At 62.7% G+C, this 91,813-nt stretch carries 90 protein-coding genes and 1 tRNA gene; 48 read left to right on the top strand and 43 right to left on the bottom strand.

Annotated features, from left to right (window positions below; translation table 11 throughout):
* Nucleotides 1-139 precede the first annotated feature (139 nt).
* A complete protein-coding gene (locus GS429_RS01600) occupies nt 140-1,348 on the bottom strand; it encodes an MFS transporter (RefSeq protein ID WP_160062090.1) in 1,209 nt (402 codons plus the stop codon).
* Between the two features lie 189 nt (nt 1,349-1,537).
* On the opposite strand from GS429_RS01600, the gene coaBC reads away from it, so the two are divergent.
* The 9 genes from coaBC to GS429_RS01645 all read left to right on the top strand — a co-directional run bounded on the left by coaBC (nt 1,538) and on the right by GS429_RS01645 (nt 12,105).
* Nucleotides 1,538-2,761 carry a bifunctional phosphopantothenoylcysteine decarboxylase/phosphopantothenate--cysteine ligase CoaBC gene (coaBC, locus tag GS429_RS01605; RefSeq protein ID WP_160062092.1) on the top strand — a complete coding sequence of 408 codons (1,224 nt, stop codon included), beginning with the start codon at nt 1,538-1,540 and terminating at the stop codon, nt 2,759-2,761.
* 173 nt (nt 2,762-2,934) lie between these two features.
* Complete coding sequence (locus tag GS429_RS01610) at nt 2,935-3,564, top strand: DUF7344 domain-containing protein (RefSeq protein WP_425438170.1); 630 nt, start codon at nt 2,935-2,937, stop codon at nt 3,562-3,564.
* 217 nt (nt 3,565-3,781) lie between these two features.
* Complete coding sequence (hpt, locus tag GS429_RS01615) at nt 3,782-4,348, top strand: hypoxanthine/guanine phosphoribosyltransferase (RefSeq protein ID WP_160062094.1); 567 nt, start codon at nt 3,782-3,784, stop codon at nt 4,346-4,348.
* Between the two features lie 638 nt (nt 4,349-4,986).
* Nucleotides 4,987-6,921, top strand: a complete 1,935-nt coding sequence (locus tag GS429_RS01620; RefSeq protein WP_160062096.1) for an ABC transporter substrate-binding protein — start codon at nt 4,987-4,989, stop codon at nt 6,919-6,921.
* Between the two features lie 65 nt (nt 6,922-6,986).
* Nucleotides 6,987-7,943: an ABC transporter permease gene (locus GS429_RS01625; RefSeq protein WP_160062098.1), complete on the top strand. Its 957-nt coding sequence runs from the start codon at nt 6,987-6,989 to the stop codon at nt 7,941-7,943.
* Entirely contained in the window at nt 7,936-8,988 is a 1,053-nt protein-coding gene (locus tag GS429_RS01630) for an ABC transporter permease (protein WP_160062100.1), read from the top strand. The genes GS429_RS01625 and GS429_RS01630 overlap by 8 nt, the downstream gene beginning before the upstream one ends.
* Nucleotides 8,989-10,068: an ABC transporter ATP-binding protein gene (locus GS429_RS01635; RefSeq protein WP_160062102.1), complete on the top strand. Its 1,080-nt coding sequence runs from the start codon at nt 8,989-8,991 to the stop codon at nt 10,066-10,068. It abuts the gene before it with no gap.
* Nucleotides 10,061-11,458 (top strand): ABC transporter ATP-binding protein, encoded by a 1,398-nt coding sequence (locus tag GS429_RS01640; RefSeq protein WP_160062104.1) that lies wholly within the window; start codon nt 10,061-10,063, stop codon nt 11,456-11,458. The genes GS429_RS01635 and GS429_RS01640 overlap by 8 nt, the downstream gene beginning before the upstream one ends.
* A gap of 83 nt (nt 11,459-11,541) precedes the next feature.
* On the top strand, nt 11,542-12,105 hold the full coding sequence (locus tag GS429_RS01645) for a DUF7974 family protein (RefSeq protein WP_160062106.1): 564 nt from the start codon (nt 11,542-11,544) through the stop codon (nt 12,103-12,105).
* Between the two features lie 111 nt (nt 12,106-12,216).
* On the opposite strand, the gene GS429_RS01650 is transcribed toward GS429_RS01645, so the two are convergent.
* From GS429_RS01650 to GS429_RS01660, 3 genes are read right to left on the bottom strand one after another with little or no spacing between them, the layout of a single operon-like run.
* The gene (locus tag GS429_RS01650; protein ID WP_160062108.1) at nt 12,217-13,578 is read right to left on the bottom strand and encodes an ABC transporter ATP-binding protein; all 1,362 of its coding nucleotides are present in this window, start codon (nt 13,576-13,578) and stop codon (nt 12,217-12,219) included.
* The gene (locus GS429_RS01655; RefSeq protein WP_160062110.1) at nt 13,571-14,644 is read right to left on the bottom strand and encodes an ABC transporter ATP-binding protein; all 1,074 of its coding nucleotides are present in this window, start codon (nt 14,642-14,644) and stop codon (nt 13,571-13,573) included. The genes GS429_RS01650 and GS429_RS01655 overlap by 8 nt, the downstream gene beginning before the upstream one ends.
* A 3-nt stretch (nt 14,645-14,647) precedes the next feature.
* Nucleotides 14,648-15,841 (bottom strand): ABC transporter permease, encoded by a 1,194-nt coding sequence (locus GS429_RS01660; RefSeq protein WP_160062112.1) that lies wholly within the window; start codon nt 15,839-15,841, stop codon nt 14,648-14,650.
* A 288-nt stretch (nt 15,842-16,129) separates the two neighbouring features.
* Here GS429_RS01660 and GS429_RS01665 point away from each other — a divergent pair, with 288 nt between their 5' ends.
* Complete coding sequence (locus tag GS429_RS01665) at nt 16,130-17,113, top strand: ABC transporter permease (RefSeq protein WP_160062114.1); 984 nt, start codon at nt 16,130-16,132, stop codon at nt 17,111-17,113.
* Nucleotides 17,114-17,140: 27 nt separating this feature from the next.
* Here GS429_RS01665 and GS429_RS01670 read toward each other — a convergent pair whose 3' ends face one another.
* The 4 genes from GS429_RS01670 to GS429_RS01685 all read right to left on the bottom strand — a co-directional run bounded on the left by GS429_RS01670 (nt 17,141) and on the right by GS429_RS01685 (nt 19,521).
* A complete protein-coding gene (locus tag GS429_RS01670; protein ID WP_160062116.1) occupies nt 17,141-18,076 on the bottom strand; it encodes a DUF8054 domain-containing protein in 936 nt (311 codons plus the stop codon).
* Nucleotides 18,077-18,452: 376 nt separating this feature from the next.
* Nucleotides 18,453-18,527, bottom strand: a tRNA-Met gene (locus GS429_RS01675).
* Between the two features lie 66 nt (nt 18,528-18,593).
* Nucleotides 18,594-19,040: a GtrA family protein gene (locus tag GS429_RS01680; protein ID WP_160062118.1), complete on the bottom strand. Its 447-nt coding sequence runs from the start codon at nt 19,038-19,040 to the stop codon at nt 18,594-18,596.
* A 214-nt stretch (nt 19,041-19,254) separates the two neighbouring features.
* Nucleotides 19,255-19,521, bottom strand: a complete 267-nt coding sequence (locus GS429_RS01685; protein WP_160062120.1) for an HAH_0734 family protein — start codon at nt 19,519-19,521, stop codon at nt 19,255-19,257.
* A gap of 176 nt (nt 19,522-19,697) precedes the next feature.
* On the opposite strand from GS429_RS01685, the gene GS429_RS01690 reads away from it, so the two are divergent.
* Genes GS429_RS01690 through GS429_RS01710 form a run of 5 tightly spaced genes read left to right on the top strand, consistent with a single transcriptional unit; the run spans nt 19,698 to nt 21,917 of the window.
* A complete protein-coding gene (locus tag GS429_RS01690) occupies nt 19,698-19,979 on the top strand; it encodes a 50S ribosomal protein L44e (protein WP_160062122.1) in 282 nt (93 codons plus the stop codon).
* A 5-nt stretch (nt 19,980-19,984) separates the two neighbouring features.
* A complete protein-coding gene (locus tag GS429_RS01695; RefSeq protein WP_006089161.1) occupies nt 19,985-20,158 on the top strand; it encodes a 30S ribosomal protein S27e in 174 nt (57 codons plus the stop codon).
* Complete coding sequence (locus tag GS429_RS01700) at nt 20,155-20,955, top strand: translation initiation factor IF-2 subunit alpha (protein ID WP_160062124.1); 801 nt, start codon at nt 20,155-20,157, stop codon at nt 20,953-20,955. Before GS429_RS01695 ends, GS429_RS01700 begins: the two co-directional genes overlap by 4 nt.
* A gap of 8 nt (nt 20,956-20,963) precedes the next feature.
* A complete protein-coding gene (locus GS429_RS01705) occupies nt 20,964-21,143 on the top strand; it encodes an RNA-protein complex protein Nop10 (protein WP_160062126.1) in 180 nt (59 codons plus the stop codon).
* A gap of 6 nt (nt 21,144-21,149) precedes the next feature.
* Complete coding sequence (locus tag GS429_RS01710) at nt 21,150-21,917, top strand: proteasome assembly chaperone family protein (RefSeq protein ID WP_160062128.1); 768 nt, start codon at nt 21,150-21,152, stop codon at nt 21,915-21,917.
* Between the two features lie 434 nt (nt 21,918-22,351).
* On the opposite strand, the gene GS429_RS22350 is transcribed toward GS429_RS01710, so the two are convergent.
* Nucleotides 22,352-22,477, bottom strand: a complete 126-nt coding sequence (locus GS429_RS22350; protein WP_268892264.1) for a hypothetical protein — start codon at nt 22,475-22,477, stop codon at nt 22,352-22,354.
* Nucleotides 22,478-22,751: 274 nt separating this feature from the next.
* Complete coding sequence (locus GS429_RS01715; RefSeq protein ID WP_160062130.1) at nt 22,752-23,576, bottom strand: amidohydrolase family protein; 825 nt, start codon at nt 23,574-23,576, stop codon at nt 22,752-22,754.
* Between the two features lie 199 nt (nt 23,577-23,775).
* On the opposite strand from GS429_RS01715, the gene thsA reads away from it, so the two are divergent.
* The 3 genes from thsA (at nt 23,776) to GS429_RS01730 (ending at nt 27,278) form a co-directional block, all read left to right on the top strand.
* Entirely contained in the window at nt 23,776-25,320 is a 1,545-nt protein-coding gene (gene thsA / locus GS429_RS01720) for a thermosome subunit alpha (RefSeq protein ID WP_160062232.1), read from the top strand.
* A gap of 112 nt (nt 25,321-25,432) precedes the next feature.
* On the top strand, nt 25,433-25,801 hold the full coding sequence (locus GS429_RS01725) for a HalOD1 output domain-containing protein (RefSeq protein WP_160062132.1): 369 nt from the start codon (nt 25,433-25,435) through the stop codon (nt 25,799-25,801).
* Nucleotides 25,802-26,336: 535 nt separating this feature from the next.
* Nucleotides 26,337-27,278, top strand: coding sequence for a PQQ-binding-like beta-propeller repeat protein (locus tag GS429_RS01730; protein ID WP_235920706.1), 942 nt, complete (start codon nt 26,337-26,339; stop codon nt 27,276-27,278).
* A gap of 125 nt (nt 27,279-27,403) precedes the next feature.
* Here GS429_RS01730 and GS429_RS01735 read toward each other — a convergent pair whose 3' ends face one another.
* The 4 genes from GS429_RS01735 to GS429_RS01745 all read right to left on the bottom strand — a co-directional run bounded on the left by GS429_RS01735 (nt 27,404) and on the right by GS429_RS01745 (nt 32,109).
* Entirely contained in the window at nt 27,404-30,331 is a 2,928-nt protein-coding gene (locus GS429_RS01735; RefSeq protein ID WP_235920702.1) for a DUF7286 family protein, read from the bottom strand.
* A 95-nt stretch (nt 30,332-30,426) separates the two neighbouring features.
* A complete protein-coding gene (locus GS429_RS22355) occupies nt 30,427-30,561 on the bottom strand; it encodes a hypothetical protein (RefSeq protein WP_268892265.1) in 135 nt (44 codons plus the stop codon).
* Between the two features lie 76 nt (nt 30,562-30,637).
* A complete protein-coding gene (locus GS429_RS01740; protein WP_328821186.1) occupies nt 30,638-31,486 on the bottom strand; it encodes an SAM hydrolase/SAM-dependent halogenase family protein in 849 nt (282 codons plus the stop codon).
* Nucleotides 31,487-31,590: 104 nt separating this feature from the next.
* Entirely contained in the window at nt 31,591-32,109 is a 519-nt protein-coding gene (locus tag GS429_RS01745) for a nicotinamide-nucleotide adenylyltransferase (RefSeq protein WP_160062138.1), read from the bottom strand.
* 479 nt (nt 32,110-32,588) lie between these two features.
* Here GS429_RS01745 and lonB point away from each other — a divergent pair, with 479 nt between their 5' ends.
* From lonB to GS429_RS01760, 3 genes are read left to right on the top strand one after another with little or no spacing between them, the layout of a single operon-like run.
* Nucleotides 32,589-34,784: an ATP-dependent protease LonB gene (lonB, locus tag GS429_RS01750; protein WP_160062140.1), complete on the top strand. Its 2,196-nt coding sequence runs from the start codon at nt 32,589-32,591 to the stop codon at nt 34,782-34,784.
* Between the two features lie 12 nt (nt 34,785-34,796).
* On the top strand, nt 34,797-35,834 hold the full coding sequence (locus GS429_RS01755; protein WP_160062142.1) for a CPBP family intramembrane glutamic endopeptidase: 1,038 nt from the start codon (nt 34,797-34,799) through the stop codon (nt 35,832-35,834).
* 25 nt (nt 35,835-35,859) lie between these two features.
* Nucleotides 35,860-36,213 carry a hypothetical protein gene (locus GS429_RS01760; RefSeq protein ID WP_160062144.1) on the top strand — a complete coding sequence of 118 codons (354 nt, stop codon included), beginning with the start codon at nt 35,860-35,862 and terminating at the stop codon, nt 36,211-36,213.
* Between the two features lie 40 nt (nt 36,214-36,253).
* Here GS429_RS01760 and GS429_RS01765 read toward each other — a convergent pair whose 3' ends face one another.
* Complete coding sequence (locus GS429_RS01765; RefSeq protein WP_160062146.1) at nt 36,254-37,774, bottom strand: HTTM domain-containing protein; 1,521 nt, start codon at nt 37,772-37,774, stop codon at nt 36,254-36,256.
* Between the two features lie 245 nt (nt 37,775-38,019).
* Nucleotides 38,020-38,490, bottom strand: a complete 471-nt coding sequence (locus tag GS429_RS01770; protein WP_160062148.1) for an MGMT family protein — start codon at nt 38,488-38,490, stop codon at nt 38,020-38,022.
* 166 nt (nt 38,491-38,656) lie between these two features.
* On the opposite strand from GS429_RS01770, the gene trpC reads away from it, so the two are divergent.
* From trpC to GS429_RS01800, 6 genes are all read left to right on the top strand, one after another.
* A complete protein-coding gene (gene trpC / locus GS429_RS01775) occupies nt 38,657-39,448 on the top strand; it encodes an indole-3-glycerol phosphate synthase (protein WP_160062150.1) in 792 nt (263 codons plus the stop codon).
* A gap of 31 nt (nt 39,449-39,479) precedes the next feature.
* On the top strand, nt 39,480-40,751 hold the full coding sequence (gene trpB / locus GS429_RS01780) for a tryptophan synthase subunit beta (RefSeq protein ID WP_160062152.1): 1,272 nt from the start codon (nt 39,480-39,482) through the stop codon (nt 40,749-40,751).
* Nucleotides 40,748-41,743, top strand: a complete 996-nt coding sequence (trpA, locus tag GS429_RS01785) for a tryptophan synthase subunit alpha (protein WP_235920703.1) — start codon at nt 40,748-40,750, stop codon at nt 41,741-41,743. The genes trpB and trpA overlap by 4 nt, the downstream gene beginning before the upstream one ends.
* A 50-nt stretch (nt 41,744-41,793) precedes the next feature.
* Nucleotides 41,794-42,591 carry a 2-amino-3,7-dideoxy-D-threo-hept-6-ulosonate synthase gene (locus GS429_RS01790; RefSeq protein WP_160062154.1) on the top strand — a complete coding sequence of 266 codons (798 nt, stop codon included), beginning with the start codon at nt 41,794-41,796 and terminating at the stop codon, nt 42,589-42,591.
* A gap of 318 nt (nt 42,592-42,909) precedes the next feature.
* Nucleotides 42,910-44,151 (top strand): NRAMP family divalent metal transporter, encoded by a 1,242-nt coding sequence (locus tag GS429_RS01795; RefSeq protein WP_160062156.1) that lies wholly within the window; start codon nt 42,910-42,912, stop codon nt 44,149-44,151.
* A gap of 121 nt (nt 44,152-44,272) precedes the next feature.
* Nucleotides 44,273-44,863 carry a poly-gamma-glutamate hydrolase family protein gene (locus tag GS429_RS01800; protein ID WP_328821187.1) on the top strand — a complete coding sequence of 197 codons (591 nt, stop codon included), beginning with the start codon at nt 44,273-44,275 and terminating at the stop codon, nt 44,861-44,863.
* A gap of 9 nt (nt 44,864-44,872) precedes the next feature.
* Here GS429_RS01800 and GS429_RS01805 read toward each other — a convergent pair whose 3' ends face one another.
* Nucleotides 44,873-45,907: a phosphorylase family protein gene (locus tag GS429_RS01805; RefSeq protein WP_160062158.1), complete on the bottom strand. Its 1,035-nt coding sequence runs from the start codon at nt 45,905-45,907 to the stop codon at nt 44,873-44,875.
* Between the two features lie 159 nt (nt 45,908-46,066).
* Between GS429_RS01805 and GS429_RS01810 the strand changes: the two genes are divergently transcribed.
* The gene (locus GS429_RS01810) at nt 46,067-46,651 is read left to right on the top strand and encodes a SprT family zinc-dependent metalloprotease (protein WP_328821194.1); all 585 of its coding nucleotides are present in this window, start codon (nt 46,067-46,069) and stop codon (nt 46,649-46,651) included.
* Nucleotides 46,652-46,774: 123 nt separating this feature from the next.
* Nucleotides 46,775-47,311, top strand: coding sequence for a hypothetical protein (locus GS429_RS01815; protein WP_160062160.1), 537 nt, complete (start codon nt 46,775-46,777; stop codon nt 47,309-47,311).
* An 18-nt stretch (nt 47,312-47,329) separates the two neighbouring features.
* On the opposite strand, the gene GS429_RS01820 is transcribed toward GS429_RS01815, so the two are convergent.
* Nucleotides 47,330-48,007 (bottom strand): HAD family hydrolase, encoded by a 678-nt coding sequence (locus GS429_RS01820; protein WP_160062162.1) that lies wholly within the window; start codon nt 48,005-48,007, stop codon nt 47,330-47,332.
* Between the two features lie 143 nt (nt 48,008-48,150).
* Between GS429_RS01820 and GS429_RS01825 the strand changes: the two genes are divergently transcribed.
* Nucleotides 48,151-48,969: an HFX_2341 family transcriptional regulator domain-containing protein gene (locus GS429_RS01825; protein WP_160062164.1), complete on the top strand. Its 819-nt coding sequence runs from the start codon at nt 48,151-48,153 to the stop codon at nt 48,967-48,969.
* Nucleotides 48,970-49,186: 217 nt separating this feature from the next.
* Here the strand turns inward: GS429_RS01825 and GS429_RS01830 are convergent, their stop codons facing one another.
* Nucleotides 49,187-49,777, bottom strand: a complete 591-nt coding sequence (locus GS429_RS01830) for a hypothetical protein (protein ID WP_160062166.1) — start codon at nt 49,775-49,777, stop codon at nt 49,187-49,189.
* 311 nt (nt 49,778-50,088) lie between these two features.
* Between GS429_RS01830 and GS429_RS01835 the strand changes: the two genes are divergently transcribed.
* Nucleotides 50,089-51,300, top strand: coding sequence for a 3-dehydroquinate synthase II (locus GS429_RS01835; RefSeq protein WP_160062168.1), 1,212 nt, complete (start codon nt 50,089-50,091; stop codon nt 51,298-51,300).
* A 117-nt stretch (nt 51,301-51,417) separates the two neighbouring features.
* On the opposite strand, the gene GS429_RS01840 is transcribed toward GS429_RS01835, so the two are convergent.
* From GS429_RS01840 to GS429_RS01850, 3 genes are all read right to left on the bottom strand, one after another.
* Nucleotides 51,418-51,876: a zinc ribbon domain-containing protein gene (locus tag GS429_RS01840; protein ID WP_160062170.1), complete on the bottom strand. Its 459-nt coding sequence runs from the start codon at nt 51,874-51,876 to the stop codon at nt 51,418-51,420.
* Between the two features lie 99 nt (nt 51,877-51,975).
* Nucleotides 51,976-52,407, bottom strand: a complete 432-nt coding sequence (locus GS429_RS01845; protein ID WP_160062172.1) for a hypothetical protein — start codon at nt 52,405-52,407, stop codon at nt 51,976-51,978.
* Complete coding sequence (locus GS429_RS01850) at nt 52,404-52,976, bottom strand: DUF7344 domain-containing protein (protein ID WP_328821188.1); 573 nt, start codon at nt 52,974-52,976, stop codon at nt 52,404-52,406. The genes GS429_RS01845 and GS429_RS01850 overlap by 4 nt, the downstream gene beginning before the upstream one ends.
* Nucleotides 52,977-53,307: 331 nt before the next feature.
* Here GS429_RS01850 and GS429_RS01855 point away from each other — a divergent pair, with 331 nt between their 5' ends.
* The 3 genes from GS429_RS01855 to GS429_RS01865 all read left to right on the top strand — a co-directional run bounded on the left by GS429_RS01855 (nt 53,308) and on the right by GS429_RS01865 (nt 56,893).
* On the top strand, nt 53,308-54,474 hold the full coding sequence (locus tag GS429_RS01855; protein WP_160062174.1) for a S26 family signal peptidase: 1,167 nt from the start codon (nt 53,308-53,310) through the stop codon (nt 54,472-54,474).
* Nucleotides 54,475-54,528: 54 nt separating this feature from the next.
* The gene (locus GS429_RS01860) at nt 54,529-55,755 is read left to right on the top strand and encodes a DUF5305 domain-containing protein (protein WP_328821189.1); all 1,227 of its coding nucleotides are present in this window, start codon (nt 54,529-54,531) and stop codon (nt 55,753-55,755) included.
* A 514-nt stretch (nt 55,756-56,269) separates the two neighbouring features.
* Nucleotides 56,270-56,893 carry a hypothetical protein gene (locus tag GS429_RS01865; protein ID WP_160062175.1) on the top strand — a complete coding sequence of 208 codons (624 nt, stop codon included), beginning with the start codon at nt 56,270-56,272 and terminating at the stop codon, nt 56,891-56,893.
* A gap of 56 nt (nt 56,894-56,949) precedes the next feature.
* On the opposite strand, the gene GS429_RS01870 is transcribed toward GS429_RS01865, so the two are convergent.
* From GS429_RS01870 to GS429_RS01880, 3 genes are all read right to left on the bottom strand, one after another.
* Entirely contained in the window at nt 56,950-57,633 is a 684-nt protein-coding gene (locus GS429_RS01870; RefSeq protein WP_160062176.1) for a type I 3-dehydroquinate dehydratase, read from the bottom strand.
* A gap of 83 nt (nt 57,634-57,716) precedes the next feature.
* Entirely contained in the window at nt 57,717-57,962 is a 246-nt protein-coding gene (locus tag GS429_RS01875) for a UPF0058 family protein (protein WP_235920704.1), read from the bottom strand.
* 91 nt (nt 57,963-58,053) lie between these two features.
* Entirely contained in the window at nt 58,054-59,043 is a 990-nt protein-coding gene (locus GS429_RS01880) for a transcription initiation factor IIB (RefSeq protein ID WP_160062177.1), read from the bottom strand.
* 218 nt (nt 59,044-59,261) lie between these two features.
* Here GS429_RS01880 and GS429_RS01885 point away from each other — a divergent pair, with 218 nt between their 5' ends.
* The 3 genes from GS429_RS01885 to GS429_RS01895 all read left to right on the top strand — a co-directional run bounded on the left by GS429_RS01885 (nt 59,262) and on the right by GS429_RS01895 (nt 61,123).
* A complete protein-coding gene (locus GS429_RS01885; protein WP_160062178.1) occupies nt 59,262-59,801 on the top strand; it encodes a DUF84 family protein in 540 nt (179 codons plus the stop codon).
* A 310-nt stretch (nt 59,802-60,111) separates the two neighbouring features.
* Nucleotides 60,112-60,345 (top strand): DUF7123 family protein, encoded by a 234-nt coding sequence (locus GS429_RS01890; RefSeq protein WP_160062180.1) that lies wholly within the window; start codon nt 60,112-60,114, stop codon nt 60,343-60,345.
* Nucleotides 60,346-60,487: 142 nt separating this feature from the next.
* Nucleotides 60,488-61,123 (top strand): HAD family hydrolase, encoded by a 636-nt coding sequence (locus GS429_RS01895; protein ID WP_425438171.1) that lies wholly within the window; start codon nt 60,488-60,490, stop codon nt 61,121-61,123.
* A gap of 120 nt (nt 61,124-61,243) precedes the next feature.
* Here GS429_RS01895 and GS429_RS01900 read toward each other — a convergent pair whose 3' ends face one another.
* The 5 genes from GS429_RS01900 to pyk form a co-directional block, all read right to left on the bottom strand.
* Nucleotides 61,244-61,861 (bottom strand): winged helix-turn-helix transcriptional regulator, encoded by a 618-nt coding sequence (locus GS429_RS01900; protein WP_160062184.1) that lies wholly within the window; start codon nt 61,859-61,861, stop codon nt 61,244-61,246.
* A gap of 83 nt (nt 61,862-61,944) precedes the next feature.
* Nucleotides 61,945-63,099, bottom strand: a complete 1,155-nt coding sequence (locus GS429_RS01905) for an SPFH domain-containing protein (RefSeq protein WP_160062186.1) — start codon at nt 63,097-63,099, stop codon at nt 61,945-61,947.
* Nucleotides 63,100-63,171: 72 nt separating this feature from the next.
* Nucleotides 63,172-63,798: an NfeD family protein gene (locus tag GS429_RS01910; RefSeq protein WP_160062188.1), complete on the bottom strand. Its 627-nt coding sequence runs from the start codon at nt 63,796-63,798 to the stop codon at nt 63,172-63,174.
* Between the two features lie 96 nt (nt 63,799-63,894).
* Nucleotides 63,895-64,323 (bottom strand): DUF7312 domain-containing protein, encoded by a 429-nt coding sequence (locus GS429_RS01915; RefSeq protein ID WP_160062190.1) that lies wholly within the window; start codon nt 64,321-64,323, stop codon nt 63,895-63,897.
* Nucleotides 64,324-64,537: 214 nt separating this feature from the next.
* Entirely contained in the window at nt 64,538-66,304 is a 1,767-nt protein-coding gene (gene pyk / locus GS429_RS01920; protein WP_160062192.1) for a pyruvate kinase, read from the bottom strand.
* 117 nt (nt 66,305-66,421) lie between these two features.
* Here pyk and GS429_RS01925 point away from each other — a divergent pair, with 117 nt between their 5' ends.
* Nucleotides 66,422-66,709: a GYD domain-containing protein gene (locus tag GS429_RS01925; protein ID WP_160062194.1), complete on the top strand. Its 288-nt coding sequence runs from the start codon at nt 66,422-66,424 to the stop codon at nt 66,707-66,709.
* Nucleotides 66,710-66,784: 75 nt separating this feature from the next.
* Here GS429_RS01925 and metG read toward each other — a convergent pair whose 3' ends face one another.
* Nucleotides 66,785-68,908, bottom strand: coding sequence for a methionine--tRNA ligase (gene metG, locus GS429_RS01930; RefSeq protein ID WP_160062196.1), 2,124 nt, complete (start codon nt 68,906-68,908; stop codon nt 66,785-66,787).
* 421 nt (nt 68,909-69,329) lie between these two features.
* Between metG and GS429_RS01935 the strand changes: the two genes are divergently transcribed.
* A complete protein-coding gene (locus GS429_RS01935; RefSeq protein ID WP_160062198.1) occupies nt 69,330-70,697 on the top strand; it encodes a sodium-dependent transporter in 1,368 nt (455 codons plus the stop codon).
* Nucleotides 70,698-70,788: 91 nt separating this feature from the next.
* On the opposite strand, the gene GS429_RS01940 is transcribed toward GS429_RS01935, so the two are convergent.
* A complete protein-coding gene (locus GS429_RS01940) occupies nt 70,789-71,139 on the bottom strand; it encodes a hypothetical protein (RefSeq protein ID WP_160062200.1) in 351 nt (116 codons plus the stop codon).
* A 144-nt stretch (nt 71,140-71,283) separates the two neighbouring features.
* Here GS429_RS01940 and GS429_RS01945 point away from each other — a divergent pair, with 144 nt between their 5' ends.
* Complete coding sequence (locus GS429_RS01945; protein ID WP_160062202.1) at nt 71,284-72,369, top strand: sensor histidine kinase; 1,086 nt, start codon at nt 71,284-71,286, stop codon at nt 72,367-72,369.
* Between the two features lie 66 nt (nt 72,370-72,435).
* Here the strand turns inward: GS429_RS01945 and mfnA are convergent, their stop codons facing one another.
* From mfnA to GS429_RS01975, 6 genes are all read right to left on the bottom strand, one after another.
* On the bottom strand, nt 72,436-73,521 hold the full coding sequence (mfnA, locus tag GS429_RS01950) for a tyrosine decarboxylase MfnA (RefSeq protein WP_160062204.1): 1,086 nt from the start codon (nt 73,519-73,521) through the stop codon (nt 72,436-72,438).
* 318 nt (nt 73,522-73,839) lie between these two features.
* Complete coding sequence (gene ppsA, locus GS429_RS01955; RefSeq protein ID WP_160062206.1) at nt 73,840-76,179, bottom strand: phosphoenolpyruvate synthase; 2,340 nt, start codon at nt 76,177-76,179, stop codon at nt 73,840-73,842.
* Between the two features lie 239 nt (nt 76,180-76,418).
* The gene (locus GS429_RS01960) at nt 76,419-77,240 is read right to left on the bottom strand and encodes a methyltransferase domain-containing protein (protein WP_425438172.1); all 822 of its coding nucleotides are present in this window, start codon (nt 77,238-77,240) and stop codon (nt 76,419-76,421) included.
* A gap of 7 nt (nt 77,241-77,247) precedes the next feature.
* The gene (locus tag GS429_RS01965; RefSeq protein ID WP_160062208.1) at nt 77,248-77,631 is read right to left on the bottom strand and encodes a nascent polypeptide-associated complex protein; all 384 of its coding nucleotides are present in this window, start codon (nt 77,629-77,631) and stop codon (nt 77,248-77,250) included.
* A gap of 71 nt (nt 77,632-77,702) precedes the next feature.
* Nucleotides 77,703-78,293 (bottom strand): DedA family protein, encoded by a 591-nt coding sequence (locus GS429_RS01970; RefSeq protein ID WP_235920705.1) that lies wholly within the window; start codon nt 78,291-78,293, stop codon nt 77,703-77,705.
* A 268-nt stretch (nt 78,294-78,561) separates the two neighbouring features.
* Nucleotides 78,562-79,056 (bottom strand): PUA domain-containing protein, encoded by a 495-nt coding sequence (locus GS429_RS01975; protein WP_160062210.1) that lies wholly within the window; start codon nt 79,054-79,056, stop codon nt 78,562-78,564.
* A gap of 177 nt (nt 79,057-79,233) precedes the next feature.
* Here GS429_RS01975 and GS429_RS01980 point away from each other — a divergent pair, with 177 nt between their 5' ends.
* Nucleotides 79,234-79,416: a hypothetical protein gene (locus tag GS429_RS01980; protein WP_160062212.1), complete on the top strand. Its 183-nt coding sequence runs from the start codon at nt 79,234-79,236 to the stop codon at nt 79,414-79,416.
* Between the two features lie 150 nt (nt 79,417-79,566).
* On the opposite strand, the gene GS429_RS01985 is transcribed toward GS429_RS01980, so the two are convergent.
* Nucleotides 79,567-80,064, bottom strand: a complete 498-nt coding sequence (locus GS429_RS01985; RefSeq protein ID WP_160062214.1) for a LabA-like NYN domain-containing protein — start codon at nt 80,062-80,064, stop codon at nt 79,567-79,569.
* 254 nt (nt 80,065-80,318) lie between these two features.
* The gene (locus tag GS429_RS01990) at nt 80,319-81,143 is read right to left on the bottom strand and encodes a M48 family metallopeptidase (protein ID WP_160062216.1); all 825 of its coding nucleotides are present in this window, start codon (nt 81,141-81,143) and stop codon (nt 80,319-80,321) included.
* Nucleotides 81,144-81,570: 427 nt separating this feature from the next.
* On the opposite strand from GS429_RS01990, the gene dapA reads away from it, so the two are divergent.
* From dapA to GS429_RS02005, 3 genes are read left to right on the top strand one after another with little or no spacing between them, the layout of a single operon-like run.
* Nucleotides 81,571-82,518, top strand: coding sequence for a 4-hydroxy-tetrahydrodipicolinate synthase (gene dapA, locus GS429_RS01995; protein WP_160062218.1), 948 nt, complete (start codon nt 81,571-81,573; stop codon nt 82,516-82,518).
* On the top strand, nt 82,515-83,282 hold the full coding sequence (dapB, locus tag GS429_RS02000; RefSeq protein ID WP_160062220.1) for a 4-hydroxy-tetrahydrodipicolinate reductase: 768 nt from the start codon (nt 82,515-82,517) through the stop codon (nt 83,280-83,282). The genes dapA and dapB overlap by 4 nt, the downstream gene beginning before the upstream one ends.
* On the top strand, nt 83,279-84,115 hold the full coding sequence (locus GS429_RS02005; protein WP_160062222.1) for a 2,3,4,5-tetrahydropyridine-2,6-dicarboxylate N-succinyltransferase: 837 nt from the start codon (nt 83,279-83,281) through the stop codon (nt 84,113-84,115). The genes dapB and GS429_RS02005 overlap by 4 nt, the downstream gene beginning before the upstream one ends.
* A gap of 148 nt (nt 84,116-84,263) precedes the next feature.
* Here GS429_RS02005 and GS429_RS02010 read toward each other — a convergent pair whose 3' ends face one another.
* Nucleotides 84,264-84,662: an SHOCT domain-containing protein gene (locus GS429_RS02010; RefSeq protein ID WP_328821190.1), complete on the bottom strand. Its 399-nt coding sequence runs from the start codon at nt 84,660-84,662 to the stop codon at nt 84,264-84,266.
* A 381-nt stretch (nt 84,663-85,043) separates the two neighbouring features.
* Between GS429_RS02010 and GS429_RS02015 the strand changes: the two genes are divergently transcribed.
* The 4 genes from GS429_RS02015 to GS429_RS02030 all read left to right on the top strand — a co-directional run bounded on the left by GS429_RS02015 (nt 85,044) and on the right by GS429_RS02030 (nt 89,831).
* A complete protein-coding gene (locus tag GS429_RS02015; protein WP_160062224.1) occupies nt 85,044-86,552 on the top strand; it encodes a diaminopimelate decarboxylase family protein in 1,509 nt (502 codons plus the stop codon).
* A 4-nt stretch (nt 86,553-86,556) separates the two neighbouring features.
* Nucleotides 86,557-87,387, top strand: coding sequence for a diaminopimelate epimerase (gene dapF / locus GS429_RS02020; protein ID WP_160062226.1), 831 nt, complete (start codon nt 86,557-86,559; stop codon nt 87,385-87,387).
* On the top strand, nt 87,384-88,547 hold the full coding sequence (locus GS429_RS02025; RefSeq protein WP_328821191.1) for a M20 family metallopeptidase: 1,164 nt from the start codon (nt 87,384-87,386) through the stop codon (nt 88,545-88,547). The genes dapF and GS429_RS02025 overlap by 4 nt, the downstream gene beginning before the upstream one ends.
* 309 nt (nt 88,548-88,856) lie before the next feature.
* Nucleotides 88,857-89,831: a DUF8173 domain-containing protein gene (locus tag GS429_RS02030; RefSeq protein ID WP_160062228.1), complete on the top strand. Its 975-nt coding sequence runs from the start codon at nt 88,857-88,859 to the stop codon at nt 89,829-89,831.
* 6 nt (nt 89,832-89,837) lie between these two features.
* Here GS429_RS02030 and GS429_RS02035 read toward each other — a convergent pair whose 3' ends face one another.
* Complete coding sequence (locus tag GS429_RS02035; RefSeq protein WP_328821192.1) at nt 89,838-90,611, bottom strand: CPBP family intramembrane glutamic endopeptidase; 774 nt, start codon at nt 90,609-90,611, stop codon at nt 89,838-89,840.
* Between the two features lie 131 nt (nt 90,612-90,742).
* A complete protein-coding gene (locus GS429_RS02040) occupies nt 90,743-91,630 on the bottom strand; it encodes a DMT family transporter (protein ID WP_160062230.1) in 888 nt (295 codons plus the stop codon).
* Between the last annotated feature and the right edge of the window lie 183 nt (nt 91,631-91,813).

Genomic DNA, 91,813 nt, shown 5'->3' on the forward strand with positions numbered 1-91,813 from the left:
TGACCCCTGCCGACAAAGCATATCTCCACCGTAGATCGCCCCCTACGAGATACTAACGAAATCAGCTGGGGCTAAACACGTACGTTACAGCAATCCGTATGACCGTCGGGCCTCGAGTCGGGAACAGACGGAGCGACGGTCACCTCCGGAGGAGCGGATAGGCGACGAGTCCCGAACAGAGAACGAGCGCACCGAAGACGACGATGAGGACGCGATAGCCGGCGACCGTCGAGGCGAAAACCGTTTCGGCGAGATACGTAAACGAGATCGGGCCGAGCGTCTGTCCGAGACGGAGCACGCTGGTTCGTAATCCCATCATCCCCGCGCGCAGCCGTTCCGAGACGAGCGTTATCATCGTCGTATCGATCGACGGCATCACGATGCCGAACCCGACGCCGAAGGCAAGCAGCGAGAGACCGACGGCGACTGGCGACGGAGAGATCCAGACCCCGAGTAAACTGAATCCGTACGCGATAAAGCCCAGCGCGACCAGTTCCGTCGGGGACCGCCAGTTGGAGATCCGCCCGTACTGCGAGGAGACGACGGCGCTGGCGAGGGCTACCATCGCCAGAATGACGCCGATTTCGCCGGAGGTGAGCGCGAACTCGTCACTGAGCAACAGCGGTAACGCCGTCTGGACCGCGCCGTAGAAGACGAAGAAAATGACGAAAATGGCGGCGAAAATCGCCATCGCTTGCGGATCGACGGCGACGGCGCGCAGGCGACCGAGATACGTCGCGACGTCGCTCGCCTGCCGTCCCTCCGGCTCCGGGAGGACGAAAACCGCGACGATCCCGACGAGAATGCCGATCCCGAAGAAGAGAAACGGCGCGTTCCAGCGGATGCCGGCGAGCGCCCCGCCGATCAGCGGATAGAGGGCCGCCCCGGTTCCGATCATACTCGAGTTGACGCCCATGACGGCGTTCTGGCGCTGGCCGTCGTAGAAGTCGCCGATCAGCGTGACCGCGAGGGTGACGAGCGCGCTGGCACCGACCCCCTGGACGAACCGGAAGAGCAGGACTTCGACGAACGTGCTCGCGAACGCGATTCCCGCGCCACCGGCGCCGAAGGCCAACAACAGCGGAATCATGACGCGCCGGCGGCCGATCCGATCGGCGATCAATCCGAGAAACGGCGTCAGGAAGATACCGGGCAGCGTGTACACCGTGATGATCAGGCCGATCTGGGCGTCCGACACCTCGAAGACGACGCGCAGCTCCGGGAGGATGGGACTGATGAGCGAGACGCCCATTACCCCCATGAGCGAACTCGCGAGGATGATGTACAGGGTACTCGAGTCCCACGGAACCGACGACACGGTCGATTCCGTCCCGTTTTCCGTCGTCATACTACCGAAGAGAAGTACTCTCGAAGACCCGTTCCACCGCCCTTAGTGTGGCGGTACGACCCGCGGCTTACCGGTACTCGGCGACCGCGGGGCAGGTGTGACCGACGGCTACGCGACTCGACGGCCGAATCGATCGGCGTCACGATCCCTCGCTATACTTAACATCGCCCGAGAGAGACTATTGGACGAATGCTCGAGGGAGTCAACGTTGCGCTCGGGGTGACGGGATCGATCGCGGCCGTCAAGACGGTCGAACTGGCCCACGAGCTCCGACGACATGGCGCGCAGGTCCGGGGCGTAATGACCGGCAGTGCACGGGGGATCATCCACCCGTGGGCGGTCGAGTTCGCCACCGAGAACGACGTGGTCACGGAGATCACGGGCCGCGTCGAACACGTCGACCTCTGCGGGTACGACGGCTGGGCCGACGTCTTCCTGATCGCGCCCGCGACGGCGAACACCGTCGGCAAGATCGCCGGCGCAGTCGATGACACGCCCGTGACGACGTGTGCGACGACCGCGCTCGGTGCGGACACTCCTGTAGTCATCGCGCCCGCGATGCACGAACCGATGTACGACCACCCCGGCGTCCTCGAAGCCATCGACACCGTCTCGGAATGGGGCGTCGACTTCGTTGATCCGCGTCTCGAGGAGGGGAAGGCGAAGATTGCGAGCGAGGACGCCATCGTCCGCGACGTCGCCCGCGCGGTCGGCGATCGGCCGCTGGAGGGCGAACACGTCGTCGTTACCAGCGGTGCGACAGCCGAGTCGATCGACCCCGTTCGGGTGCTTACCAATCGCTCGTCGGGGAAGATGGGCCGGGCGGTCGCAGCGGCCTGCTACATCCGCGGGGCCGACGTGACGCTCGTTCACGGCGTCGTCGGACCGCAACCGATCGATCGGGACATGGTCCTCCCCGAAAGCGACGCCGACGGCAACGTCCCGTACGCGACGGTTCGCAACGTCGAGAGCGCCGCGGAAATGCTCGAGGCGACGCGCGACGCCTGCGCCGATGCGGACACGCTGGTTTCGGTGGCCGCGATCGGCGACTACACGGTCGAGCCGAGCGACGAGAAGATCCGCTCGGGCCAGGAGCTCTCGCTGGAACTCGAGTCAACCCCGAAGCTCATCGACGACATTCGCGACGCGCGGCCGGAACTGCCGATCGTCGGATTCAAGACCGAAACGTCGGACGACGAGACGGCGATGGTCGAACGGGCGCGGAGCACGCTCGAGCGGGCCGGACTGGCGTTCGTCGTCGCCAACGACGCGAGCGTGATGGGTGCGGACCGGACGAAAGCACTGTTGGTCCACGAGGAAGACGCCGCTCGCTACGAGGGGACGAAGGCGGGGCTGAGCGAGGAAATCGCCGACTCGATCGCGGCGATCCTCGGCGAGACGCGGCCGTCGTAACGTCCGCCGGCGGGACGTCAGGAGAGTTATATAGGTGGCGTTCGTGCCCCGAATTAACAGCGATGCGACCGGTTTCAGCTGCAGTTGTCTCTCCAGCGTCGGACCCGGCCGTGGGTTCGGTCGGCGACGTGAATCTGAATTCGATTCCGGGCAGCGTCTCGAGGTGATCCGCGGTGGCCCAACAACAAGAACATCAATCCGATAACGATACCGAGAACGAGGACGAAAATCCCGACGATACCAGCCCGCTCTCGAAAGGCGAAATCTTCGAAGTGCTTCGCAACCAGCGCCGGCGCTACGTCCTCCAGTACCTGAAACAGGACGGCCGCCCCATCGAACTCGGCGACCTCGCCCAGCAGGTCGCCGCCTGGGAGTACGAAACGACGCTCGACGACGTCACGCCCGAACAGCGAAAGCGCGTCTACACCACGCTCCAGCAGACGCATCTTCCGAAGATGGATCGGTCCGGTATCCTCGAGTTCGACTCCGATGCGGGCGTTATCGAGGCCACGGATCGAACGCGGGATATCAGCATCTACCTCGAGATCGTTCCCGGCCACGAGTTCGCCTGGCGGGAACTGTACCTCTCACTCGGCGCGATCAGTTCGGCGCTGGTGGCCGCACTCTGGCTCGAGATCTACCCCTTGACGATGCTGTCGGATCTGTCCTGGGCCGGGATCATCGCCGTCACGTTCACCCTGACGGCGGCAGTCCACATCTACCACGAACGGAATATGCGACTCGGCTACGGCGAACAGCCCCCCGAACTCAGTTACGGAAGCGACGATCCGGGAAAGCGATAGGCGAATCGTCTCGTACGAACTGCCGTGATAAGTTCCGTCGCGACCGCAAGGCTGCGCACGGTCGCCCCGGTACACGGTACAGCAATCCGTATCAGTCGTTACCAGAGAGTGTCGTCCCGATCAGCCGTCCACGAGCGATTCTTTGCAAACAGTGAGTCGGAGACACACCGCTCGGACGGATCGTCAACTTTTACTCTCCAACCGACCGACCCACGACATGGATCAGTTAAAGCGGTCGCTTCTCGAGGCGCCGATTATCGAGAAAAACGGCTATCACTACTTCGTACACCCGATCAGTGACGGTGTCCCGAAGCTCGATCCGGGACTCCTGCGCGAGATCGTCATCCGAATCATCCGGAAAGCCGAACTCGAAAACGTCGATCGGATCGTGACGCCGGCGGCGATGGGAATCCACATTTCGACCGCCGTCTCGCTGATGACCGACATCCCGTTGACGGTCATCCGAAAGCGTCAGTACGGCCTCGACGACGAGGTCGCCATCTCCCAGAAAACCGGGTACTCGGAGAACGAGATGTACATCAACGACGTCCGCGAGGGCGAGCGCGTGCTCGTCCTCGACGACGTCCTCTCGACGGGCGGCACGCTCGCGTCTGTCCTCGAGGCGCTCGAGGGCATCGGCGCGGAAGTGATCGACACGGTCGCAGTCATCAAGAAGGTCGGCGGAGAGAACAAGGCCAGAGACGCCGGCTACGACATCAAGACGCTGATCAACGTCGACGTCGTCGACGGAGAGGTCGTCATCGTCGACGAGCACGGCGACTAAGCGGCAGGTCTGGAGTCGGCCACGAACGCTTCTGGCGTTCCCCGCCTGGTCCGCACGGGCCCGCGGGGACACGCACAGCTCGGTATTCAAGAGACGCTCGCTCGAGAGACCATTACATTTCGACCCGGTGACGCTCCAGTCTCGAATGTACTGCGCGGACGATCCTCGTCCGTCGGGTACCGCGCGGACGTAACAGTGGTCGAGAAGTTCGGTGCTTGACCGCTCCGCGTAGTCCCCAAGCCGCTATTGGACCGAGTAATATTCCCTTGGGGTACCGAACGCAGACTACGTGAACTCTTGTCGGAGTTGTCGAACTGGCAGCCCCTACCCATTCTGCTAGAGGCGACCAATCTATTTTGTACATACTGTGAAAAGAAGGGGTGAATTTTCGGAATTTTACAAATATACCCCGTTCCAATAGAGTGTCAGGGTAAAAGCATTTGGACTAGTCGTATCTGGAGAATCTCTCCATGTGTTTCACGTTTCTTGAACCCACAACAGCATATTACGGCTGTTTGTCTCATTATCGGACGTATACGCCGATATACTGCCACCAGAGTAAGCGGTTATTAGACAGGGTAAGTATTGCTTGGAGGCGAAGCAATACATATTTATACCTGTGTTCCACATCCAATTCCATGGTGCAGGATCCCAAACAGTCCGATCAAGCCATCAATCGACGAACCCTCCTTCAGGGAGTCGGTGGTGCCGGAGTTGTAGCAGTTGCTGGATGTCTCGGTGACGATGACGACAGCGATGCTCCGTTCCAACTACAGCTAGAAGTCAACGCAGACAACAGCGACCGCGTGCAGATGGTCGAGCTTATCGCTGCGTCTCTGGAAGACACGGGGTACTTCGAGACTGAAATCGAGACCTACGAGTGGAACACTTACACTGGCCGCGTGCTGGATACCGAGTACGCCCAGAACGGGTACATTCCGTGTATCGGTCTTTCGGGCACCTTCAACCCGGAAAGTTTCTGTAACGCCCTCCATCACTCCGACAACCACGGGCAGTGTTGTAACCTGGTCGGTGTCGACGACGCCGAACTCGACGACATGATGGACGACGCACGGTACGGCATGGAAGTGTCGGAAGATCCCGACCTCCGTCGTGAACGCTACGACGACGTCTGGCACCACCTCGCCGAGAACCGGTACAGTTCGATCACGCACTTCGACCTCCAGACGGCCGTCACGAGCACGGACGTCCACGGCTTCGACATGTGGCCGTTCGCGGAGGGCATGTTCAGCTACGCCCTCTACTCGCCACAGGAAGAGCAAGTCGCGTGGATCGACCGCGATAACGAGGCCTCCGAGGATGCCGATCTGTCCGACATCGAGGAAGGTGGTACCCTCCACGGTGCGATCGCGGCGAACGTCGACGGGTTCGACTACCCGTACACCAGCGACACCACCTCGTCGATGTCCCAGTTCTTCATCTACGAGGCGCTGACGGCCTCCGACAGCGAAGGTAACGTCTACCCGTGGCTCGCCGAGAGCTACGATATCCTCGATACCCAGGACATCGACCGTCTCGCCTACGAGGACTACATGATCACGGTCGACGCCGACGAAGAGGGTGCACTCGATACCGAGGAACAGATCATCGTTCAGCACCCCGAGGACGACCCAATCGGCGACGACGAGGTCCGCGTTCTCACTCCCGAAGAGGCTTCGGACGCCGTCGACGACGGCGTCTTCGGCATGCAGTTCCGATACGAACTGCGAGAGGGCGTCGAGTTCCACAACGGCGAAGAGCTCACCGCAGAGCACGTCGTCGCTTCCTACGAGCGCTACGAGAACTCCGACATCTCCGCACAGACGTTCGACTCGGTGCTCCACGCTCGAGAGGTCGACGAGTACACCGTTGACGTCTACGCGCAGGTTCCCGACGCAGAGGCCGAACGCGAGCTGCCGATCTACATCTACTCGCTCGAACAGGCCGACATGGAAGGCGGCGCCGTCGACCCACGAGAGGGCGTCACGCCGGTCGGTACGGGGCCGTACGAGCTCGACGACTTCTCCGACGAGGAGTACGTCGAATACACCAAGTTCGACGACTACTGGGTCGAACAGCAGGGTGTCGACTCGATCGACTGGTTCGACGGCTCCTCGGAGTTCCCCGACGGTCCCGTCGTCGAGAGAGTCGAACTCGAAATCGTTCCGGACGACGCAACCCGATCCGGTGCCCTCCAGAACAACGAAGTCGACATCACCTACGGACTGGCGACGTCGACGCTCGACGACTTCGAGGCTTCGGACGACTACATCGTCCACGGCGTCGAAACCGGTGGCTACGAGTACATCCAGTACCCGCTCCACGTCGAACCGTGGGACGACGAGCGACTTCGCGAGGCTGTCAACCACCTCATCCCGCGTCAGCAGATCGTCGACAACGTCCTCAACGGCTGGGCGCGTCCCGCGTGGACGGACCTGCCGGAACTCGCACACGGGACCGGGACGGTCGACCACGATGCACTCGAGGATGAAATCCGTCCGTACAACGAGTACGATCAGGAGCGTGCCGAAGAGTTGCTCGAAGAAGTCGTCGAAGATCACGACCTGAACTAGTTGCGGAGTTGGGGGTCGCGCTCTCCACCCTTTCATGCGGATACATACATACATCCATACATAACATGAGCTTACGACGTTTCATACTGAAACGGGTACTTTCGATCATACCGATACTGTTCGGTGTCTCGGTAATTACGTTCGCCCTCGTTCATCTCACGCCGGGTGATCCGATCGATCAGATGATCGGCTTGAATCCGGACATGACTCGGGCGGATGAGGCACAGCTCCGTGCCCGATACGGACTGGACGGACCGGTATGGCAACAGTACATGACCTGGATTGGGAACGTTATAACGGGGGATCTCGGACAGGTTTACAGCTCCGGACGGGACGTGTCCTGGATTATTCAGGCTCGACTGCCTGAGACCGTCGCGCTCGGTCTCTTCGGCTGGGCGTTCGGTCTCCTGATCGCGATTCCGACGGGGATCTACGCAGCCGTCAAGAAGGATCAGTTCGCCGACACCGCGAGCCGATTCCTCGCCCTGTCGGGCATCTCGATCCCGAACTTCTGGCTCGGTCTGATGCTGATCCTGATCGGATCGCTCTGGATCGGTCTGTGGCCGGTGTTGCCGCCGTCTCGACAGCCGCTGTACCACCCGGAAATGTTGTGGTACCTGATACTGCCCGGTATTACCATCGGGACGGCATCGGCTGCGAGTATTATGCGAGTGATGCGGACCTCGATGGCCGAGGAAATGAACAAAGAGTACGTGATGGCCGCGCGAGCAAAGGGTCTCCCCGAACGGACCGTCGTGCTCAAGCACGTCCTTCGGAACTCGCTCATCTCGGTTGTCACGCTCGCCGCAACGCTGACCGCGAGTATCGTCGCCGGTTCGGTCGTCGTCGAGTTCGTGTTCAACTGGCCCGGACTCGGACGGGAGTTCATTAACGCCATCAATCAGCGAGAGATAAACCTCATCATGGGGATTACGCTGTTTACCGGGGTATTCATCATCCTGGCAAATCTGCTGGCAGACATCCTGTACGCGGTACTTGACCCAAGGATCCGATATGACTAAGAACAGATCTACATCGACGGAACGCGGTCGAATCCAGATCTCCGGATTCGATTCTGATCACGTCACGGAACGAGATCCGCTGTCCGGCTGGACCGAAGAAAGCGGCCGGGCGACACAGAGCCGGTGGGAACGCGCCTGGTCGCGTTTCAAGCGCAACAGGTCCGCGATAATCGGTCTCGCGGTCGTGTCGATCCTGGCTCTGCTCGCGGTCTTCTCGCGACCGATCACGGTGTACGGACTGACGGTCCAGCCGTTCTCGATTGCGCCGTACGATCCGACGACGATCCTCTACCTGTCGGATCCGACGGTTAGTATCTACGACTCACCGTCGACTAGCCATCCCATGGGCGTTGATGGATCCGGTCGAGACCTGTTCTCGAGAATCCTCTACGGCGGTCGGTACAGTATCTCGATCGGGTTCGTCGTCGTTGCACTTACCGCAAGCTTCGGTATGGTGTACGGCGCAATATCCGGATACTACGGGGGCTGGGTCGACGAGATTATGATGCGAATCGTCGACACCATCTTCGCGTTCCCAGGACTCATCCTGGCACTGATCATCGTCGCGATTCTCGGCGGTGGCTACTGGCAACTCGTTCTGGCGTTCTCGCTGTTCGGATGGGCCACCTACGGTCGCCTGATCCGTGGTGAGGTGCTCTCTATCAAAGAAAACGAGTACGTGCTCGCCGCAAAAGCACTCGGTGCACGCGATCGGTCCGTCATCTTCAGACACATCATTCCGAACGCGATGCCGCCGTTGATCGTCTACGCGACGCTCAACATCGGGACCGTCGTTATCGGGGTCGCGGCGCTCGGATTCCTCGGACTCGGAATGCCGCCGGGCACGGCCGAGTGGGGGACGATGCTCGACCAGACTCGCGAAACGCTAATCCAGGGGCCTGACGGTTCGATCCCCTGGTGGGCAACCATCTATCCCGGCGCCGCGATCTTCATCTTCGTGATGGCGATGAACATGATCGGCGACGGGATCAACGACGCGCTCGACGCCCAGCAGACCGGCGTCGGGCAGGAGGGAGGTGACTAAATGACGCTACTCGAAGTAAACGATCTGACAGTAAAGTTCTACACGCAGGACGGCGTCGTCACTGCGGTCGATAACCTCTCCTATCAAATCGAGAGCGGCGAAAAGTTCGGGGTGGTCGGAGAGAGCGGTGCCGGCAAAAGTGTCACTGCACTTTCGCTGATGCGGCTCATCGACAGTCCCGGACAGATCGAAAGTGGGGAAATCCTGTTCAAAGGCGAGGACCTCCTCGAGATGAGCGAAGAAGAGGTCCGGAATATCCGTGGCAACGAAATCGCCATGATCTTCCAGGACGCACAGACCGCGCTCAACCCCGTGTACACGGTCGGCGAACAGATCGCCGAAGCGATCAGACACCACCTCGGCCACGACGAGGCGGAGGCTCGAGAACGAACGATCCAACTACTGGATCGTGTCGGCATTCCGGAAGCCGAAACGCGGTTTTCCGACTATCCACACGAGTTCTCCGGCGGGATGCAACAACGTGCCGTCATCGCGATGGCGCTGTCGTGTGACCCCGACCTGTTGCTCTGTGACGAGCCGACGACCGCACTCGACGTGACGATCGAGGCCCAGATCCTCGAGGAACTCGAGGAACTGGCCGACGATTTCGACACGGCGATCCAACTCATCACGCACGACCTCGGCGTCGTCGCCGAAGTCTGTGACCGAGTGATGGTGATGTACGGTGGGAAGCCGGTCGAGAAGGCGCCGGTCGAAGAGCTCTACTACGACCCCAAACACCCCTACACCGTCGGTCTGATGAGTTCGATCCCGCGTGTCGGGGACGACCGGGACCGATTGCAGACGATTCCCGGGACGATGCCCGATCTGGTCGAACTGCCGCCGGGCTGTAGCTTCCACCCGCGATGTCCGTACGCGGAGGAGTCGTGTACGCGCAAGGAACCGCCGCTTCTCGACCCCGAAACCGGCGAGGAAGCTGCCGGAACGGCGAACGAACACGCGGCTGCCTGCCTCGAATACAGCGGCGAGCTACAGGGCGGACTCGACTACTCCGTCGAGATCAACGATTCGCAGGGGGAACCAACCGCCGTGAATCCGGAAGGTGATCGCAATGACTAGACACGACGAACCGATCCTCCGCGCGGAGAACCTGACGAAGTACTACGACAGCAGCGGCGGGGTTATCGACAACCTGCTCGGGAACTCCCAGTGGGTCAAAGCCGTCGACGGCGTCGATTTCGAACTACGCGAGGGAGAAACCCTCGGCGTCGTCGGGGAAAGCGGATGCGGAAAGAGTACGCTCGGCCAAGCGCTGCTCAGACTGATCGAACCTACCGACGGATCGATCTACTATCAAGAACGGGTCGATTCCGAAGGCGGGTCGGGCCAGCGCGAAGAGATCGACCTCACTGAAGTTTCCAGTTCGCGACTTCGCGATCTCCGAACGGACCTCCAGTATATCTTCCAGGATCCGTTCTCGAGCCTGAATCCGCGCCTGACCGTCGGCGACATTATCGGGGAACCGCTCGATATTCACGGCATCGCATCGGGCGAAGATCGAGACGAACACATCTACGACCTCCTCGAGACCGTCGGGTTGAACCCGAGTCACGCACACCGCTACCCACACGAGTTCTCCGGCGGACAGCGCCAGCGGATCGGGATCGCCCGAGCGCTGGCGGTCGATCCGGAAGTCATTATCTGTGACGAACCGGTCAGCGCACTCGACGTCTCGGTTCAGGCACAGATCCTCAACCTGCTCGAGGACCTCCAAGAGGAGTTCGGACTGTCCTACGTCTTCATCGCCCACGACCTGAGCGTCGTCGAGCATATCTCGGATCGGATCGCGGTCATGTATCTCGGAGAGTTCGCTGAGGTCGGCACGACCGAAGATGTGTTCTCGCCGCCGTACCATCCGTACACGGAGGCGTTGCTCTCGGCAATTCCGGAGCCGGACCCTCTCTGGGAAGGCGAGCAAATCTTCCTCTCCGGAACCGTCCCCTCGCCGATTGATCCGCCGTCGGGCTGTCGGTTCCACACGCGGTGTCCCCGCGTGATCCCGCCGGCCGAGTACGACCTCGAACAGGAGGTCTGGCGCTCGATCATGGACCTCAAGCTTCGGGTCAGGGGCGTCGATACTGCCGAAGCCATCGCCGTGCTCGACGATGGTGGAAACGGAGACAACGAACCGCTCACGCTGGACGATATCGCCAGAGACAACTTCGACAGTCAGGTCAGAGCGGAGTTCGATCTCCCACAAACGATTGCCGACCCCACTGTCGAACAGTCGCTGTCGCAGGCCATTGACGAACTCTACGCCAAGAACCTCGGCGCGGCACAGGACCTCCTCGAGGACGCGTTTACCTCGCCCTGTGAAGTCCATCAACCGGAGCAGGTTCCGACGGGCAAGACCCATCGGATCTCGTGTCTGCTCTACGACGATCGGTACGATGACGGGCAGTTCCGGTCGACATCCGGCGGTACCGGAGACGCCATCGCCGACGACTAACCGGTAGTCAACTCGTACGGTCTCCGCGACAGCGCGAACTGAACGTTTTAGTTCCCCCCGCTCTAGACGCCTAAGAGACACCAATGCGTCGCATCTACGAATCGGGAGCCCTTCATCGCGATGACGAACACTTTACCCCGAACAAACGAGACAGATCCTACCGACCGCAAGCGCTGCGCTCGCTGAACTCGACTCGGCTGAGTCGGTCTCTCCTGCCGAACCGATTCGGCTATCGAGCGATTTCGATCAGCGTTTCGACGCCCCGGGAGGAGTTTGCGTCCGATACCGCGATCCCGTTTCAAGTGACGATGAAAAATACGCTGCCGGTCCCCGTCACGGTACCAACGAACTCGCCGGTGTTGTGGACGTGGGACGTCGACGGCACAACAAATGCCTCGCGCGTTCCGCTCCACGACCCACCCGAGGAGTCGGGCGCGTTCGTTTTCGACCGCGGCGAACGAAAACAGTTCACGAAGGGCTGGCAGCAACTGTTCCGCGTCTCCGAAAGCGAGTGGGAGCCGGCCGAACCCGGCGAGTACACGATCGGTGCCGAGGTAAACGTCGACAACGCGGACAAGAAAGGACTTCGCGGGACGACGACCGTTCGTATCGTTCCAGAGACCGCGACAGACGCGGACGGACGATAATCGCTCGCCGCCGTCTCATCTCGTCTTAATTTTCGCGACTCCTCGTGGAGTATCCGTTCACTGGAAACCAACGATAACCAACGGCGATCGGCGATAGCCAACGGTAACCGACTACGGCCACGACAGCGGCTCCGCGTCGACTGACGGATCGTACCGATGACAGCGAACCGGTCGCTCGCAGTCGGTTCCGTCGGACGGCGTCGAGCGCTCGCAGACGGTCGGAATCGCTTCGGCGAGCCGATCGCGCGCCACCTCGAGGTCGCCGCGGACGATGGCGTCGACCGCGTCGTCGACACCGCGATCGACCCGCTCGTCGGGGATGTCCGACGGGAGTCCGAAGGTTTCGCGGACCGTGGCCTCGTCGACGGCCGTCGTGCCCGCGTCCGGTTCGATCGCGGCGGGCAGTTCGTCGGCCTGGAGGGTAAAGCGGAACGCGGCGATCGTCTGCCAGAGTTCCCGGTCGAGGTCGACGTCTTCCGGCGGGATGAGCTCCGGACACCGCGTGTGGAACCGACAACCCGACGGCGGATCGCTCGGATCCGGAATCGTATCCGTCAAGGGCCGGACCAGCTCGCGGTCCGACGGATCGAGACTCGGAACCGAGCCGAGTAACGTGCGCGTGTAGGGATGGGCGGGCGCCTCGAGCACCTCGTCGGTCGGCCCTTGTTCGACGATTTCGCCGAGGTACATGACGCCGATTCGATCACAAAACCGTCGAACGACGTCGATATCGTGACTGATGAACAGTACTGCGATATCGAATTCACGGCGGAGTTCGTCGAGCAGGGCGAGGACGTCGGACTGAACGCGACCGTCGAGTGCGCTCGTCGGTTCGTCGGCGACGATCAAATCCGGGTTGAGCACGAGCGCCCGTGCGATCGCAATCCGCTGTTTTTCGCCGCCGGAGAACTCGTGGGGGTATCGATCGACGTCGTCAGCCGAGAGACCCACTCGCTCGAGGAGATCGGTTACGATCGCTTGGCGGCGGTCGGCGTCATCCATTCCGTGGAGCGCGAGCGGTTCGGCAACCGCCTGCCCGATCGTCAGCCGCGGGTTGAACGCCTCGTTCGGGTCCTGGACGACGAGTTGTGCTCGGCGGCGGAACGCACGAAGATCGGCACCCGAAAGGGACATGATCGAGTCCCCATCGAATCGGATCTCGCCGCCGGTGGGCTCCTCGAGTCGAAGGGCCGAAAGCGCAGTTGTCGTCTTTCCGCTGCCGGATTCGCCGACGAGACCGAACGCCTCACCGTCACGAATTTCGAAACTCACGCCGTCGACGGCCCGGACGCGGCCGACCTCTCGTCGAAGCAGTCCGCGCGTGATCGGAAAGTGCGTTTCGAGGTTTTCGACCTCGAGGAGGGGGTGTGAATCGTCAGGAACGGCGGCGCGGTCCCCAGCGGCGTCGCTTTGCGTGTCGTGGTCCGGCTGTACGGCGGGAGATCGAGAGCGGTCGGTGCTATGGTCAGTCATCGGTTGGTTCCTCGATGAGGGTGTTTACGGCGGCATCGTCGTGGAGGATCGGTGCCGGATCATGTTCGGGGCCGTAGTACAGACACGATGCCCCGTGTGTTTTGCGGTCATCGACGGTGTAAAACGGCGGCTGATCGCCACCCGCACAGGCATCGATCGCGTGCGGACATTCATCGCGGAACCGACAGCCGTCGGTTGGGATGTCGCCGCGAGCGGACCGATCACCGCGGCGTGAAAGCCCGTCGTAACTATCGAACAGCGACCGGGTGTAGGGATGGGCGGGCTGGCTGTACAGCGCCTCGATCGGGCCGCGTTCGACGATCGTTCCACCGAACATCACGAGGACGCGATCGGCGAGTGCGGCGGCGACGCGCAAGTCGTGTGTGATCAACAGGACGGACATCCCGCCGTCGGTGAGTTCTCTGAGGAGTTCGATCAGCCGGGCCTGTACCGTGACGTCGACGGCGGTCGTCGGCTCGTCTGCGATCAGCAGCGCCGGATCCGCCGCGAGTGCGATCGCGATCGCAACGCGCTGTTGCATCCCGCCGGAGAACTCGTGTGGATAGTCGTCGATACGGGTCGGGGCGTTCGGAATCCCGACCTGCCGAAGCAACTCGCTCGCCCGCTCGCGAGCGTCCGATTCGGAGATCTCTTCGTGGATGGTAATCGCTTCGACGAGTTGGTCGCCGACGGTATAGACGGGGTCGAGTGCGCTCTGTGGGTTCTGAAAGACGTGTGCGATCTCGGTTCCACGAATCGAGCGAAGCGTCGACTCGCTGGCCTCGAGCAGGTTTCGCCCCTTAAACTCGACCGTTCCACCGATGATTTCGGCGGGCGGTTGGGGAACGATCCCGGTCAGTGACTCGCAGGTAACGCTCTTTCCGCTGCCGGATTCGCCGACGAGACAGACCGTCTCTCCGCGGTTGACGGTAAAGCTCACGCCGTCGACGGCGTGGATGGTTTCCCGTTCCGTTCGAATCCGCGTCCGAAGGTCGTCAACGCTCAACAGCGGTTCTTCATCGTCGGATCGGTCCTGCGGTGTCGTGGTGTGTGGCTGTGTCGACATGAGTCAGTGAGTTCGTCGGGGATCGAGTGCGTCGCGAAGTCCGTCACCGACGAGTTTCAGGGACGCGAGCGTGAGCGTAAGCGCGATTGCCGGGAAGGTCGAGACCCACCAGATCTCGTGTGGGTCCATAACGAAACCGATACCGGTGAGCGGCGGATCGAGCCCCTCCTGAATGGTCGACCCCCACGAGTAGAGTTCGATATGGTGGAACCCGAGGAAGGCGACGCCGGCTTCGACGAGCACGAGCAGCGCAAGCAGGTGGAACACGGCGGGGATGAGCGTGTTCGTGATATTCGGAACGATGTGACGTTTCGCTATGTAAAGCGGCGATGCCCCGAGGCTTCGTGCAACGAGTACGTACCCGTCTTCGCGGCGCTGAAGCGTCTCACTTCTGACCAGACGGGCGATACCACCCCAACTGAACAGTCCGAACATGACCAGTAACAGAAGCAGCGAGACGTTCCAGTACATGTAGCCGATGAAGAACACGACGATTGCCGGGATACAGAGCTGAATGTCGACGTAGCCCATCAACAGATCGTCGATCCGACCGCCACGGAAGCCGGCGAGGATGCCGACGATTGCGGCGAGTGGAACGACGAACGCTGCGGTAAAGACGAGGACATACAGGGCAATTCGAGCTCCTTCGATGAGGAGGTGACCGAGGGGATGTCCGCGGTGGTCCGTCCCGAGAGGGTAGGTCAGCGAGCCCTCACAGTAACGAGTTACCCCTTCACCCGCCGTCATCGTCCCGAGACAGTCTGCGTGCCAGCCGGCCTCGCTCGTAAACCCGTACGGTGCATGAAAGCGGTGCTGGAATGCGAGTTCGGGTGAGCCAACGATGATCGGTCCGACGACGGCAACGAACGAGAGCACCGCCAGAAACCCCACTGCGGCTGCGTGAATCGGCCGGGAAACCAGACGCCCCAAGACGCGCAGCGTTAAGTCACGCTGCCGAACCGCGGGGACGACCACGAGTGAGAGCAACACGGCGACCCCCAGCAATATTACCCAGTCGAGCAACTCCAGTCGCCATCCGAGCGAAATGACATTCGACGACTCGAGCGCGTAGAGTGCGGCGAACAGAACCATGGCAACGATAAATGCCGTTCTCGTCGGCGTGTGGAGCCGTCCTGAACGGTCTATCTCGTCCCAGTCTACCCGCTCGAAACGGTTGGGGTCGTCAGGCTCACTCATGGAGGACGACCGGAATAATATACTATTATATATTAAAAGTATCTGTATTGAGCACTCGATGGTACCACTAAAAGAAGCAATACGTTTTTGTCACGAAGGTCGGTATCAGGCACCAATGCTCTCCAGCGGATGTTGCTGCAGTTGTGACGCCTTCCGGGACGGGAAAACCCGGTTTAGGCCCAGCAACCGCCACGCCTACGCACAAATTTACGCGTTCCTGGATCGGCAACGACAGCGACGATCGTCAGTTCGTGGCTCTCGAGTCCCGTCAACCGAACGGTGGGTTGGATGAATTTCGTCCGGATCGTCGCCAAGCGGGTTGCGCTGGGTCTCGTCGCGGCCTGGGCCGTTTTGACGGTCGTTTTCGCCGTGTTTACGATGAGTGATGACTGGATCGAACAGACTATCGAGGGTGCGATGCGTTTTCAGGGGGCTAACGAAGCCGAGATCGAACGATCGATCGAGGAGTATCTCGCGACACACGGGTTCGACCGTCCGCTCTACGAACTGTATTTCGACTGGATGGGAAACATGCTGACGTTCCAGTGGGGCGAGGCGTTTTTCCTGGAAGCTGACAGGGGCTCCGGTGCCGGATTCTACGGGACCGGCGACCCGGTGTTCCCGATGGTCGCCGACGCCGTACTCCGAACGGGAATGTACGTTCTCCCGGCGATCGTGCTTGCAATTGTCGCCGGTGTTCTCATCGGACTCTACGCCGCGATGAACCCGCAGAGCCGCCTCGCCGGATCGGGGATGAGTATGGCGTACCTTCTCTTTGCCGTCCCGAACTTCTGGATCGGCGGGATGCTCCTGTCGTACGCAGCCGGCGGCGTGATTCCGGATTCGACGCTGCTGTTCGAGCACATCTTGCCGATCACGCTCACTGCGACGACCTTACTCGGCGGCTATGTCGCGTACTCGCGTGCACACTCGATCGAGTACGCGTCTGCGGATTTCGTAACCCTCGTGAAGGCAAAAGGGGCCAACCGTATTCGGATAGCCACACACATCGTTCGGAATTCGGCGATTCCGCTGTTCTCGATGCTCTTTACCGAAGCGCTTGCGCTGCTCGTTCTTGCCGTCTTCGTGATCGAATCACTGTTCCAACTGGACGGGTTCGGATCACTGCTCTTCAACGCGGTTCACATGCGCGACCTGCCGGTCGTCCTCGGCTGCACCCTCGTCATTATTGCGGTCGGTATCCTCGGCAACATCGTCCAGGACCTGGCCTACAGTAGCCTCGACCCGCGTGTCGATACGGGCAGTCGCTAACCGACTCCCGTCACGGCCCTTCTCGGATTACGGCTCGATACCGCCGCCGACGCCCCCGATCTCGGTCGGATCGAACTCGAGCAGCGGCGCGTCACAGTCGACACACTCGAGGGCGAGCACCTCGTACGATCGACAGCACGATTCGGTAGTCTCCTCGCCGAGCGTTATTGTCCCGCCACAGTCCGGACACGTCTCGAGGAACGACCGCAGTACTTCGAGTAACTCGAGGCGCTGCCCGCGGGGGACGGCCTCCCAGCGGTCGGTCTGTTCGCGCAGGGCGTGGTGGACCGCGACGTCGGCGACCAGCGCCGCATCTGCGGGCCACTTGTGGACGCGACGGCCGATTTTGGCCGCGGGATAGTCGCGATCTTTGATCGTCACCGCACCTTCTTCGACGTCGAACAGATCGGCGATCGTCTCGTCATCGGCGGTCGTTCCACGGTGTCGATCCAGTTCGTCCTCGACCCGATCCGCGAACGCGTCGGTGAGACAAAGGTCGTCCGCGTGGTCACACGGCCCGACTGCCTCGACGTCGAGCAGGAACTGTTCGGGGTCGACGGCATTTTCGCGCTGGCGCTCGATTTCGTCGACGTAGGCCAGTTTCTCTTCGTCGTCCGCTTCGTTACTGCGGCCCGTTTCGGTCGCTTCGTCGGCGTCGTCCATTTCGATCGTCGTTCCGGTCCGGGGCTCGCGGGGCCCCTTGTCGAACGCCGCGAGAACCTCGTCGGGTAGGTACCGACTGGTGAGCGCTGGGGTTCCCGGAACGAGATAGCCCCGAAGGTAGATCGCGAGCAGTGACACGCCGACGGTAAGGGAAGCGAGGCGGCGCGACCGGACCGCGACAACTGCGCTCGCGACGAGTGCAAGTACCACGTTGACGGCCGTACACGGAACGCACCGATTTTCGCCGGTGTGTTCGGGTTGCCGCAGTCGGTCGATAATCGCGACGATCTGAGATGGCATAGATCACGGTTGGGTTCCAACAATAAAACGGATGCGTCTTCGTCGAGGCGGCTAACTCGAGGCCCCGTCGGTCGTGTCGCTCCCTCGTTGTCTACGTCAAATCTACACGACTCTCACGGATTCAGCACTCCTTCCTCGTAACACTCGTCGATCGTTGTTTGAGACGGTTTACTGTAGTCAATTACCGCGGATCATCGACCCCGTCCCTGGTGATCGGCGGTAACTAGTTACAGCAATCCGTATGAATCCGTGAAAAGTCGCGGGAGGTAGATTTGAACCACGGCGAGACGTGCTCGCTTTCGCTGCGCGCGACTCGTCTGGTTCAAATCACCACCGTGCTATGGATGGCGCTCACGAATTTGTTCGCGCCAAAACATAGCGGGAGGTAGATTTGAACTACCGGTCTGCGGGTTATGAGCCCGCCGGAATCTCCTGGCTATCCCATCCCGCTATCACATTATAACCGAGTCCGCTAGTTAAGGGTTGTGATTCGGTCGCCGTGTGCGGGTTTCTACCGTCACTCCCGGTGGACTTTCCACGTGTAGAGGCTCTCACAGGTATAGTTGACGAAAAATCCGATCCCGATACCGATCAGGTTCGCAACCAGATACCAGACGTCGAACCAGTTGACCAACGTCGCGAGGACCGACAGCGTGACCAGAAAGCCGGCAAACCGAACCGCGTTCGAGCGCAGGAATCGCTTTCCGAGGGCTCGAGGCGTCATCGCCCCGTACTCCGCGAACGTCCACTGTTCGTTGATTACAAAGATGACCATGATCGACAGCTCCCAGGAGATCACCTTCGCCATAACTGGACCGAGCGCCGTTAACTCGACCAGCACAACGAGCGCGATGTTATCGACGGCTGCGCCGACGACCCCGACGCCGGCGAACTGGCTAAACCGCGCCGTCGAGAGCAGCGCGCGAAACCGCGTTCGAATAGCCTCTGAAAGCGAATTACTCATCCTGAAGCTCGTTCGTGTGGTCGCTCGTCACCGTCAGTCGAGTTGTGGTCACGCTCGAGTGTAACCCGTATTGGTCAGGGTGCGCGCGTACGCGAGGCCAATATCGAGTATCAGGCAATCTCGAACAGACGGACCGGTGTCAGTCGGTACCGGAACCGGCACCGGTACACCCCCAACCCGCCGAGATCTGCCGGCACAACCTTAGCAGGCCGTATCAAATGGCGAGGTCGCCCTTCGGTCGCACGACATCGACGGCGTCGGCGTCGATGCGGTCGACGTCGAGGAAATGAGGCATGAAGTTTCGTTTCTCGTAGTCCTCGTATTCGTCCTCGGTACCGATGGTACACCACAGTTGGACCGTCTCGGGGCCGTGCCACTCGCCGTTGCGGTTGATGCCGAAACAGACCAGCTCTTCCCCGTCGTAGTTGATGATGGCCCCTTTCCGAATTCCGGGATCGCCGTGGATGATGAGCTGCTTCATGGGTACCGGTTCACAGGAGAGCGGATTAAGCGCTTCGAAGCCAACAGCCACGCCATAGCGAGTCGGTGACCGAACCGACCGACCGGAGACGCATCAGCGACGCTACTGCTCCCAGCGACGACGAACCAAACGGGTTTTAAACAGCCCTGCCTTAGCCCACGTCAAGTGAGATAACCATGCAGATGCCACGCCGATTCAATACGTACTGTCCGCACTGCAACGAACACCACGAACACGAAGTCGAAAAGTCCCGAACGGGCCGCTCGAGCGGCATGAAATGGGACGCTCGCCGAACCCGGCGCAACACCTCGAGCATCGGTAACTCCGGTCGCTTCTCGAAGGTGCCAGTTGGCGAGAAACCCACTAAGAAGACCGACCTCAAATACCGCTGCAGCGAGTGTGGCAAGGCCCATCTCCGCGAGGGATGGCGTACCGGCCGACTCGAGTTCCAGGAGTGATTACGATGGCAGGAAATTTCTACAGCGTCCGATGCAGTGACTGTGAGAACGAACAGACCGTCTTCGGCAAAGCCTCCTCGGAGGTCGCCTGTGCCGTCTGTGGCACGACGCTTGCGCGACCGACCGGCGGCAAAGCCGAGATCGACCACGAAATCCTCGAAACAGTCGAGTCACGATGAAATACAGCGGTTGGCCCGATCCCGGCGAACTCGTCGTCGGCAAGATCGACGAAATCGAGGACTTCGGTGTCTTCGTCGATCTCGAGGAGTACCAGGACAAGCGGGGACTGATCCACATCTCCGAAGTCGCGAGCGGCTGGATCAAAAACGTCCGCGATCACGTCCGCGAGGGACAGATCGTCGTCTGTAAGGTCCTCGACATCGACGAGAGCTCCCAGCAGATCGATCTCTCGTTGAAAGACGTCAACGATCACCAACGCTCGGATAAGATCCAGGAGTGGAAAAACGAGCAGAAGGCGGACAACTGGATGGGGATCGCACTCGGTGAAGACCCCGATGACGAGAGCTACACCGCGATCGCCAACGAACTGATCGGTGCCCACGGCAGCCTCTACGACGGTTTCAAGCAGGCCGCGATCCACGGCGACGAAGCGCTCGAAGGCACCGATCTGACCGACGACGAGATCGAATCGATCGTCGAAACCGCACGCGAGAACGTCTCAGTCCCGTACGTCAACGTCACTGGATACGTCGATCTCGAGAATCCGTCGGCAAGCGGCGTCGACGGCATCCGTGACGCTCTGCAGGCCGCCGAAGGTAACGGTGACGTGCCCGACGAAGTCGACCTCGAGGTTAGCTACGTCGGCGCTCCGGAGTACCGCATCAAGGTAAAAGCACCCAACTACAAGACTGCCGAGTCCCAGCTCGAGGAGAGCGCTCGGCGCGCGGTCACTGCGATCGAGTCCGAGGGCGGCGATGGCGAGTACCACCGCGAGCGACGAACCGACGACGAGTAACGTACGCAATGAAGTCTCACATCCGGGTCTGTTCGGCGTGGCGCGAGGTCCACGATCGCCCGGTGTACTCCCTTTCTGAGACCTGCCCCGACTGTGGTTCCGAGACCGAAAACAGCGCCCCGGCCCCGTTCGATCCGAACGACCCGCACGGCGAGTACCGACGCGCTCTTAAACGTCGCCATCGCTGATACGGTATGGACGAACTCGAGATCGACGCAGTCGCCGAGGTCGAGCTTGACGACCCCGTGCTCGTCGAGGGGCTGCCGGGTGTCGGACACGTCGGAAGTCTCGCCGTCGAGCACCTGCTCGAGGAACTCGAGGGGGAAAGTACGCTCGTGCGTCGCGTCTACTCCCGGGAGTTTCCGCCGCAGGTGAGCGTCGAGGACGGTGTCTCGAAGTTGACGTGCGCGGAGCTCCACGCCGTGTCGGTTCCCGACGGCCGTGACCTGTTACTGCTGAGCGGCGATCATCAGGCCCAGACCAACAATGGCCATTACGTACTGACCGACGCCTTCCTCGATATCGCCGAGGCGTTCGGCGCGAACGAGGTCTACGCGCTCGGCGGCGTCCCAACCGGCGAACTCATCGACGAGTACGCCGTCGTCGGCGCCGTCAGCGACGAGTCGCTGGTCGAGGGCCTAGAGGACGCTGGCGTCGAGTTCCGCGAGGACGAACCCGCGGGCGGCATCGTCGGCGTCTCGGGGCTCATGCTCGGACTGGGCGAGCGCCGCGGCTTCGACGCCGCCTGTCTGATGGGCGAGACTAGCGGGTATCTGGTCGATCCGAAAAGCGCTCGAGCGGTCCTCGAAGTGCTCGAGACGATGCTCGGATTCGAACTCGACTACGAGACCCTGGACGAGCGCGCCGACGAGATGGAAGACGTCATCGGCAAGATCCAGGAGATGGAACAACAACAGCAGATGGACGTGCCGACGGACGACGACCTGCGCTATATCGGCTAAGCGATTCAACAGGCTCGTTCTCGGGCTAGTTCCGTTTCGGTGGGTATCCGTTTACAGGTCTCATACGGATTGCTGTAACTAGTTACCGCCGATACCAGGGACGGGGTCAGTGATCGGCAGTAATTGACTACAGTAAACCGTATCAGACGTCCGTTTTTTGCGGACGGAAGAGGGCACAGTTTGGACACCAAACGGACCCATCAGCCCGCGAGATTTTCTTTCCGGTACAGTCGGGACAACGACGCTCCGAATAGCGGACCATGCGATATCGAGAGAGAATTGGCTTGCGTCGCTATGACCCTTTCGGTGGTGTAGATGATTTGCTTCCGCCCTCGCCGCAAAACCGACCAGAGCAAAGCTCATCGAACGGTATTGGACCCATCCCACGATCGGTGGTTCCGCTGACGCGGTGACCTGTCCCGGATGCGGGGAAGTTAGCAGTTACCCGCACCGAACAGTCGACACGCTTCCGCGGCTGTAACGTCAGCGATCGTCGGTCCAACTGCGAGAAAGATTCCGAGCAGTACCAGCACGAAGAGTGCGATCAGTCGGCCGACCATGTGGTAACCGACACCGGACAGGACGATAGCAGTATCTGAACGATACGTGACCGTCAGTCACACTGACTACAGGTCGTCGGTCGACCGAGCGAATCGCGAGACGTGCCACAGTTCGAACAGCTATCGGGACCGTCGATTCGAGCGTACAATCGTTCACCGCAGTCGGGACAGCGGCCGTCGGGATAGCGAACCATACCGTACTGAGAGCACAACCGGAGTATATGCTTTGGGGATCTGTCCTGCGAGAAACGTGTACCGGCGGTCAGAAACGCGGTCACGAACTCGTCTCCGGGGAAAGCGCTTCCATCACGCGACAGGCGTTCTTCGAAAACGCCCGCCAGAGTTTGTCCTCCGAGACGTCGAGCGTGAGGATTTCCATGACGGCAACGTCGGGATGGCAAGCGGGAGCGCCGCTTCCAAAGAGGACTCGGTCGGGATGTTCCAACAGCGCCCGCTCGAGTACCTCCCGATAGCGGACGAAACTCGTCTCGAGATAGCAGTCGTCGTACTCCTCGAGGAGGTCGATCATCTCGTGCATGAGTTCGCGGTCGAGGGGGTAGCCACCGAAATGACTAACGACGGTCGGAAACGAACGCTCGAGGACGGTAGTGGCCAGCGCCTCGGGCGGGGCGTCGGTGCCGCCGCGGACGATCACCGGGAGATCGACGTCTTCGAGGACCGCAAGCACGTCCTCGTCGGGGAAGTCGTCGACGGTCGGATCGAAGACGAAGCCGTGAAACCGGTCGTCGTAGGCGTACTTTTCGATGTCCTCGGGCGTGGTGTGATACGGCTCGCGGTTGCTGACCGCATTTCGGAGTCGTCCCGCTGTGGTCGTTCCCGGTTTCTGGGTGCCGTTGATGCGGGCGACGGCGACGAACGGTCGGTCGACGCTATGGCGGGCGACGCCGTTGTTCGACGCGACGTAACTCGTCTCGGGCCTGGCGGGCGGGAAGACGACCGCCCGAGTAATTCCCGCCTGATGCATCTCTCGCTCGAGTCGCTCCGGCGTGATCACTCGGCCCCGGAACGCGTCTTCACCGTCCGGTGGCAGCCGCGTACAGACGTCGACGACGCGAAACCCGTGTTCCAGCTCGAGCATCTGTTTCGAGTGTTTTTCAGTCGAGCTATATTTTGCTACCGGCCCCGATTCGTGGCGACCGACCGGGACCACGAGAACTCGTTCCATGCAATCGCCAGACGGAGCGCCGACCGTAGCAAAACACTTATATAGAAGTGCTGACGACATAGTTAGTGAGGATTCAACAATGGCACAACAGCGACGCATGGGCGGACAGCCTATGTTTATTATGAGCGAGGATAGCCAGCGAACGCAGGGCCGCGACGCCCAGTCGTCGAACATTATGGCCGGCAAAGCGGTCGCCGAAGCCGTACGCACGACACTCGGGCCTCGCGGGATGGACAAGATGCTCGTCGACTCCAGCGGCGAGGTCGTCATCACCAACGATGGCGCGACCATCCTGAACGAGATGGACATCGAACACCCCGCAGCCCAGATGATCGTCGAAGTCGCCGACTCCCAGGAAGAGGAAGTCGGCGACGGAACGACGACGGCGGCCGTGATCGCTGGGAACCTGCTTGGTGAAGCCGAAGACCTCATCGAACAGGACGTCCACGCGACGACCATCGTCGAGGGCTATCACAAGGCCTCCGAAATCGCCCTCGAAGCGATCGACGAGCAGATCAGCGAAGACGCCGTCGACGACGACGTGCTAAAACAGGTCGCCGAGTCGAGCATGACCGGCAAAGGGACCGGCGGCCTCACCGCCGAGTCGCTGGCCGAAACGGTTGTCGGCGCGATCCGTCACGTCGAACTCGACGACGGCGTCGCACGCGATAACGTCGCCGTCCACACCCAGATCGGTGCCTCCTCGAACGCGACGGAACTCGTCCCCGGCATCGTCATCGACGAAGAGCCTGCCCACGACGCGATGCCACGCGAGGTCGAGGACGCCTCGATCGCCGTGCTCGACGTCGAACTCGGCGTCCGAACGGGCGAGATCGACGCCGAGTACGCCATCGACTCGATCGATCAGCTCAACACCGCGATCGACGCCGAGGAGAGCGAAGTCCGCGGCTACGCCGAGACGGTCGCCGAGAGCGGTGCCGACGTCGTCTTCACGACCGACGATGTCGACGACCGCGTCTCCACCTACCTCGCTAACGAAGGCGTCCTGGTCTTCGAGAACGTCGGCAACAGCGACGCCCGCGACATCGTCTCTGCGACGGGCGCACGCCGCGTCGGTGCACTCGACGACCTCGAGGAGTCCGACTTCGGCCAGGCCGACCGCGTCCGCGCCGAGAACTACGGCGACGACGACCTCGCGTTCGTCGAGGGCGGCGCAGCCGCCGAGTCCGTCACCGTCTTCGTCCGCGGCGGGACCGAACACGTCGTCGACGAACTCGAGCGCGCAATCGGTGACGCACTCGACGTCGTCGCGACCGCGCTGTCCTCCGGCGAAGTCGTTCCCGGTGCAGGCGCGACCGAGATCGCCATCGCGGACAAGATCCGCGAGGAAGCCGCCGGTATCGAGGGCCGCAAACAGCTCGCCGTGACGGCCTTCGCCGACGCACTCGACATCGTTCCCCGGACCCTCGCCGCGAACACCGGTCAGGACCCGATCGACGCACTCGTGGACCTTCGTGCCGCCCACGAGTCCGAGGGCCGCGCCGGTCTGATCACCAGCGGTGAAGAGGTCACCATCGACGATCCCTTCGAGTACGGCGTCGTCGACCCCGCCGACGTCAAACGCGAAGCCGTCGAGAGCGCGACCGAAGCCGCAACGATGATCGTCCGCATCGACGACGTCATCGCCGCCGAGTAGGCTTTTCTCCTCGTCTTTACGGTTTTTGTGGACAGTCGTCTCCGTTCAGCTATCGGGACAGTCAGCTGGCCAACAGTGTTAACCGTTAGCAAGGCCCAGTTGAAACTGTATCATGTCCAAAACCACTCGAGATCGCGTCACACCAGTCAATGACATCGCCGATCGTCCACTCGATTACGACGACGAGCGAGGCACGTATCACGCCTGGTGTGTGGACACGGATTACGAGCCGGCGAGTACGGCGGTACTGATGGCGGTCTCGTCAGTGCGTGATATCGACCCGGAAAATCTCGAGCAGCTCTCAGGCCGTGTCGATCCCGACGCGTTGAACGCGCTCGTCGGTCACTGGACCGAAAGCGGGTCACGGACAGGGGATAACTCGATCGGGTTTTCGTTCGCCCAGTGTGCTGTAACGGTCCACGCTAATGGGGAAATCGTAATCGACCCCGATCACAGCCCGGGCGAGTCAGTCGAGCCGTAACTGACTGCCATACCGGTCGTCACGCGAGACGGTTGCGTGTGGCTCTTTTTCCCAACCCAGTGGTGAACTGTCGGTGTTCTCTCGGTCAATCGGTAGCTCCGACGCTGGCCACCCCTGGGACAATTCCATCGCCGGGACCGTGATGTGAATCGGTCGCTGACTGCCGTGGGTGATCGGATCAGCGGTTTCGACTCGAGTTCGTCTGTGTCCACAGTTCTCTTTACCTTCTCCGGCATATAATACAGAATCTATTTAATTAAAGAATTATCACTACTAGACGATGGCTGATCGGCGATCACAGACGCGACGACGATGGCTTGGTTCGTGTGCGAGTGTTGCAGGCGTAACAGCGCTTTCCGGTTGTTCTGGCGGCGAAGAAACCGAGACTGGAGGTGATGGAAACGATGGGAGTGACGGGGAGGAATCCTCGAGTAGCGATTGGCCGATGTACGGTGTGGATCTGCAGAATACAGCACATCAGCCGAATGTAACAGGACCAGACGGTGACAGCGTAACAGCTCGCAAAGTACATGATATGGGTGGAGGCAGTTCGTATCCGGTCGTCGTTGTCGACAATTACCTCTATGCGACAAGCCGAAATGGTGTGGTACTTGCCTTTGATCGTGAATCTGAAGAGCTACTCTGGGAAGAAGACGGTCATGGTCCGTTGATGGCTCACGATGGAACAATCTACGGGCCACGAGCCAGCCATAGCGTGTATGGATATGATATGGAGAGTGGTGCTCGGTGGGAGTCTACTGAAGTCGAACTTGATCGAAGTCTAAATCTCAATAACGAACCGATACCGACTAATAACGGTGTCTTTGTGATTTCTGATGATCACGTATGGAACGTTGATTTTGACAGCGGAGAGTACACAAGTACTCATGAGTATTCCCAGTATTCGCGCGACTTAATTGGAAATACAGACATTCCTGCATACAACAATGGAATACTATACCACGCGAGGGGTGTCGAACTGTATGCATTAAACGTTGAGACCGGTGAACACGAGTGGATCGTTAAAGGAGAGAACGTAATGCACAGTGGAAATCCAGCAGTAGCTAATGGTAAGGTCTACATCACAAGCGCTGACGAACAACTCTACGCGTACGATGCCGAATCCGGTGACGAAATCTGGACAGTAGAAACGACCACACAAGTTGAAACAAGTCCCGCAGTCACTGACAAGAAAGTGTACTTTGGAGATAACCAACGAGTAGCAGCTGTAAATGCAGAATCTGGAGAGATTGAGTGGGATATTGACATAGCCATTCCTGAGTCAGAGGTTGTGATTGCAGACGGTGTCGTTTATCTCGCTAATTCACTGGGCCTTACTGCATTAGATAGCAACACAGGTGGTTTGCAGTGGGAATTAGAACTTGATGGAGGATTCACATCGCCACCAACAGTATCTGATGGAGTCGTATATCTCCCTGCGTTGAATAACAGCCTTTACGCAATAGAGGACACGTAGGCGCGCTGTAACACTATTCTATCTTCAGATACGTTAGGATCCTTTATTAAGGGATTGAGCCTTATCCTCCTAACCTAAGCGATGAATTTCATTGTCGATTGAACGAGAACGTCCAAAACACCTCGCTACGGACAATCTTCTTTTACAGGTGTGGTGTGTTCTTTACTAAACTCTGGCCCGGTCTCACCCCAGAGTGGCGAACACAGTTGCCCTGGTGCGTCCCCTCCGAGTTGATTATCGCCAACCCCGGGAGCACCCTGTGGTAAGAATTGTGGAGCAGGAACAACCACAAGAACCGATTGACTATTTTCGTAGCTGATTGGATCGGTTGATCCTAACTCGAGTCCGTGTCCATCGGGTGTCCCTAGTACGACGTCCTTGTCTTCTCGGATGTAGGTTGTTGACTCAGTTACCGATGGATCTCCACTGGTTGCCTCTACCTCAAAACGAGCATATTCCCCTTCAAGTTCGATCTCCCACGCATCGACCTGTAGATAGAACAATGGTGGCCACGGGACTAATGGAAAGCCAGGTTGGCCAACCTTGTTGTTGTACCCGGTTCCCATCGGTGCAAAATCTATGTCGTCGTTGATTTCGAGTGGGCCAGCACCTGCAGCCCGAACTGCCGGTACTTCGGTTTGGTTGACGGCCGCTTGCGAAGAATGGTAAGTGGGTGAACCGTCGACATCGACGTGAACATCGTTCAGTACATCGGAGGTATCGATCTCAGAACCGCCTTCATCCTGTAACATCTCTTCACCTGAACCGAGCATTTCGTCGAGTAGATCCATCGGACCACTGATGATATCATTTACCGAATCAAGAAGTCCACCTAATAAATCATTGATGAGATTTTCACCACCTGTCGTCACTTTCTCGTGTTCGCTTGCCAACTCGTGGACATATTTGTAAATGGTATTGAAATATGTCTGCCGAGCCTCCATCGTAGCGATATCCGGCCCATTATCGAAGTCATCGTGCTCGGTTACAAACTCCGATTCCATTTCTTCAACGCTCTCATTGATTTCCCTCATCGGACTTTCATCGGCCGTCAGCATCTCCGTGATCTCGGCTTCTACCGGTTCGATTTCCGCCACCGTCTCGTTGTGTACTTTCATGAGATCTCCCCAGACGATATGGTTATGAAGCTGGTCCTGATTCCGAGGTGAAAGCGGAATATCCTCGTCGAAACTGTCGTCGTAGTTAATCGCACTTCTGAAATCGCTCGTCGATTCGATATTCCTAGACCGGTCCTCCAGCCAATCTTCGAAAGACGAGTGACTACCGAAGTTGCTGCCGAAAAATTCTTTCGTCACTTCGTCGGCTGCACCCTCCCAGTTGTTCGGAGCTGCTACGTACGGGTCTGGAGATCCCCCAGAATCGAGCACGTGCTCGACATCGCTTGGATCGGTCTCCAGATTCGGAGCGAATTCTCCATCGAGTTCGAACGAAGCGGTATAATTGGTGTGCCGATCCGCTGATTCCCACACATCGAACGAACTATTCGTGGTCGTATCGTTCCAATAGCGGTATGTGAGATATCTCATCTCAATCTCGATGTCGACCTCAACAAGCGACCGATCGAGGTTGGAATTACCGTTGTCCGCGGTTACTTTGTCAATACGAGCGTCTACCTCCGTGTTGAACGTATGTTCATTACGGTTGTGTTCAGTATGATTACTAGCATCGTATTCGTCCGGGAGACGAGGAATGGGATGACTGGTGAGGCCATCACTAGAGGGAGGATTGCTAATACTTCCGACAATTGTGTTAACCGTATAGACATCATTGATCGCGTTTCTGGTCTGGTCGTAATCGAAAACAGCATCGTTCCTAAGGTCATTCAGACTATCCTGAACGCCTGAGATGGCATCATTCTCATCTTCTATCGTGGTGTCATCAGTTCGTTCATTCTCATCGTCATCATAATAATCCTCGAGATATTCTTCACTAAACCGCTCAGTCTCGTTTAATCCCTCTCGCATCTCGGCTTCAAGAGTGTCCTGTCCGAGACCGGCTTCCATCTCGTACATCGCCATATCCGCAAAGGGGTGGCCTTGAATGGTCCCGCTCTTATCGATATTCCCGAGCAGACCCGAGATGATTTCCTCGATCGTCGGCATGTCGGGTAACTCGCCGTCCGGAGAGACGACTCCGTCCGCACAGAGATCATCGACACTACTGACGTTCTCGTCAGGATGGAGTTGGGCAGCGATATCGTCGAAATCGTAGTTCAGGTCGAGTGCACTCTCCGAGAGGTCGTAGGCCATGCACACGAACGGCCCCGCCATCACGCGATTCCCATAGTCGTCTTGCGTTCCAAACACCTCCTGTTGGGCCGTCAACCGCGCGTCGTTGGCCATCACTTCCGTGTGTTCGTTCGGGGTAACGTTCTCGAAGGCACGATCCGCGGGATCGCCGAGCAACCGATCGTAGTAGGCCTTCCCCCAGGTCAGCGGCCACATCCGTTTTGCGAGGTCGTAGCCGTACCCCTCGCGGTCCTCGATACTCTCGAGCATCCCCTTGTTCAGATGCGTTTCGTACTCCTCGACGCGGTCGTGGAGTTCCATCATCGTCGTCCCCACCGAAACCGTAACGTTGCGCGTCACCGCCGTCTCGAGGTCCCCATCGCCGTCCCGAACGGCGAACTCGACATCCCGGATCGTTACGTCCATGATCCCGTCGTTCTCCTCGAGGGTGACGGAGTCGAGGGCCGACTCGAGGTCGTCGTTGTCGGTCCAGTCGTCGACCTCGGGCATCGAGACGGCGACAGTCCGGCCCTGACCGACGGTCTGTTCCCGGCCGTCGAGCGCCCTGGTGGCTTCCGCGAGGATCGTAAGTCTCGTCTGGTCTTCGAACGCGGTGTCGCCCTCGAGTACACCCTCGAGATCGGAATCGACGCTCGTCACCGGCGAGCGGACGACTTCGTCGGTCGCTCTGACGGTCGCCTGTCGGATCTCGCTGGTCGCATACGCTTCTCCCCGATCGATCGCCCGATCCGTACCGCGATCGATCTCCGGTTCGCCGCGCGTCTGCAACGTTGCGGCGATCATGACCGAACTCATGAGGAGCAACACGCCGATAACCGCGAACGGAATTCGCGCTCTGTCATCGGCCGCGAGCGAAATCGTTCCGGGCCGTTCGCCTCTCATTCGTCCCAGCGCCGGATCGGTAGCAGGACGTTTTCGGCCCGCAACGGCCCGGAGACCGCTCCAGTGTTTCGTTCGTCGCGTTCAGTACGCTGGTTGGCCAGAACGATACCGACAGGGCCATCCCGATTCATAGGGCAGTTGGGCCGCCCCTTCGTATTTAAACACTAACCGCACATTCCGTGAGTCTGCCAGGAAGCGAACGGTGGCTCACGCCGACGCGCTCTCGAGAACGACCCGATCGCCGACCTCGAGACCGAATTCCTCGTCGCCGCGGTCCTGATTGACGTCGAGTTCGACGTAACCGTGGCTTCCGACGGTCGCGAGTCGAGCACCGACCGGAACGGCGGCGAAGGTCTCGCCGACGGGAACCGATTCGCCGTTCGTGACGATTCGATCGTACTCCGCGAGGAAGGTACCGGGAACGTTCGTGATAACGTTTCCAAAGTCGTCGACGACGAGGACCTCGCCCGTCGCGCGGGTATCCTCGAGCGTCGGCTCGGGGAGGGCGAGATCAACGGGGTCGTTTTCAAGCGGCGAGAGCCACGCGAGCGACTCGAGGTCGTCGAGACGCGTTTCGTGTACCGTTCCAGCGGCGGGCGCGAAGATATCTCGGCCGTGGAACGTGTTGCTGGCGTTCACCGAGTTGGATCCGTGAGACGAGAGCGCTGTCGCGTTCGAACTCGGCGAATCGCCGCCCGCGGGATCGACCGACTCGAGACGCGACTCGTCGATGACAAACGATTCGAACGCCGCATCGTCGGCAAGTCGTCGCGCGACGGGACACAAGACGCCGTTGTCGGGGCCGACGAGCGTGTGCTCGCCCGCACGAACGACGAGCGCGTTGCGGTCGGTTCCGACGCCGGGGTCGATGACAACGAGGTGGGTCGCCATGGGAAAGTACGGGAGCGTTTCGCGAAGCCAGAACGCGGCTGTGCGGACGTCCTGTCGGGGAAAGTCGTGTCCGATGTCGACCAGTCTGGCGTCCGTTCGTCGACAGAGCACGCCTTTCATCGCCGCGGGGTAGGGCGTGCCGAAATCCGATGCGAGCGTGATCACGGGCGATGGTACGAACCGCTCGGCCAAAGTCGATGCGTCTCCGTCCCGGCGCCGGGGACGGCCACCGGACTCGAGAAGACAGACGGAACGGACCTATCGGAGAATCAGTCGCCGTTCGAGTCCGAGCCGCTGATCATCTGGATGCGCTCGATGCCGCCGATTTCGCCGACGACGTCGGCGACGGCTTCGGGGACCAGCGTCTCCCAGTCGCCGCCGTGGATCATCCGTTGGCGGACCTCGCTCCCCTCGAGGACCTCCCGATTAAACATGGGCGACTGGCGGATTTCGATGTCGGCCTCCCGAAACAGTTGGATGACGAGCGGGTTGTTCGAGTAGGCGACGTCGAAGTCGGGGCTCATGCTCTGGACGTGGCTCACCCAGACCGAGTTGCGCTCTAAGTCTTCGATCGGGACGGCGTAGGTCACGAGATCGTAATCCACGAGTGACTTCGTGATCATCATGATCCGTTCGCCCGCCGTGAACGGATTTCGAACCGTATGTGAGTCGTCGGCGCTTCCGATGCCGAGGACGAGTTCGTCGACGTCCTCCGCGATCTGCTCGACCATGCTAAGGTGGCCGTTGTGGAAGGGCTGAAACCGGCCAATGTAGAACCCCCGAGTCATGCCGAAACGTGTTGGTGCAGTGTGCTTAAGCGTGGCGAGTTTCCGACGAAATCGATCGCAACTTCGTCCATAGCGTGTAACCTCGCTGTCCATCTCCGCGTGTGAACACGGCGTACCGCGCTCGAGTCCGTCATCACGTCGTTTCGAACAGTAACTGATACTGTCGGACAGCAGTCACTGAGAAGTCGGTCGCAAATTCGCGGCCGTCATCCCCGAGGACGGCCGCAGTAGCGCGACTGATCTTCGAATTGTTCTGTCTGGCAGTATGACCGTTCGGTGTTGGATCGAACAGCCGGTCGTAGTTCGATTATCCTCAGTCATATTTTACTTATCACCACAACGGATGAAAACGACGGGCGAAATTCCCAATCGGTACTGTCGAACGCTGTGGAGCCGGGTTTCAGCCACTGTCACCATCCTCCGCATGGAGAAAGTATATCAGTGGCAATCCCTTCGAATCAGGTACTGAACAGAGTTCTATGAGCAACGATACGAACGTTGACGACCCTCCCGAAGACGCCACTGGCGCTGCGCCTGACGAGGAGCAGGCACAGTCACAGGACCAGGAGCAGGAGCCAGAGCGTCAGGGAGACCGGTCGCCGATCGAGGAGGACGGTGACCGAAACGACGATGTCGGCGACGGTGACGAGTTCGACGATCCGATCGACGATTTCGAGCCGGACTCGACCGACAACGACGACGATATCGAGACCGTCGAAGACCTCGGGAGTACGGTCGAAGTCGACCCCGGCGTCGAAGTCGACGAGGACATCGCCGAAGACGATCTTCTCGGCGGCCTCAAGATCGACTCGACGGAAGATATCGAAGTTCCCGACCGACTCGTCGATCAGGTCATCGGACAAGACGAGGCACGGGATATTATCATCAAAGCAGCCAAGCAACGCCGCCACGTGATGATGATCGGCTCGCCGGGGACCGGCAAGTCGATGCTCGCGAAGGCGATGAGTCAGCTGCTACCGCAGGAGGATCTCCAGGACGTTTTAGTCTACCACAACCCGGACGACGGGAACGAGCCGAAGGTCCGAACCGTCCCCGCAGGGAAAGGCGAACAGATCATCGACGCCCACAAGGAGGAAGCCCGCAAGCGCAACCAGATGCGGTCGATCCTGATGTGGATCATCATCGCGATCATCGTCGGCTACGCGATTCTCACCGTAAATATCCTGCTCGGGATTCTCGCGGCGGGTATCGTCTGGCTGATCTTCCGCTATACGAGCCGCGGCACGGATGCGATGGTGCCCAACATGATCGTCAACAACGGCGACAAGCGCACCGCGCCGTTCGAGGACGCGACCGGCGCACACGCCGGTGCACTGCTGGGCGACGTCCGTCACGACCCGTTCCAGTCCGGCGGAATGGAGACGCCGTCTCACGACCGCGTCGAACCGGGTTCGATCCATCAGGCCAACAAGGGCGTGTTGTTCGTCGACGAGATCAACACCCTGGACGTCCGCACCCAGCAGAAGCTGATGACAGCGATCCAGGAGGGCGAATTCGCCATCACGGGCCAGTCCGAGCGCTCCTCGGGTGCGATGGTCCAGACCGAACCCGTCCCCTGTGACTTCGTCATGATCGCGGCCGGGAACCTGGACGCGATGGAGAACATGCACCCGGCACTCCGAAACCGGGTCAAAGGGTACGGGTACGAGGTCTACATGGAGGACACCATCGAGGACACCCCCGAAATGCGGCGCAAGTACGCCCGCTTTATCGCCCAGGAGGTCGAACGCGACGGCCGTCTACCCCACTTCACCGACGACGCTGTCGAGGAACTCATCCTCGAGGCAAAGCGTCGTTCCGGCCGGAAGAACCACCTGACGCTTCACTTCCGGACCCTCGGTGGACTCGTCCGCGTCGCGGGAGACATCGCACGCTCGGAAGACCGAGAGTACACGACCCGCGATGACGTCCTGCAGGCTAAAGGTCGCTCGCGCTCGATCGAGCAACAGCTCGCCGACGACTACATCGAGCGCCGGAAGGACTACGAGCTGCAGGTCGCCGAAGGCGGCGTCGAGGGCCGCGTCAACGGCCTCGCCGTCATGGGCGAAGACTCCGGGATCATGCTCCCCGTCATGGCCGAGATCGCGCCCGCACAGGGCGGCGGTCAGGTCATCGCGACCGGCCAGCTCAAGGAGATGGCCGAGGAATCGGTCCAGAACGTCTCGGCGATCATCAAGAAGTTCTCCGACGTCGATCTCTCGGAGAAGGACATCCACATCCAGTTCGTCCAGGCCGGCCAACAGGGCGTCGACGGCGACTCCGCCTCGATCACGGTGGCGACGGCCGTCATCAGCGCCTTGGAGGACATCCCGGTCGATCAGACCGTAGCCATGACCGGCTCGCTGTCGGTCCGGGGTGATGTGCTCCCGGTCGGCGGGGTCACCCACAAGATCGAGGCCGCCGCCAAGGCCGGCTGCGACAAGGTCATCATTCCGAAGGCCAACGAACAGGACGTGATGATCGAAGACGAGTACGACGAAATGGTCGAGATCATCCCGTGTTCGAACATCAGCGAGGTCCTCGACGTCGCCCTGATGGGCGAACCGAAGAAGGACTCGCTGGTCGATCGACTCAAATCGATAACCGGCACGGCGTTCGATCAGGGACAGGGCGCCGTCGGCTCCGCCAGCGGCTCGAACCCGAGCCCACAGTAACAAAAGCGACAGATGGTTCAGTGGACGACGTTCGCCGGCATTACGGGCGTCGTCCTCGTGTTGCTTCTCGTTCTTTCACACCTCACACAGTCGGCGTTCGATGACGGCGATCTCGAGCGCGAAAGCGGAGACGACGTCGTCGCGACTGCCGGCGAGAGAGCGATCGATCCGGACAGCTCGCGATCGAACGCAACCGTCGATTCGGAGGGTGTGTCCGACGCGGCGACGACGCCGACGTCCACGGGCGCAAGCGTCGACCGAGAGTCCGGCGACGCAGCCGATTATTCGGCGCAAGGTCGCTCGAGTCGGGAGTCCGACGAGCCAGTGGGGTTCGATGAGTTCGGCGACGTCGGCGAGTTCGATACCGACCGCGACCGCGAGGAACTGAGCGAACAGCCACCGGAGCGCGAGTACGACCGCGGCCGGAGCGTCGATCCCGAATCGCTGTCGACCGGAGCGCTCCTGGCAAACGTCGCGTTTTCACAGGGACTGTTCGCGCTCGTGTTGCTCGGTGCGGTGCTCTATACGGGCATTCCGGCCGACGCCCTGGGCATCGAATTCTCGGTTGCGTACCTCGAGCAGGGGCTGTTGCTCGGTGCGGCTGCCGGGATCGTCCTCTACGTCGCAAACGAGATCGGAGCGGCGACGGCGACTCGGCTCGGATTCGATCACGACGAAGAGCTTCGCGGGCTGCTGGCTCCGGATTCGATACAGGGGTGGCTGGCGCTCTTGCTCGTCGTGCTTCCGATCATCGCCGTTTTCGAGGAGTTGCTCTTCCGGGCGGCGCTGATCGGCGTCATCTCGGCCGGCTTCGGCGTCTCGCCGTGGCTGCTCGCCGTGGTTTCGTCGGTTGCATTCGCCGTCGGTCACGGGGTTCAGGGATCGGTCGGCGTCGTCGTCACGGGCCTTCTCGGGTTCGTTCTCGCGGCGATTTTCATCGTCACCGGGAGCTTTCTGGTCGTCGTCGTCGCCCACTACCTGATCAACGCGTTCGAGTTTATCGTCCACGAAGGCGTCGGCCTCGAGTGGAGCCGGACCCTCGAAAGCTAAGGGAAAGGGACTATTCAGTATCGGTATGAACAGTCTCGACAATATTCCCGAATCCGTCTATCGGCTGATCTTCCTCGGAATCGTGCTCTACTTCGCACTGCTCGTGTACGCAACGGTCGGGAACGAACCGCTGGCGGCGTTCGCCGCGTATTTCCTCTTCGGCGTGATCGCAATCGGCGTCGGGACGGTCCTCTACCTGCAGGCCGACAGGGATCGCGGCTCGCCGGCGATGCTGGGTGCGGCCGTCTGTCTCGTCGTCGGCGGGATGCTCCAGTTCGCGTTCCTGTTTACCGGCGTTCCGATACTCGACGATGCGTCCTCGCTCGTGGTTTTCGTCGGGATCGGACTCTACATCTACACTGTCTGGTACGCGGATTGAGCCGCTCCGGGCGGACGTGTTGGATCCACCGATCCATCGATCAACACGCGTAGCTGACCCGCTCGTTCGACGTCGGATCACCGACCGGCCCGTCCGAGTCGACCGGCTGTTCGACGTGATAGATGGTTAGCGACTCGACGCCGTGCTCGAGATCGAGACGCTCACAGAGTGCCGCCGCCGCCGGCTCGTAGTGGGTGTCGCCTGCGTACCGGATCTCGTTGCCGTATCGCTTCCAGAGCGTGGACGGATACCGCTCCCCGTCGGGCGGTCCGTCGAACGCGACGTCCCCGCCGTTGATCGCGTCGATCGTCTCGCCCGACTCGAGTTCGGCTTCGGCGACGTACCAGCTCGTGGAATCCGGCGGATTCGGCGCGAAAAAGGCCCAGCTCGCGTCGGACAGTTCGTCGTCCAGTTCCGGCGCCGGCGAGTCGACGAGTCCGACTGCCGTTACCTGCCAGACGACCGTCGTCAGCAACACACAGACGAGGAACACGGAACTCGCCACGTGAGCGATGCGCCGAACGCGAGGGGGAACCGCGGGAATGCCGGGCGTCGCCGATTTGGTCGCGGCCGTTCGGAGCGACGGCGATAGCTGAAACTCGAGGGGCGCGTCGGTCTTTGAAACGATAGTTCTCAGAAGGTCCTCGACGCGGTCCCAGGCCCGCGGCGGGAGAAACAGGAGCAACGCGGCGACCATGACGAACGGAAAGACGCCGAGGCGCATCGTCGCGGCCATTCCGACCTGTGCGACGACGAACGCGGCGACGAGTGCGATCCGAAGCCGATCGGTAAACAGGACGAGAAACACCGACGAGGTGAGCAGGCCGATCCAGAACCAGTTAGCGACGGTGAGAAGCGTAGCGTACTCCGCGAGCAGCGGGCCGAGTGCGGTAAAGTACTCCTCGAGGCGGAAGATCCGTCGGACGGCCGTACCGGACAACCAAATGTCGCTCTGGAACTTGAGCGCCGCGTTGACCGCGTAGATCGTCACGAAGTGGAGGAGAATCGTCACGGTGGCCATCGAGCAGCGGCGACGACCGGCCTCGTCGTCCGGACGGCGGGGGTTTCCGAGCGACCACCGGGCGTCGAGTGGCAGGAACAACCCGAGGAAGAGAAACGAGAGCAAAATCGTGTCGCCGCCGTTGAGCACGTGCGGGTTTCGGGCGTACAGCGAGGTGAGCAAGACGAGCGAGACGGCCGTCGCGAGCCGGGTTCGGTAGCCGACGAGCAGGGAGACGGCGGCACAGCCGGCGAGAGCCAACAGGAGCCCCTGGACCCACGCCGATCCGGACAGGGCGTGGAGCGACCACGTCGCGAACAGCGGATACGTCTCCGCCAGCGCCGAGCGGGGAAAGACGCCGGCGTCGGTGTAGAAGGTCACCAGCCCCGGCAGCCGATAGACGGTCAGATCGAAGAGCAAGAGGAGGCCGAGCGCGATTCGGAACGCGCCGAGGGCTCGCGGATCGATTCCGAGCCGCGGCTCGACGACTGCGCGCAGTGACTCGAGTCCCGGAGACCGCTGGTCGGTTCCGTTCGAAGAGTGCTGTCGGGAGGGAGTCATTCGGGGTGACCTGAGTGTCGGTCACAGCGTTACAAACAGGAGTACAAGTGCTTTGTCGTCGCTCGCTTGCAGTTCGGGTACCGCAGACGGCATGCGTTCGCGGAACCGGTGGTTCGGACGATGGTGACGGCGTTCGCGGAACGCAGTGAGCCGGACGATGGTGACGGCGTTCGCGGAACGACTCGAGAACGAGCGCCCACCGGCGTCACGGACCGCTATGCGATACCGACGAAACGCCGCTACAGTTACAGTCCTTCGAGCGACCGCAACTTCTGTTCGACGGCCGGCGGCGCAGCGCTCGGCCCGTCGCGGACGCGGTGGTCGGGAATCAGGATCGGTGCGGGGTTCTCGTCGAGGGCCGTTCGGACGAGGATGACGTCGTCCTCGTCGTCTGGATCGAGTTCCGGCGTCATTCGGGTGAGTGCCTGGACGCTGACCTGCTCGCCGTAGGGAATACCGCGCACCTGTTCGAGAACCGCGCGCTGGTCGGTCGGAACGGTCAGGGCGACCTGCACGTCGGCGAAGTCGACCTCCTCGATTCCGTCGAGGTACTCGAAAATCTGATCGAGAACCGGGTGGTCGGATTCGGCGTCGTCCTCCGGGGTTGTGGGAAACGAAACGCGCAGGATACGCCCGCTGGCGGCACCGAGCTGGACGTATCGATCGAGATACGGTGATTCCTGCGCGTAGATTCCGGCGTCCGTGACGTCCTCCATAAATTCGTGTAGGTGATACGGACTTGAATATTCGCCGGTCGATGGCTGTCGCCCCTCGAGCGAGGGCCACAGCGGAACGCTCGGACTGGCTCGCAGCGCCGATTCGATGACGAACCGGCGCAATGACGCAAGCCTTTTGTACACATGAGTACGTTGATGTACAACAATGAACTCCGATACCGAGCTCGCTCCCGCGGTGGAGTCGATCCTCGAGGCCGCCCGGGAGCGGTCGGGTAGTGACGGTGATGTCGTGGACGTGGACGCGCGGTCGTTGTCCGACGCGTTGACGCGAGCGGAGGCCGACGGCCGCGTTCCGGTGATCGCCGAAGTAAAGCCCACGAGTCCGACCGCCGACGGCGCGCGCGAAGACGACCCCGTCGAACTTGCCGAAGCGATGGTCGAGGGCGGAGCGGCCGCGATCTCCGTGCTTACCGAGCCGAGTCACTTCGGCGGCTCGCCCGAAGCGCTCACTCGAGTTCGGGAGGCCGTCGACGTCCCCGTCCTCCGAAAGGATTTCGTCCTCGAGGAAGCGCAGATGGACCTCGTGGCGGCCGACCTCCTGTTGCTCATCGTCCGGTTCGTCGACGATCTCGAGGCTCTGGTCGCGGCCGCCCGCGAACGCGGGTTCCAGCCGCTGGTCGAGGTTCACGACCGGGCGGAACTCGAGACCGCGCTCTACGCGGGCGCGGACCTGATCGGCGTGAACAACCGGGATCTGGGGCGACTCGAGGTGGACCTCGAAACCTTCGAGTCCGTGGCCCCCCAGGCTCCGACTGACGTCACGCTGATCGCCGAGAGCGGCGTCTCGTCTCCCGAAGACGTTCGGCGGATGCGCAAGGCGGGGGCCGACGGCCTCCTGATCGGCAGCGCGATCATGGACCACGGCGCGGACGACAGCGACGTCGCCGAGAACACGCGGCGACTGGTCGACGCGGACGACGGTAGCGAGGAGGCATGAGCGGCGACCGACACACCCACGGAGACAATACATGAGCACGAGCGACCACGACGACGACTCCCAGCGCGAGCGCGACAGCGAGAGCACGTTCGGCGACTACGGCGGCCAGTACGTCCCCGAGGCCCTGATGCCGGCCGTACAGGAACTCGAGGACGCCTACGAACGCTACGTGCTCGAAAACGAGGACGGCTTCATGGACGAGTTCCGCGAGCGGATGCGGGATTTCGGCGGGCGACCGACGCCGCTCCAGCGCGCGGACCGACTGAGCGAGCGCTACGACCGCGAGATCTACCTCAAGCGCGAGGATCTGGTCCACGGCGGGGCTCACAAACTGAACAACGCGCTCGGACAGGTGCTGCTGGCCAAGTACATGGGCAAGGAGCGTATCATCGCCGAGACCGGTGCCGGACAGCACGGCACCGCGACCGCGATGGCGGCGGCCCACCTCGACATGCCCTGCGAGATCTACATGGGCCGGACCGACATCAACCGCCAGCGGCCGAACGTCTATCGGATGCGGATGAACGGTGCGGAAGTGAACCCGGTCACGGCCGGCAGCGGCACGCTGAAGGAGGCGATCAACGAGACGATGCGCGACTGGGCGACGACCGTCGAGACGACCCACTACGTCATCGGGAGCGTCGTCGGTCCGCATCCGTTCCCGAAACTGGTCCGTGACTTCCAGGCCGTCATCGGTCGGGAAGCCCGCGAGCAGATTCGAGAGCGGGCCGGCCGACTCCCCGACAGCGTCGTCGCCTGCGCCGGCGGCGGCTCGAACACGATGGGGACGTTCCACGAGTTCGTTCCCGACGACGACGTTGATCTGCTCGCGGTGGAGGCCGGCGGTTCGAGCCTCGAGATCGACGAATCGGCGGGACTCGCCCCGAACTCCGCGACGCTCTCGACGGGCACCGACGGGGTGCTCCACGGAGCCATGACGAAACTGCTCCAGAGCGAGGACGGCCAGATCATGGAGTCTCACAGCGTAAGCGCCGGACTCGACTACGCCGGCGTCGGTCCCGAACTGTCCTACCTCGTCGATACCGGCCGCGTCACACCGGCCAGCGTCGACGACGACGCCGCGCTCAACGGATTCCACCGCCTGTCGCGGCTCGAGGGGATCATCCCGGCCCTCGAGTCGAGTCACGCCCTCGGCTATCTCGAGGAGCACTACGAGGAACTCGGCGACCTCATCGTCCTCAACGTCTCCGGCCGCGGCGACAAGGACCTCGAGACGGTGCTCGAGGAGACCGAGAAGCGCGACCTCGAGGCCGCCCCCGAGGTCGAGGTGTTCGACGGATGACCGACGACCCGGAATCGACGGCCGACGAGTACGACAGCGACGTCGAAGCCGCCATTCGCGAGAACCATCCCGCGCTCATCACGTACCTCACTGCGGGCGATCCCTCGCTCGAGGAGACCAAGGCGTACGTCGAGGCCCTCGATCGCGGCGGCGCGGACCTGATCGAACTCGGGCTCCCGTTCTCGGAACCGATCGCCGAGGGGCCGACGATTCAGGCGGCGATCAACCGCGCGCTCGAGGCCGGAACGACGTCCGAGGGCTTTTTCGAACTGGTCGCGGACCTCGAGACCGAAGCGCCGTTGCTGGTGATGACGTACTACAACATGATCCTGCAATACGGGGAGCGCGAGACGCCACGCGCCTCGGACGGTGACGCGGATTCAGAACCACCGCGGAAAAGGCCCGACGTTCGGCCGTTCGTCGAACGCGCGGCCGAAGCCGGCCTCTCGGGAATCATCGTCCCCGACCTGCCGGCCGAAGAAGCCGATCCGCTGCGCGAGGCCTGCAACGACCACGGACTCGATCTCATCTTCATCGTCGCGCCGACGACCGAGGGCGAGCGTCTGGACACAATCATGTCTCAGCTCTCCGGGTTCGCCTACGTTCAGGCCCGACTCGGAACGACCGGGGCTCGAGGGGACGTCTCGAACGCGACCCACGATAGCCTCGCGCGGCTGTCGGAGTACGACGTCTCGGGACCGAATTCCGACGGCGTTCCAAAGGCGGTCGGGTTCGGCGTCAGCGAAGGCGATCACGCCGCCGAAATCGTCGAGGCCGGCGCCGACGGCGTCATCGTCGGCAGTGCGCTCATCGACATCGTCGCCTCGAGCGACGAGCCCGCCGCCGACCTCGAGGCCAAAGCGGACGAACTCAAACGGGGTGCCGTCCGCGGGGCGACGGGCGACGGCGACGGTGATGACGATGCCGAGGGTGACAGAGAAGGGAAGAACGACGACGAAAGCGACGACGAAGCGACCGCGAGGACGCGGTAGATGTACCGGAACCAGAACAGCCATAACTGCAAGCTTGCTACACTCCCGCAATGACTACGACAGGAATCGACGCACGACTCGACAGAATCGGCACAGACGGCTCCTACGTAATCGTCCCGATGGATCACGGCATCACGATGGGGGCCGTCCAGGGACTGAAGGACATCGAATCGACCATCGACGGCGTCACCAGCGGCGGGGCTGACGCGGTCCTCACCCAGCGGGGGATCGCGCCCCGCGTTCACGAGAACAAGAACGGTAAGGGGTACATCGTCCACCTCAACGGCTCGACGACGATCGGTCCCGACGAGCAGGACAAGCGACTGACCGGAACCGTCGAGGAGGCCGTTCGGGTCGGCGCCGACGCCGTCTCGTTCCACATCAACGTCGGCTCGGACCACGAACCCGACCAGATCTCCCAGCTCTCGGAGGTCACGGAAAAAGCCAAACGGCTCGGGATTCCGGTACTCGCGATGGCCTACGCCCGCGGTCCGGGCGTCGACTCCGAGGATCCCGAAGCGCTCGGCCACGCCGTCCGCCTCGCGGAGGAACTCGGCGCCGATATCGTCAAGACGGGCTACAGCGGCGACGCCGAGAGCTTTCAGCACGTCGTCGAGTCGACCCGACTTCCGGTCGTCATCGCCGGCGGCTCGAAAGGGACCGACCGCGAGACGGTCGACATGGTCCGGGGCGTGATGGACGCCGGCGGTGCGGGCGTCTCGATGGGACGTTCGATCTTCCAGCACGAGGATCCCGAAGCCATCGCGACCGCCGTCTCCGGTGTCGTCCACCACGACCTCTCGACCGAGGAGGCCCTGTCGAAGGCCGGACTGGCGCTCGAGGCCTGAATCGACGCGTATCGCACCCTTCTCCGACGCCGTCGATAGCGCGTCGCGATCGACTCGTCGACTGGATTCGCTTTCGGCTGCTTCTTCTGCGGGCCGGGTCAGAACGTTCCGATACACCCGAGCCATGACGTTCTGACAACAGGTTCGATGTCGGTCCCGTATCGGTACCGGATACGACGCCTGCGTCTGCCACCTGTTTACCCGTCGGTAGCCGTTGCAAGCCGAACAGACTCGCGTGTCTTGGCGCTTTGGGTTGTATGGAAACACTCCCAGCCGATCGAGTCGGTCCTCACAAGCGGCCTACAGAGGTGGTCATCGATGGCGAGTGAGAATTACCAGCAGGGCGGCGTTCAGGCGAGGCTCTCCGACTTTCTGGATGCGTACGGACTCGGCGTGCTGTTCGCGGCGAACGTCTTCGGTGCCGGATCGGTCTACATTCTCGCGGACACCGGCGCGAACTTCGCGTTTGCACTGCTGTGGGTGCTTCCGCTGGCCTTTCTCATCGACATCGCCCTCCACGACATGTCCGCACGGCTGGCGGTCTCACGAGAGCCGTTGACCGACTACATCGTCGACCTGCTTCCCGGTCCGAGCGGCCCGCTGCTCATCGTCTCGATGGCCATGATGAGCGCGCTCTGGTCGATCGCAAACTACGCGATCGCCGGCGCGGCGCTGGCGTGGCTCGTTCCCGGACTGGACAACGTCATCATCGGGATCCTGCTGGCCAGCGGCGTCGGCATCGCGCTCGTCGAGTTGCGTGTCTACGAACGGATCGAAGGGGCCATCGCGGCGATGGTAATTACGGTTTTCGGCTCCTACGGACTGCTGTTGGTCGGTCTCGACATCCCTGTCGGTGACGTCGCCGCCGGGCTCATCCCAGTCCTCCAGAGCGAGATCGGCTATCTCACGGCAGTCATCGCCCTGCTCGGGACGACGGTCTACTGGCCGAACTTCTTCATCCAGTCCAGCATGGGCCCGACCAAGGAGTGGAGCAACATCAGCACGTATCGGCGGGATAACGCCGCCGGAATCGTCACGACACTGACGATCGGCGCGTTCGTGATGATCGTCTCGGCGGTGACGCTGACCGAGGGACCAACGACGCTCACCGGCCCCGGCGAACCGCTCGCCGCTATCCTCGGCGACAGCGCGCTCTACATCTTCCTGTTCGCCGCGTTGCTCGCCAGCTTCAGTTCGGCGACCGGAACGCTGTTCGGTGCCGGCTACATGGTGCCACAGGCCTTCGGCCACCACACCCGATTCGGCGACGCGAAGTTCAGAGCGACGGTGGTCGGCCTCATCATCTTCTCGGCGATCGCCGCGTTCTGGCTGCTCGCGAACACCGGGCTTACGCCCGTCAGAATGGCGATCATCATGCCGGCCATCAACGGGCTGATTGCCCTCCCGATCACCGTCCTCGCGCTCATCGGCGCGGTCAACCGCTATCGGGACGTCTCGACGAAAGAGAACATCGCGTTCGCGCTGGTCGCGCTCGTCCTGTTGATCGGGAGCGTCACGACGGCCGAGTCGCTCGCAGCGACCATCTCGGGGTGGCTCTAGGTTCCCACAAGACGCTGTGCGAGACAGACCTCCGTTTCGCCGACGGAACGGATGGTCCGGTTCCCAAAGCCCGGACTATGCGTGACGAACAGTTATTCCACCCCGCCGTGTACCCGCCCCCGTGTCAGGGCCCTCGTTTCGGACGCATTTACTCGAGCGGACCGACACCGGGCAGTACACCGAACTGCTGTACGACGACGGGGTGAACGACGCGGTGCTGGTCTGTGCCGCCCACGGCGGACAGACCGAGCCCGGAACCGCCGAACAGGCGGTCGAGTTAGCCGCCAGACTACCCCGGGCTAGCTGCTGGGCATGTCTCGGCTACGACGAACACCACAGCGCGTTCGAGCTGTGGCATCCGCCCTCGAGCGCCTTCTCGCCCGACGCGTATCCGTTGCTCGCCGAGATCGCCGACCGCGGTTTCGAGACGGTTATCAGCTTTCACGGGCTCGACGACGACCGAGTTCTCGTCGGCGGCGGGGTCGATACCGACACGAAACGCCGAGTGAGCGATCGCCTCGAGTCGGCCGTCACCCATCCCGTCGAACCGGTCTCGTCGGGGCGGTACGCCGGCGTCAGCCCGAACAATTTCGTCAACTGGCTCTCGGCCGACGGCGGCCTTCAACTCGAGCAGAGCGCGGCCGTCCGACTCGACGAGGGCGACGCCGTCGTTGCCGTCCTGGAGAATTTGATCGAGCGCGGCCGTCTCTAATCGGCTGATTCACCCCGAGTCAGTCGGCCCGATCTCGAGCGGGTCCTCCCGAACCAGTCCTTCGACGACCGCCGAACCCACTCGAGCGGCGTTGTCGATCGCCAGCGCGAGGCTCGCCGGATCGCCGTCGAAGCTCTCCCGCACGGACTGGCCGGGTGCGGGCCGGTCGTAGTTGGACACGGCACGTACGCTCAGATAGCGGTCGCGCAGGTCGAACCGCTCGAGGGCTCGCGCCGTCGCGGCGTCTTCCATCTGGGTCGTCACGTAGGGCCCGACGCTGTACCGCTCGCAGAGCCAGTCGACCTCGCGTGCGTACCGGGAACCGTGCCAGAACTCGTCGCCGCAGACCGTGGTCCCCCGTTCGATCGTCGGCCCAGCGTCGGGTGCCGCCGGATACTCGCGCTGGTACTCGCGAGCGGCGGCGTCCGCGAGCAGGTCGACGCCTCGAGCGGCCTCGAGGCCGCAGTCGACGACGCCGTCCGCGAGGCGGTGGACGTAGTCCCGCGGGCGGTAGTTGAGGCGGTCGATGGGGCGCTCGTCGGAGCGGTCGGCGTCCGCGGTGGCGGCCGTCGCGTCTCCGGCGTGATCCTCGCCGGCGGTCGGCTCCGCACCGTGTTCGTTGCTGGCAGTCGCGTTCTCGCCGTGATCCCACCGGTGTTTCCGATCCCAGTCGACGACCGTATCTGCGACCGCGACCGACCCGAGGGCCGTCGTTTCGGGCGAGGAGCCAGCGATCCCGCTCGAGACGACGTAGGCTGACTCGAGGTCGATTGTCGGGTTCGCGAGCAACGCAGTAACGGTGGTCGCCGCGTCGCTCTTGCCGATTCCCGTGGTCGTGATGGCGACGTTCGAATCGGTCAGGTAGACCGGGCTGTCGGTACCCGGTATCGCGAGCGCGTCGACGATGTCGGAGCGCTCGAGCCACGGTCGGCGTTCGTCGAGCGGGGCCTCGAACGCGGCGGTGAGGACCAGTGCGACGGGCCGAACGGGTGCCTCCGGTTCGGGACTGCGAGGTTCGGGGAGCGACGTATCGTCCGTAGACATGGCTCGTCCTCGGAAAAAGGGGAGCGAGCCCTTGTCAACCGACCGGTCTCGGGAGGAATTGGGAAGTTGGATGAGGTGCCTGGGAACCTGGAGATTGAACCACTGCCGAAGACGACGGCAACCGCAAAACCTTCGAAACACGGCTTCGTTTTCGAGTCCGTGATCGACGGCGACGACGATGCTGGGGATCTCACGATCGACGACGAAATCGTCGCTCGGGCCCGGATTCACGCGCGCGAGATCCTCGACGAGTACGACCTCGAGATCGATCGCGACGCCCTCGAGTGGACCGTCACCACCCGCGCTCGCCGACGCGCCGGGGCGTGTCGCTGGGACGCGAGCCGCGAGGTGGCGACGATCGTGCTCGCACGACAGGCCTACCAGCGCTACGAGTGGGAGGCGTTCGCGGGCGTCGTCAGACACGAACTCGTCCACGCCTGGGAGTTCCAGCGGTTCGGCGAGTCGGGCCACGGCGAACGGTTTCACGAGCAGGCGGAACGGCTCGAGGCCCCGCGTCACTGCCAGTCGTTTTCGGACCCGCGGTACGTCCTTCGGTGTCTCGGAGACGGCTGTGACTGGCACGCGAACCGCCACCGCGCCTCGAAGCCGGTGAAAGCGCCGGATCAGTACCGCTGTGGCGCCTGTGGCGGGTCGATCGAGGTCAAACACGCGGACAGCGGCCGGACGTGGACGACCGCGAGCGGGTTCGGCGGGACGAAGGCGGCGCTCGGCGACGCGTGGTGAGGCGACTGTATCGTCGGTATCAGTGCCGATCGAGGGCAAAGCGAGGAGCTACCGGAAGACAAGGGCCTGTTGCCGAGAGCGAGCCACGGAACACTTATTCGACTCTGTGGTCCTGTTTCAGCTATGGGGATACTCGACTTGATGCTGGGCCAGTCCGAACCCGGCGAGAAAGGGGTCGAAGGTCGGTCGTACAAGCTGCCGAAGGAGACCCACGACTTCGTCTACCCGATCGCGGTGCGACGAGTTGAACTCGAGGCGTTCGACCAGTTGCTCGAGGCCGAGGCCGACGCGCCTTCGATCGAGGAGAACACTGACGAGCTACAGGCGGTCTTCGACGACGTCCTCGGGGAGACCGAGATCGACGCCGAGGAACTGGCCGAGAAACAGCGCGAGCCGCGGATCGAAACCGAGCGGATCATCGACCACTGGAGCGAGCAACTCGCCGCGGACATCGGCGTCGTCTACGCTCGGCCCGGAACGTATCCGACGCTGCTCTCCTTCGTCAAGCGCTGCAAACAGCGCGACGAGCGGGCCGACGACCCGTTCGCAGTCCCGGAAAGTTTCGGCGACGGTGCCGCCCTGCTCAAGCGACTCGGTAACGCGACCGACGACCAGTATCGCGCGGTCGTTCACACCGATCTGTTGCCGGCCGAGGGGTAAGAGAAAACGATCGTTCGTTCAAACGATCGTCTCGAACGTTTCGAGCGACGAGAGCCGATACGTCGGTTCGTGGCCGCCGTCTCCGAGCTGATCGTGTCCGGTGTCGATCCAGGCCGAATCGATACCCATCGCGTTCGCGCCCGCGATGTCGGCGTGTAACGAATCCCCGACGTGGATCGCGGCGTCGGTCGTGGCGTCGAGTTCCGAAAGCGCGCGCTCGAAGGGTTCCGCGCTCGGTTTCGGATAGATGCCCGCACTCGGTTCCGTAAAGACGCGAACGTCGAACGCGTCCGCGATGCCGAGCGCCTCGAGTTTCTTCGTCTGCGTCGGACGGCCGCCGTTGGTGATGAGTCCGACCTGTCCACAGTCGTGAGCGTACTCGAGCGCCGCTTTCGCACCGGGACGGAACGCAACGGCGGTCGGGTCCTGGAGTTCGAGATAGACGTCCGTGAGCCGCGACGAGACGGCAGGATCGACGTCGACGCGGCTCGCGACCTCGGCAAACAGGTTCTCGTAGAACTCGCGATCGGTTTCGGCGGTCGGCAGCGACGGGATAGCAGCCCGCAGATCCGCGGGCGTACAGAACGGCTCGAGACCGGCCCGGTCGAACGTCGACTCGAGTAGCGTCGCAGCGTCCCGGGTCGGCTCACAGAGTGTGCTGTCGAGATCGAAACAAATCGCATCGTACGCAGCCATCTGGCCGGTCTACGTGCGGGAACGTTCTCAACGTTTCGACTGGTCTGGTGTGTGATAACACGACTGTTTGGCGAGCGACTCGCCGCTGACTCGAGGTGCACGTAATCCACAGCAGTTATTTTTCCTGACAGTCCTGTCCGTGTATGGACGTCGTCAAACGCGTACACATCGTCCCGCTGGGCTACGAGTACGACCGAATTCTCGAGCCGATCCGGAACCAGCGGGCCGACCTCGTCTACCTCCTCGAGGACGTCGGCACGAACGAGGACGCCCGGACGGGAACGGCCGACTACCACGACGAACTCCGGACCGAACTCGAATCGATCGTCCCGGAGTTCAGAACGCGGCTCTGCGACCTGACCGACGTCTACGCTGTCCTCGGCGAGGTGACGACGATCGCCGCGGACCACGCTGACGACAACGTCTCGGTCAACGTCTCCGGCGCGGGGACGATTCCCGCGATCGGCGCGACGATGGCGTGCATGGACGTTTCGACGGACGCGCGGGCCTACTACGTCGAGCCTTCGGCGTACGGTCACGACGGAGAACGCGAACCGGTATCGACCGGCGTTACCGCGACCGAACAGCTTCCGACGTATCCGATCGATTCGCCGACGCCGGATCAGGTCGCGATTATGGGATTTCTGGCCGACCCCGAATCGTGGGACGGCTACCACGAGGCGCGGACCGCGCCGCCCAAGAAAAAAGACCTGATCGAGTACGCTCGAGCGCAGGGACTTTCCTTTATGGCCGATCGACAACCCCCCGCCGGACGCGACAGCGAGGACAAGGGTGCCTTTCGCGTCCTCGATACGCACGTTCTTGATCCGCTCAAGGCTGACGGGTACGTGACGGTCGAATCCGTCGGCCGCCGGCGCGTGGTCGAACTCACCGACCAGGGGGCAAACGCCTACCGGGCGTTCAAGCACAAGCTCGCGGCTGTCGGCGAAGAGGGCGGGTAGCTATCCCGCGGAGAACAGGTGATGTGTGAACGGAATAGCGGCGGCTGACGGTTGCAGGCTCGAGTCGACAGCGATGGATCGGCGGAGGGCCGAAGCAGCGATTACTGGCGGTTGGAGGTTGGAGGGCCGAAGCGTCGATGACTGACAGCCGGAGAGCTGAAGCGAACGGCTGACGGCTGGAGGGCCGTCGTCAACGGGGCCGACGCCGCAGGAACACTCACTCGTCGCGGGCAACCAGCGCGTCGAGCGTTGTTCCCAACCGCGCGAACTCGAGGTCCGCCTCGAGTCGTTCGACGTGAGCTCGAAGCGCCGCTTCGTCGAGACCCCGCTGCTCGAGGTCATCGCGACACTCGTTCGGGTCGGTCGCTCGAGCGAGCAGGATCGGGGCTGCGTCGGCGAGGTACGAGCCGGGAAGCTCGGGGCCAGCGACACTCCCGCGCTCGGCCGCGGCCAGGAGTTCGTGTGCCACGACGAGCCGTCGCCGCAGCGACCGAATCTCCGACTCGGCTGCCGGCGGGCTCAGGTGGCTCGCCAGCAACTCCTCGGCCGCAGTCACTCGATCCGGATCGACGTCGAACAGCGACTCGAGACACGCGGACTCGAGCGGTCGATCGTTTGTCCGACGGCCGGCGAGTCGAACGGCACCGAGGACGGCCGCCGACCGGCCGTACTCGAGGGTCGCCAGTTCGCCGGCGTGATCGAACGCTGCACGGGCGACAGCGGCGACTACGTCGGCGTCAGCCTCGAGCCGACGAATCGCCTCGTCGACCGTCAGTTCGTCGCCCGTCTGGGAGTGTCGCTGACCCATACGCGAAAAGTGACGCTATCGGATATTATTGACTTCTAAGAAAGTAACGATACTACTGATACTATCAATACTATCGTTACTACCGTTCCTTTCGCCCGTTCGAGACGATCATCGATATCGTGAGAGACTGATGTACGTGAGCCCACCCCTTCGAACCGCACGAGTAGTCTCCGACGACTCGCCTCGCCGGCCGAGCGCGTAACTCGGGACCGGAGACTCCGGTTCGTCGAAACGGTGGCCCATCGGGTAGCCGACAGGAGTTCCCTGCGGCATTCGCCACGTTCAAGCCGGTTCCCTTCGACGGTCGATTTATGACGCGATCTGTCTGGGTAAAAGCCGACGACACGGTCGGCGACTGGGACGACCGCCGTGCGCGGATTACCACCGCGCTCGAGGCGGGTGCAGACTGGGTATTGGTCGACGAGGACGACGTTTCCCGCGTGCGCGAACTCGGCGATATCAACGTCGCCGCGTTTCGAACCGACGGCGACGTGACGCTGGTCGACGACATCGAAGACGCCGAAGCCGACGTGGACGAGGTCGACGACGTCGAATCGTCCGCGCGCCCGGACGCCGTTATCGTCGGCAAAGACGGCGAAGGCGACGCGACGATCGATCTCCCCGAAGACTTCTCCGGCTCCGCGGATCTCTCGACCCTTCGCCGCCGCGACGGCGATCTCGAGCGCGGCGCCTACGTGCGCATTCTCGGCCAGGAGTACGAACAGTTCGCCGAAACCGCCGCGGACGAGGCCGATCACACCATCGTCGTCGGCGAGGACTGGACGATCATCCCCCTCGAGAACCTGATCGCCCGGATCGGCGAGGAAACCGATCTCGTCGCCGGCGTGACCAGCGCCGAAGAGGCGAAGACGGCCTTTGAAACCCTCGAGATCGGCGCCGATTCGGTCCTGCTGGACTCGGACGATCCCGACGAAATTCGCCGGACGGTCGAGGTCCGCGACGAGGCCGAACGCGAGTCACTGGACCTCCAGTACGCGACGGTCCTCGACATCGAACGCGTCGGCAGCGCCGATCGGGTCTGTGTCGATACGGGCAGCCTGCTCGAACACGATGAGGGGATGCTGGTCGGGTCGATGGCTCGCGGCCTCGTCTTCGTCCACGGCGAGACCGCCGAGTCTCCCTACGTCGCCTCGCGACCCTTCCGGGTCAACGCGGGTGCCGTCCACGCCTACGTCCGCACGCCCGACGGCGGCACCAAGTACCTCTCGGAACTCCAGAGCGGCGACGAGGTGCAGGTCGTCGACCTCGACGGGAACACCCGCGAAGCGATCGTCGGACGCGTCAAAATCGAGAAACGACCGATGTTCCGCGTCGCCCTCGAAACCGACGACGGCGACCGCGTCGAGACGCTCCTCCAGAACGCGGAGACGATCAAGGTCCCGACCCGAGAGGGACGGACGGCAGTGACCGACCTCGAGGCCGACGACGAACTCCTCTTGTACTACGAAGACACGGCGCGACACTTCGGCGAAGCGGTCGAAGAGAGCATTATCGAAAAGTAACGTCGCCGTCGGTTCGGGAACCAACTGGGCGAAACGCTGGCCGCTATTCCATCCGTACCGATTCTCCGTACACGAGCAGCAACTGTGGGCAAGGCGAGAACGCAGAAGCGTATCAGTTTACGGTCGGGTCGGTTCTTCGCGTTCGGATTGGTCGGCATCCGCAGACTCCGATTCCGGCTCTACGGGCTCGATACGGGTCGTACACCAGTGACAGAACTCGAGGTCTGCGTCGAGTTCCTTGCCGCATTCGGGACAGGACGGCCCCTCGACCGACTCGCCGTTGTTGCTGCCCGGGGGGAACCCCATCGCCCGAAAGGTGGCATCGATGGCCGCAAACAGGACGAGAAACGAGAGCACGAACTGGGAGATCGTATCGGTCTCTGATGTGGCGATATCCATCGCGTCCGATATCGAGCCGGCGGCGGCGATCTGTTCGGTTGGGAAAAATAGCAGGATCGCCGAAATGTAGAGACCTGCAAACACCAGGGCACGGAGCCAGTCCCGGATCAGGGCGTGCCCTGCACCGGGCATGAACACCGAGAGGCCAGCGGCGGCGAGCGCGCGGAGCCATGTCATCGTACGTGGTGATAGGGGACCCCCGCCCTTAACATTCCGATTTCTGTTTTTCGTTACTATCTCGGCTACTCGATCGGCTGTGAGCGGCTTGCCCCGTTCTTAGCCGTTGCAAGGTGTGACGTCTATGGTCCGTTCGATCGTGATCCCGTCGCCGGAGAGCGTGAGGTCGATCGTACTCGGCTCATCGCCGACGGTGTCGCAGGTGACGTCCGCCGTTATCGTCTCGTTCTCGCCGGCGTCGATCGAATCGTTGGCGTTGGTCGATATACCCGCGTCGCTCTCGTCTACCGTCAGATTCAGCGACCTCTCGGCACGGTTCGTCACAGTGATCAGGTCGACCGGCGCTTCCTCGGATCCGTTCTCCGTCGAAACGGACTGCTCGTGGGTCTCGAATCCGACCATCGCCGCATCGTCGTCGACGACTTCGATCTCGACCCCCCGCTCGAGTACGACCGTCGAAACGCCGACGCTCGAGGTGACGAGCAACAGGACACCGAGGAGCGTCACCGCGAGTCCGACTCGGTTCGTCATGGCGGCTTCCCCTCCGATCCGAGTCGGTTGTGTCGCGTATAGTAGGTGTGAGCCACCGCCGACGCGGTGAACATCGCGACGAGTATCGTCGCGAGCGCCAACCCGGAGAGGTCGGCGAACGGATACACCGAGTACCACGTCAGCGCAGTGATCGTCACACCGATCCCCGAGAGCGCGAGATAGCACTGGCTCCACGGAATGTCGTTTTCCGGGACGTACTCGAGGTACATTCGAACGGTGCGTGCGTCCTCGGTGAGCACGACTTCGCCGCGGTTCCGATCGTACTCGATCACCCCTGCATCGGCGAGTTTCGGCAGGTGTGACTGGCGGAGGGCGGTATAGATCCGCTTGCGTTTCTTCCACGGCAGATCCTCGGGCGACGTGTCGTACTCCCAGGCCGAGACCGTATCAACGAGCGTCCGAAGATCGACCCGTTGACCGTCTCGTTGCTTGAGAAAGTGGAGCACCCACCGCCGCCGGCGATTGCTCAACACCGTGAATATTTCGTCGCGCGTCAGTTCCTCGGACTGTCGTCGAGGGTTCTCCCTCGCTGGAACGCTTTCGGTCACCCCATCACCCTTCTATCAACGTACCTGCTACCGCATATGTTAGTTAATTGTAAGCTGTTCCTCGACGACCATTCTGCGAGATCTGGTGTTGGGAAATAAACAGATCCTGTCCAAAATCGACTCGATACCCCATAATTTTACTCGCGGGCTGCCAACAGAGTATTCCGGCTAAATCCGATTGATCGATCCTAATACCTCATTTTCCGACTGCAGTGACCGCCAGCAGTGATCGAAATCGGCCCATAGCAAAACGTGACAGTTCCGTTCGGTGAAACGACGCGCCGCGAGCGGCCGCGTGACGGCACTCGTTATCGCGTCGAGGGGAGCACACATGACACGGACGAACACGGGTGGCTGGACGGTCCTTCGACGAGTACTGCTGCTCAGTATCGGGCTAGGAATCGCGTTGCTCGTGGTCGGACACGTCCTCGGCGTTCCGATGGGGTTGGGATACGTGGAAACGGGGAGTATGGAGCCGACGATGGACGCAGGGGATGGTTTCGTCGCCGTTCCGGCCGCCGTCTCCGGACCGGTCGAGACCGGCGACGTGGTCGTTTACGACGCAAAGGAGATCGAAGGTGGCGGACTCACGACCCACCGCGTGGTCGACGAAACCGAACACGGCTACGTGACCCGCGGAGACGCCAATCCGTTCGCCGATCAGGACAGCGGAGAACCCCACGTCACCGACGGCCAGATCGCCGCGACGGCGCTGCAAGTCAACGGCGAAGTGGTGACGATCCCGCATCTCGGGACGGCCGTGATGGGGCTCGAGAGCGGCCTCGAATCGGCCCAGTGGCGACTCGCGTCGACGCTCGGGACGACGGCGGTGCTCGGTACGCAGGGCCTGTCGTATCTCTTGCTCGGATTCGGGCTCACAATTTTGATCGTCTCGACCGTTCTCGATCGGCGGTCGGTGGCCGACCGATCGCGCTCGCGGACGCGGACGCGAAGTGACGTATTTGATGCGAGACGGCTCGTCCTCGCGATGGGTGTGCTCGTCCTCGTCGTCTCGCTCGGGACGATGGTCGCGATGTCCGACTCGACCGAGATGGGGCTCGTGAGCGCGGAATTCGAGTCGGATCGGCCCGACGTCGTTCCGGCCGGGGAGACCGAGACCCATACCTACGAACTGCAAAACGGCGGCGTGTTACCGGTTACGACCATCGTCGAACCGGCGAGCGAGGGGGTGGCCGTCGGCGAAGGGGACGAGCAAACGACGCTCGGCCACGGGGAGAGCGCGAACCTTTCCGTATCGTACACTGCTCCGCCGGAGACGGGGTACTACCTCCGGTCGCACGTCGAACATAGTTATTTCGCGGTGCTTCCGGCGCCGCTCATCGGCGAGTTGCATTCGATCCATCCCTGGGTGGCGATGGGTGCCGTGTCGGGGACCGTGACCGGACTCGTCGTCGCTCCGTTCGCGCTGCTCGCCGGCGCCGGTGCGATCAGAACCCGCTCGCGGCGACGATCCGACTCCACTGGAGGGCTATTGTGATGACCGTTATGGACGTATTACCAATCCGAATTTCCGATCCGAGGTGTATCGAACGTGATCAGTGACCGAACGGCCGTGCGGCTCCGCGCCGCACTCGACGAGTGGTTCGTCGTCGTCGTCGTGGCGTTGCTCGCGCTCACGCTCGTCGGCGGCTGGGCGGTCTACGGCTCCATGGCCGCGACGGAGACCGACGCTGATCGGGAGTCCGTCGAAACCTGGTCGACCGCCGGCGGCTTCGACCACGGTGTGATCGTCCAGGCGGAGAACGAGGTCTTCCCGGTCGGGACCGAACTCACCGATCGGCCGACCTACTTCACCGAGATTTCGCCCGAGCTCGAGGCGACGTTCCGCTACTGGTACGACGCGCCCGATGGCGACGGTGACGTCGACCTTGAGGTCGTCGCCGAACGGGAAATCCGATCGGTCGACGACGACGGCGTGGAGTACTGGGCGGTCAACGAGACGCTCGCCGAGAGCGGCGAATCGGGCCTCGCACCGGGCGAGGAGCACGCAACCGACGTCAGTCTCGACGTACCGACGACGATGAACGAAACCGACGAGATCGAGGATAGCCTCGGCGGCTCGGCCGGCGAGACCGAGACGGTCGTCGCGGTCACCGTGACGATGTCGGGGACGGTCGACGGCGAGCCCGTCGACCGCGTCGAGACCTACGAACTCGAGGTCGTCGCCGACGGCTCGACGTACGCCGTCGACGGACCCTCGCCCAACGAGGCGGTGACGATGGACACCGCGGCTGCGGAGGACGACGAAGAGGTGACGACCGCCGACTCGTCCGGGTTCCTCGAGACCTACGGCGCTGCACTGCTGGCGCTCGCATCCGTCTGCGCGCTCGGTGTACTCGCGATCGCGCGAACCAACGGGACACTCGCGCCGTCTGCGGCCGAACTCGAGCGCGTGCGCACACAGTACGAACGCGAGGAGTTCGACGACTGGATCTCGAGCGGGTCGTTGCCAGACGAGATTCGGGGACGATCACGGATCGACGTCTCGACGCTCGAGGATCTGGTCGACGTAGCGATCGACTGTGATCGGCGCGTGCTCGAGGATGAACGCGCGGGCGAGTACTACGTGGTGGATGGGGAGTCGTTGTATGTCTATGAGCCGGATGGGGTGAAAGCTGCTAACGAACCACCCGGAGACGAAACAACCGGGAGCACCGATCTCGATTCCGTCCGAACTGACGAGGAAACCGTTCTCGGTGACGACTCGAGTGCGGGCGAGTTCGAACACGGAGACGGGAGCAGTAGCCTCGAGTCGTAAGGACCGTCGGCATTCTTCCGATTTTGGGGGCTGGGACTTGTCGATCGACGTTCAGCGGGTTTCTCGAGGGTCATGACGGATCGATCGGCCGTGATACTCGCCGCCGCACTCGACTGCAGTGGTTCGTTTGCGCGTCTCCTGTCACCGAACCGTCGCCCATCGGCCTCGTAGTCCAGTCGTTAGACAGCTCTCCGGAGTTGGGACTGAGATGGTGAACCCGGCAAAGGGGGCCTGTCGCTGTGATCGTCAGGAACAGACCGTTACAGCAGTGGTTCGGGTGAAGCTACGCACGACGGTACGTGATAACTTCGGATATTTCTATCAGTAGTAGCTTTCAGCTATACGTCGTCATAGAGCCCAAGCCGGCCCTGCAGGCGGTGTGTGTCGAATCTCCTGTCAGTGTATACACAAGGTGGGTACCGTGCATGATGGAAATGCATGCGCTCGGATACAACGTCAACGCCGTCGAGCGACGATCGGTTGGAAATCCGAGTGCACAATAGGTGGTTCAACTATGGAACGACGTAAATTCCTGATCGGTGCAGGGAGTACAACAATCGGAGCAAGTGCTATTGTCGGTTCAGGTGCATTTACGAGTACTGAGATGGATCGGGTCGCTAGCATAGAGGTAGCAGATGACCCTGACGCACTACTAGGACTGGAACCATGTGATGGTCCAAATGGTGATTATGCGCTTTTAGAAGAAGATACACGGGGTCGTGAAAAACTTGAAATTCGTATTGATCCAGACAATCCGAATATTATTGGAGAGGGTGTGAACCCACAATCCGATACATGGATTTGCTGTATATTTACTGTAAAGAACCAGGGTACTCAACCAGTCGAAGTTGGGTTTAATACTGGTGGGGGATCACTTCGATCAAACGCCAGATGGCTTTGGAGTGCCGACGACTCCGTCGTCGATGAATCAAATCCACGACCAGCTGAAACACAAACGGATACTCCCTGCGGTACAGTATATCGACTCGGTACACCTGGCCAAGCATCTCTTCCGACAATTGCTTCAGGGGAAGATTTCACTGTCAATCTACGGATCAACACAGAAGACGATTTCAGTGGCTCTACATCCGGTAAAGTAGAATCAATCACAATTAGGGCAGACGCCGTAGAAGACTGAATATCACATCAGTGGGATAAGCCTTCAAAAGAACACACTTCATATTTTGTATTATGTTACACATCAGTGGTTAATCTCGAGACTAAGTTCTTCAATCTCTCCAAATCGTACTGCCCTGGCGCAGTCGCATCCGCTTCATCCACGGGCGCATACCCAATCTTCGACCCGTAAATAGGCGCGACTACTCGAGTGTGACTCCCCACCTCGCCCATCGCCATCGTCGCCACCCGGTCCCCGTGGGCGGTCAGCTGCTCCGTCGCGGCGAGCAACGCCAGTGTGTCTGTCTTCGATTCCGCGGTCACAGCTAGCTTCGCCACGTCGGCGTGCTTCCCCGCCTCCGTCAACGTCGAGACCATCTCGCCTCGAGTCGGCGTCCCCTCGAAATCATGACTCGAAGCAACCACTGAGACGCCCTGATCACGCGCGGTCCCCAACACGTCCTCGGCGTCACCCTCGAGAATCGCCTCGAGTTCCACGTCGATCGCACCCACAGCATCGAACCGAGTCGCTTCCGCCAACACCTCGAGTCGCGCCACATCGTCCCCGTCCCATTCCCCACCCTCCCATGCGGCCCGGTTCGTCGCGAGAATCGGCAACTCGCCGTCGTAGGTCTCGAGGGCTGCCAGCGGGTTCTCGGCCAGATCCATCCTGAACTCAATCGCATCCGCGTGTTCGCGGGCGGCGGGCTCCTCCCCCAAATCGGCTGTCGATGCGGCGAGAACGAACGAGTCGAAGTTCATGTCGGAGTACTCGTTCGGACCGATAAAAAGGACTCTCATCGAGCAACTACGGGTGCGTTTCGTGCCGTCGGGACCGACCCGACCTACGCTATTGGTGCCGTAGACTCCCGCGACTGCCGCTCGATCGTCTCGACGAATCCCTCGAGCAACAACTCGATCGCCCGTCCGTGGGCCTCCTTGCTGCGATGGACGTGCGTCGGTCGAACTGGTTGTGCGTCGTACGCCGCAAACGATCGGGCCGAGTCTTCGCACTCGAGGTGGTGCCGGAGCCGGTAGAGCAGCGCGTGGAGCTGGACGTACTCCTGCGAGCGCATCTCGCCAATAGGCATGCGCAACTGCTACTTAGTCCCTTTTCGTCTTTCGACAGTGAAAACAGTCCGATGATACGTCGATCCCAGTTTCAGGGGTCGGCGAAGAGGATTACGCCAGCCCGAGCGTCTCCTCGGCCTCGAGGAGTTCGTGGTAGCGGTTCCGGATCGTGACTTCGGAGATGTCGGCGACGTCGCTGACGGCGGCCTGGGTGGTCTTCTCGTTGGTCAGGAGTGCGGCGGCGTACACCGCGGCGGCGGCGAGTCCGACCGGCGACTTGCCGGAGTGGACGCCCTTTTCCTTTGCGTTCTGGAGCAGTCCGCGAGCGCGGTGTTCGGCCTCGTCAGAGAGGTCGAGTCCCGACGCGAAGCGTGGCACGTAGCTCTCGGGGTCGGCGGGCTGGACCTCGAGACCCAGTTCGCGCACGACGTAGCGGTAGGTGCGCGCGATCTCGTTTTTCTCGACGCGGGAGACGTCGGCGATCTCGTCGAGGCTGCGTGGGACGCCGGCCTGACGAGCGGCGGCGTAGACACAGGAGGTCGAGACGCCCTCGATAGAGCGACCGGGGAGCAGGTCCTCGTCGAGTGCGCGGCGGTAGATGACGCTCGCGGTCTCGCGAACGTTCGTCGGTAGTCCGAGCGCACTCGCCATTCGGTCGATCTCGCCCAGTGCCTGTTTGAGGTTGCGCTCCTTGGAGTCGCGGGTGCGGAAGCGCTCGTTCCACTTGCGCAGGCGCTGCATCTTCTCGCGCTGGCGCGATCCCAGCGAGTTACCGTAGGCGTCTTTGTTCCGCCAGTCGATGTTCGTCGAGAGCCCCTTGTCGTGCATCGTGTTCGTCGTGGGCGCACCCACGCGGGACTTCTCGTTTTTCTCAGCGGCGTCGAACGCTCGCCACTCGGGGCCGCGGTCGACCGAGTCCTCTTCGACGACGAGGCCACAGTCCTCACAGACCGTTTCGCCGTGTTCGTCGTCGACAACGAGGTTGCCCGCACACTCGGGGCAGGCGAGATCGTTTGCTTCCGTTTCCGTCGTCGTTTCGTCCGCGTCGTTCGTTTCGTGTTCGGTACGTCGTACTCTGGCGTTTGATGTGGTGTTGGTCATACGATGGCGAGTGCTGACCGGCCGAACTGACTGCAAAAGCCCGGGCGGGTTCGTTACCTAACGGGTTCTGATACTCGAGGGTTAAGGGTTTCGGAATCGCAGTCCGACACCTCCCGAAAACGGGTAATTCGTCGGAACTAGGATGATCAATCAAAACATTAAAGATTAGAAGGCGGTCGAATCGAAGTCGCCAAATTCGGGCCGCTCGAACGAACCGTATGAACGTTGCAGTCGGGAGCACGAACCCGGTGAAAGTCGAAGCCGTCGAACGGACGCTCGAGCGGTTCCAATCGTCTATTACCGCGGTCGAAGTCGACTCGGGCGTCGCCGAACAGCCGTGGTCGATCGGCGAAACCGTCACCGGAGCCGAGAACCGGGCCCGCCGAGCGCTCGCCGCGACCGACGCCGACTACGGAATCGGCCTCGAGGGTGGCGTCGCCCGTTTCGACGGCGTTCCGGGACTCTCGCTGATCATGTGGGCTGCCGCCACCGACGGTAATCGGATCGAACGCGGCGGCGGCCCGACGCTCCGGCTTCCCGACGAGGTTGCACGTCGCCTCGAGGACGGAGCCGAGTTGGGACCCGTGATGGACGACCGTCTCGGCACTGCGGGGATCGCCGAGCGTGACGGTGCTGCCGGCGTTCTCACCGCGGGGCTGACGGATCGGTCGCGAGCGCTCGGCGAAGCGGTCGCCTGTGCGTTCGGGCCGTTTGTCACGACCGGTAATCAGGCGACGGAAACGTCCGAAAGTCACTGACCGAAGCTCCGACAACGCAGCCGTTCAATCGCGTGAACAGCGTTCCGGACGGGACGGTAATTGTATCATATTAGACAGTAAATTGAGTCGGTTCGACAGTGGGTCGAACGACGCCACCGCCAGCCTCTTTATCCGATCGTGAGAGTCAGGAGTTGCCGACAATCATCAAATACAATATATTAACCGGCCGTACCAACGAAAGCTTTCTACTCGGTTATTCTCCCATTACCGTCCCCAAAAATCGCAAGAAAGCGGCGGGTTAACCGTGCGTACCAAACCCCCTAAGGGCGTTCCTGTCATCCATTGAAGTATGAGCACTGCAATGGCCGCCGACCTCACGAGCAAACAACGCCGTATCCTCCAGTACCTCCGAGATCACGCGGGGACGAAGACCTACTTCAAGTCCCGGCTTATCGGCCAGGAACTCGGTATGACGGCGAAAGAGGTCGGGTCGAACATCACGGCGCTCCAGGACGGCAACTACGACGTCGAAATCGAAAAGTGGGGCTACTCCTCGAGTACGACCTGGAAAGTCAACGTTTAACCCACACGTCGCCGGCCGACGTCCGCTCGCGGCCGGTGCACCTCGCGTCCCCCGTTCTGGTTTTCCCGTTTCGCGCGCTCGACTTCGCTTTTATCACCGACGACAACCTACTGGTACGTGACGAATGCTAACGCTCTTTGACATGGACGGAGTCATTCTCAAGGGACCCGGTACCGACCCGCAGGTGTACGCCGACGCCGCCGACGCCGCGCTCGCCGATCTCGGTGCCGATCCGACGCCGGCACAGCGCGCCGAATTGAGGCGACACGACCTCGAGTGTGTGAGAGACCACTGTGAAACGCTAGGCATCGATCCGGCGACGTTCTGGGCGCTGAAAGACGAGCACGCGTCGGCAACGAGCCACGAACTGATCCGGTCGGGCGAGCGCGGTCTGTACGACGATATCGACGCGATCACCGAACTCGCCGAGCGGACGACGGTGGGGCTCGTCACCAATAACCGCCACGCGACCGCCGAATTCGTCGCGGACTATCTCCCCGTCGATTTCGACGTCGTTCGCGGCCGCCGGCCGACGTTCGAGGATTACGAGCGTCGAAAACCGAACCCTCACTTCATCGAAGACGCGCTCGCGACGCTGGGCGTCAGCGACGGCCTCTACGTCGGTGACTCGGTCAAAGACGTCACGGCCGGACACGCAGCTGGACTCGAGACCGCCTACCTTCGCCGGCCTCACAACCGCGAGATCGAGTGTCCCCCAGACGCGACCGCCGAATGCGAATCGCTGACGGAGCTACTGACGCTCGTCAAAACGATCTGAACGGCGAAAACGAAACCGCGGACCGCGAATCGCAAACTACGAAGCGCGAACTGCGAACAACGGACCGCGAACCGAATCGTGCTCGTGCAGTAATCCGATCTTACTCCCCGTACCGAGCCCCTACCCGTCGTACTGGAGGAACTGATCCGCGTTCCGTGCGAGTCGACGCGCCGACTCGCCGAAGGAGTCGGCGTGGCGGACAACCAGAATCAGGACCGACTCGGGCCGTTCGACGGCGTAGCCGTCCTCGCGGGAAAGCAGCCCCGCCTCCTCGAGTTCGCCGGCGTACTTGCTGACGGTCGGCGGCGAGACGTCGAGTGCCGTCGCCAGGTCGCCGGCCGTCGCGTCCGAGTTGTGGAGCAGTTCGATCAGCATTCCCCGCGGCGTCTCCCGGCGCAGGTAGCCAAGCGCCTGTTTCTCGAAGTCGTCGAACCGGCCCGCCGGAACGAACCGCTTGTAGTCGCCGTCGCGGTAGCGTTCGACTACTTCGAGTTCCTCGAGCCGGCGCAGGTGGTGCTGGGTTTCGCCGGTCCCGAGCTGGAGATCATCGCGAATCTTCGAGAAGTGCGCACCGGGTGTCGTCGAGAGATAGCCAGCGATCGCATCGCGGGCGTCGCTCTCACCCGTGTCAGCCGCCGCTGACTCGGAGAGGCCCGCAAGCGGTGCTGCGGCACCGAGAGCAGCAAAGCGGCGCAGGGTCGCTCGTTTGTCGTCGTCGACCCCATCGGGTAATGTCATACTATACCTACTACCCATCACGAGCCGAGCCGTAAAACAGGTTTCGCTCCCCTTTATTCACCGAAAACGGAATGTCTGTCCGATTATGCGTTGGGACTTCGGTCGCCCTCGCCCGCGGCGTCACCGGCGAACTCCTGATCCATCTCCTCGATAACTTCGTCGGGATCGGAGATGGTTCCGGCGTCTTTGCCTTCCTTGATCGCCTGGGCTTCCTGCTCCATCGCTTCGAGGTCCATCTCGGCCTCCTCGTCGATCTCGCCGATGATCTCGGCGATGTCGTCGAGGCCGATCAGTTCGCGCGTCTCCTCGTCGAAGTCCAGGCTCTCGAGGGAGTCACCGTCTTCCTTGACGTCGCTGCCCGAGAGGTGCTTGCCGTAGCGACCGACCATCGACGTGAGTTCCTGGGGCATGACGAACGTCGTCGAATCGCTCTGCCCGATTTCGGCGAGGGTCTCCATCCCTTGGTCGATGATGGCCCGTTCGCCCATCGACTCGGCGGACTTGGCGCGTAGGACCGTCGAAATCGAGTCACCCTGTGCCTCGAGGATCTGACTCTGCTTTTCACCCTGTGCGCGGATGATCTCGCTCTGCTTGTCACCTTCCGCCTTCTCGACGGCACTGCGGCGTTCACCCTGTGCCTCGAGAATCATGGCGCGGCGTTTCCGCTCCGCGGAGGTCTGTTGCTCCATCGCGCGCTGGACGTCCTTCGAGGGGTTGACCTCGCGAACCTCGACGGACTCGACGCGGATCCCCCACTCGTCGGTGGGTTCGTCGAGTTCCTGGCGGATGCGCGCGTTGATCTCCTGGCGCTTGTTGAGCGTGTCGTCGAGTTCCATGTCACCCAGGACGGCACGCAGCGTGGTCTGGGCGAGGTTGGAGACAGCCTTTTTGTAGTCGTCAACCTGCAGGAACGCCTTCTTGGCGTCCATCACTTTGATGTAGACGACCGCGTCGGCCGTCACTGGCGAGTTGTCGCGGGTGATTGCTTCCTGTCGGGGGACGTCCAGCGTTTGCGTTCGCATGTCGAACCGATACGTATTCGAAACGAACGGCGGGACGAAGTTGATACCCGGCTCGAGGAGTTTGCGGTACTCCCCGAAGACGGTCAGGGCGCGTTTCTCGTATGCATCGACGATCTCGATCGCACTGAGCAGTGCGGCGATGACGACGAGGAGGACGAGGGCACCGACGAACAGCAAGGCGCCACCGGTTTGCAGTGGAAGTAGTTCTACGACCATAATTCAGTCTTACGTGGGGGACGGGAAAAACGTTCCCTTATTTCATCGACATATCGGGTCGATTTCGCTCGGTCAGCTCGATTTCTCGGTCTCGGTTTCGGTTTCAGTCTCCGGTTCGGACTCCCGGTCGGGCACCGATGCCGACTCGTCGTCAGCTTCGTCGGTATCTTGCTGCGTTGCCCCTTCGGCCGCGGCGCCTTCCGCGAGCGCTCGGTCGATATCGTCTTCGCCGATCGCGCCGAGCGATTCGACCGTCAGTACGTTCCCGCCGCCGGGATCGAGGACGATGATCTCCTCGCCCTCCTCGATCGTTCCGCTGGTCGATCGCGCACTGTAGTACGGAGCGAACCCGCCCTGGTCGAGTTTCACTTCACCCTCCCGGTTCGAGACGGTCTCGGTGACGTACCCCGTCGACCCGGCCAGCGAACTCGAGTCCGTCGTCTGGGCCGTGCCCTTCCCGCCGTAGAAGTCGAACTCGTTGTAGATGTACGCTGCGGCGACGCCGATAGCGAGCGTGAGCGCCGCCAGTATGAACGGGCTCAGCGGCGACGGGAAAATCACGCCGATGAGTCCCGCACCGACCAGTGCAACCCCGATGACGATGAGATGTGCTCCCGGCGAGATGGCCTCGAGACCCATCAGTATGAGCCCCGCGACCAGGAGCACGAGCGGCATGTTCCCGAAGAGGAGTTCGAGCATATGCTGAACTAAGTTCTCACCCGAATTAAAGGTTGCCGAGCCAGCACAGGGCCCGTCGAAACGGATATATCTGCGGGGAGCAAGGCTGTATAACTCCTATAGGGCAATCGAAATGACTTGAAACATGACGAGTGCCATCATGATCGCACCGAGAAACACGAAGACGGTGTGCTCGAGATCCGGGTCGCCGGGTTCGATCGGCGTCGACCGCGGCTCCGGCGCGTAGGGATCGTCTTCCTCTTCGCCGTCGCCCGCACCTTCGTCGGCGTCGGATCCTGCGGGTTCGGTTTTCTCGGTCTCAGGTGAGAGATCTAGCGGGACTCGATACTCGTCATCGGAGTCGTCGGCTTCGACTCCGGTATCGGCGCTGATCCATTCATCGGGCGTGTTCCGGGTGTCCTGTTCCGATGTCCGCCAGCTATCTCCGGGCCGGTTCTGTTCGCCGTCCGAGTTCTGGACGTCCGGGCTCGTCGGCGACGGCTCCCCTCGATCGTCGCCGTCGTTTCCGGACGCGTCGTCTGCCATATTCAGGCGTAGCAGCCCCGGCATCAAAAACCCGCGGTCCGCAGGTCACACCAACCGGATCCGAGTCGAGCGCTCGAGGCGGACGGATTCGGACTCTCGACTCGCGTTCGCGTGCTCGACCCGTCGAGAGTGAGTGGCGTCCATGGCAGGGATGGGCGTCGATCGGGTCGTGTGCCAGCGACAGTCACGGAGACGAATGCCGTCCGCTCTCGGTTCAGAACTCCGCTGGTCGATCGGTCCGGTCGCCGATGTCGCCGCCGTAGACGACGCCGCGTTCGGCGTCGAGAGTGACGACGGAGCCGTGTGCTCGCTCGGAGAGCGTGGCGCCGCTGATCATCGGAATGTCCATCTCTCTGGCAACCAGTGCCGGGTAGCCGGTCAGTCCGCGCTGGGAATCGACGATCCCGCCGATCTTCGTCAGGTCGCCCTCGAACTCCTCGTCGTAATCGGCCGGCAGCGACAGGATCGCCCCGTCCGGAATCGACGAGAGGTCGCCATCGGTGAGTTCCACGAGCGGACCGGTCGTCCGACCGTCGACCACGACCCGCCCGGTCGTCAACGCCTCGGCCGCGACGTGGACTTTCAGCATGTTCGTCGTGTTCGCGCCCTCGAGTTCGGTCATCATGCCACAGAGGACGACGACGGTGTCGCCGCTCTCGGCGACGCCGGCATCGAGCGCCGCCTGTACGGCCTTCTCGACGACGGCGTCGGCCCCCTGATCCGAGACGCGGGCGTACAGCGGCGTCACGCCCCACGATAGCGCCAACTGGCGCCGAATCCGGTGACTCGGCGTCGAGGCGACGACCGGAACGCCGGGTCGGTACTTCGCCGTTTTCAGCGCCGTGTAGCCGGACTCGGTCGCGGCGACGACCGCGTCGGCGTTGATATCTCGGGCGAGAAAGCGCGCCGAGCGAGCGAGGGCATCCGTCCGCGCCTCGCCCGCGGCGGGCACGCGTTGCTCGAGCATCTCGGCGTACTCGCCGGAGTTTTCGACCTCGCGGACGATGCTGTCCATCGCGTCGACGACCTCGACGGGATGGTCGCCGATGGCGGTCTCGGCCGACAGCATGACGGCGTCGGTGCCGTCGAGGACGGCGTTTGCGACGTCCGAAGCCTCCGCTCGCGTCGGTCGCCGAGCGTGGACCATCGAATCGAGCATCTCGGTCGCCGTGATCACCGGCGATCCCGTGTTGCGACACTTTCGGATGATCCGTTTCTGAATCATCGGGACGTCCTCCATCGGACACTCGACGCCCAGATCACCGCGAGCGACCATGATCCCGTAGGAGGCTTCGATGATTTCGTCGAGGTTCTCCACCGCACCCGCGCGTTCGATCTTTGCGATGAGCGGGATCTCAACGTCCAGTTCTTCGAGAACCTCGCTGACCTCGTAGACGTCTTCGGCGTCGCGGACGAAACTCGCCGCGACGAAGTCGACCTCCTTCTCGGCGGCCAACTCGAGGTCCTCGCGGTCCGATTCGGTGACGATGTCCAGATCGAGATCGACGCCGGGAACGTTGACCCCCTTGCGGCCGCCCAGTTCGCCCCCGGTGTCGACGTGCGCTCGAACCGACTCGCCGTCGCGCTCGAGCACGGTCGTCTCGATCAGCCCGTCGTCGAGCAGGATGCGGTCGCCCTCCTCGACGGCGTCGATCGGCAGCGAGAGGCCGATCGTCTCGGGCGATACCTCGTCGCCCTCGACGAATCGAATCTCCGACCCCGTCTCGAGCGAGACGGTCTCCCCCTCAGGAAGCGGCGCGGTTCGAACCTCGGGTCCCTGCATGTCGAGCATCACCGCGACGGGTTCCGCCCGGTTCTCGTCGACGGTCCGAACGCGGTCGATCAGCTCGGCCCGATCCTCCCGGCTGCCGTGGCTCGCGTTCAGGCGGGCGACGGACATGCCCGCCTCCGCGAGCTCCCGGATCGTCCCCCGATCGCTCGAGGCCGGTCCCAGCGTACAGACGATTTTCGCGTTTCTCATACGTCGGGCTAGCGCGGGTACGGCTAAAAAGGTGGGTGACTAACTCGAACTCGAGTTCCTTTTCAGCCCGTCTTGTGCCACGCCAATCGTTTTCCCCGTTACCGCCCGAAACGGGATATGGTCACCTACGCGTCACTGGTCGACGTCGACGACCGAGACGTCCAGAACGCTCAGGAACTCTCGTCGATCTGGGGCGAGATCAAAACCGAGTTCGAAGCGCACAACTCGGAGATAGTCGATTCGTACGCGATTCTCGGCAAACACGACTTTCTGGTCGTGTTCGACGCGGCCGACCGAGAAGCCGCGTTCAAGTCGGCGTTGACGCTTCGCCGCCACGGGCTGTCGGCCCAGACAATGGAGGTCGTCGATACGGACGACTTCGCGCATCTCGTCGACGAAGTCTGATCGCGGTCCCGACCGACCGGTCCCGCCGTTCTCAGGGCCGTGGCTGTGAAAAACGAAGGCGCTTCGTACTCGAGCTTACTTGATCTTCTCGCCGATTTCGGCGTCGCCGTGTGTCGTCAGCAGGTCGGCCTCCTCGCCGGCCGCGAGGATCATCCCGTTGGACTCGACGCCGAACAGCTCCGCGGGCTCCATGTTCGCGAGCAACACGCAGTTCGTCCCCGGCAGTTCGTCGAGGTCGTGTAACTGCTTGATTCCCGCCACGACCTGTCGGGTCTCGAAGCCGATATCGACCTCGAGGCGGGCGAGGTCGTCCGCACCCTCGATCCCGTCGGCCGTTTCGATCCGTCCGACGCGGATATCCAGGTCCTGGAAGTCTTCGAAGCCGATGCGATCCTCGAGAAGCGGTTCGAGATCCGCTGTGTCTTCGTCTGCCATATCGTCGGATTCGCTCGCGTCGGTGTCGTCGGTTTCGGTTTCCGCGTCCGCCTCGCTTTTGCCGTCGTCTCCCGCGGCCGCGACGTGCTCCTCGAGTTTCTCGTTTAACTCCGCGACGCGCTCGTCTTCGATCTTCTCGAAGAGTTCGCCGGGCTCGTCGAAGTTTCGCGGCGGAGCCTCGAGGGTCTCCTCGAGGTGGGCGTCGGCAACCGATCCGTCTTCACCCAACTGCTCCCACAGGTTCTGGGCCTTGTCGGGCGCGATCGGCTCGAGCAAGACGCCGACGGCTTTGGCGATCTGAACGCAGTCGCGGATGACCTGTGCGGCCCGTTCGGGTTCCTCGTCGGTGAGCTTCCAGGGCTCGTTGCGCTGAATGTACTCGTTGCCGAACTGGGCGAGTTGCGTGGCGGCGCGGCCGACCTCGCGAAGGTCGTAATCGTTGACGGCGTCGCGGTTCTGGCCGATCGCTCCCTCGATACGCTCTCGGACCTCTTCGGAAACGTCGGCTTCCGGCGTACCCTCGTAGTTCCGGTAGGCAAAGAGCAGCGAGCGGTACCAGAAGTTGCCGACCGTTCCCACCAACTCGCCGTTGACCTTCTCCTGGAACGCGTCCCAGGAGAAGTCGACGTCCTGCTGGAGGCCGCCGGTCGTCGTCAGATAGTACCGCAGCAGATCGGGGTGGAAGCCCTCGTCTACGTACTCCTTCGCCCAGATTGCGCGATTTCGGCTGGTCGAGAGCCCCTTGCCGTTGATGGTGATGAACCCGGTGGCAGCGACCGCACGCGGGGCGTTGTAGCCGGCGCCCTCGAGCATCGCGGGCCAGAAGATGGTGTGGTGCTGGATGATGTCCCGGCCGATGATGTGGATGATATCACCGTCTTCTTTCCAGACGCGTTCCCAGTCGTACTCGTCGGTGCCGACGCGCTCGGCGTACTGTTTGGTCGAGGCGATGTACTCGATCGGGGCATCGACCCAGACGTAGAGGACGAGGTCGTCGTCCGTTTCGGTATCGTCCTCGTCGCCCGGATAGTTGATCCCCCAGTCCATGTCCCGCGTGATACACCAGTCTTGCAGCCCGTCCTCGATCCACTGTCGCGGCTGGTTGCGCGCGTTCGAGGTCCCCTCGAGGCCGTCTAAGAACTCGGTCAGGTAGTCCGCGAACTCCGAGACTTCGAAGAACTTGTGCGGCCGCTTCCGGTACTCGGCCGGATTCCCGGTGATCGTACTCGTCGGGTCCTCGACTTCGCCGGGCTCTAGGTGGCGCTGACAGCCCTCGTCACACTCGTCGCCGCGGGCCTTCTCGCCGCAGTAGGGACAAGTGCCCTCGACGTAACGGTCGGGGAGGTACTGATCCGCGTCGGGGTCGTAGGCGACCTGGATCTCCTTCTCGTAGATGTATCCCTCCTCGTCCAGTGTGCGGACGATCTCCTGGGTCAGTTCCGTGTTCGTCTCGTCGTGGGTGTGCCCGTAGTTGTCGAACTCGACGTTGAACTTGGGGAACGTCTCCTCGTACTGTTCGTGCCAGTCCAGGGCGAACTCCGCGGGATCGACGCCCTCCTGCTCGGCGTTGACCGCGACGGGCGTACCGTGCATGTCCGACCCGGAGACGTACGCCGTCTCCTGGCCGAGCGTCTCGAGGGCGCGCGCAAAGGCGTCGCCGCCCACGTACGTTCGAAGGTGGCCGACGTGGAGGTCGCCGTTGGCGTAGGGCAACCCACAGGTAACCACCGCTGGTCTCTCCGTCGGAAACTCGTCGTTGCTCATATCTGTGTGCTGTCGGTGACGGGCGTAAAACCCGCCGGTTTTCGATCAGTAGTTCGATCGCGAGCATTACCGGTCGTTTTCGGGGAAATCGAACCCGAACCGGGTTTCGACGCCGCGCGAACATCGTATGAGCGATGCGTTCGCAGCGTTCCTCCCGGCGTGTGCCGTCGCTACGGGCTCATTAGGAACAGAACCGTATCGCGAACCGCTCGCGTCGTCATTAGTTTCGGGTTACGTCCGGGCCGATATAACTGTTCGGCTCGGCGCGCACGGGACAGTGACAACGAGTTCCCCGTCTCGAGCGATCCAATTTCAACGGCGGTGAATTCGTCAGTAGTGTACGTATTCGGTCCTCAAATCGCGGGTTTCCGGTCTCGACGGTCACGTACTGTTTTGCGAGAGACGATATCACACCCCAACCATGAGCTCCGTCGACATTCCGCGCGAACAGTGGGCGACGCGCATCGGCTTCATCTTCGCGGCCGTCGGGAGCGCCGTCGGCCTGGGGAACATCTGGCGGTTCCCCTTCCAGGTGGGTCAGGAGGGCGGTGCCGGCTTCCTGTTGATATACCTGTTGTTCATCGTCGTCATCGGATTTCCGGCGATGCTCGTCGAGTTCGTCGTCGGCCGTTACACGGAGCGCAATCCCGTCGGTGCGCTCAAACAGGTCGGCTCCGGGATCTGGGAGTACGTCGGCTGGATCTTCATCGCGACCGGCTTCGTCATCCTGTCGTACTACAGCGTCGTCGCCGGCTGGACGATCCGCTATACGATCCTCGGACTGCAAGACGGCTACATCGCCGACGCCGCCGAAGCCGAAGCCCAGTTCGTGAGCCTCGCCAGCGGCCTCGAGGCGATCTTGCTCCACGCCGTCTTCATGGCCGCCGTGATCGCCATCGTTGCCGTCGGGATCGAACGCGGCATCGAACTCGCCGTGAAGGTGATGGTTCCCGCGATCATCCTCATCACGATCGGACTGGCGATCTACGCCGCCACGCTCGAGGGCGCGGGCGAGGCCTACAGCTACTACCTCTCGCCCGAGTGGGGGACGATCGCCGCAAACTGGCAGAGCATCGTTCCCGCGGCCGCGGGACAGGCCTTCTTCACCCTCTCGCTCGGCATGGGGGTGATGATCACCTACGCGTCGTATCTGGGAGAGAACCGCAACCTCGCGGAGGACGGGGCGATCATCATCGGCTTCGACACCGCGATCGCCTTCATCACCGGGTTGATCGTCTTTCCCATCCTCTTTACCGCGGGCGTCGATCCAGCCGATCCCGGAGCCGGCGCGATTTTCGTCTCGCTGGCCGCCGCGTTCGGCGACCTGACGCTCGGTTGGCTGATCGGCGCGGTTTTCTTCGGGACCGTCGCTATCGCCGCCCTCTCGAGTGCGATCAGCCTGATGGAGGTGGTCGTTTCCTACATCATCGACGAGCGAGGAGTCAGCCGTCCGACGGCGGCGGTCGGTATCGGCGGCGGGATGTTCCTGCTCGGGATCCCGTCGGCCTACGACCTCGTCTTGCTCGACCTGTTCGATCTATTCGCGGACCAGATCCTCCTCGTTCTCGGCGGACTCCTCCTGATGATCCTCGTCGGTTGGTCGCTATCGGAACTCGCCGTCGAGGAACTCCAGCGCGGCATCGGCGATCTCGGCTCGCTCGCTTCCGCCTGGATCTGGGCCGTCAGAATTCCGGTCATCCTCGTGTTGCTCGTCGCGCTCACGCTCGGCATCCTCGACTACTACGAGTTCCTCACCGGCCCCTTCGCGGAGTGGATCGGCGAGCAGTAGTACTAGTGCTGATTCTGGTCCCGGTACGGCCCGGATCTTCCTCAATCGATTGCGCCTCAGACACAGGTTCGGCTCAGACTGAGACCCGGCCTCAGCCGTCCGTCGGCTCATCGCTCTCTTCACGCTCTGTGACCCGCCAGATATCCGGCAGTAGCTCGAGTCGACTGGCGAACAGGAGCCCGAGTCCGAGCAGCAAACAGCCGAAAAACGCGACCAGAAACGTCCCGCCGCCAGGGAAAATGACGAGCGCGACGGCCGCCCCGACCCACGTGAGCCAGGCCAGGGTTTCCCAGGGCCGTCCGTCGTAGAGCCGCCACATCGACAGCGAGAGCGCGAAGCCGCCGAGCGCGGCCGCCACCAGCACGCCCTCGAGAACCGTCGAGGCCGCGACCAGCACGCCGAAGCCGACGACTGCGACCATGTCGAACCGATCCAGTGCCATACCTGAGGGTCAGGGCGACACACCAAACGGCTACCGATCTTTCCTCGCGGACCGGTCCCCTCGTTGCGCGAGCGTCGCCGTCCGGCCGACAGCAATATACACCGTGGCCACCATCACTATACCGTTCAGAGAGAACGATCACGTATGCCGGACGAACGGCTCGACAAATACCGCGCTATCTGTGAAAACATCCACGATATCGCGTATATCGTTGATTCGGATCGGCAATTAACGTTTGTCAACAGTCGGTTCGCCGAAATGGCCGATCAACCGCGAGAGCAACTCGAGGGAACGCCGCTCGAGCAAGTCGCGATGAGCATCACCGACGAGGCTTCGAGAGTTGAGTTTCTCGACGCCGTCGATCGGATTCTCGAGGGGGAAATACGCGAAACCAAACTGGAACATCCGGCCAACTCTCCGGTTCTCGGGGATCATATCGCTGAAACGCGGCTGACGGTCTACGAACCCGAGGGGACGCCCGAAGGCGTCATCGGCACCGCTCGAGACGTGACCGATCGGAAGGCCTCGGAGAGACAGCTACAGCGAGAGCGCGATCGACTCGATCGGTTTTCGGGCATCGTCGCCCACGACCTCCGAAACCCCTTGAACGTCGCGACGGGGCGTCTGTCACTCGTTCGGGAAACGTGTCGGGAGGAGCGGGAACAAGCGCAGGACAAGGAGCAGGACCAAGAGAGAGGCCGGAACCAGGAACATCTGGACGCGATCGAAACATCGCTGAACCGCATGAGTCGAATCATCGACGATATGTTGCATCTCAGCCGCGAGGGGCGAGATATCGGCGCGACGGAACCGATCGATCCGGAGCGCGTCGCGACCGCCGCGTGGGAGTCGATCGTCGTCCCTGAGGCCGAGTTCGAACTGGTCCGAACGGACGATCACGTCGGATTGGTTCTGGGGGACGCCGATCGGCTCACACGGCTCTTCGAGAACCTGTTCCGAAACGCCGTGGAGCACGACGAGGAGCCGGCCAGCGTTCGCGTCGAACTGTTCGAAGACGGGTTCGCGGTCGAAGATACCGGACCGGGGATCCCGGAGGCGGAACGCGACCGCGTGTTCGATTCCGGCTATTCGATCAGTACGGACGGAACCGGCTACGGGCTGAGTATCGTTCGACAGATCGTCGACGCACACGGGTGGAGCATCGACGTCACTGACGGAGACGACGGCGCGCGATTCGAGATCACCGGGATCGAGACCGTCGGCCGGTAGCCACCGCCCAGATTCATCCCGCTTCGATATCCGCCTCACTCGAGACGACCGAGCGCCCCGGACGGCTCAATCGTCGCTCATAACGGGAACGCTCGCACGCACCTCGAGACGGTCCAGATCGCCGATAAAAGAGGCCAGCATCTCGCGGGTGACGTGGGGCATGCACACGATCCGCAACTCGCCGGTTCCGGTCCGGGAGATGCGCCACCCCTCGGCCCGCAGCGCGTCGAACGTCGATTTGGGAACGTCGGCCGCGACGAGCGGCAACGTCGGGTCGACGACCTCGTAGCCGCGCTTCTCGAGGGCGTCGGCCAGCCACTCGGCGTTGTTCCGCGAGCGAACGTACTGGCGCTCGTACCCCTCGGGCCACAGTTCCGCCATCGCGGCGACCGCACTCGCGACGCCCGCGCCCGATCGGGTTCCCGTCAACGTGGCCTGCGAGGTCGACTCGAGGTAGGGCGTGTCAACGGCGAGTTCGTCGAACAGGTCGTCGGAACGGGCGAGCAGTCCGCCGGCAGGCACCGCAGCCTGCCCCATCTTGTGCGGATCGATCGCCATCGTGTCGACCGGCGCGTGGTCGAAGTGCCACTCGAAGTCGGTAAACGGCAGGACGAAGCCGCCCCAGGCGGCGTCGACGTGAAGCATGGCGTCGACTGCCTCGGCGATCTCGCCGAGTTCCGGAATCGGATCGACGCGGCCGTACTCGGTCGTTCCCGCAACGCCGATCACCATCGCCGTCTCTTCGTCGACACAGGAACGAACCGCCTCGAGATCCGCCCGGAACGAGTCGTCCGTAGGGACGATACGCAGGTCGACGCCGAGCACGTCGGCCGCCTTCTGAAAACTGAAGTGTGCCGACTCGGGCATGACGACGTTCGGCGTCCGCGTCTCGGCGCGGTTGCGAGCGATCCGGACGGCCTGGATGTTCGCCTCCGTCCCCCCGCTGGCGATGTAGCCGGACGGATCCTCGAGACCAGCGATATCTCCGAGCATGGAGACGGCCTCGTCCTCGAGGGCTGTCACCGACGGATACGTCCCGGGGTCGCCGGGGTTCGTCGCGAGAAACCGTTCGGCCGCCTCGCGTGCGACAGGGTGTGGCTCCGTACACATCGACGAGAGCACCCGGTCGAACGCTTGCGGCTCGATTTGCATATCACGCACAAAGACGTTCACCGGTTTCAACGTTGCGCTTAACCGCTGTTTCGCGGGTTACCGACTCCCGCTCGAGCAGCCGGTAAAACGGCTGCGTTTAGTGGCGAAACGCTGGAAAAAGAGACGCTGATCACGTGTTGTCTACTGCTTAAAAACCGGCTCGAAGCGAGAGGCCGCGGGACCGATCGCTCGAGGGGGCAAAGCAGCTGAACGGCGGAGCGCTGGAAATCGAACGCGGCAAAGTATCCGAGTGGCCGAGTGACCGAGTAGTCGAGTAGCCGTGTGCCTGTCCGGTCTACGGCGAGTCCGAGTCGCCGGTTACCGAACCGAATCGAGCAGCAGCTTCTGTTCGGTCCGTTTGACCTCGTGTTGGACGTCACGGACGGCGTCGATGTTCGCCGAAATCGAGCTCACGCCTTCGTCGACGAGGAACTGGACCATCTCCGGTTTCGAGCCGGCCTGGCCGCAGATACTCGTCTCGACGTCGTGTTCGCGACAGGTCTCGATGACGTTGCCGATCAGCGTCAAGATGGACGGATGAAGCTCGTCGAACCGGTCGGCGACGTGTTCGTTGTTCCGGTCGACCGCGAGCGTGTACTGGGTGAGGTCGTTGGTCCCGAAGGAGGCGAAGTCGATACCCGCCTCGGCCATCCCTTCGACCGACAGCGCGGACGCCGGGGTTTCGATCATCGCGCCCCACTTGCGTTTGTCGGGGTCGATCCCGGCCTCTTTCATGAGCGTCTTTGCCCGATAGATGTCCTCCGCGTCGTTGACCAGCGGGAACATGATCTCGACGTTGTCGTAGCCCATCTCGAAGAGCCGCCGGAACGCCTCGAGTTCGTGGGCGAAGACCTCCGGCCGATCCAGCGAGCGCCGGATGCCCCGGTAGCCAAGCATCGGGTTGTGCTCCGTCGGTTCGTCGTCCCCGCCCTCGAGTTGACGGAACTCGTCGGTCGGGGCGTCGAGGGTGCGCACGCGAACCGGACGCGGATAGAACTCGTCGGCGACGCCGCGGATCCCCTGTACGAGCTCCTGAATGTAGGCATCCTCGCCGTTTTCCTGGATGAACTTCGCCGGCGTCTGGTTCAACGAGAGGATCATGTGCTCCATGCGGAGCAGGCCGACGCCGTCGGCACCCGTCGCGGCCGCGCGTTCGGCGGCCTCGGGAATCGAGACGTTGACCTTCACCTCGGTCGCGGTCATCGGCTTGACCGGCGACTGCGGGCGAACTTCCTCGACGGGTTCGGTCTCCTCGTCGGGGTCGACTTCCGAGCCCTCGAGGACAGCGCCCTTGTCGCCGTCGAGCGTGACGACCTGGCCGTCCTCGAGGACCGTCGTGGCGTTGGTCGTGCCGACGATGGCCGGGACGCCGAGTTCTCGGGAAACGATCGCGGCGTGGCTGGTCATTCCGCCCTCGTCGGTGATGATCCCCGCCGCTCGCTTCATCGCGGGCACCATGTCGGGCATCGTCATCTCGGTGACGATGATGTCGCCCTCGCCGACCTTGTCCAGATCGTCGAGTTTCGTGACGATCTGTGCGGCCCCGCTGACGGTACCCGGACTCGAGCCGAGTCCGTCGACGATGACGTCACCGGAGGAGTCTCCCGTCGAGGCATCCCCGCTTTCGCCGCCCGCAGCCTGCACGCTGCCGCTGCCGTCGGTGAGGCCCTGCGTGGGGTCGACGCTGCCGCCGGCCGCCGCTGCGGTCTCGCCGGTCTCGTCGATTGTCGTGATCGGTCGGGACTGGAGCATGAAGACCTCGCCGTCGACGATTGCCCACTCGACATCCTGTGGTTCGTCGTAGTGATCCTCGACGCGTTCACCGAGGTCCATGAGGTCGCCGATCTCGTCGTCGGAGATGACCCGTTCGTTGCGCTTTGCTTCGGGCACCTCGCGCTCGACAGTCGTCCCCGTCTCCTCGTCTTTCTCGTGCATCACCTTCTTCTCGGCGACGGTGACGTCGACCGACCGGTCCTCGCGGTCGATGACGTAGTTGTCCGGCGAGACGGCGCCGGAGACGACGGCCTCGCCGAGCCCCCACGCGGCCTCGATGATCATCGTCGGATCGCCCGTCGACGGGTGGCTCGTGAACATCACGCCCGATTTCTGGGCGTCGACCATCTGCTGGACGACGACAGCGATGTTGACGGCGGAGTGGTCGAAGCCCTGCTCCTGACGGTAGTAGATCGCTCGCTGGGTAAACAGCGACGCCCAGCACTCGCGGACACGATCGAGCAGATTCTCCTCCGTGACGTTCAGAAACGTCTCCTGTTGTCCCGCAAACGATGCGTCCGGCAGGTCCTCGGCCGTCGCCGACGACCGAACAGCGACGAACGCCTCGCCGTCGCCGACCCGTCCGTAGGACTCGAGAATCTCCTCGCGCAGATCGTCGGGGAACGGCGTCTCGATAATGAGTTCCTGTGCGCGGTCGGCCGCGTTCGCGAGCGCGCTCGAGTCGTCGACGTCGACGTCAACGGCTTCGAACAGTTCCTCGTCGATTTCGGCTTCCTCGATAAACGATCGATATGTTCCGGCGGTTACCACGAACCCCGGTGGCACGGGCAGCCCAGCACCCGTAAGCTCGCCCAGGGAGGCGCCTTTGCCGCCGACCTTTTCGAGGTCGTCGGCACTGATCTCGTCCAGCCAGAGTACAGCCATTGCTACTGTCGTGGACACCCGAGCGAATAAAGAAGGTTGCGAACACTCGCGCCCATTCGCAACTCGGTATCGAATGAATGCTGCAGTAGGATGTGGTTTACAGCCGGTATCGGAGACGGACAGCGACTGTCACGCATACCGCTCAGGGGCCGCGGTTCACGGGTCGTAGTTCGCAGTTCGCGACCGAGACCGAAATTCAAATCCAGATCCAGATCTATGTCCAGATCGAACCGCGGCCGCTACACGTTCCGCGCGATCGTCAGATAGCCCGTGTGGCCGACCGGCGCGGTCGAGGGGCGCGAGCCGCGGTCGTCGAACTGCATCTCGCGCTGAATGGTCTCTCGCGTGCGGACGTTCGATAGGTCTGCCTCGTGGGCCGTCTCGACGACCTCGCGAGTCGACTCGATGAACGGGCTGTAGACCGCGAGAAACCCACCCTCGACCAGCAGTTCGGGCGCGTGTCCGACGATGGACGCCGCATCACCCGTATCGAGGGTCAAAACGTCGAACGACGACGCCTCGAGGGTCTCGAGTTCCTCCGTCAAATCACCGGTTCGGACGTCGACGGCGTCGGACACGCCGCCGAGTGCCATGTTCTCGCGGGCGACTTCGGCGAACTCCGGATCGCGTTCGTAGGTGACCACCGACGCGCCGGCGCGGGCCATCGAAGCCGCGAGCACGCCCGTTCCGGTGCCGGTATCGAGCACTCGGTCGCCCCGAGCGATGCCCGTCTCGCCGATCACCAGCCCGATATCGCGGGGCACCATCGGCGCGCCGGTCCGCTCGAACTGGTGGAACAGGTCCGGTCCGCGCAGCCTGCGGACCTGAAACGCGTCGCCCAGATGCGTCTCGATCGTGTCTCCCGGTTGAACGTCCTCCGGGACCTCGAGCACGCCGAGGTCCGTTCCCTGTTCGCCCCCCGGTGGGATGAGGTACTCGCGGTCGCCGCGGACGAGCAAGACGGGGACGCGCTCCTCGACCGCCTGCTCGGCGTCGCTCTCATCGCTGTCGTCCGCACGGGCAGCACCGCTCTCGTCGTCGGTATCAGAATCGCGACTCACGCGATGGTCACTCGAGGTCGCCGACTGCGGCGGCGAGGTCGCCGTCGTTGTCCTCGAGGGCCTCGCGGGCCTCGTCCTCGCTGACGCCGGCGCGGGTGGCGACGAGTTCGACGTCGTCGTCCGGAATCGCACTGCCGTCATCGTCGGCCCCCGCGCCGCCACCGGCGCCGCCGGCCGCACCGGACTCGACCTGTTCGGGCGAGCCGATGACCTGGTAGGTCTCCTGGCCGCGAGCGTCCATCTTCGTGACTTCGGCGTTGTCGAAGACGAGATCGTACTCGTCGGTGCGGATGATGACCTCTTCGGCCTCGATATCCTCGACGTCGATCCCCATCTGTTCCATCATCTGTTCCATCTTGCGCGGGTTCAGTCCGCCGCCTCCTCCAAACATACCCGACACGTCGCCTCCCGCAACCTTTTATGCTGCGGTCTGGCTCGCCCGCCCCGAGCGTCGGTTCCCGGTCACCCGAGCGCGGCGAGTCCGAACAACGGTACGGCGACGTAGACGCCGTGATACAGAAGCGTCGACGAACCGACGTGGACGAAATACCGCCGACGAGGGTACGCGCTCACCCCGGCGGGAATCGCGATCAGCCCGCGACTCCACGGGATCACGTTCGTCCCGAAGACCGCGAGGTCGCCGTACCGGTCGAACCAGCGGTCGACCCGACGGAATCGATCCGAAGACGGCTCGAGGTGGAGATATGGAACCGCCGCGACGAGTTCCTCGCCGTACCGCCTGCTACCGGTGTAGACGGCGAACTGGCCGATCACGTGTGCGACCGTCACCAGGACGACGAGCGAGACCGCGCCCGCGCGGGTCGGACCGGTGAGAACCACGTAGCCGGAGAGGCAGACGCTCGTCGGAAAGATTTTGCCGACGAGCGCGCCTTTCAGGACGAACACGACGAACAGCGCCGGCAGTCCGACGACGTCGAGCACGGCGAGGACGGATTCGATGGAGAGCGTAACGGACGGCATGGGTGGAGGATCGGCGTCAGCGGGGGAGTCCGCGACGTCGAACGTATGCGGTCGGTTGTCCCCGGGGACCATAAAGCAGCAGCGGCAATTTCTGACTCGGAAACTCGTTCGAGCGACGTCGTCAGCGTCGGCATTGACGGCGGCGTCGATGACCGTTGCTCGCCGTGAGTTCGCTCAGACGGTCCGCTGTAACTGCGTCCCGGAAAGCACCCCAAGACCGCTGGTGGTCGCTTTCGGCACCGATACAGCAGTTCGTCTCATACGGATTGCTGTAACTATTTACCGCCGATCACCAGGGACGGGATCGGTGATCGGCGGTAATTGACTACAGTAAACCGTATCAGTCGGACGCAGGCGCGCCTTCGCGAACGTTCACCGCCATCCCGGTCTCGAAGTCCTCGATCGTGTCGGCGCCGAGCTGTGCCGTGCCGACCGCGATCAGTTCGCCGCGCTCGTGGACCACCAGCACCTCGTCGCCCGGACGGATCTCCGCGCCTGCCTCGAGGACGAACTTCGTAAAGACGTTCTTTTCGTCGCGAACGAACGGTTCGCTCTCGTCGTCGACGACCACGCGATAAGCCGGATGGGCGAGCGCCTCGTGGAGACGGCGACCGCCCTCGAGCCCGAGCGTAAACCGGCCATCGGTTCCGAACGAGACGATGCGGCCCGCATCGGCGTGGACCTGCTGCGGTCGCCCCGAGGTGGTCCGCTTGATCGTCAGCGAGTCGGCGGACGGGAACAGTGCCGCGCCCGCGCCCGCACCGAACTGGTAGTCCGCGATCGTTCGGAGGTTCCGCAGTCCCGCCCGTCCGCTTCCGTCGGCTGAGTCGCTCATTGCCGAGGAGTTCACCGCGGCCGGTCGAAAGCCCTTCGACCTCGAGCGAGGACGAACTAGTCTGCAACCAGTGCGCATTGTTACCACACGTATCGGCGGCACGAATAATTGTCAGATATCGTGATAAAAACGAGATAGCGAACGTTATAATAGTCGATTCAGTAGTACCGCTATCGCATGGACGCGACGCAAATCGGCCTCGGGGTTGCCCTGCTCGTGCTCGGGAGCCTGACGCTGGCCGGTCCGGCCACGCTCGTCTCGGGACCAGTAGTGTACGTTCTGGCGGGTGTGATACTACTGATTACGGGGTATGCACTGCTGGTCGGCCTCTGGCACAATCAGTATCCGGAGCGGTCCTGACGGCGCGATTATTTCGTCACGCTCTCGACTGCGACAGCCCGACAGTCCGATAATCGGCCGAATATCCGTTTCTCTACTCGCAAGCGGCGTCTACTGGCTCGAGTGGCGTCGACGTCTCACCCGTCCATAACGAGACCGATCTCCGCGCGCCTAGAGCAGGAACGTCTCGTGGCGTTCGCCGAGGTCGATGAACGAATCGGCGGCATCGATGAGTTCCTCGGCCGTCGAGGATTCGAACGCCATCACCTCGACGCGGACGCCTTCGTGGCGCAGGTGCGAGCAGAGCCGGGAGAAGTCGCCGTCGCCCGTACAGAGCACGAGCGTGTCGATGTGGTTTGCAAGCGTCACCGCGTCGAGGCTCATGCCGACGTCCCAGTCCGCCTTCTTGGTTCCGTCGGAGAACGTCTTGATGTCCTTGATCTTCGGCTCGAAGCCAATGTCGATGAGCGCCTCGAAGAAACTCTCCTCTTCCGGCGAGTCCGCACGAATGACGTACGCGATCGCACGGGTGAGTTCGCGGTCCTGAACGGCTTTATCGAGGAGCGCGGAGTAATCGATATTGCGGCTGTGGATGCTCTGTGCAGTGTGATACAGGTTCTGGGCGTCGACGAGAACGGCGACGCGCTGACCGGGGTGAATTTCCGTCATAGGCTATGCTCTGTCGGGCTACCGTAAAAATCGCGGCGTTCTCGCAGCATACGGTAGAGCGGTTGGCACTTCTCGAGCCGAGTTACGTATCGACGCGGGTCACGGGCCGCCGCGGGACGGATCGCCGAACGTCAGTTCCGAAGCCCCGGGACGGGCGCGGTCGCTCCGAGAACGGGTACAGCAGCTCGGACGAGACGGGCGGGGAAGAGAATAGCGCGGTCAAAATACCGACTTCACCGCCGCTGATTACTGTCTTAGCTGCGGAGTTTCTCGATGCGCTTTTCCGTCGGCGGGTGGGTCGCGAACACCGTCTCGAGCAGCCCGCGCTCGGAGTTGAAGATACAGAGCGCGGCCTGTCCGTCGCCGATGGTCGACTCGCGGTTCTCGGCGCCCTTCGAGATCTTCTCGAGGGCTCGCGCGAGCGGGTCGCCGCTGCCGATGTACTGTCGCGCGTCGTCGTCGGCGACGTACTCGCGGTACCGGGAGATCGCCATCACGAGCACCGTCACGAGCATCTGGGCGAACATCGAGAGCACCATCCCGACGATGAAGCCACCGGGGTTGTCCTCGCCGCCAAACACGTAGACGAAGTAGACGGCGTAGCCGACCATCATCCCGATGGAGCTGCCGATCGTCATCATCAACACGTCGCGGTTCTTGATGTGGGCGAGTTCGTGGGCGACGACGCCCTCGAGTTCGTCGCGGTCGAGCAGGCGGATGAGTTCCTCGCTGACGACGACGACGCCGTTGCCCTTCCGGCCCGTCGCGAAGGCGTTTGGCACGCCCATCTGCTGGACCATCAGTTTGGGCTTGTCGATTCCCATATCGCGGCTGAGCGACTCGGTCATCCGGTGAATATCCGCGTACTGGCCGGTCTCGGGCATCTCCTCGGCCTGTCTGGTAGCGGCCCAGGTTCCGATCTTGTACTGGATGAACGGGAACGTGATCAGCAACAGCAAGACGATCGGCCACGCGCCCGACCCCAGAAACGCCAGTCCGACGGCCCCGACGAACAGGTACAGCGCCGCCAGCATCGAGCCGACGACGAACATCCGTAGTTTCAGTCCGAAGTCTGTCATAGACGAGGGTAAGTGATCATGATGTATAAACACCGCGGGATATATCGACACACACAGCAGGGGCGATCGTGTGATCCCACAACGTTGTCTCGGACGTTGACAGATTCGTCGCTCGGTACGTCTCGAAGATACGCAGCCCGCGCTCGCCACGTCTCGCAGATGCGTCCTCGTCAGGTAAGAACGAAATTCATAAGTTCGTCCCTGTCGGTTTCACTCGTATGTCCCGTTCCGCTCGCGTCGTCGTCTCTCGTCGCGTGAGCGGTTCGTCTGCGGCTCCTTTTGGTAAAAAACGCCCGTAACCAGTGCTCGAGGCGGGCGTAGCGCCCCCGTCTCGGGTGCGATTCGGGCGCAAACGGGTTCGACGCTCGAACCCGACGCGAGACGAACATCACCCACAATCAAGTAGCCACTCAGCAACCCACAGACCATGACATCCACCATCGACTTCACCGGCGTCTTCCCGGCAATGTGTACGCCGTTCGACGAGGACGAACGCATCGACTTCGAAACGCTCCAGACCGACGCCCAGCGACTCGAGGCCGCGGGCGTCGACGGGCTCGTTCCCGTCGGCTCGACCGGCGAATCCGCGACGCTGACCCACGACGAACACGTCCGCGTCGTCGAGGCGGTCATCGAGGCCGTCGACGACGTCCCCGTCATCGCGGGCACGGGCTCGAACAACACCCGCGAGGCGCTGGAGCTCTCCGAGCGCGCGGCGGAAGCCGGCGCGGACGCCCTGTTGCTCATCTCGCCGTACTACAACAAGCCCGAACAGCGCGGGCTGGTCGAGCACTTCCGAACGATCGCGGACGCGGTCGACCTGCCACAGATCGTCTACAACGTCCCCTCGCGGACGGGTCGAAACATCGAACCCGACACGGCCGTCGAACTCGCCTCCCACGAGAACATCGCGGGCTACAAGGCCGCCAGCGGCGACCTTGGCCAGATCGGCGAGATCGCCGAGCGCACGATGGACGAGGACTTTTCGGTCCTCTCGGGCGACGACGCGCTCACGCTCCCGACCATCTCTGTCGGCGGGACGGGGACGATCAGCGTCGCCGCGAACATCGAACCGGAACTCACCTGCGCGATGGTCGGCGCCGCCATCGACGGCGACTACGCACGCGCACGGAACATCCACCACGAACTCGGCCCGCTGTTCCGCGAACTCTTCGTCGAGACCAACCCGATCCCCGTCAAGGAAGCCATGGAGATCCGGGGCTACGGCCCGGCTCGACTCCGCTCGCCGCTGTCCCGTCTCGCCGACGAATACCGTGAGGACCTCGAGACCGTCCTCGCGGACCTCGAGGGCGAGTCCGCGGTCGACGGCGTCGACGCGAGCGACGCGGAACCGGCCGCGGAGGGTGATCGATGACGGTCCGGCTCGGCGTCACCGGCGCGACGGGCCGGATGGGACGGGAAGTGATCGCCGCCGCCGCGGACCGTGACGACTGCGAGGTCGTCTTCGCGGTCAACCGCGACCCGGCCGACGAGACGGTCGACGGCGTCGAGATCGAGTCCGCGGCCGAGTTCGACTCGCTGGTCGACGACCGCGAGCCGACGGTGGTCGTCGATTTCACCGGCCCCGAGTCGGCAGTCGACTACGCCGCCACCTGCGCCGACGCCGACGTCGCGTTCGTCACGGGCACGACCGGCTTCGACGACGACCAGCGCGAGGCGCTCGAGGCGGCCAGCGAGGCGGTCGCCGTCCTCCACGCGCCGAACTTCGCCCGCGGGGTGCAGGCCCTGCTGAACGTGGTCGGCGAGGCCGTCCGGAACCTGCCGGGCTACGACGTCGAACTGGTCGAGACCCACCACAACGCAAAGCGCGACGCCCCGAGTGGCACCGCGAACGGCCTGCTCGAGGAGATCGAGGCAAACGGCGAGTTTACCGAGCGAACGCACGGTCGTGTGGGCGAGGACCCGCGCGAAGCGGGTGAGATCGGCGTCCACGCGCTCCGCGCCGGAAACGTAACGGGCGAACACGAAGTAATCCTCGCGGACAACCACGAGGAGCTTCGACTGACTCACCGCGCCGAGGATCGAGGCGTTTTCGCCGCCGGCGCGGTCGACGCGGCGGCGTGGATCGCTGGACAAAAGTCGGGCTGGTACGAGTTTTCGGACGTGATTGCCGAATGAGTGCACTGAAGGACGAAATCGAGCAGCTGTGGGCAGCATACGACGCCGACGAGATCGACGCCGAGACCGCCGGCGAGGACGAGTACGACGCTCTGGAAGCCTTCCTCGAGGCCCTCGAGGACGGCGAGGTACGGGCGGCCGAAAAGCGAAACGGCGAGTGGGAGGCCAACCAATGGGTCAAGCAGGGCATCCTGCTGAACTTCGGCCTTCGATCGATCCAACAGTACGACCACGGGGGGACCGCGTACAACGACGTCCTGCCGTTGGCCGACTCGAGCGAGTACGGCGACCGCGGCAGTCGCAATACGCCCGACGGCACGGTCGTTCGCAAGGGCGCACACATCGGCTCGGACTGTATCCTGATGAGTCCGGCCTTCGTCAACATCGGGGCCTCCGTTGGCGACGGAACCCTCGTCGACTCCTGTGACACCGTCGGCTCCTGCGCCCAGATCGGCGATAACGTCAAACTCGGCGCGAACACGCTTATCGGGGGCGTCCTGGAACCCGTCGAGAGCGCGCCGGTCATCGTCGAGGACAACGTCTCGCTCGGTGCGGGCTGTCGCGTGACCTCCGGCTTCGTCGTCGGCGAGAACAGCGTCGTCGGCGAGAATACGCTCCTCACCCCGCGCATCCCGGTCTACGATCTCGTCGAGGAGGAGGTCGTCTACGGGGAACTGCCGGCAAACCGGCGCGCGTTCACGCGATTCGTCGAGTCCTCGATCAGCGATCACGACCTCTTCGAGGGCGGCGCGTACAAGCCAGCCGTCGTGGCGACCGATCTCGAGACGGAGACGCTCGAGGCGACCGAACGCGAGGACGCGCTGCGAGAATAGGCGGCCAGGTCGGGACTCGACGTAGGTTGTGCAAAACAGAGTCGGTGCAATCGACCGGCTACGTTCGCCGAGCACCATCCCTCAGAGTAGGAACCGCGACATCGAGAGCAGTGACTCGGACGTGGTCCGTGACCCGTTCCAGGAACGATCATCCGTTTCGCTCGGATTCGAGGGTTCGCTCGGCGGCCTCCTCGTCAGTATCCTCGAAAACCGTCTTCGCGTCAGCTACCGATTCAGTCTCGAGCAGACGCGTGACGCGTCGTTCGAACTCTGCCTCGTCGATCTCGCCGCTGGCGTAGCGCTGGCGCAGTGTCTCGAGCGCCCGTTGCTGTTCGTTATCGCTGTGTGACGGTGAATCGGGAGACTGACTCGAAGACTGTGAATCGTACCACTGCGCGAGTTGGACGGCTGCCGGCAGGACGAACCCGAATCCGATCACGAACACGATCCAGAAGTTCGACCAGCCGAGGAACAACAGTCCGAGCGCTACTCCGACGGTCAACATACTGACGGCGCTGCTGACGACTGAGGTGAGCGGCTGCGTCACTATCCGATATCGTACCGATAGGCAGAAAAGAGTATCTCCACTGAACGTGGACTCATACGGATTGCTGTAACTATGTACTGCCAATCGCCGACCCCGCTCTGGTGATCGGCGGTAATTGACTACAGTAAACCGTATCACACGAGAACCAGGACACACTCGATAGAATCCCCCTCGACGAACGGTACGCCGAGAAGGATACCTCTACAGGCGGAGCGGGGCGAGTGCCTCGGGTCGTACGGAAATCGAAGATTTCCGCGGCTGAGCGAAGGTTCGCTCGAGATCAATAGCACAGCACGGGTCGAACAACCGGTTCAAATTCGATCGTTACTGCAGAGAACAGAACCCAAACGCTTGAATTCTCGCGATCACTTCACTCGAACAATGACTGAACTCGTGGCGTCACCGGCCGTCCGTCGCCTCGGCGACTGGGACGCCGCCGACCTCCGGACGCTGATCGCGGACTACGGCTCGCCGCTGTACGTCCTCGATCTCGAGCGCGTGCGCGAGAACGCTCGTCGAATCGAAACCGCGTTTCCCGACACCGACATTTTCTACGCCGTCAAAGCCAACGCGCTCGGGGAACTCCTCGAGACGATTCACGGCGAGGGAATCGGACTCGAGTGCGCCTCCGCCGGCGAAGTCAAACGCGCGCTCGCGGCCGTCGAGTCGGAAACCGGGGACGATGCAACGGGCGCGGACGTCCACTACACCGCCGTCAACCCGCCCGCACGGGATTTGGACTGGGTCGTCGACGCCTGGGCGGAGTACCCCGACCTGACGATCACCGTCGGAGCGGAGGACACGATCGACCGCCTCGCGGACCGGGGCTACGACGGGCGGCTCTGTCTCCGCGTGAATCCGGGCATCGGCGCGGGTCACCACGAAAAGGTCGAAACGGGAGCCAACGCCAAGTTCGGCGTCCCCGCAGAGCGCGCGGTCGAGGTGCTCGCGGACGCGGCCGACCGCGGCTTCGACGTCGTTGGCGTCCACGCCCACGTCGGCTCGGGCGTCTCGAGCGACCAACTGGACGATCATCGGGAGTTCGTCTCGCGGATGGGCGATCTGGCCCGATCCGTCGCCGCCGAGGTCGGCGGCCTCGAGTTCGTCGACGTCGGCGGCGGCTTCGGCGTCCCCTACCGCGAGGACGAACAGCCGCTGGACCTCCAGGCGGTCGCCGACGCGACTCGCGAGGCGATCGGCGAGATCGACGCGCGACTGACGATCGAACCCGGACGCTACTTCGTCGCGGACGCGGGCGTCCTCCTGTCGGAGGTCAACACCGTCAAGGAGGCCCGCGACACGGTCGCCGTCGGCGTCGACGCCGGGATGACGACCCTGTTGCGGCCCGCGATGTACGACGCGTATCATCCGATCCGGAATCTGACGGCCGAGTCGAGCGGCGGTGACGACGGTGGCGAAACCGAGAGCGGTCGCAATGGGAGGGACGATCACGGCGACGGTCGCGACGGCCACACCGATCACATCCACCGCGAGACGCTGTCGCAGACAATCGCCGGTCCGATCTGCGAGAGCGGGGACGTTTTCTGTACCGACCGCCAACTGCCGGCCAGTCAGCGCGGGGACGTCCTCGCCATCGGCAACGCCGGGGCCTACGGCTACGAGATGGCCAACCAGTACAACTCCCGGCCCCGACCCGCGTCGGTCGTCGTCGACGGCGAAGCAGTCCGGCTCGCCCGGCGACGCGAGACGTTCGACGACGTGATCCGACTCGAGTGTGAGACACGCGGTGTCTCGGATGGCTCGAGCGAAACACCGCAAGAGCGGACGAACGCGTCCCGTCCGGCGAACGCCGAGACGGACGCGACCGCGAACGCGAAGATTGATGCGGACGCGAACCGAGACGTAGATACCGACCCCGAGACACGATAGCACGATGAGCGTTCCATTTCAGAAATACCACGGCACCGGCAACGACTTTCTAATCATCCACGCGGACGAATACGTCCCCGATCGGAGCGCACTCGCCGAGCGCGAGTGCGACCGAGCGGAGGGCGTCGGTGCCGACGGCATCCTCTTTCTCGCCCTCGAAGAGCAGTTCAGTCCGCCACGCGTCGTCATGACGCTGGTCCAGCCCGACGGCTCGACGGCACCCATGTGCGGCAACGGCGCCCGCTGTGCCGCCGAGTGGGCCATGGATCGGACGGGTACCGAGAGCGTCATGATCGACACGCAGTCGGGTACGCTGCGCGCGGATCGCACGGACGGCGATATCACGATCGAGATGGGATCCCCGACGTTCGATCCCGACAAGATCCCCGTCGACGCCGACGAGCAGGTGTTCGAAACGGCGATCGAAGGCCTCGAGGTGACGGTGGTCAACACCGGCGTTCCACACGCCGTCGCGTTCGTCGACGACGTCGAGGACGTCGATCTCGAGGAGATCGCGCCGCCCGTTCGGTACGCCGACGACTTCCCGAGGGGGACGAACGTCTGCGTGGCCAGCCCCGACGGCAGCGGCGGGTTCGATCAGCGAACCTACGAACGCGGCGTCGAGGGAGAGACGGACTCCTGTGGCACCGGCGCGGTCGCCATCGCCGTCATCGCGCGTCGCCTCGGACACACCGACGCCGACCCGGTCGCCGTCAAGCCGCCGGGCGGCGATCTACAGGTGAGCTTCAACGAGCGCGGACACGCGACGCTCACCGGCCCCGTCGAACACGAGTTCGACGGCGAAGTGACCGTCGAATCGCCGGCCGAACTGTGACCGAAGACGACACGGCCGCGGTGGAACCCGCCCACGGTAGTGCCTTCGACCCCATCGCTTTTCTCGAGACCGCCGTCCGACGCGCCTCCCACGAGGACGTCGGCCCGATGCGGGAGTTCCTGTGCGAGACGCTCGAGGCGAACGGGGTTACCCCGCGAATCGACGACGCGGGGAACGTACTGACGACTCGCGGGCCGGCGGACGCCGAGACCCACGTCCTGCTGAACACCCACATCGACACCGTCTCGCCCCACGTGCCGTTCGAGCGCGACGAGAGCGGAGCCGAGGCCGACGGTGACGACGTGATTCGTGGCCGCGGCTCCTGTGACGCGAAAGGGCCCCTCGCCGCGTTACTGGCGGCGTTCTTCGCCGTCGACCCCACGGACGGCCGCGTGACGCTCGCGATCACCCCCGACGAGGAGGTGCTTTCGACGGGGGCGTACGATCTGGCATCGGGTCCGGACTCGCCGACTCGAGACGCGGACGCGGTGATCGTCGGCGAGCCGACGAATCTCGACGTCTGTACGGCCGCGAAGGGACGATTCCAGGGGACGATTCATCTGACGGGTGCAAACGCCCACGCCGCCCAACCGGAGACGGGGGTCAATTCGGTCGCCGCCCTCGAGCACGTGCTGGCCGCGATCAGGACGTTCGGCGACCGCGACGACGCGCCCCCGAGACACCCACAACTCGGCGCGGCGACGCTCACTCCGACCGTCGTCGAGGGCGGCGAGGCGACCAACCAGGTGCCGGCCGACTGCGCGCTGACGATCGACCGCCGAAGCGTGCCGCCGGAGACCGCAGACGAGTTTCACGCGGCCCTGACAGATCACCTGCGTGCGGCCGTACCCGACGACGTCGGGCTCGAGGTCCGATTTACCGACCGACCGACGCCGTTTCTCGAGGCCTGGGACACCGATCCCGACGCGCGGATCGTCGAAACGCTCGCGGCTGCGTCCGGCGGCGACGTTCGGCCCTTTACCGCGGCGACCGAGGCGTCGTACTTCGCGGCGGACGCGCCGACGGTCGTCTTCGGGCCCGGCGTGCTCGCGGACGACGGAGGGGCCGTCGCACACGCGCCGCGTGAGTACGTCCGGGTCGATGCGGTTCGCGAGGCGGCGCGGGCGCTCGAGGTGACGGTTCGGTCGTTCGTCGAGTGAAATCGTCGTCCCACGCTCTCGGTCTTCCTCTCACCTCCACACCCACATTCTCACTGGCGCTACCACTGCGTCGAGATATAGAGCAGTGCGATCATTCCGAGGATCGCCACGACGAAGAGCGCGATCGTCGCGATTTCCGGGAAGAGAAGGTCGATCATTAGGTCGCTGTTGGGAGTAGCCGACCAAAGCCGTGTTGATTTCGTCGGTTTCGAACATCGAGACGCCGGGTCGGCGATTTGTGCCAGTAAGCACACCAGCCGAGTGATCGCACGTTTTTAGTCGGCCCTGGGCATCGTACACGACACGCACGTGTTTCCCGCTGTCGTCGAACTCGATACGGCGTTCGCCGCCACGCCCGCCACTGCGACCTCGAGGCTCGCCACCGAACCGATAGTCGCCATCCTCGACGTCCCTCGAGCGTTCGGATTGACGATCGGCTGGATGGTCCTCACGCTCGTGGTCGGCGGACTACTGATCGCTGGACTCACCGCGTCCGCGCGAACGGTTCGGGACGACATCGTCGATCGGCCGGACCTGGCGTTCGCGACCGGATTCGTCGTCTTTTTCGGTTTGCTCGTCGTCGCCGTGGCCCCGCTGTTCGTTACGATGTATCTCATCGAGGATCCGGCCGTTCTCTCCCTCGGCGCATTGATCGCTCTCCCCGGCTTGTTCCTCTGGGGTGTGCTGTTGATCGTCGGCGGCTCGTTCGGCACGGTCGCCGTCGGCGACCGAATCGCGAGACGACTCGGGGACGACGCGCCGTCGCTTCGACGGGCGCTCGTGACCGGAACGGCGCTGCTCGGCGCGAGTCACCTCGTTCCGGTCCTCGGGACGGTCGTTGCGATGAGTGTCGCGACGGTCGGAACCGGCGGGGCGGTGAGACGGTGGACCGACTTCGGCACCGACGACGGCCGGTTCATCACCGATAAGCGCGAGGCCGACCGGCGGACGGCGACGTCGGACGGTGTGGCATCCGCCCGGGAGCGGAACGATCCGAACGAGTCCGGCGTCTGGCACTCGAACGAAGGCGCTACGACCGAGGTCGGAGAGGGAACGGAATCAGCGTCCGCGACGGCGGCGGCTGACTTTCTCGAGGTGGAAGACTCGAGTCCGCGTCCGAGCACGAGTAGCGACAACCAAGACGGGGCCGAGACCGACTCGGCTTGGAACGAGGCGGAATCCGATGATTCCGTGGACGACTGGGAGTGGGGCCCGGATCTCGAGCCCGAGACCGAGGCCGAAGCCGAGACCGAACGCGACGAGACGGAACGATCTCCAGACTAACCGGAGTCAGACGTACGCCAGAAAGTTCTGGAGATAGACGACCGCGTTGAACGCCCCGTGGACCAGTGCGGGGACGAGCAGGTTGTCCGAGAGTTCGTAGAGGATTCCGAGATACAGCCCCAGCGCCGTGACCGTACCGAGACTGACGAATACGGCCCCCAGTTCATCGCCCATGTACACCGGGAAGTGGACGACGGCGAACACGAGCGCGGCCAGCGGCACGGCGAGGGCCGTCGGAAACGTCTCGCCGAGCCGCGACTGGACGACACCGCGGTAGAGCAGTTCTTCGCCGGGGCCAGTGAGCAAGAGGGCGATCGGGATTCCGAGTAACAACAGAAGCGGGTACTCGCGTCCCTGCTCGATTCCCGAGTGGGTCGTGCCGTCGCCGCCGGTTCCGAACGGATCGAGCAGTTCGATGGCCACCTGATAGCCGAACGCGACGACGAACGCACCGACCAGGCCGGCGACGATCCACACCAGATCCCACCTCGTGGGCTTGCGCAGTCGGAGGAACTCGACGATGAACGACCGGTCGAATCCGTTTCGACGGACGATCAGGTACGTCAGCGCGAGGCCGCCGGCACCGACGACGTTGAACGCGACCGCCGAGCCGAGCTGGGTCACCGTTCCGCCGCCGTAACCCAGCGCGAGCAGGTGGAGTTCGACCCCGAGCGTCGCGGCGAACCCGGTCAGCCAGCCGACGATTGCAAGGACGAGACAGAGTCCGATCGTACGGGCGCCCGTCGGAATCGTCGCCGAAATCCGTCGTCTCGAGGACACACCTGCCCGTAGTAGCCTGCGATAAAAATAGCTACTGACACGTCGAACGCTGCCGGCGTGGGAGACGTCGCTTCCGGAACGTCCAGCAGTCAGCAGTCAGCAGTCAGCGAGTCAGCGAGTCCGGGAACCCGTCACTCCCGCTCGAGGACGATCACGCCGGCCAGGATCAACGCGCCGCCGATGACGGTCGTCGCAGTGACCGGTTCGGAAAACAGCGCGGCTCCGAGGACGACCGTGACGGGCGGTTCCGCGGTGCTGACGATGCTCGCTCGGCTGGCGCCGATATATTTCAGTCCCGCGAAGAACGTCACGACCGGGACGGCGGTCGCAAAGACGGCGATACAGAGCAGGATCGTCCACGCCGACGGCGTCGTCGGCACCGCGAGTTGCCCCGTCGCAGTGCCGATGACGACGCAGGAAACGCCGGCGGCGGGCAGGACGTATGCGGTCAGCACCATCGGGTCGACCGTCTCGAGCACCGCCCTCGAGCCGGTGATGTAGCAGGCGTAGGCGAGCGCGGCGCCGAGGACGATCACTACGCCGGCGAGCGACGCACCTGCCGGGTTCGCCCCGGTGACGAGGACGATTCCCGCGAAGGCCAGACAGAGCGCCCCCACCATGGGTCGGCTCAGCCGCTCGCCGATCGTGGCGACCGCGAGCACGACGACGAAGGCGGGGTACGTGTAGAGGACGATCGCGACCAGTCCGGCGGTCATGAACTCCAGTCCGAGGAAGTAGAGGCCGCTCTGGGCTGTGTAGCCGATCCCGCCGAGCGCGACGGCGATCAGGAGCGGCCGTCCGCTGAGGATCGTCAGTTCGCCGCGCCAGGCGAGAAACACCCAGATGAGCGCGCCGGCGAGCAGGAACCGGAAGACGAGCACCGTCGGGATCGAGAGCGCCGCTCGCTGGGCGTAGATGCCAAAGATGCCGAGCGTTCCGAAGCCGATCGCCGACACGAGAATCAGGGCGATACCGACGTGTTCGTCCGCGATCGACCGACGGATGGGAGTCCCGCTCATTGGGGGTTCGTACGCTCGCAGTACCGCGCATCCGCTTACAAACGCACCGATTGTCGGCGGCGATTACAGAAATTCGAGGAGAAAGCCCACGACTTCAGTCCTGTCTCTTACCCATAAGTCTCAGGAGCGCAGTTCGTATCCCTCTACCCAGGTCTGAAGTTTCTTGAGGCCTTTCCACATCGT

Source organism: Natronorubrum halalkaliphilum (assembly GCF_009834785.1).
Classification (GTDB): Archaea; Halobacteriota; Halobacteria; order Halobacteriales; family Natrialbaceae; genus Natronorubrum; species Natronorubrum halalkaliphilum.

Coding starts and splice junctions, on each gene's coding strand:
- GS429_RS01600 (WP_160062090.1), bottom strand. CDS start 1,348: ATGACGACGGAAAACGGGACGGAATCGACCGTGTCGTCGGTTCCGTGG.
- coaBC (WP_160062092.1), top strand. CDS start 1,538: ATGCTCGAGGGAGTCAACGTTGCGCTCGGGGTGACGGGATCGATCGCG.
- hpt (WP_160062094.1), top strand. CDS start 3,782: ATGGATCAGTTAAAGCGGTCGCTTCTCGAGGCGCCGATTATCGAGAAA.
- GS429_RS01620 (WP_160062096.1), top strand. CDS start 4,987: ATGGTGCAGGATCCCAAACAGTCCGATCAAGCCATCAATCGACGAACC.
- GS429_RS01625 (WP_160062098.1), top strand. CDS start 6,987: ATGAGCTTACGACGTTTCATACTGAAACGGGTACTTTCGATCATACCG.
- GS429_RS01630 (WP_160062100.1), top strand. CDS start 7,936: ATGACTAAGAACAGATCTACATCGACGGAACGCGGTCGAATCCAGATC.
- GS429_RS01635 (WP_160062102.1), top strand. CDS start 8,989: ATGACGCTACTCGAAGTAAACGATCTGACAGTAAAGTTCTACACGCAG.
- GS429_RS01640 (WP_160062104.1), top strand. CDS start 10,061: ATGACTAGACACGACGAACCGATCCTCCGCGCGGAGAACCTGACGAAG.
- GS429_RS01645 (WP_160062106.1), top strand. CDS start 11,542: ATGCGTCGCATCTACGAATCGGGAGCCCTTCATCGCGATGACGAACAC.
- GS429_RS01650 (WP_160062108.1), bottom strand. CDS start 13,578: ATGACTGACCATAGCACCGACCGCTCTCGATCTCCCGCCGTACAGCCG.
- GS429_RS01655 (WP_160062110.1), bottom strand. CDS start 14,644: ATGTCGACACAGCCACACACCACGACACCGCAGGACCGATCCGACGAT.
- GS429_RS01660 (WP_160062112.1), bottom strand. CDS start 15,841: ATGAGTGAGCCTGACGACCCCAACCGTTTCGAGCGGGTAGACTGGGAC.
- GS429_RS01665 (WP_160062114.1), top strand. CDS start 16,130: ATGAATTTCGTCCGGATCGTCGCCAAGCGGGTTGCGCTGGGTCTCGTC.
- GS429_RS01670 (WP_160062116.1), bottom strand. CDS start 18,076: ATGCCATCTCAGATCGTCGCGATTATCGACCGACTGCGGCAACCCGAA.
- GS429_RS01680 (WP_160062118.1), bottom strand. CDS start 19,040: ATGAGTAATTCGCTTTCAGAGGCTATTCGAACGCGGTTTCGCGCGCTG.
- GS429_RS01685 (WP_160062120.1), bottom strand. CDS start 19,521: ATGAAGCAGCTCATCATCCACGGCGATCCCGGAATTCGGAAAGGGGCC.
- GS429_RS01690 (WP_160062122.1), top strand. CDS start 19,698: ATGCAGATGCCACGCCGATTCAATACGTACTGTCCGCACTGCAACGAA.
- GS429_RS01695 (WP_006089161.1), top strand. CDS start 19,985: ATGGCAGGAAATTTCTACAGCGTCCGATGCAGTGACTGTGAGAACGAA.
- GS429_RS01700 (WP_160062124.1), top strand. CDS start 20,155: ATGAAATACAGCGGTTGGCCCGATCCCGGCGAACTCGTCGTCGGCAAG.
- GS429_RS01705 (WP_160062126.1), top strand. CDS start 20,964: ATGAAGTCTCACATCCGGGTCTGTTCGGCGTGGCGCGAGGTCCACGAT.
- GS429_RS01710 (WP_160062128.1), top strand. CDS start 21,150: ATGGACGAACTCGAGATCGACGCAGTCGCCGAGGTCGAGCTTGACGAC.
- GS429_RS22350 (WP_268892264.1), bottom strand. CDS start 22,477: ATGGTCGGCCGACTGATCGCACTCTTCGTGCTGGTACTGCTCGGAATC.
- GS429_RS01715 (WP_160062130.1), bottom strand. CDS start 23,576: ATGCTCGAGCTGGAACACGGGTTTCGCGTCGTCGACGTCTGTACGCGG.
- thsA (WP_160062232.1), top strand. CDS start 23,776: ATGTTTATTATGAGCGAGGATAGCCAGCGAACGCAGGGCCGCGACGCC.
- GS429_RS01725 (WP_160062132.1), top strand. CDS start 25,433: ATGTCCAAAACCACTCGAGATCGCGTCACACCAGTCAATGACATCGCC.
- GS429_RS01730 (WP_235920706.1), top strand. CDS start 26,337: ATGGGTGGAGGCAGTTCGTATCCGGTCGTCGTTGTCGACAATTACCTC.
- GS429_RS01735 (WP_235920702.1), bottom strand. CDS start 30,331: ATGATCGCCGCAACGTTGCAGACGCGCGGCGAACCGGAGATCGATCGC.
- GS429_RS22355 (WP_268892265.1), bottom strand. CDS start 30,561: ATGAATCGGGATGGCCCTGTCGGTATCGTTCTGGCCAACCAGCGTACT.
- GS429_RS01745 (WP_160062138.1), bottom strand. CDS start 32,109: ATGACTCGGGGGTTCTACATTGGCCGGTTTCAGCCCTTCCACAACGGC.
- lonB (WP_160062140.1), top strand. CDS start 32,589: ATGAGCAACGATACGAACGTTGACGACCCTCCCGAAGACGCCACTGGC.
- GS429_RS01755 (WP_160062142.1), top strand. CDS start 34,797: ATGGTTCAGTGGACGACGTTCGCCGGCATTACGGGCGTCGTCCTCGTG.
- GS429_RS01760 (WP_160062144.1), top strand. CDS start 35,860: ATGAACAGTCTCGACAATATTCCCGAATCCGTCTATCGGCTGATCTTC.
- GS429_RS01765 (WP_160062146.1), bottom strand. CDS start 37,774: ATGACTCCCTCCCGACAGCACTCTTCGAACGGAACCGACCAGCGGTCT.
- GS429_RS01770 (WP_160062148.1), bottom strand. CDS start 38,490: ATGGAGGACGTCACGGACGCCGGAATCTACGCGCAGGAATCACCGTAT.
- trpC (WP_160062150.1), top strand. CDS start 38,657: ATGAACTCCGATACCGAGCTCGCTCCCGCGGTGGAGTCGATCCTCGAG.
- trpB (WP_160062152.1), top strand. CDS start 39,480: ATGAGCACGAGCGACCACGACGACGACTCCCAGCGCGAGCGCGACAGC.
- trpA (WP_235920703.1), top strand. CDS start 40,748: ATGACCGACGACCCGGAATCGACGGCCGACGAGTACGACAGCGACGTC.
- GS429_RS01790 (WP_160062154.1), top strand. CDS start 41,794: ATGACTACGACAGGAATCGACGCACGACTCGACAGAATCGGCACAGAC.
- GS429_RS01795 (WP_160062156.1), top strand. CDS start 42,910: ATGGCGAGTGAGAATTACCAGCAGGGCGGCGTTCAGGCGAGGCTCTCC.
- GS429_RS01805 (WP_160062158.1), bottom strand. CDS start 45,907: ATGTCTACGGACGATACGTCGCTCCCCGAACCTCGCAGTCCCGAACCG.
- GS429_RS01815 (WP_160062160.1), top strand. CDS start 46,775: ATGGGGATACTCGACTTGATGCTGGGCCAGTCCGAACCCGGCGAGAAA.
- GS429_RS01820 (WP_160062162.1), bottom strand. CDS start 48,007: ATGGCTGCGTACGATGCGATTTGTTTCGATCTCGACAGCACACTCTGT.
- GS429_RS01825 (WP_160062164.1), top strand. CDS start 48,151: ATGGACGTCGTCAAACGCGTACACATCGTCCCGCTGGGCTACGAGTAC.
- GS429_RS01830 (WP_160062166.1), bottom strand. CDS start 49,777: ATGGGTCAGCGACACTCCCAGACGGGCGACGAACTGACGGTCGACGAG.
- GS429_RS01835 (WP_160062168.1), top strand. CDS start 50,089: ATGACGCGATCTGTCTGGGTAAAAGCCGACGACACGGTCGGCGACTGG.
- GS429_RS01840 (WP_160062170.1), bottom strand. CDS start 51,876: ATGACATGGCTCCGCGCGCTCGCCGCCGCTGGCCTCTCGGTGTTCATG.
- GS429_RS01845 (WP_160062172.1), bottom strand. CDS start 52,407: ATGACGAACCGAGTCGGACTCGCGGTGACGCTCCTCGGTGTCCTGTTG.
- GS429_RS01855 (WP_160062174.1), top strand. CDS start 53,308: ATGACACGGACGAACACGGGTGGCTGGACGGTCCTTCGACGAGTACTG.
- GS429_RS01865 (WP_160062175.1), top strand. CDS start 56,270: ATGGAACGACGTAAATTCCTGATCGGTGCAGGGAGTACAACAATCGGA.
- GS429_RS01870 (WP_160062176.1), bottom strand. CDS start 57,633: ATGAACTTCGACTCGTTCGTTCTCGCCGCATCGACAGCCGATTTGGGG.
- GS429_RS01875 (WP_235920704.1), bottom strand. CDS start 57,962: ATGCCTATTGGCGAGATGCGCTCGCAGGAGTACGTCCAGCTCCACGCG.
- GS429_RS01880 (WP_160062177.1), bottom strand. CDS start 59,043: ATGACCAACACCACATCAAACGCCAGAGTACGACGTACCGAACACGAA.
- GS429_RS01885 (WP_160062178.1), top strand. CDS start 59,262: ATGAACGTTGCAGTCGGGAGCACGAACCCGGTGAAAGTCGAAGCCGTC.
- GS429_RS01890 (WP_160062180.1), top strand. CDS start 60,112: ATGAGCACTGCAATGGCCGCCGACCTCACGAGCAAACAACGCCGTATC.
- GS429_RS01895 (WP_425438171.1), top strand. CDS start 60,488: ATGGACGGAGTCATTCTCAAGGGACCCGGTACCGACCCGCAGGTGTAC.
- GS429_RS01900 (WP_160062184.1), bottom strand. CDS start 61,861: ATGACATTACCCGATGGGGTCGACGACGACAAACGAGCGACCCTGCGC.
- GS429_RS01905 (WP_160062186.1), bottom strand. CDS start 63,099: ATGGTCGTAGAACTACTTCCACTGCAAACCGGTGGCGCCTTGCTGTTC.
- GS429_RS01910 (WP_160062188.1), bottom strand. CDS start 63,798: ATGCTCGAACTCCTCTTCGGGAACATGCCGCTCGTGCTCCTGGTCGCG.
- GS429_RS01915 (WP_160062190.1), bottom strand. CDS start 64,323: ATGGCAGACGACGCGTCCGGAAACGACGGCGACGATCGAGGGGAGCCG.
- pyk (WP_160062192.1), bottom strand. CDS start 66,304: ATGAGAAACGCGAAAATCGTCTGTACGCTGGGACCGGCCTCGAGCGAT.
- GS429_RS01925 (WP_160062194.1), top strand. CDS start 66,422: ATGGTCACCTACGCGTCACTGGTCGACGTCGACGACCGAGACGTCCAG.
- metG (WP_160062196.1), bottom strand. CDS start 68,908: ATGAGCAACGACGAGTTTCCGACGGAGAGACCAGCGGTGGTTACCTGT.
- GS429_RS01935 (WP_160062198.1), top strand. CDS start 69,330: ATGAGCTCCGTCGACATTCCGCGCGAACAGTGGGCGACGCGCATCGGC.
- GS429_RS01940 (WP_160062200.1), bottom strand. CDS start 71,139: ATGGCACTGGATCGGTTCGACATGGTCGCAGTCGTCGGCTTCGGCGTG.
- GS429_RS01945 (WP_160062202.1), top strand. CDS start 71,284: ATGCCGGACGAACGGCTCGACAAATACCGCGCTATCTGTGAAAACATC.
- mfnA (WP_160062204.1), bottom strand. CDS start 73,521: ATGCAAATCGAGCCGCAAGCGTTCGACCGGGTGCTCTCGTCGATGTGT.
- ppsA (WP_160062206.1), bottom strand. CDS start 76,179: ATGGCTGTACTCTGGCTGGACGAGATCAGTGCCGACGACCTCGAAAAG.
- GS429_RS01965 (WP_160062208.1), bottom strand. CDS start 77,631: ATGTTTGGAGGAGGCGGCGGACTGAACCCGCGCAAGATGGAACAGATG.
- GS429_RS01970 (WP_235920705.1), bottom strand. CDS start 78,293: ATGGTCCCCGGGGACAACCGACCGCATACGTTCGACGTCGCGGACTCC.
- GS429_RS01975 (WP_160062210.1), bottom strand. CDS start 79,056: ATGAGCGACTCAGCCGACGGAAGCGGACGGGCGGGACTGCGGAACCTC.
- GS429_RS01980 (WP_160062212.1), top strand. CDS start 79,234: ATGGACGCGACGCAAATCGGCCTCGGGGTTGCCCTGCTCGTGCTCGGG.
- GS429_RS01985 (WP_160062214.1), bottom strand. CDS start 80,064: ATGACGGAAATTCACCCCGGTCAGCGCGTCGCCGTTCTCGTCGACGCC.
- GS429_RS01990 (WP_160062216.1), bottom strand. CDS start 81,143: ATGACAGACTTCGGACTGAAACTACGGATGTTCGTCGTCGGCTCGATG.
- dapA (WP_160062218.1), top strand. CDS start 81,571: ATGACATCCACCATCGACTTCACCGGCGTCTTCCCGGCAATGTGTACG.
- dapB (WP_160062220.1), top strand. CDS start 82,515: ATGACGGTCCGGCTCGGCGTCACCGGCGCGACGGGCCGGATGGGACGG.
- GS429_RS02005 (WP_160062222.1), top strand. CDS start 83,279: ATGAGTGCACTGAAGGACGAAATCGAGCAGCTGTGGGCAGCATACGAC.
- GS429_RS02015 (WP_160062224.1), top strand. CDS start 85,044: ATGACTGAACTCGTGGCGTCACCGGCCGTCCGTCGCCTCGGCGACTGG.
- dapF (WP_160062226.1), top strand. CDS start 86,557: ATGAGCGTTCCATTTCAGAAATACCACGGCACCGGCAACGACTTTCTA.
- GS429_RS02040 (WP_160062230.1), bottom strand. CDS start 91,630: ATGAGCGGGACTCCCATCCGTCGGTCGATCGCGGACGAACACGTCGGT.